A 115,343-nucleotide genomic window follows, 5' to 3' on the forward strand; every position below is an offset into this window, starting at 1 on the left:
GGCCATCATCGGCGCCTACCTCCTGGCCGCCCTCGGTGTCGCCTCCCTGCTCGTCGGATCGCTCATCGAGCAGCGCCGCCGCAAGGCCGCGGGAGTGCCCCACAAGACCACCGCCGAGATCGCCCTGCGGGTCGGCGCCCTGGCGGTCGCCGCCTTCGTCGCGGCGTACGTGCTGAACTCGTCGTCCGGTGTCTCCAACGCGCTGGTGATCTTCCTCGCCTGCCTGGTGATCGTGGACTTCGTGCTGCGCCGTACGACGTTCGGCCGCAAGGTGTTCGCGGTCGGTGGCGGGATCGAGGCGGCCCGGCGTGCGGGTATCAACGTGCCGATGATCCGGATCGCGGTCTTCGCGATCGCCGGTGGCTTCGCCGCGATCGGCGGCATGTTCTTCGCCGGCCAGACGCAGAGCGCCTCGCTGACGTCCGGCGGCGGCAACACGCTGATGCTGGCGATCGCCGCCGCGGTCATCGGCGGCACGTCGCTCTTCGGCGGACGCGGCACCGTGTGGTCGGCGCTGCTGGGCATGCTGGTCATCCAGTCGATCCAGACCGGTCTGGACCTGCTCAACATGAACACGTCGATCCAGTACATGATCACCGGCGGCGTGCTGCTCGGCGCGGTCGTGATCGACTCCGTCTCGCGCAAGAGCCAGAAGGCCGCGGGGCGTGGATGACGTCGTAGCGCAGTAGCCGTAGGGCGGCCGCGCGTGCCCGGCACCTCACAGGTGCCGGGCATCGTCATGTCGTAGGAACATCTGCTCCTGGGTACAGCCGATCAGGTGACATACGACCCACTGGGCGGGCGTCGTCCGTCCAGGCGGAACATTAGACTCGACACGCCCGGCAAAGCTCGATCAGCTCTAATGCAAGGAGGCACGGGTGCCGCTGCTGACCCGTATCAGGGGACCGCGTGATCTGGACCGGCTCAGCCTTGAGGAGCTGGACCAGCTGGCGGAGGAGATCAGGAGCTTCCTCGTCGGCGCGGTCTCCAAGACCGGCGGCCACCTCGGCCCCAACCTCGGTGTGGTCGAGCTGACCATCGCGCTGCACCGGGTGTTCGACTCGCCCAAGGACCGGGTGCTCTTCGACACAGGGCACCAGTCCTATGTGCACAAGCTGCTCACCGGGCGCCACGACTTCTCGAAGCTGCGCACCAAGGGCGGTCTGTCCGGCTACCCCTCGCGCGCCGAGTCCGAGCACGACGTCATCGAGAACAGCCACGCCTCGACCGTTCTCGGCTGGGCCGACGGGCTCGCGAAGGCCAACCAGGTGCTCAAACGGGACGACCACGTCGTCGCCGTGATCGGTGACGGCGCCCTCACCGGCGGCATGGCCTGGGAGGCGCTGAACAACATCGCCGACGCCAAGGACCGGCCGCTGGTCATCGTCGTCAACGACAACGAGCGGTCGTACTCGCCGACCATCGGCGGCCTCGCCAACCACCTCGCCACCCTGCGCACCACCGACGGCTACGAGCGCTTCCTGGCCCGCGGCAAGGACCTCCTCGAGCGCACCCCGGTGGTCGGCCGCCCCCTGTACGAGACCCTGCACGGGGCCAAGAAGGGCCTCAAGGACTTCATCGCGCCCCAGGGCATGTTCGAGGACCTCGGCCTGAAGTACGTCGGCCCCATCGACGGCCACGACATCGAGGCGCTGGAGTCGGCACTGGCCCGCGCCAAGCGGTTCGGCGGCCCGGTCATCGTGCACTGCCTCACCGAGAAGGGCCGCGGCTACAAGCCCGCCGAGCAGGACGAGGCCGACCGCTTCCACGGCATCGGCCCCATCCACCCCGACACCGGCCTGCCGATCAAGGCCTCCGCCGCCAGCTGGACCTCCGTCTTCGGCGATGAGATGGTCAAGCTGGGCCGGGAGCGCGAGGACATCGTCGCGATCACCGCCGCCATGCTCCAGCCGGTCGGCCTGAAGAAGTTCGCCGACACCTTCCCGGACCGCATCTACGACGTGGGCATCGCCGAGCAGCACGCGGCCGTCTCCGCGGCCGGCCTCGCGACCGGCGGGCTGCACCCCGTCTTCGCCGTCTACGCCACCTTCCTCAACCGCGCCTTCGACCAGGTCCTCATGGACGTCGCCCTGCACAAGTGCGGGGTCACCTTCGTGCTCGACCGGGCCGGCGTCACCGGCGACGACGGGGCCTCGCACAACGGCATGTGGGACATGTCGATGCTCCAGGTGATCCCGACGCTCCGGCTCGCCGCCCCGCGCGACGCCGAACAGCTGCGCGCCCAGCTGCGCGAGGCCGTCCAGGTCGACGACGCGCCGACCGTGCTGCGCTACTCCAAGGGCGTCGTCGGCCCCGCCGTACCCGCCGTGGGCACCGTCGGCGGCATGGACGTCCTGCGCGAGCCGGGGACGGACACGCCCGACGTGCTCCTCGTCTCCGTCGGCGCCCTGGCGCCCATGTGCCTGGAGATCGCCGGGCTCCTCGACAAGCAGGGCATCTCCACCACCGTCGTCGACCCGCGCTGGGTCAAGCCGGTGGACGAGGCCATGGCCCCGCTCGCCGAGCGGCACCGCGTGGTCGTCACCGTCGAGGACAACTCCCGCGTCGGCGGAGTCGGTTCGGCGATCGCGCAGGCCCTGCGCGACGCGGGCGTCGACATTCCGCTGCGCGACTTCGGCATCCCGCCGCGCTTCCTCGACCACGCCTCCCGCGCCGAGATCATGGCGGAGATCGGGCTCACCGCACCCGACATCGCCCGCCAGGTCACCGGCCTGGTCTCCAAGCTGGACGGCCGGTACGACACGGCCCCGGCGGAGGCCGAGCCGGCCCGCGACTAGACACACCCGGATGGGCCGGTCACACCACTCCTGACAGTGGTGTGGCCGGCCCGTTCGCGTGAATCCGCCCGCGCCGGGGCATACGACCTAAGCCCCCTCTCGATCATGTCGAGGACGACACTGCGTGGGAGGTACCCGTGAGCAGCACCCTCTTCCGGACGAAGAAGGTCGAACAGTCCATCCGCGACACCGAGGAGCCGGAACACGCGCTCAAGAAATCCTTGTCCGCGCTGGATCTGACCGTCTTCGGCGTCGGCGTCATCATCGGCACCGGCATCTTCGTCCTGACCGGCACCGTCGCCAAGAACAACGCCGGCCCGGCGGTCGCCCTGGCCTTCGTCGTCGCCGGCGTGGTCTGCGCGCTCGCCGCGCTCTGCTACGCCGAGTTCGCCTCCACCGTCCCGGTGGCGGGCTCGGCGTACACCTTCTCGTACGCCTCCCTCGGTGAACTGCCCGCCTGGATCATCGGCTGGGACCTGGTCCTGGAGTTCGCGCTCGGCACCGCGGTCGTCGCGGTCGGCTGGTCCGGCTACATCGCCTCGCTGCTCGACAACGCGGGCTGGCATCTGCCGGATGCGCTCAGCGGCCGGGACGGGGCCGACGGCTTCGGCTTCGACATCCTCGCCGCCCTGCTCGTCCTGGTGCTCACCGGCATCCTCGTACTCGGCACGAAGCTGTCCGCGCGGGTCACCTCGATCGTCGTCGCCGTCAAGGTGACGGTCGTCCTCGTCGTGATCATCGCGGGCGCGTTCTTCGTCAAGAGCGGCAACTACGACCCGTTCATCCCCAAGTCCCAGCCGGTGGACGCGGGCGGAGACCTCCAAGCCCCGCTCATCCAGCTGATGTTCGGCTGGGCCCCGTCCAACTTCGGCGTGATGGGCGTCTTCACGGCCGCCTCGGTCGTCTTCTTCGCCTTCATCGGCTTCGACGTCGTCGCCACGGCCGCCGAGGAGACCAGGAACCCGCAGCGCGACATGCCGCGCGGCATCCTCGGCTCGCTCCTCATCTGCACGACCCTCTACGTCGCCGTGTCGATCGTCGTGACCGGCATGCAGAAGTACACCGACCTGTCCATCACGGCCCCGCTCGCCGACGCCTTCAAGGCCACCGGGCACCCCTGGTTCGCGGGCTTCATCAGCTTCGGCGCCGCGGTCGGTCTGACGACGGTCTGCATGATCCTGCTCCTCGGCCAGACCCGGGTCTTCTTCGCGATGAGCCGCGACGGTCTGCTGCCCACCTTCTTCTCCCACGTCCACCCGAAGTTCCGGACCCCGCACCGCCCGACCATCCTGCTCGGCGTGATCATCGCGATCGTCGCGGGCTTCACACCCCTGAGCGAGCTCGCCGAACTGGTCAACATCGGCACCCTGTTCGCGTTCGTGGTCGTCGCGATCGGCGTCACCATCCTCCGCCGCACCCGCCCCGACCTGCCCCGTGCCTTCCGCACCCCCTGGGTCCCGGTCGTCCCGATCCTGTCGGTGCTGGCCTCCCTCTGGCTGATGCTCAACCTGCCGACCGAGACCTGGCTGCGGTTCGGGATCTGGATGGTCCTCGGCTTCGTCGTCTACTTCCTCTACGGCCGCTCGCACAGCCGCCTCGGTCGGCAGGAGGAGACGAGGGCGGCCGGGACGAAGTGAGGACGACCGCCGGAGATCCGAAGTAGCCGCTCGCCCTTGCTGCTCTGCTCCGCCGGACCGGGGGCAGAGCAGCGAGCTCATCACCCTGTGCACATCTGACCGACAATATGCGGAAGCTGGCTCGTAACCTGCCTTTGCCGCTCTTGTCACTGACCGGAAGCGGCCCCGATGATGGACAAAGCAGTGACGGTGTGCCACATCTCGACCGCTTGACGCGAAGGAGATCGTGATGACGAATGACGGAGAGGCTTCCGGGGCGCTTGTCGACGAGATACCGGCAGAGCACCCTGAACCACCGCAGGTCACCATGCACATCCCCGACTGCGAGAGGATCCCGCTGGACCGGCTCGGAAACATCAACGAGCCGACCCTGACCAGGCTGCTCTCGACCACCGCGCGGCAGCCGAGCCCCGGCTTCAACTCCAGTATCTGACCGCACTGACGTCCCGGTTCTCACTCACGGCAACCACGTCGCCCTATGGATTCACCTCGGGCCGACGCAAGGCCTGACGTGACATCAAGTACTGCTCTACCGTGAGAACATGGGGCCCTTCAGTGCGGTTTCTACCCCTTCCGAGGGCATGGGGCGACTGGCGGGAGAGGTGCGGATGACTCCGGGGACCGTGCGCGGCGCTCGCTCACAGACGTGGATGCTCCGCCGCCCGGCGGAGCATCGGCGGCCCGTCACGGAGGCCGACCGTGTCTGAGGTCCTCGACCACAGCCGGCCGCGCCGCAGCGTCCAGCAGCCCTACGGCTTCCTCAGCTACGGCCGCACCCCGAACGTGCCGGACCGCGACCGTCCGCCGGACGAGCGACTGGTGCGTTTCCACGCCAAGCTGACCGATGACCTGATGGAGCTCACCGACCTGGACGCCATGGTTCCCGCGGTCTACCTGGACAAGCGCATACCGGTCGGTTCCGAGTGGGAAGGCGAGCTGAAGGAGCGCCTCGCGCGCTGCCAGGTCCTCGTACCGGTCCTGTCCCGACGGCTGTTCACCAGTCCGTGGTGCCGCCTGGAGTGGGATTGTTTCCAGCGGCGTCAGGAACTGCAGCGCAAACGGGGGACATTCACCCGCCAAGCCGTTGTCCCGGTCCTGTGGAATGCCCTGCGCGCCGAGGAGATTCCGCGGCCCTACGCCGATCTGCAGTACACCCACGAGGACTTCGGCGCCGACTACGCGAGTGTGGGGTTGCTGGGCCTGGCGACCCAGGGACGGCACACGACCTTCAACAAGGTGATCTACCAACTGGCCCTGAAAATCGTTGAGGTGGCCGTCAGCGCGCGCCTGGAGCCCTGTGATCCCAGCGACTTCGACGACCTCTTCGTCGGCCTGAACGGCTCTGCGGGGGAGGAGCACCGATGAACAGGACACGTCGGATCTTCGTCAGTTACGCCTCGGCCCTGCCGCCGGGCAGCGACCTGGACGAAGGACGCCCGGCGGCAGACAAGAACGTGAAGGAGTTCTATACCGACCTCATGGCCGCGGTCGCGTCCATGAGCGGTTCCTTCGTCGCTCGTCTCGATGCCGCCGGCCATGGCGGACCGGACGCGGCACGAGCCCTCCACCGCTGCCATGTGTTCGTGCCCCTGATCACCCGCCGCTACTTCACCGACGTCCGATGCGGCCGGCAGTGGTACGCCTTCGCCAACCGCTCCCACCGGGGCGTCCTCGCGCCGGTGCTGTGGACGCCGGTTCCGACCACCGCGTACCCGATCCCCCTCGACCTGGATCTGCCCGTGCCCGGCCTGCGGACGCAGCCGGTGCGGGTGGAGAACTCCGCGGCCGAGCGCTATGCGCAAGGTGGCCTGTACGGGCTGCGGCAGTACTCCGATCACCCGGAGTACTACGACCAGTGCATACGACGGATCGCCCAGTTCGTCGTCGAGGCAGCGAACCAGGCCCCCGATCCCGTTCCCGGCAGTGCCGAGTTCACCGAGCTGGACGACATACCGGACGCGTTCGCGGCGTCGTTCTCGCACCCGCTGGGCATCGTGGTGCTCGCCCCGGACATCCACCACCTGCCGCCCGGCAGAAGGGACACCAAGTACGGTCCCGAGCCGCGCGACTGGCAGCCCTTCAGCGACGGCTACGGCATTTCGTTGGCTGAACGCACCGCCGAACTCGCCCGCAACATCGGCTTCGCCCCTCAGATCCGCACCTACGACGAAATCGAATCCGTCTTCCTCGGGCAGCGCGAGGCAGCCCAACCCTGGGTGCTCATCCTCGACCCGTGGATCCTGCACGACCGCACGGTCTCGGCACGGCTGCGGGCCTTCGACAGCCGGGACCTGCCCTGGGTGACGGTGATGACTCCGCTGGCGGACGACGCGCAGACCCGCGGCGCGCGCGAGCAGATCGACGCCCTGCTGCGCGAAGCCCTGCCCCGGCGACTGAGCGGCGGACGGGCCATCCAGCGGGCCGCGGTGGCCGGGATCGACAACTCGGAGGCCTTCACCTCCCGTTTCATGGAGCTCGCCGACAGCGCGGCCCATCAGTACCTCAACCGAATTCCGCTTCGATCCTCTGCCGCAGGCCAGGACAACGCCCGTGGTGACCAGGAGGCCCAACCGTGACCGGCGTGCTCCCCCGCCCCGACGGCGGCAAGATCGTGACGTTCTACAGTTACAAGGGCGGCACCGGGCGCACCATGGCCCTGGCCAACGTGGCCTGGATCCTGGCCTCGCGGAGCAAGCGGGTCCTGGTGGTCGACTGGGACCTGGAGGCGCCGGGACTGGACCGCTTCCTGAGTCCGTTCCTGGGAACCGACGCGCTGCGCGGACGCCCTGGCGTACTCAACCTCATCAGTGACTACATGCTGAGGGTCGACTCCCTGGGCGACGTCGAGCTCGACAACCACTGGATCAGCGACCAGGCCGACATTGCCGGGGCGGTCTCCCCGCTGGCGTGGGACTTCCCCGACGACGGCCGGCTGGACTACATCTCGGCCGGCCGCCAGGACCGCAACTACTCCTCCATCTTCTCCCAGTTCAACTGGAACCTCTTCTACGCCAAGCAGTACGGCGGCCAGTTCCTGGACGCCCTGTGCGCCAAGTTCCGGCGTGGCTACGACTACATCCTCATCGACAGCCGCACAGGTCTCAGCGACATCTCCGACATCTGCACCTTGCACTTCCCCGATGTGCTGGTGAACTGCTTCACCCACAACGACCAGAGCATCGAGGGCGCGGCCGCGGTCGCCCGGCGTGTCGAGGACACCTACGGCGAGCGGCGCATCCGGATCCTGCCGGTGCCGATGCGGGTGGTGGACGCCGAGGCGGACCGTCTGGACGCCGCGCGGGCGAAGGTGCGGCTCACCTTCGACCAACTGCTGGGACGCACCCGGTACGTCGATCCACGCAGCTACTGGGGCAATGTCGAGGTGCCGTACAAGCCCACGTACGCCTACGAGGAGATGCTCGCGACCTTCCGTGACGAGCCGGGTACCCACGCCTCCCTGCTCGCCGCCTGCGAACGGCTGACATCGGTCATCACCGAGGGCGACGTGACCTCCCTCGTCCCGATGACGGACGAGGAACGGCAGGACTACCTCAAGACCGTCGTCCGCCGCCGGCCCCCGGACCCCACCCACGTGTTCCTGAGCCATGTGCCCGAGGACCAGGTGTGGGCCGACTGGATCAGACGGGTCCTGGGCGACGCCGGGTTCACCGTGGGCGACGCCGGTGCCGAGGACGGTTCCGCCGCCGGCATGCCGCTGCGCGAGAACACCGACAGCAAGGTACGCGGCGCCTCTCGCACGGTGGCCGTGGTGTCCGCCGCCTATCAGCGGTCCCCGCATGCCAGAGCGGTGTGGGAGGCCGTGGCCGCCTCCGATCCCATGGGCAAGAGGCGCATCCTGGTGCCGATCCAGGTGAGCGACGTACGACTGGAGCATCCGTTCTCGGACCGGATGCCGATCCATCTGGGCAGCATGACCGAGGAGAAAGCCAGGAACGCCCTGCTGCTGGCCCTCGACGCGAACGCCGTTCAGAGTGAGCACCTCGCAGACACCGCGGTCGGCGGCCCCCGCTTTCCGGGGACCGAGCCGCTCGTCTGGTCCGCCCCGATGCGCAACGCGGCCTTCACCGGCCGCACCGATCTGCTGGAGAACCTGCGCCTGAGGCTCGCGGACACCGGCACCGCAACTCTCCTGCACGGAATGGGCGGGGTCGGCAAGACCCAGCTGGCCATCGAATACGCCTACCGGCATCGCGGCAACTACGACGTCGTATGGTGGATCGACTCGCGTCACAGCGACCTCGCCATGCGCCAGTACTCCGAACTCGCCCCGCACCTGGGCGTCGAGGAACGCGACAGCATCGGAGCCACCGCGGACGCGGTGCGGGACGCGTTGCGCCGGGGCGCGAAGTACGACCGTTGGCTGCTCGTCTTCGACAACGCGACCGCGCCCGAGGCGATCGAGCGACTGCTGGTCAACAGCCCGACCGGCCATGTCCTCATCACCACGCGCAACGAGGGCTGGGCCCAGGTCGGCGAACGTATCGAGGTCGACGTCTTCTCCCGCGCCGAGAGCGTCGAGCACATCCTGTACCGGGTGTCCGCCATCAGTGCGGAGGACGCCGACCGGGTCGCGGAGGCGCTCGGAGATCTGCCGCTCGCTGTCGACCAGGCCGCCGCCTGGCTGAACGAGACCGGCCAGGACGCCACCAGGTACCTGAAGCTGCTGCGCACACAGCTGGCGACCCTGGAGGCGGACGCCGACGCCCAGACCTTTCCATTGCAGGTGGGCGCGACCTGGAACATCTCCATCCAGCAACTCAACGCCCCCGTCGCCAGACGGCTGTTGCAGCTCTGCGCGCATTTCGGCGCGGACCCCATTTCCCTCGGCCTGGTGCACGGCAAGGAAATGGGCGAGGCTCTCAGCGAACTCCAGCCGGGCGGCGACGGGTTGGCCCTGGTGAGCCGGGCGGTCCGACAACTGCATCGCTTCGCCCTGGCCAAGGTCGACCGTACGACCAGCAGCATTCAGGTGCACCGGCTCGTCCAGGCGGCCGTGCGCTCGTCGATGTCCGTCGAGGAGCGGGAAGAGGCGCTACGCGTCGTGCGTGATGTGCTCAGCGGCGCCCGGCCTGCCCAGGGCGACGTGGAACACCCGGACAACTGGTCCTTCTACAACACGATCTGGCCGCATCTGAAGGCGCCCTGGACCAAGTACTCGCTCGACGACCGGATCCGGCGGCTGATGACCGAGTGGCTGCGGTACCTGCGGGCGCGCGGCGAGTACGCCGACGCCCTGGCCCTCGCGGAAGAACTGCTGGTCATCTGGCAGAAGGAAGCCGGACCGAACGACCGCTGGACCCTGCACCTGCGCTTCGAGATGGCCAACGTGCTGCGTGCCCAGGGTTGGTACAGGAGGGCGCTCGACACGGACCAGGACGTCTACGAGCGCCAGCGCGAGGCACTGGGCGACGACGACGCCCACACCCTGATGACGGCCGGTGGCCTCACAGCGGACCTGCGAGCCGTGGGCCAGGTCGACAGGGCGCTGGAGATCGACCGGAGGACCTACGACCGGTCAGTGGATCTCTTCGGCGAGGACCACCCCAGGACCCTGTTCGCGGCGAACAACCTGGCCGTGTCCATGCGCATGGCCGGGGACTGCTTCGAGGCGCAGAACGTCGACAAGGGCAACCATGTCCTGCGTGCGCAGACCCTGGGCGCACAGCACCCGTACACCCTGTTCTCGCTGATCAACCTCGGCCGTGACCTGCGTTCCTGCGGCGCGTACGAGGCCTCGGCCGAGATTCTGCGTCGCGTCCACGAGACGGCCGTCGGTCTCGGACCGACGTCGGTGCCCGCGCTGGAGGCCGCCAAGGCCCTCGCCATCACGCTGCGCCGACTCGACAAGTTGGACGAGGCCATCAGCCTCAGTACAGGCGTGCTGGACATCTATCAACGACGGCTGCCCGACGCCTCTCCGGAGACGCTCGTCGTGCGTCTCGGTCTCGCGGGCCATCTCTCGGCGGCCGAGCACCACGAAGAGGCCTGTGCCGAGACAGCCGACCTGCTGGAGCGGTTTCGGACTGCGCTCGGAGAGGCGCACCCCAACACACTGGCATGCGCGGTCAATCACGGAATCAACCTGCTGGCGACCGGCAGGGCCGCCGAGGCGCGCGAGGTGTGTGAACAGGCCCGCGCCGCCCTGCGGACCACGCTCGGCGTGGACCACCCCTTCAGCATGAACTGCCAGATGAACCTGGCCAATGCCGAGGCCGCCCTCGGAGAGACCGAGACGGCCGAACACAACTACCGCCAGGCGTACCAGGAATTGTGCGAGCGTCTCGGTAACGGCCATCCCACGCCCCTGACCTGTCAGGGGAACCTGTCGATCCTGCTGCAGGAGACGGGCCGTCCCGAGGAGGCGGAGCGGCTGGCCCGAGAGAGCCTTCAGGCCCTCAGCGGCAAGCTCGGGGAGGACCACTCGAAGGTGGTCAGGTTGCGCGCCGGCCGACGAGTGGGGCTGGAACTCGACCCGCACCCGATCTGAGTGTCCGCGGGGTCACGCTGTTGTCGCGACGTCCACTCTCGCCTGTTCCAGCAGCCAGCTCAGCACGTTCGGCAGCAGGGACACGGCAGCGAAGTGCGCCACCGACGGTTCCAGCACGACGGTCGCGCGCTCGATCCTGCTTGCCAGCCACTTGAAGTGCTCGACGGGTGAGAACACGTCGTTCTCCCCGTGCCACAGCAGAAGGGGCATCGCGATCTCGGTCGGGTCGAACCCCCACGGTTTGCTGAAGGCGAGGGCGTCGTCGATCCAGCCGTCCGCGTTCTTCTCGATCCCGGCCATGAAGTTCTTGTGCAGCAGACGTCGGATCCCGGCGTCCGCCACCACCTGGCGGTCCACGTCGGGCATCTCGCCGTCGAGGTCCTTCAGCAGGGCCATGGGGTCGGCCCGCATGGCGTCCGCGTTCTGCACCAGAGTGCTTCGCAACACTCCGCGGTACTTGCGCGCGTTCCTGTACTCACGGACGTTCGACTCCGTCATCCCCGCGAACCAGTCCAACTCCGGTGCGTCGGGCGGCGCGAGGCTCACCATCACGGCGGCGCTGTGCACCCTGTCGGGCAGACGTGCGGCGCACGCGAGCGCGTGGGGGCCGCCTCCGGACCGGCCGACCACGGAGAACTCCTCGAGCTCCAGGTGGTCGGCGATGTCCTCGACGTCCGCGGCGGCATCGACGACCCGGCGGCCGGGGCTGCGCGTCGAACCGCCGTAGCCGGGACGGTCGTAGGCGATCAGGCGGATGCCGAGCTGATACAGCACCATCGATCGGGGGCGCGGTCCCTGATGACTGCCGGGAGTTCCGTGCAGCAGAAAGACGGGGTGCCCTTGAGGGTCACCCCAGGACTCGAGGACGAGCTGTCGCCCGTCTCTGCTGCGAGCGGCGCGTGCCACTTCTGCCTCCCGTCCATCGGCCCTCAAGCGTGCCGGAATCCTCTCAGAGCGACGGGTACTGCTGAGACAGCATTGCGGGTCGGCGTCGGCTCGTCATCGGAATGTGACCAGAATGTCGAAATCTCGCCCGAACAAGGCCAGCTTATGCCCCTTTCGGCAGGTTGGCCTGGGCTGGAAGACCCTGTTGCCGGATCCATGGCCCTCGTGTGGCGGGCGCTAGCCGCGGACAGCCCGCGGCCCGGTCACCTCGGCGCCCAACTCCGCCACCCGCCGCCGCAGTTCCCGATCGGCCGTGACCACCAGCACCCGCCGCTCGCCGGCCCCCGCCACCAGCTCCACCATCCGGTCGTCCCCACTGCCGGGCGCGCTCTCCACCCGAACCCCCGGCACCGACTCCACCCCCCGAGCCGCCCCCTCCACCACCAGCACGATCTCCACCGCCCCGTCCCGCCCGGGCACCCCGTCCGCGGCCAGCCGGTCCCGGAGCCGCTGCGCCGCTCCCCGCCGGTCCCGCCACCATCCGTCGGGCACGGAACCGACGACATTCGCGGCGTCCACGACGACCAGCAGCGCGTCACTCATGGCCCCAGCGTCCCACGCCCGGCCCACCCGGAGGCGGTACAGGCCGCCCGATTAGAGTGGACCCGTGTCCATGGCCCGTACAGTGAACGGCAACTGGCTCATCCGCGCCCGGGACGGCCGGCTCGGCGTCTACACCACCCGTGACAATGCCGTGTGGTGCCGGGCCGAGCAGCGACCCGGCGGCACCTGGTCGCCCTGGCGCAAGGTCGGCGGCGAGCAGCGTCTGCACGCCGTACTCGCCGTGGGCCAGGGCGCCGACGGCTACGCACACCTCGTCTCCTGGCGCCCCACCAAGGCCAAGGAGTCGGGCCTCGTGCACTCCACCCACTTCCGCGTCCACCTCGCCGCCCTCGACTGGGCCCCGGCCGGCCACCCGGACAAGGCGGGTGCGCGCACCGGCGTGCCCGCCGTGGCCGTCGACGCGGAGGGCCGGGCCCATGTCTTCGTCGGCAACCGCGGCCGGGGCGTGCACGCCCTCGTGCAGAAGGAGCGCGGCGGCTGGAGCGCCTGGTCCGACCTCAAGGGCTCCGAGGTACATGGCGAACTGACCGCGGTGACGGGGGAGTCGGGCCGCGTCGAGCTGTACGGCACCAGCCCCACCGGCATCGTGCGCTGGCTCCAGGAGGAGCCCGGAGCACCTCCCGTACCGGCCGACCCGCTGCAGGTCCGCGTCGAACCGGGCACCCTGAGCGCGCTGCCCACCTCCAAGGAACACACCACGCTGTTCTTCGCGGACCCCGAGGGCATGCTCTACGCCTGGCGTCCTGACACCGAACCCCTTCCGCTGCTCGCCGCGGCGGGCCCCGGCCCGGCGGCCCTGCTGCGCTGCACCCTGGAAGGCCACGACTGCACGCTGCTCGCCCAGCGTTCGGCCTCCGGCCGGGTCGCCTTCGCCGCCTGCCCCACCGAGCAGGAGTCGGCGGGCCTGTGGTGGACGGAGTCCGGACCGCAGCTCCCCGTGGACACGGCCGTGGCTCTCGCCGAGGACGCGGACGGCCGTATCGTCGCCGCGACGGTGACTCCCGACGGCGAACTGCGGGTCGCCCGGCAGAAGGACGAGCCGGGTCTGGCACTGGCGGCCTGGCAGGAGGTCTGAGCGCCCCCGGACTCGACGGAAAAGAGGGCCTCCGCTGTGGCGGAGGCCCTCTTCACGGTCGTACGAAGAACACTTACGCCGGAACCGACGCCAGACCCGGAGCCAGGAACTTCTTGCCGTTGACGCGCTCGGAGACACCCTCGCGGTCCAGGTACGGCGTGATGCCGCCCAGGTGGAAGGGCCAGCCGGCGCCCGTGATCAGGCACAGGTCGATGTCCTGGGCCTCGGCGACGACGCCCTCGTCGAGCATGAGCCCGATCTCCTGGGCGACGGCGTCCAGGACGCGGTCGCGAACCTGCTCCTCGGACAGGACGACATCGCCCTGCTCGAGGAGGGCTGCGACCTCGGGGTCCAGCTCCGGCTTACCGGAGTCGTAGACGTAGAAGCCGCGCTTGCCCGCCTTGACGACGGCCGCGAGGTTCGGGGAGACCGTGAAGCGCTCCGGGAAGGCCCTGTTGAGGGTCTCGGAGACGTGCAGGCCGATCGCGGGACCGACCAGCTCCAGGAGGACGAGCGGGGACATCGGCAGGCCCAGGGGCTCCACCGCCTTCTCCGCCACGGCGACCGGGGTGCCCTCGTCGATGACGTTCTGGATCTCGCCCATGAAGCGGGTGAGGATGCGGTTCACGACGAACGCCGGGGCGTCCTTGACCAGCACCGCGGTCTTCTTCAGCTTCTTGGCGACGGCGAAGGCCGTGGCCAGCGAGGCGTCGTCGGTCTGCTCGCCGCGGACGATCTCCAGGAGCGGCAGGATCGCGACCGGGTTGAAGAAGTGGAAGCCGACGACCCGCTCGGGGTTCTTCAGCTTCGACGCCATCTCGGAGACCGACAGCGAGGAGGTGTTGGTGGCGAGGATCGCGTGCGCCGGGGCGACCGCCTCGACCTCCGCGAACACCGTCTGCTTGACGCCGATCTCCTCGAACACGGCCTCGATGATGAAGTCCGCGTCGGAGAAGCCCTCCGCCTTGTCCAGCACACCGGTGACCAGGGCCTTCAGGCGGTTGGCCTTGTCCTGGTTGATACGGCCCTTGCCGAGCAGCTTCTCGATCTCGGCGTGGACGTAGCCCACCCCTTTGTCGACGCGCTCCTGGTCGATGTCGGTCAGTACGACCGGCACCTCGAGGCGGCGCAGGAAGAGCAGCGCGAGCTGGGAGGCCATGAGGCCCGCGCCCACGACGCCCACCTTGGTGACGGGACGCGCGAGCGACTTGTCCGGCGCACCGGCGGGACGCTTGCCGCGCTTCTGCACCAGGTTGAACGCGTAGATGCCGGAGCGCAGTTCGCCGCCCATGATCAGGTCGGCGAGGGCCTGGTCCTCGGCGTCGTAGCCCTGCTGCAGGTCGCCGTTCTTGGCGGCCTCGATGATGTCCAGGGCGCGGTAGGCGGCCGGAGCGGCCCCGTGCACCTTGGAGTCCGCGATGAAGCGGCCCTTGGCGACGGCCTGGTCCCAGGCCTCACCGCGGTCGATCACCGGGCGGTCGATGACGATCTCGCCCTTGAGGACGGACGCCGTCCACAGCAGGGACTGCTCCAGGAAGTCCGCGCCCTCGAACAGCGCGTCGGCGATGCCCAGTTCGTAGACCTGCGCGCCCTTGAGCTGCTTGTTCTGGTTGAGCGAGTTCTCGATGATGACCGAGACGGCCTTCTCGGCGCCGATCAGGTTCGGCAGCAGCGTGCAGCCGCCCCAGCCGGGGACCAGGCCGAGGAAGACCTCGGGGAGCGAGAAGGCGGGCAGGGCCGCGGAGACCGTGCGGTAGGTGCAGTGCAGACCGACCTCGACGCCACCGCCCATCGCGGCACCGTTGTAGTACGCGAAGGTCGGCACCGCGATGCCGGCGAGGCGCTTGAAGACCTCGTGGCCGCCCTTGCCGATGGCGAGCGCGTCCTTGTGCTCCTTGAGGAGCTCGACGCCCTTCAGGTCGGCGCCGACGGCGAAGATGAACGGCTTGCCGGTGATGCCGACGCCGATGATCTCGCCGGCCGAGGCCTCCTTCTCGACCTGGTCGATGGCGGCGTCCAGGTTCGCCAGCGAGGCCGGGCCGAAGGTGGTCGGCTTGGTGTGGTCGAAGCCGTTGTCCAGCGTGATGAGCGCGAAACGGCCCGCGTTGAAGGGCAGGTCCAGGTGGCGTACGTGCGCCTGGGTGACTACCTCGTCCGGGAACAGCTCGGCCGCACCCTTCAAGAGCTCAGTGGTGCTCACTTGCTGCCTCCGGCGTCCTTGTGGTTCGGGTTCTCCCAGATGACCGTCGCGCCCATGCCGAAGCCGACGCACATCGTGGTCAGGCCGTAGCGGACCTCGGGCTGCTCCTCGAACTGACGGGCCAGCTGCGTCATCAGACGCACACCCGAGGAGGCCAGCGGGTGACCGAAGGCGATCGCGCCGCCGTACTGGTTGACGCGCGCGTCGTCGTCCGCGATCCCGTAGTGCTCCAGGAAGGCCAGGACCTGGACCGCGAAGGCCTCGTTGATCTCGAACAGGCCGATGTCGGAGATGGACAGGCCCGCCTGGGCCAGCGCCTTCTCCGTGGCCGGGATCGGGCCGTAGCCCATGACCTCCGGCTCGACACCCACGAAGGAGTACGAGACCAGGCGCATCTTCACCGGCAGGTCGTTCTCGCGGGCGAAGTCCTCGGAGGCGATGAGGGAGGCGGTGGCACCGTCGTTCAGACCGGCCGCGTTACCGGCGGTGACCCGGCCGTGGACACGGAACGGCGTCTTGAGGCCGGAGAGGTTCTCCAGCGTGGTGCCCGGGCGCATCGGCTCGTCGGCGGTGACCAGACCCCAGCCGGTCTCACCGGCCTCGGGGCTGGTGCGGCGCACCGAGATCGGCACCAGGTCGGCCTGGATCTTGCCGTTGGCGTACGCCTTGGCGGCCTTCTCCTGGGAGCGCACGGCGTACTCGTCGGCGCGCTGCTTGGTGATCGTCGGGTACCGGTCGTGCAGGTTCTCGGCGGTCATGCCCATGAACAGGGCGGACTCGTCGACCAGCTTCTCGCTGACGAACCGCGGGTTGGGGTCCACACCCTCACCCATGGGGTGGCGGCCCATGTGCTCGACACCACCGGCGATGGCGACGTCGTAGGCGCCGAAGGCCACGGAACCGGCCACGCTGGTGACGGCCGTCAGGGCGCCGGCACACATGCGGTCGATGGAGTAACCGGGTACGGACTGCGGCAGACCGGCGAGGATGCCCGCGGTGCGGCCGATGGTGAGTCCCTGGTCACCGATCTGCGTGGTCGCGGCGATGGCGACCTCGTCGATCTTCTTCGGGTCGAGACCCGGGTTGCGGCGCAGCAGCTCCCGGATCGCCTTCACGACAAGGTCGTCGGCGCGGGTCTCGTGGTAGATGCCCTTCGGGCCCGCCTTGCCGAACGGGGTGCGGACGCCGTCGACGAAGACGACATCCTTGACGGTACGAGGCACGATGGCTCTCCTCCAGATGCGGGATCTGCACTGCTGCGGCCGCGCTGAGCGCGCGCTCAGGTCCATGCTACTTGCGGGTAATGTACCTGCACACCCCTGGAGCCCGGAGCGGCGAAGGTCACACCGCGGGAGGCGCCGTCGAACCCCGTGGCGTCAGTACGGGAGTGGGCACGGGATGGGATCCCGGCCCCTCTCCGGTGATCACGCCGAACAGCGTGCGGGCCACGTCCGCACCGAATCCGTGCACGTCATGGCTCATCGCGGAGAGCGTGGGGTGGGTCAGCCGGCAGAGCTGGGAGTCGTCCCAGGCGAGCAGGGAGACGTCTCGCGGCACGTTCAGGCCCATCTCCGCGGCGACCGCCAGCCCGGCGACCGCCATGATGTCGTTGTCGTACACGATCGCTGTCGGCCGGTCCTGGGATGCCGCCGTCAGCAGGGACCGGGTGGCCCGCGCGCCGGCCTCTCCCGAGTAGTCGGTGGTGACCTGCCAGGCCCCCGCCAGCTCCAGCGTCCGCGCCGCCTCGTCGAAGGCCGCCGTGCGCGCCGCCGTGTGCCCCAGAGCGGCCGCACCGCCCACCCGGGCGATCCGCCGGTGCCCCAGCGCCGCGAGATACCGCACGGCCTCCGTCACGGCGGTGGCGTCATCGGTCCACACCGAGGTCAGGCTCCCGGTGAACGAGGGGTCCCCCACGGCCACCACCGGCATTCCCAGCCGTTCGGCCGCCGCGACGCGCGGGTCGTCCGCCCGGAAGTCGACCAGGATCGACCCGCCGATCTGCCGTCCCCGCCACCACGCCTCCTGGAGGCCGACCTCCTCCTCCACGTTCCGCACGAGCCGCAGCAGCAGCGAGCAGTTCCGCTCGATCAGCACGCTCTCCAGGCCGGACACGAACTCCATGTAGAACGGTTCGAGCCCCAGCAGCCGCGCCGGCCGGCAGATCGCGAGCCCCACGACGTCCACCCGCGACCCGGCCAGTGTCCGTGCCGTGAGGTTCGGCTCCCAGCCCAGCTCCCGCGCGGCCCGGAAGATCCGTTCCCGGGTCGGCTCCGACAGCCCCGGCTTGTGGTTGAAGGCCAGCGACACGGCCCCCTTGGACACCCCGGCGCGCGCGGCGACGTCCTTGATGGTGACGCGAGAGGCCGGCTGGGCTGTCATCGGCTGGGCTCCAGGCAGTACAGGGCGGACCGGGCGGCATCCGCATCAGGAGTCTTCCAGCCGCTGACGCCGATGGTCACCCGCTCCCCGGGCAGCAGCGTCACCAGCCCCCGGTCGGCCCGCGCCGCCGGATCCAGCCGGTCGGCCTGGAGCAGCAGATCCCGTACGAGGGTGTGGGCCGTCACCGTCACGGCATCCGGCGCCACCGAGACGTCGAACTCGGGCCGGGGGTAGGGGATGTCACGATCCGGCGAGGGAAAGTACACGGCCCGCAGGCCGTCCGCGTCGGCCACCAGGAACTCCTTCGGCCCCACCGGCTCCAGCTCGCCCGGCACGGCCACCTCGGCGACGGCCCGCCGCCCCACCCTGAACCCCACCTCGGCCTCGCCGATCACCGCCCCCTCGACCGACATCCGCCGCAGCCGCACGGCACCCGCCCACTCCTCGGCAGCCTGGTTGACGACGGCCAACTCCCGCCCCCGAACCGTCAGCAGCCGGTCCGCGTACAGTCGCCGCAGCTCGTGGTAGAGCGGCTTCTCCCGCCCGTCCCCGTCGATCGCCGCCCAACTCGTCACCGGCCAGCAGTCGTTGAGCTGCCACACCACCGTCCCCGCGCACACCGGCCAGTGCGACCGCCAGTGCTCGACACCGGCGGCCACGGCCCGCGCCTGGTTGACCTGCATCAGGTAGTGCCAGCGATCGAAGTCCCCCTCGGGGAAGGCGAAATGCCGCTCAAGTCCCCGCCGCAGCTTGCCGTTTCCGTCGTCCGCCTTCTGGTGGTGCAGCACACCGGGGGAGTCCGCCGCGAGCTCCTCCCCGGGCAGCGCGCGCGCCAGCGTGGCGTGGGCGGGCGGTGCCTGCCAGCCGAACTCGGCCACGAAGCGCGGCACTTCACTCCGGTACTCGGCGTAGTCCTCCCGGTTCCACACCTCCCAGGAGTGATGCGTCCCGTGCGCGGGGTCGTTCGGATGGTGCTCCCACGACCCGGACCAGGGGCTCCCGGCCGTGTACGGTCGTGTCGGGTCCAACTCGGCCACCACCCGCGGCAGGACGCCCAGGTAGTACCCCTCACCCCAGGAGTCCCCGGCGAGCCGCGCCTCCCAGCCCCAGTCCCGGAACCCCCACAGGTTCTCGTTGTTGCCGTTCCACAGCACGAGCGAGGGATGCGGCATCAGCCGTACGACGTTCTCCCGGGCCTCCGCCTCCACCTCACCCCGCAGCGGCTGCTCCTCGGGATAGGCCGCGCACGCGAACGGGAAGTCCTGCCAGACCAGCAGCCCCAGTTCGTCGCAGGCGTCGTAGAAGTCGCCGCTCTCGTAGATCCCGCCGCCCCAGACCCGCACCAGGTCCACCCCGGCGCCGGCCGCCTGCCGCAGCCGTTCCCGGTAGCGCTCGCGGGTGATCCGGGAGGGGAACACGTCGTCCGGGATCCAGTTCACGCCGCGTGCGAAGATCCGTTCGCCGTTGACGACGAGGGTGAACCCGGTGCCGTGCTCGTCGGCCGAGCGGTCCAGTCCGACGGTCCGGAAGCCGACCCTGCGCCGCCACACGTCCAGCGGGCGATCCTCGAACAGCAGCGTCAACTCGACGTCGTACAAGGGTTGTTCGCCGTATCCACGCGGCCACCACAGTCGCACGTCCGGCACCTCGAGGCGTACGACCCCCGAGGTCCCGTCGATCGCGGCGCGCGCCCGCACCCCGCCCACCGAGGCCTCCACCGTCAGGGGCGCCTCGACCCGGGCCCGCTCGACGTTGACGGCCAACTCCACGACGCCCGCACCCTCCTGGACGCTCACCAGTGGCCGCACCCGGGAGATCCGGGCCGTGGACCACCGCTCCAGGCGTACCGGCCGCCAGATCCCGGCCGTCACCAGCGTGGGCCCCCAGTCCCAGCCGAAGGAGCACGCCATCTTGCGGATGTACTGATAGGGCTCGGCATACGCGGCCGGGCGCTCGCCCAGTTTCCCGCGCACCGCCTCGGCCTCGGCGTAGGCGGAGACGAAGCGCACGCTCAGCCGTCCCGCCATGCCGGTCACGTCGAAGCGGTACGAGCGGTGCATGTTCCTTGTCCGGCCCAGGAGTTGGCCGTCCAGCGTGATGTCGGCCGCGGTGTCCAGTCCGTCGAAGACGAGGTCGGTCTGCTCGTGCCCGTTGGCGGGAGCCAGGTCGGTCTCGTAGGTCCACTCCCGCCGTCCCACCCACGCGACCTCGGTCTCGTTGCGGCCGAGGAAGGGGTCCGGGATCACTCCCGCCGCCAGCAGATCGGTGTGCACGCAGCCCGGTACGACAGCGGGCAGTTCGTCCACGGTGCCGCCGGAGTGTCGCAGGATCCATCCCTCGGTGAGCGGTGTGGCCTGAAGCATGTACACACTCCCTAAACCGATCAAGTACCGTACCGCGGGCACTTTTTGGAAACGTTGGCATCGTTGGCGAGATAGGGACTTTACCGGTTAAGGAAACGTTGTCAGAGTTCCGAACCAGCCAACCCGCTCGTGCTCGTCCGCCCCGTGAACGGAGCTGATGCACATGAACCGCCGTACAGTCCTGGCCATGGCCGTGGGTGCCACCCTGCTGATCCCCGGGTGCACCGGCACCGGAGCTTCCTCGAAGGGAGCCGACGCCAAGGCCGCCGACGATCCGTCAAAGGTCTCCGGAACCATCAAGGTCCTCACCGTCCGCACCGACCTCGTGCAGGACGGCACACTGAAGAAGTACGCCGCCGAGTTCAACAAGACCTATCCCAAGGTCAAGGTCGAGTTCGAGGGCATCACGGACTACGAGTCCGAGGTCAAGATCCGCATGAACACCGAGAACTACGGTGATGTGCTGCTGATCCCGGCCGTCATCAAGAAGTCCGACTACCCGAGGTTCTTCGCCTCGCTGGGCACCCAGCAGGAGCGCGCCAAGAAGTACCGCTTCACCGACTTCACCACCGTCGACGGCAAGGTGTACGGGCAGAGCCCCGTCGCGGTGAGCCCCGGGTTCGTCTACAACAAGCGGATCTGGCAGGAGGCCGGCGTCACCCAATGGCCCACCACTCCGGCCGAGTTCATCGCCGACCTCAAGGCCATCAAGGCGAAGACCGACGCCATCCCGTACTACACCAACTTCTCGGCAGGCTGGACGCTGTCCTCGTGGACGTCCGTCGACGGCGCGGTGACCTGTGACCCGAAGGCGACCGACAAGCTCGCCGAGGGCGACCCCTGGGCGAAGGGCGCGGACCTGCGCGTCGGAGACCAGCTGCTGTACGACATCGTCCACGAGGGGCTGATCGAGAAGGACCCGACCACCAGCAACTGGGAGGAGTCCAAGCCCCGCACCGCCAAGGGCGAGATCGCCACACAGTGGCTCGGCACCTGGGCGATCGTGCAGTTCCAGGACGCCGCCAAGAAGGCCGGCGTGAACCCGGACGACATCGGCTTCATGCCCTTCCCGGCGCAGACGGGCGGGAAGTTCTGCGCGACCATCGGCCCCGACTACAACCAGGCGGTCAACGTCCACTCCAAGTACAAGGAGGCGGCCCGCGCCTGGATCGACTGGTTCACCGACAAGTCCACCTACGTCGAGGACAACCTCGCCCTTCCCCCGCTCAAGGACGCCCCGCTGCCGGCGGTCCTGAAGCCGTACGAGGACCAGGGCGTGAAGTTCATCGAGCTGGACGACGCCCAGGGCGCGAAGGTCAAGCAGATCGACAACGAGTCCGAGGTCGGCATCTTCGCCCCGGAGTACCGCCAGAATCTCGTCGACCTCGCCCGCGGCGCCCGAAAGGGCAGCCTTGACGACTTCCTCGGCGACCTGAGCAAGCGCTGGACGGACACCCAGAAGAACCTGGGGTCCTGATGACGGACACCACACAGAAGGCGGCCGTGGAGGTGATCCCGGCCGCCCCCGTCCCGGCACCTCCCTCGCGCCGCACCCGTGCCCGGCGGGGCCTCACCCCCTGGCTGTTCCTGATCGCCCCGCTCGCCCTGCTGGCCACCTTCACCTACGCGCCGCTCCTCAACATGGTCGCGTACAGCTTCACCGACTGGGACGGCGTGAGCCCCGTCCTGCACTACACGGGCGTCGAGAACTACCAGGAGGTCTTCACCCGCCCCGACCTCTTCGAGGTGTTCTGGGTCAGCGGCTACTACCTCGCCGCCTCCGTGGTCCAGATCGTCCTCGCCCTCTACTTCGCGACGATCCTGAGCTTCAACGTCCGCTTCCGGAACTTCTTCAAGGGCGTGCTGTTCTTCCCGTACCTGATCAACGGGGTCGCGATCGGCTTCGTGTTCCTCTACTTCTTCCAGGACGGCGGCACCCTCGACTCGGTGCTGAGCCTGTTCGGAGTGAAGACCGACCACGCCTGGCTCGGCACCCCCGCCTCCGCGAACACCTCGCTGGCCGGAGTCTCGGTCTGGCGCTATCTCGGTCTGAACTTCGTCCTGTTCCTCGGCGCGATCCAGTCCATCCCGGGGGAGCTGTACGAGGCGGCCGAGCTGGACGGCGCGAACCGCTGGCACCAGTTCCGCCACATCATCGCGCCGGGCATCAAGCCGGTCCTGACCCTGACGGTGATCCTGTCGATCTCCGGCTCGCTGTCGGTCTTCGAGATCCCGTACATCATGACCGGCGGCGCGACCGGCACCGAGACCTTCGTGATCCAGACGGTCAACCTGGCGTTCCGCTTCAACAAGACGGGCCTGGCCTCGGCGGCCGCCATCGTCCTCCTGCTGATCATCCTGCTGGTGACCTGGGTGCAGCGGCGCCTGGTCCCCGACGACAAGGTGGATCTCGTATGACCCGCCGTACGATCGCCCGCACCCTCGTCTACCTGTCGCTGATCGCCGCGACCGTGGTCGTCCTGCTCCCGCTCCTGGTCGTCGTGCTCACCTCCCTCAAGTCGGAGAAGGAGATGGCGAACACCAGCGGGGCCCTCGAACTGCCCCATGACCTGCTGAACTTCCACAACTACGTGACGGCGTTCCAGGACGGCGAGATGCTCACCGCCTTCACCAACACGGCGATCATCCTGCTGGTCTCCATCGGCGGCACGGTGCTCATCGGCTCGATGACGGCCTACGCCATCGACCGCTTCACCTTCCGCTTCAAGAAGCTGGTGGTGGCGCTCTTCCTGACCGCGGCACTGGTCCCCGGCGTCACGACCCAGGTGGCGACGTTCCAGATCGTCAACAGCTTCGGCATGTTCGACAGCCTCTGGGCGCCGATCGCCCTCTACATGGGCACGGACATCGTCTCGATCTACATCTTCCTGCAGTTCGTCCGCTCGATCCCGGTCTCGCTGGACGAATCGGCCCGCCTGGACGGCGCCAACTCCTTCACGATCTACCGAAAGATCATCTTCCCGCTGCTGAAGCCAGCCATAGCAACCGTGGTCATAGTGAAGGGGATCACCGTATACAACGACTTCTACATCCCCTTCCTCTACATGCCCTCGGAAGATCTTGGCGTGATCTCGACGTCGCTTTTCCGCTTCAGAGGCCCCTACGCGGCCCACTGGGAGGTCATTTCGGCCGGAGCGGTCCTGGTGATCCTGCCGACCCTGATCGTTTTCCTGTCGTTGCAGCGCTTCATCTACAACGGCTTCATGAGGGGCGCGACCAGGTAAGCGCTTTTAGGGGCGCGGGGCTGTATCAATGTGCGGCTCCGCCGCGTGGGCGCGACAGGCCACGACGAACCCGCAGCCGCCGTGTCTCAGAAAGCACCCACGGCGGCTAGGCGGAAAGCGCAGCCACCAGCACAGGCGTGACCTGCTCAACCTGCCAGGCTCGAGCCCCGAAACCAGCCAACGCCGCACCGACGGTCTCCGCACTGACCACACCCGGCGGCTCCCAGCAGACCCGCCGCACCGTGTCCGGCGTGATCAGGTTCTCCTGCGGCATGTTCAGTGTCTCGGCCAACGCGGACACGGCGGCCCGCGCAGCGGACAACCTCGCGGCCGCCGCAGGATCCTTGTCGGCCCAGGCGCGCGGCGGCGGCGGACCCGTCACCGGCTGTCCGGGCTGCGGCAACTGCACCTCGGCCAGGGCCTTGGCCCGGTCGACGGCGGCCTGCCACTGGTCCAGCTGCCGGCGCCCCATCCGATGCCCGAAGCCGTTCAGCGCGGCCAGCGCGTGCACGTTCACCGGCAGCGCGAGCGCCGCCTCGACGATGGCCGCGTCGGACAGCACCTTGCCCGGCGACACGTCCCGGCGCCGGGCGATCCGGTCCCGCGCCTCCCACAGCTCCCGCACGACACCCAGCTGCCGGCGCCGTCGCACCTTGTGCATCCCGGACGTACGGCGCCACGGGTCCTTGCGCGGTTCGGCGGGCGGCGCGGCCGCGATCGCCGCGAACTCCTCGAGCGCCCACTCCAGCTTGCCCTGCCGGTCGAGCTCCTTCTCCAGCGCGTCCCGAAGATCGACGAGCAGTTCCACGTCGAGGGCGGCGTACCGCAGCCACGGCTCCGGCAGCGGGCGGGTCGACCAGTCGACGGCCGAATGCCCCTTCTCCAGTACGAAGCCCAGAACACCCTCGACCATCGCGCCGAGCCCCACCCGGGGGAACCCGGCGATCCGCCCGGCCAGCTCGGTGTCGAAGAGGCGCGAGGGCACCATGCCTATCTCGCGCAGACAGGGAAGATCCTGGGTGGCGGCGTGCAGCACCCACTCCACACCGGAGAGTGCCTCGCCGAGCCCCGACAGATCGGGACAGGCCACGGGGTCGATCAGCGCGGTTCCCGCGCCCGCACGGCGCAGCTGCACGAGATAGGCGCGCTGTCCGTAGCGGTAGCCGGACGCCCGCTCGGCGTCGACGGCGACGGGTCCGGAACCCGCGGCGAAGGCGGCGACGGCCTCGGCCAACGCGTCCGCGTCGGCGATAACGGGCGGAATGCCCTCGCGCGGCTCCAGCAGGGGGATCGGCGCCTCCGCTGCAGAAGATCCGCCATCGTCCGGAGGGCCGCCTCCGGTGGTTCGCAGTGAAACGTCTGCTGCGGTCTCTTGGGCGTCGGTCACATGTCAAGGGTATCTGTGTATGGACAGCGCCTGCCGACGGAACGTTCCGTCGGCAGGCGCCTGGGGGTCGTAAACCAGTCAGTCCGGTGAAAGCTCTGGTTCACGTCCGTGAACAGCGAGGCTTTGTCAGGGCCTCAGTGGATGATGCCGGTGCGCAGGGCCACCGCCACCATGCCGGCGCGGTCTCCCGTGCCGAGCTTGCGGGCGATCCGGGCGAGGTGGCTCTTGACGGTCAGTGCGGACAGGCCCATCGATACGCCGATGGCCTTGTTCGACTGGCCTTCGGCCACCAGCCGCAGCACTTCGACCTCACGGCCGGAGAGCTCGCGGTAGCCGCCCGGGTGGCTCGGGGCACCCGGGGGGCGGCGGTGCATACGGGCGGCGGCGGAGCCGATGGGGGCGGCGCCCGGTCGGGTGGGGAGCCCGAGGTTCGTACGGGTGCCGGTGACGACGTAGCCCTTGACGCCGCCCGCGAGGGCGTTGCGCACGGCGCCGATGTCGTCGGCCGCGGAGAGGGCGAGGCCGTTGGGCCAGCCCGCGGCGCGGGTCTCGGACAGGAGGGTCAGGCCGGAGCCGTCGGGGAGATGGACATCGGCGATGCAGATGTCACGGGGGTTGGCGATTCTGGGACGGGCCTCCGCCACGGACGAGGCCTCGATGACATCGCGCACACCGAGCGCCCAGAGGTGACGGGTGACGGTGGAGCGGACACGTGGGTCGGCCACGACCACCATGGCGGTGGGCTTGTTCGGGCGATAGGCGACCAGGCTTGCGGGCTGCTCGAGGAGAACGGACACCGGGCCTCCTGGGGTGCGGGACGGCTTGGAAGGTCACAGACGTCTTCGGCACCGAACCCGGCGTCCTTTAGAGAATGATCACGATCTAGTGAGTAACAATTAGTGCAATTCGGACGTACGGTCGATCGTTCGGTGAACACATCGGTTCGTTCGACGGTTCACTCCTGACTGAAAGTGGCCGTATCGACAAATTGATGCCCCGGATGGGGGACGGTTCGTTCCTGTGCGCCAGTGGGTCAGCGGGCCTGGGGATCCCGGCGCTGTGGCAGCGTCACCACCGACGCGTCGCCGGGCCCGGCCGGCGGCAGGCCGGCGACCTGGGCCAGCAGATCGCACCAGGACAGCAGATGCGCCGCCGCGTCCGGCACCCCGCCCAGGCCCTCGCGGGGCGTCCAGGAGGCACGGATCTCGATCTGCGAGGCAGCCGGGCGCTCGGACAGACCGCCGAAGTAGTGCGAGCTCGCGCGCGTGACGGTGCCGCTCGGCTCGCCGTACGACAGCCCGCGCGCTGCCAGTGCGCCCGTCAGCCAGGACCAGCACACCTCGGGCAGCAGCGGATCGGCGGCCATCTCCGGCTCCAGCTCCGCACGCACCAGCGTCACCAGCCGGAAGGTGCCGCGCCAGGCGTCGTGCCCGTCCGGATCGTGCAGCAGCACCAGCCGGCCGTCGGCGAGGTCCTGGTCGCCGTCGACGACGGTGGCCTCCAGGGCGTACGCGTGCGGGGCGAGCCGCTGCGGTGCCCGCGTCGACTCGACCTCGATCTGCGGCCGCAGCCGACTGGTGCGCAATGCCTGAACCGCGGCCTGGAAGGCCGGCGGAGCCGCATCGCTTCCCTCCCGGTCCCCCGCTTTCGCGTCGTCCATCCCACCAGTGCCGTCCGACAGTCGTTCCTGAGCCGCAGCCATGCGGGAAGGTTAAAGGGAACCGGGGCCCGGTGCGCTCCTAGACACCCGCACTTCGGCGTACGTGGCAGAGCCCACGCCGCGTCGGAGCCCCATGGGCGTCATGCGAGACTTGCCCCGTGAGCGCCAACGAGACCCCCACGGGCAAGCCGCCGACAGCCACGTACGAATCCGCCTTCCTCAAGGCATGCCGGCGCGAACCCGTGCCGCACACCCCCGTCTGGTTCATGCGGCAGGCCGGGCGTTCACTTCCGGAGTACCGCAAGGTCCGCGAGGGCATCCCGATGCTCGAGTCCTGCACGCGGCCCGAGCTGGTCGCCGAGATCACCCTCCAGCCGGTCCGCCGGCACAACGTGGACGCGGCGATCTACTACAGCGACATCGTCGTCCCGCTCAAGGCCATCGGCATCGACCTCGACATCAAGCCCGGCGTCGGCCCGGTCGTCGAGAAGCCGATCCGCACGCGCGCCGACCTCGCCCAGCTCCGCGACCTCACCCCCGAGGACGTCTCCTACGTCACCGAGGCCATCGGCCTGCTGACCGCCGAGCTCGGCCCCACCCCCCTCATCGGATTCGCCGGCGCACCTTTCACCCTCGCGAGTTACCTCGTGGAGGGCGGCCCGTCGCGCACGTACGAGAACGCCAAGGCGATCATGTACGGCGACCCCGAGCTCTGGGCCGACCTGCTCGACCGTCTCGCCGACATCACGGCCGCCTTCCTCAAGGTCCAGATCGAGGCCGGCGCCTCCGCGGTCCAGCTCTTCGACTCGTGGGCCGGCGCCCTCGCCCCCGTCGACTACCGCCGCTCGGTACTGCCCGCCTCCGCCAAGGTGTTCGACGCGGTCGCCGGGTACGGCGTCCCGCGCATCCACTTCGGCGTCGGCACCGGCGAGCTGCTCGGCCTGATGGGTGAGGCCGGCGCGGACGTCGTCGGCGTCGACTGGCGCGTCCCGCTGGACGAGGCCGCCCGCCGCGTCGGCCCCGGCAAGGCGCTCCAGGGCAACCTCGACCCGACGGTCCTGTTCGCCCCCACGGCGGCGGTCGAGGCCAAGACCCGTGAGGTCCTGGAGTCCGCCGAGGGCCTGGAGGGACACGTCTTCAACCTCGGCCACGGCGTCATGCCGGCCATCGACCCGGACGCGCTGACCCGGCTCGTGGAGTACGTCCACACCCGCACCACGCGCTGAGTCACCACGTGTGCCGGGGCCGTGCCCTCCTGCCGAACAGCAGGCCGCGCGGTTCCGGCGGCGGGGGAGTGCCCGCCTTGAGCGGCCAGGCGAGCAGCATGCCGGTGAGGAAGCCCACGACGTGCGCCGCGTAGGCCACCGTGCCCGCCTCGGAGACGCCCTCCCCGGACGAGTACACCGCCTGGAGCACGAACCAGAAGCCCAGCACCAGCCAGGCGGGCAGCCTGAGCGGCAGGAACACCAGGAAGGGCACCAGGACCCACACCCTGGCCTTCGGGTACAGCACCAGATAGGCGCCCAGCACTCCGGCGATGGCCCCCGACGCACCGATCAGCGGGTCGCCCGAGTCGTCGTTGAGGAGCGCGAAGCCGTACGACGCCGCGTAGCCGCAGACGACGTAGAACAGCGCGAAGCGCACATGGCCCATGCGGTCCTCGACGTTGTTGCCGAAGATCAGCAGGAACAGCATGTTGCCCAGCAGGTGCAGCCAGCCGCCGTGCAGGAACATCGCCGTCAGGACCGACAGCGGCGGGGACTTGTCGTAGTCCGGCGGGGCCACCACACAGCCCGTGGTGCCCTGCGCGCTGGTGCCGACGTCGCCCGTGGGGACGAGGTGCGGCATCTGGTGGTGGATCAACTCCTGCGGGATGGCCGCGTACTGGTCCAGGAACGCCTGGAGGTGACAGAGCTGCGACACGCTGCTGTCGCCCGCCACGGAGCCGGCCAGGCCGGGCGTGTACAGGAAGACGAGGACGTTCGCGGCGATGAGCGCATACGTCACCCAGGGGGTGCGGCGCACAGGGTTTATGTCATGGACGGGGATGACCACAAGGAAGTAGTGCCCGCGATGGGCCCGGCGAATCGGTGCCGTACCGGTGAACACCCGCACGCACGCGTGCGTATGACTCCTCAACCGCCCGCGGCACGGGGAAGGCGGGCCGCGGGGACTACGTGAGGAACAGCGATGAACGACCGTATTACTCCTCCGATGCACGCTCTCCCCGACGGCGAAGCCGAGATCTCCCTGGTGGTGCGACTGCCGTGGGAGGACGTGGCCAGGCTCGGTCAGGAGGCCGGGCGGCTGGCGTCCCAGATGCAGCGCCCGGTGACGCTCGACGAGGCGGTGAGCAACCGGCTCAGGTCCACCCGGTCCGCGGCTCACGCCAAGCCGGGGGGTGAGCAGCCGGCCGCGATGCCCACCAGCACCAGTGCCTCCGTCTCGGCGCTGCCGCCCCGACCGCCGGCCGACCAGGCCCGCCAGGCCATCGAACGGATCAACGGAACGGCGTAGCCCTCAGGTCCTCAGGTCCTTGAGCCCTCAGGAGGCCTGCACTTTCGCGGCCGCCTTTCGGGCAGCCACCAGCACCGGGTCCCACACCGGGCTGAACGGTGGCGCGTACCCGAGGTCCAGGGCCGTCATCCGCTCCACCGTCATCCCCGCGGTCAGGGCCACGGCGGCGATGTCGACCCTCTTGCCCGCGCCCTCCCTCCCGACGATCTGCACGCCGAGCAGCCGCCCCGTGCGGCGCTCGGCGAGCATCTTCACCGTCATGAGGGAAGCGCCCGGGTAGTAGCCGGCGCGGCTGGTGGACTCGATCGTCACCGAGACGAACTGGAGGCCCGCGCGCCGGGCGTCCTTCTCGCGCAGCCCGGTGCGGGCGATCTCCAGGTCGCACACCTTGCTGACCGCCGTGCCGACGACACCGGGGAACGTGGCGTATCCGCCGCCCACACCGGTGCCGATGACCTGGCCGTGCTTGTTGGCGTGGGTGCCGAGCGCGATGTGCCGCTCCTGCCCGGACACCAGGTCGAGGACCTCCACGCAGTCACCGCCCGCCCAGATGTCCTCGTGGCCGCGCACCCGCATCGCCAGGTCGGTCAGGAGGCCGCCGTGGCTGCCCAGGGGCAGGCCGGCCGCCTTCGCGAGCGTCGTCTCCGGGCGGACGCCGATGCCGAGCACCACCACGTCCGCCGGGTACTCGCCGTCCTCGGTGGCCACCGCGCGGACCCGGCCGTCCTCGCCCGTGAGGATCTTGGTCACCTCGGTGTCGTTCACCATGGTGATGCCCAGGCCCTCCATGGCGTCGTGCACCAGGCGGCCCATGTCCGGGTCGAGCGTGGACATGGGCTCGCTGCCCCGGTTGAGGACCGTCACCTCGTAGTCGCGGTTGATGAGGGCCTCGGCCATCTCCACACCGATGTATCCGGCCCCCACCACCACCGCCTTACGGCCACGCGTGTGTGCCAGCGTGTCGATGAGCGCCTGGCCGTCGTCGAGGGTCTGCACCCCGTGCACACCGGGGGCGTCGGCGCCCGGCATGTCCGGGCGGATCGGACGGGCGCCGGTCGCGATCACGAGCTTGTCGTACGACGTCCAGGACTCGGCCCCGGACGCGAGGTCACGCGCGCGTACCCGTTGCCGGCCGACGTCGATCTCCGTGACCTCGGTGCGCATCCGCAGGTCGATGTCGCGGGCCCGGTGTTCCTCGGGCGTTCGGGCGATCAGCTGATCCCGCTCGGTGACGTCCCCGCCCACCCAGTACGGGATGCCGCACGCCGAGTAGGAGCTGAAGTGGCCCCGCTCGAACGCCACGATCTCCAGCTCGTCGGGCCCCTTCATCCGGCGGGCCTGTGACGCCGCGGACATCCCCGCGGCGTCGGCGCCGATGACTACCAGACGTTCCCTCGTGTCCCGCGTACGGCTCATGTTCATGCGAACACGCTACGAGGGCGCGGCATTTCAGTCCTGCTCACCCTTCTCCCGCGCGGGTCCCGTTTCCGGGTCCGGGACGGGACGGGCCATGGGCAGCGGGCCCAGAGCGGTCGAGGCGGCCGCGGGAGCCGGCCGGCGCGGCAGCCGGGGCCGGATCAGCCGCAGCCACACCAGGACGAGCAGCGCGATCCCCGCGAGGAAGGGCAGCACGGCGGCCACCGCCACCACGATCCAGCGCAGCATGGTCACGAACGCGTCCCAGCCGCCCGCGAGCGCGTCGACGACACCGGGGTCGTCGTCCTTCTCGGCCTTGACGACGGGCGACTCGGACAGGGACAGCGTGATGGTGGCCAGCGTCGTGCGGTCCTTCAGGGACCCCTGACGGGCCAGCAGCGACTCCAGATCGGCCTGGCGGGTGCTCAGTTCACCCTCCAGCGTGACCACGTCGCTCAGCCTCGTCGCCTTGTCCATCAGCTCCCGGATCCGCGCCACGCTCGCGCGCTGCGTCGCGATCCGGCTCTCCACGTCGACGACCTGGTCGGTGACGTCCTGAGCGTTCGCGGTGCGCTCCAGAAGCTTGCCCGCGCCCTGCAGGTCGGTGAGGACCTCGTCGTACTTCTCGACGGGCACCCGCAGCACCACGTCCGTCTGCTCGTGGCCCTCCTCGTCGCGGGTGGTGGCCTCCTTGCCGACGAAACCGCCCGCGTTCTCGGTGGTGGTGCGGGCGGCGGCGAGCGCCTTCGGCACGTTCTTGACCTGCACGGTCAGTTCGGCGGTGCGGATGATGTGGTTCGCGGCGGCCTGGGGTGCGGCGGTGGCCTGCTTGCCGCCCGCGCTGTCCTCGGCGCCCGCCCCGCCCTTCGCCTGACTCTGCGCGGCCTTTTCGTCGGACAGGGCGCTGCCACCGTCGCTGGAGGAGTCGGCGCCCCCGCTGCACCCGGCCAGCGCGAGAGCCGCGGCCAGCAGAAGGCCCGCCAGGGTCTGGACGGGACGTACGGGCCTTCGTGAACGGCGTGAACGTGATGTGCGCATGGGCGTCCCCCCGAGGGTCGTGAACAACTGACGCTCCTTCGACGCCGGAGTGGGCGCGAACGTTGGAGTCCGGTGGTTCCGATGCGGTCACGGTCGGGACTCGTGAAGGACACCGGGCCACCGGTGGACTGTCAGTGGGGTCTGAGAGGCTGGGGCCATGAGCGGATCACAGGTGGTCGTCGTCGGAGCCGGCATCGCGGGACTGGCCGCGGCCCACCGGCTGTTGCAGCGCGGCGCACGCGTCACCGTGCTGGAGGCGTCCGACCGCGTCGGCGGCAAGCTGCTGCCCGGCGAGATCGCGGGCGCGCGCGTGGATTTCGGCGCCGAGTCGATGCTGGCCCGCAGGCCGGAGGCGGTGGCCCTCGCGCGTGAGGTGGGCCTCGGCGAGCGCCTCCAGCCGCCCGCCACCGCCACGGCCTCGATCTGGACCCGCGGCGCCCTGCGCCCCATGCCCAAGGGCCACGTCATGGGCGTCCCGGGCACCGCCGACGCACTGGCCGGGGTGCTGTCCGACGAGGGCCTCGCCCGCATCGGGCAGGACGCCGAACTGCCCCGCACCGAGGTCGGCGACGACGTGGCCGTCGGTGAGTACGTGGCGGCGCGCCTGGGCCGCGAGGTCGTCGACCGCCTCATCGAGCCCCTCCTCGGTGGCGTGTACGCGGGCGACGCGTACCGCATCTCGATGCGCTCGGCGGTCCCGCAGCTCTTCCAGGTCGCCAGGACCCACACCTCGCTGACAGAGGGCGTCCGCGAGATCCAGGCCAAGATGGCGGCCAACCAGCAGACCGGCCCGGTGTTCATGGGCATCCAGGGCGGCGTGGGCAGCCTCCCGCTCGCCGTCGCCGACTCGGTCCGCGCACGCGGCGGCGAGATCGTCACCGGCGCCCCGGTGCGCGAGCTGCGCCGCGAGGCGTCCGGCGGCTGGAGGGTCGTGGCCGGGGACCGCGTCCTGCACGCCGACGCCGTGATCGTCGCCGCCCCCGCCCCGGCCGCCGCCGGACTCCTGCGCGCCGAGGCCCCCGAGGCCGCCACCGAGCTCGACACCGTCGAGTACGCCTCCATGGCCCTGGTCAGCCTCGCCTACCGCCGCTCCGACACCGCCCTCCCCGCCGGCAGCGGCTTCCTCGTCCCGCCGGTCGACGGCCGCACCATCAAGGCCGCCACCTTCGCCTCCCAGAAGTGGGGCTGGATCGCCGACGAGAACCCGGACGTCGTCGTGCTGCGCACCTCCGTCGGCCGCCACGGCGAGACGAGGATCCTGGAGCGCGACGACGCAGGCCTGGTGGACGTCTCCCGCACCGATCTGAAAGCGGCCACCGGGCTGGACGCCACCCCCCTCGAAACCCGCGTCACCCGCTGGACCGACGGCCTGCCCCAGTACCCCGTCGGACACCACGCGCGCGTGGCCCGCATCCGTGAGCACGTCGCCAAGGTCCCCGGCCTCGCGCTGTGCGGCGCGCAGTACGACGGCGTGGGCATCCCGGCCTGCATCGCGAGCGCCCACGCGGCCGTGGACCAGATCGAGGGCGACCTGACCGCCGTACGGGAGCTCACGGCCAACCCGGTGCAGAGCCTGCATGGCGGCGCGGGAGAATGAGACCCATGAGCAACGACGCCCCCACCCCCGAGTCCGGCAGGGTCCCGAACAAGGGCAAGCTGGCCAAGGACCTCAACGAGGTCATCCGTTACACGCTCTGGTCCGTCTTCAAGCTGAAGGACGTGCTCCCCGAGGACCGCACGGGCTACGCCGACGAGGTCCAGGAGCTGTTCGACCAGCTCGCCGCCAAGGACGTCACGATCCGCGGCACCTACGACGTGTCCGGCCTGCGTGCCGACGCCGACCTCATGATCTGGTGGCACGCGGAGACCAGCGACCAGCTCCAGGAGGCGTACAACCTCTTCCGCCGCACGAAGCTGGGCCGCGCCCTGGAGCCGGTGTGGTCCAACATGGCGCTGCACCGCCCGGCCGAGTTCAACCGTTCGCACATCCCGGCGTTCCTGGCCGACGAGAACGCGCGCGACTACGTGAGCGTCTACCCCTTCGTCCGCTCCTACGACTGGTACCTCCTGCCCGACGAGGACCGGCGCCGCATGCTCGCCGACCACGGCAAGATGGCCCGCGGCTACCCGGACGTCCGCGCCAACACCGTCGCCTCCTTCTCGCTCGGCGACTACGAGTGGATCCTCGCCTTCGAGGCCGACGAGCTCCACCGGATCGTCGACCTCATGCGCCTGCTGCGTGCGTCGGAGGCCCGTATGCACGTCCGCGAGGAGGTCCCCTTCTACACGGGCCGCCGCAAGGACATCGGCGATCTCGTGGCGGGCCTCGCCTGATCGGCGAGCGCTGATCAGCGAGCGGGTTCGACGGCCGCCTTCCGGGAGCTCGGCTTCGGCTCGGGGTGCGGGGCGCACGCGGCGCGCCGCACCGGGAGGCGGCCCTCCAGCAGATAGGCGTCCAGGTATCCGTTGACGCAGGCGTTCGGGCCGCCCGCGATGCCGTGCGTGCCCGCGTCCCGCTCGGTCACCAGCACCGACCCTGACAGCCGCCGGTGCAACTGCAGCGCCCCGTCGTAGGGCGCGGCGGCATCCCGCTCCGCGGCGAGGATCAGCGTCGGCGGCAACTCACCGGCCCCCGTGCGCACGTCGAGGGCTTGCTGACGCGGGGCGCTCCAGTACGCACAGGGCAGGTTCATCCACACGTTGTCCCACGTCTCGAACGGCGCCACCCGCGCCAGCCGCGTGTTGTCCCGGTCCCACACGGCCCACTGCGTCGGCCAGGGCGCGTCGTTGCACTCGACGGCCGTGTAGACCGCGGTGGAGTTCTCCGCCTCCTTCGCCGCCTCCTGATGCGGCCCGGCCTGCTGGATCAACGGCTTCGGATCGCCCTTGAGGTAGGCCGACAGCGCCTGCGCGCGATGCGGCCAGAAGTCGTCGTAGTACCCGGCCGACAGAAACGCCCCCTGCAACTGCCCGGGCCCGACCTTCCCGCCGGCCGGTTCGGCGGCCAGCTGCGCCGCCGCCTTCTCGTAGCTGCGCAGCACCTCCTCGGCCGTGTCCCCGAGCCCGTACACGTCGTCGTGCCGGGCGACCCACTCCCGGAAGTCCGCCCAGCGTTCCTCGAACGCCACCGACTGGTCGAGGTTGTTGCGGTACCAGACCTGCTCCGGGTCCGGGTTCACCGCCGCGTCGAACACCATCCGCCGTACGTGCGAGGGGAAGAGCGTCACGTACAGCGCGCCGAAGTAGGTCCCGTACGACGCCCCCATGAACGTCAGCCTCTGCTCGCCGAGAGCGGCCCGCAGGACGTCCAGGTCCCGGGCGTTGTTCAGGGAGGTGTAATGCCGGAGGGCGGCGCCCGCCCGCTCCGCGCATCCGCGCGCGTAGGCCTTCGCCTGGGCGATGCGTTCCTGCTTGTACGACTCCGAGGGGTGTACCGGCGCCTGCGTGGGCGCCTTGAAGAACTGCTTCGGGTCCTTGCAGGACAGCGGTGCCGAACGGCCCACTCCGCGCGGGGCGTAGCCGACGAGGTCGTAGGCCGCCGCGAGTCCCTTCCACTCGGGAAGGGCGCCGATCAGCGGGAAGTACATGCCGGAGGCTCCGGGGCCGCCGGGGTTGTAGACCAGGGCGCCCTGCCGGGGCACCCGGCGTTTGCTGTTGTGCGGGTCCTTCTGCGTGGCCCGCACCCGGCTGACGGTCAGTTTGATCTGCCTGCCGTCGGGGTGCGCGTAGTCGAGCGGGACGGACACCGTGCCGCACCGCACGGTGCCGGGCAGGTCCTCCGCCTCGGGGCAGGCGCCGAAGCGGACCCCGGCCGTCCCGGCGCGCGCGGCGGCGATCGCGGTGCCGTGCAGCTCCGCCGCGCCCGGGGCGGCCGGAACGCCCCCGGCCGGACCGGCGGCGAGTGTGGTCAGGAGCAGGGAACCGGCGGCCGTGTAGAGGGCGGGAGTTCTCATCGCGTTTCCCTTCGGTGCGCGGCAGCGACAAAAGGGAAGTTTCGTTGGGGCGGAGGTGAAGGCAAGCACCGCCCCGCCGGTGTCGGCCCCAATGCCTCCGTGCGCCCCCGGGCGCGCTCAGCCGCGCCGCGGCTCGCGAGGGTGCTCGCTGTGGTGCTCGCGGTGCGCGAAGGCCGCGCGCAGGTCCGGTTCGCCGATCGCGCTGATGCCGCGCACGGCGACGCAGGTGAGATACGTCCGCTCGTCCGTGCCACCGGTGCGCCGGGTCAGGGCGCCGAGCAGCCGCTGGCCGGCCGGGGAGGCCCAGCGCGAGTACGGGTGGACCTCCACCCGGGCGATGGCCAGACAGCTCAGGCTCAGCGCGAGCGGCAGTGCGAACCAGAGGGCGACCAGATGCCGCGGCATCTCCGAAGGGGCGGGAGCCAGCAGCGCGATCACGCCCAGCGCGACGACGGCCCCGGCGGCCAGCCGCACCTGACGGACGGCCGTCGCGATGCCCGACCGGGCGTGGTCGGGCATCGCGAGACCCGCGTCCACGAGCCGGTCGGCGAGGCTGCGCACCGCGTCCGCGGAGGCCGCGTCGACGCGCACCGGGGCGATCCGGGACTGTCCCTCCGGCCCGATGGCACCGATGACGGTCCGCTCCATCTCGTCGCGCCCGCGGGGATCGACGACGGTCGCCCAGCCGGTGTGAGCGAGCAGCAGCCGTTGCTGGCGGGCCATCGAGACGAGCGTCAGGTCCGCGACCCGCCGGGGGCCGCCGGACAGGAACGCCGCCTCGTACAGCGTCAGATCGTGTGCCCGGGCATCCGCGTCCGCGGCCGCCGCGTGTACGGCGGCCAGGCACAGCCGCGTGCACGCGGTGCCGGTGACGGCCCAGGCCAGCAGCAGAAGAAGAACCCAGAACATGCCGCGTTTCTATGCCAAAGGCTCCTGGAGGCGCCATGGCCTGTTCACAATCCGGACGGAGTGTTGTCGGTGTGTGACGTTCCGCTTGTCCGGAATGAAGCCAGGCGACCTACGACGGGACCGGGGCCGGGCTGGAGGCGGCCGGGGGAAGGGAGAAGGGTGTCGCGTACGGCGACGGGGTGACCGGCACGACGATGCCGGGGTCGGCGGTCGGGCCTGCCGGGGCCGGGGAGTTGACGAGCGGCGGGGCGCTGTCACCGGCCAACTCCTGGGCCAGGGCGGCGAAGTCGACGTATCCGGTGGCTTCCAGGACCTTGATGTGGTCCAGCACGGTGGTGTTGGCGTCGTCGGCCAGGGCACGGACCAGGGAGTTCTGGGTGCTCGCGCGGACCTGGGCGACGACCGAGAACACCCGGCCGTGCGCGAGGCGCAGGATGTTGGCGAACTGGCGGTCGTAGTCGACGCCCTGCGCCTGGTTCAGGGTGGCGAGCCACTGCTTCTGCTGGTCGTTGGGCTCGTTGGGCAGCGCAAGTCCGAGCTTCGACGCGACGTCACGCACGCGTGCGTCCAGGAACGTGTGTCCCTCGACGAGATGCGCGCCGGCCGTACGGACGGCCTGCGTCGTCCCCTTCTGTTCCGCCTGCTGACCCGCGGGCAGCTCCCACAGCCCCGCCAGCCGCACCTTCGTGACGAAGTCCCGGTCCAGCGCGGAGAGCGGGCCGTACGGCGTCGTCACGGTCCCGGCGCTGAGCACGCTCAGGCCCGTGTCCGAGCGGTCGGCATACGACCACATCGGGATGAGCAACGCCACGACGGTCGCCATCAGTCCGGTGATGATGACCCCGGTGCCGGTGAAGATGCCTCGCCCCTTGACGGGCGGTCGCGATCGCATGGTGCCTCCTGTTGCGGCACCGCACGCCAGGAAGTCTCAGGTGCGGGGTTGACATATTACTGCCGGGTCCGAGTCAACTGCCGTACAGGAGCGAATGCTTGCATCGGGGTCGAGATGGGGTGAAAGGGGGCGATGAGAGGGGCGGAATTTCTGGAGAAATGGGGGTGAAGTGTGGAGGTTGGAGGCGTGGAGCAGTTGTGGTGTTATTCCCGGCACACCGCGGTGCGGGGCGGCACGTCGTCACCGCCGCAGCAGGACCCTCCGTGTGGCCCGGGTCAACCGCACCCCCGCCCGCTGTGACCTCGGGACCGGACCCGACCGCTCAAGCCACCACTCCCGCAACTCCCGCCGCACCCGCGCGTCCCCGAACTCGCCGTCCAGCAGCAGGTGTTCGGCGAAGTCCAACGCGTCCCGCCGGTACCCGTCCGTCATCGACCGGCCGTGCGCGTACGCCAGGAACGCCGGCCGGTACCCCGCCCCGAGGATCACCGGCAACTCGGGCGCGACCTTCGCCACCACGTCCGCCCGCTTCCCGGCGAGCGCCCGCGCCTGCACCCCCAGCCGCACCCGGTCGAAACCCTCCGGCACCGGAGTCCCTGCCGCGAGCGCGGACAGCAGCGCGGTCTGGGCGAGGGCGAGCCTCTGACGGGCGGGCTCCGTCGGAGCGCCCGACGGCCCCGCGGTATCGGCAGGGCACCACGCACCGCCTGCCGCCCCGGGGGCGCCCCCCTTCGCCACCGCCTCCCGGATCGCCCCCAACTCCCGCTCCAGCTCGACCGGTTCGGGAAAGTTCTCGTCCCGCTCCAGCAGCACCCCCGGCGGCGAGACCCTGGACGCGAGGTCGGTGAGGATGTCGAGGACCGGTCGCGGCACCGGGTGGGCGTGGCTGTCGTGCCACACCCCGTCCCGCTCGAAGCCGCCCGCGACATGGACGTAGGCGATGGCCTCCAGCGGAAGTTCGGCGAGCGCGCGGGCCGGGTCCTCGCCGCGGTTGACGTGGTTGGTGTGCAGGTTGGCCACATCGATCAGCAGCCGGACCCCCGTCCGGTCCGCGAGGTCGTACAGGAACTGCCCCTCGGTCATCTCCTCGCCGGGCCATGCGATGAGTGCGGCGATGTTCTCGACGGCGAGCGGCACCGGCAGCGCGTCCTGGGCGATCCGGATGTTCTCGCAGAGGACGTCGAGGGCGTCCCGGGTGCGGGGGACCGGCAGGAGATGTCCGGCCTCCAGGCGAGGCGAGGCGGTGAGGGGGCCGCCCGCCCGGACGAACGCGATGTGCTCGGTGACCAGCGGCGAGCCCAGCGCCTTGGCGCGCTCGGCCAGCGCGGTCAGCCGTCCGGCGTCGGGCCGCTCGGCGCCGCCGAGCCCGAGCGAGACGCCGTGCGGCACCACGGTCACCCCGCGCTCGCGCAGCCGTCGCAGCGACTCGGGGAGATGCCCGGGGCAGACGTTCTCGGCCACGGCCTCGACCCAGTCGATGCCCGGCATTGCCTCCACGGCGTCCGCGATCTCCGGCCGCCAACCGATACCCGTGCCCAGTCGCTCCATGTCCGTCCCCTCCCCGTCCTCTCCCGCATCCGCTCGGGCCGCCGTCTGTCCGGCGTGACGGAGGTATGGCCCCGGGCCGGGGGTGCGAACCGTGCCCGGGGGACGTTCAGAGCAACATTTGAGGTTCGGGCGGTGCGGCTGCCGGTGACCTCACAGACCCGTTCCGGGCCGTGACCGCAACGCCGGATGGTCCGCCACCATCGTGGAGGAACCGGGCGCGATCTCGGTGAAGCCGGCGTCGCGGACCAACGGCAGCCCGCTCGCGGTGAGTTCACCCCAGTGCCCGGGATCCGCGGTCCGTACGGCGAGCGGGAACCCGGCGTCCCGCCAGGCGGTCCGCTCCTCCTCCGACAGCTCCCACCAGGCCAGTTGGGCGCCGTGTCCGGCCTGGGCCATCGCCTTGCCGGCCGACATGTCGAGGTCCGGACTGAGCCACAGGACGGGAGCCGTCGTGTCCGCGGCCCCGGGCGGCTCGGGGTCGTCGAGATCGGTACCGGAGACCTGGAGCTTGGCCAGTTCCTTGGGCCAGCCGTCGAGCGGCACGGGCGGAAACACCCGCACCTGCGCCGACTTCCCCGTCACGGTGATCCCGGGCAGCTCCTCGGCCCGCCGCCACTCGGCCCCCCTGGCCCGCCGTACGACCTTGCGGATCCGGGCGTCCTGCCAGTCCCGCACGACCTCGGCCCACTCCCCGTCGCCGACAGAACGCTCGTCGCCGAGCAGGACGAGAACGGCGCGGGCGGCGGTCTCGAGAGCGTCGGTACGAGCGGGCGGAGCGGCCTTCTCGATGCGGACGACCAGGGGCAGCACGAACTGGGGTGCCTGGTCGCGCGCGGTCGGCTCGGAGTGGAAGGGGCTGTCGGTCGAGGGCGTCACGTCGTGGCTCACCCGGACAACCCTAAGGTCACCCCGAACAGGCCGTCCGCTGAGCCTCCTGCCACTCGCACACCGGGCACAAGGTGACCCCCTTGTGCGACTCCGGATACTCCGTCGGGTTCCGGCACAGCACGCTCCCCCACTCTCGGCTGCGCTCGAGCGGGGGGACCCCCATCGCGTACGGCGGGCCGTCGGCGACCGGTGGCTCCGACACGTCGCCGGTCGCGCAGTACTCCTCGCTCATGCCTCCAGCCTAGGACCCGATCAGCCCGGACACCCTCACGAACCGGAAGCCCCGCTCACGCAGCTCGGGCACCACCGTCCGCACCACCCGCTCCGTCGTCGGCGCGGCACTGCGTGTGCAGTGCATGACCACGACCGACCCCGGCCGCACCCCCTCCAGCACCTGCCGGGACACGGCCTCCGCGTCCGTGGCGAACGCGTCCCCACTCACCACGTCCCACTGGACGGCGGTCACACCGGCCGGGGTGAGTGCCTTCAGGGCCCGCCGGTCGTAGCAGCCGCCGGGAAAGCGGAAGTACGGCATCGCATCCGGCACTCCCACCGTGCGGAACACCGCGTACGCCCGCTCCACATCCTCCCGCATCCGGTCGCCGGACACCGTCGGCAGCCCGTAGCAGTCGTCGGTGAAGGCGTAGTGGCTGTAGGAGTGGTTGGCGACCTCGAAGAGCGGGTCCCGCCCGATCGCACGCGCCTGCTCCGGATACTCCTCGGCCCACCTCCCGGTCATGAACACCGTGGCCGGCACCTTCAGCGTCCGCAGCGCCGTGATCAGCCCCGGGTTGTCGAAGCGCTCGCCCGCCGCGGCCCGGGTGCCCTGGTCGGCGGTCATGTCGGCGTCGAAGGTGAGCGCGACCGTCCTGCCGTGGGCGCGGGAACCGTGTCGGAAGACGGGCGTCAGGCCGCCGGGCCCGGGAGCGAGGGTGGGAGGCGTGGACGGGGACGCGGTGGTGGTCGGGGCGGGGGCCGGGCGGACGGCTCGGGGCGCCTGGGTGGTGCAGGCGGCGAGGGCGGCGCCCAGGGCGCACACGGCGAGGGCACGGCGTACGGGAGTGATCACCGTACGAACGTAGGGCGATCTGCCTTATATGTATGTCAGCCCGGCCCGTGGGGTCACCCGCTCAGATGTCCCGCTTCTCCAGCGGCCGGGTCGCCGGGCCCTGGATCACCTTGCCGTCCGTGTCGAAGCGGGAGCCGTGGCAGGGGCACTCCCAGGCGTCCTCGGCACCGTTGAAGGCGACCAGGCAGCCGAGGTGGGTGCAGCGCGGGGACACGGCGTGCAGGGCGCCGGCCTCGTCGCGGTAGACCGCGAGGCGGTCGCCGTCCACGCGGACCACGGCGCCTTCGCCGGGCGGCAGGGACTCCAGCGGGGGCACGGGGCGCAGACGGTCGCCGACGAAGTGGCGGGCCACCTGTGCCTGGGTCTTGAGGAAGGACGGGGCCTCACGGACCGTCGAGAGCAGGCGGCGCGGGTCGTAGAGCTCGCTCCACGCGCACTTCTCGCCGGTGATCAGCGCCGTGAGGAGGCGGCCCGCCATGATCCCGCCGCTCATGCCCCAGCCGCCGAAGCCGGTGGCGACGTAGGCGTGCCGGGCGCCCGGGTGCAGGGGGCCGACGAGCGGCACGGTGTCCGTGGGGTCGTTGTCCTGGGTGGCCCAGGCGTGGGTGAGATCAACACCGGGGAAGCGCCGGGTGGCCCAGGCGGAGAGGTGGTCGAAGCGGGTCCTGGTGTCGCCCGTGCCGGGGGTGAAGTGTTCGCCGGTGACGATGAGGAGGCGCCGGTCGGCGCTCCAGGGAGCCGTACGGACCGAGCGGGTGCCCTCCTCCGGCGTGATGTACATGCCGTCCGGATCCCGCTCCCGGTCGATCGTCCCGGCGACGACCAGCTCACGGCGCGGGGAGAGCCGGGTGAAGAGGAGGGAACGGTCGAAGATCGGGTAGTGGGTCGCGACCACGACGTCCCGGGCCGTCACCGTGGCCCGCGTGTCGGTCGACAGCCGGCACGGCTCGCCCTCGTCGAGGCCGAGGACGGCGGTGTGCTCGTGCACGGCCGCCCCGGAGGCCACCAGGTCCTCGGCCAGGGCCAGCAGGTACTTGCGCGGATGGAACTGCGCCTGCCCCGTCACCCGCACCGCGCCCGCCACCGGGAACGGCAGCCCGGTCTCCGTCACGAACGACGCCAGCAGCCCCGCCTCCCGGGCGGCCGCCGCCTCGGCCCGCAGCTCCTCGACCCTGCCCTCGTCACAGACGTAGGTGTACGCGTCGCGCTGCTCCCAGTCGCAGTCGACGCCCAGCTCGTCCGCGATCCCGGCGGCCCGCTCGATCGCCTCGCTCTGCGAGCGCGCGTACAGCCGGGCGCCCTCGGGACCACGGGTGCGGCGCAGCTTGTCGTAGATCAGCGTGTGCAGGGCGGTCAGCTTGGCGGTGGTGTGCCCGGTGACCCCGGCCGCCACCTGCCCGGCCTCCAGGACCGCGACCCGCTTCCCGGCCCGCACCAGCTCCCATGCCGTACTGAGCCCGGCGATCCCGGCGCCGATCACGGCCACGTCGACCTCGAGATCCCCGGTCAGCGGCGGCCGGGATCCGCCGGGTGCGGTCTCCAGCCAGTACGAGCCCTTGACGTGCCGGTTCTCGGTCATGCGCCCCGAGTACCCCGGGATTCACTCTTCGAGCAGCCGCCTGCGGGCTTCCTCCACGTCGAAGTCCGCCTCCGGGTAGCGGGGGTCCAGCTCCGACAGGTGTTCCAGCAGGAGCCGGCTGACCGCCCAGTTGCGGTACCACTTGCGGTCGGCGGGGACCAGGTACCAGGGGGCGTGCGGTGTCGAGCAGCGCTCCAGGGCCATCTCGTACGCCTGCTGGTAGGCGGGCCACAGGGCGCGCTCGTCGATGTCCGAGACGTTGAACTTCCAGTGCTTGTCCGGACGGTCCAGGCGCTTGAGGAGACGGTCGCGCTGTGCGTCGTACGAGATGTGCAGGAAGCACTTGACGACGGTGACGCCGTCGTCGGTGAGGGACTTCTCGAAGCGGTTGATCTCGTCGTAGCGGCGTTCGATCTCGGCGGGCGGGGCGAGCGCGCGGACCTTGGCGATGAGGACGTCCTCGTAGTGCGAGCGGTCGAAGATGCCCAGCTCGCCGGCTTGCGGGAGGGCCCTTTTGACGCGCCACAGGAAGGGGTGCTCGAGCTCCTTGGGCGTGGGTGCCTTGAAGGCGTGGATGCGGCAGCCGGACGGGTTGAACAGGCCGATGACGTGCTTGACCGTGCCGCCCTTGCCGCTGGTGTCCATGCCCTGCAGCACCAGCAGGATCCGGCGCCGGTCGCCCGCGGTGCTGGCCGCCCACAGGCGTTCCTGGAGGTCGGCGAGCGGGGAGGCCAGGGCGGTCATCGCGGCCAGGCCCGCCTGCTTCTTACGCGGACCGGCCGGCGTCTCCCGGGCGTCGTACGCGGCCAGGTCCACCGGCTTGCCGCCCGGCACGCGCAACAGCTCGCGCAGGTCGGTGTCGTCCCGGGCCTTCGCGCTCTTCTCGGACGCGTGGGACTTCGAGCCCTTCTTCGCCATGGGGCACCCCTTCCGGGCCGGGTCCGGTCCCTCGATCCTGCGCCGGGGGACCGGGGCGCGCCAGCCGTCGCGGAGGGCGGCTACCCGCGCCAGGGCCCCGTCACCGCGAAGGTCGTCCCGGGCGTGTAGCAGTTGACGTACATCGTCTGCCCGTCGGGGGAGAAGGTGACTCCGGCGAACTCGCCCCACTCCGGGGCGTCCGGCGTCCCGATGTTCTGCCTGCCGCGGGCCATCGCGTAGACCTCGCCGTGCCTCGTCACGCCGTAGACGTGCTGGGCGCCGCTGCCGTCCTCGCACACCATCAGGCCGCCGCTGGGGGCGAGACAGATGTTGTCGGGGGACTCGCCGGGCAGCTGGATGTCGGTGTCCGGACCGAAGACGATCACCAGGGTCAGCCGGCGTGCGGAGGGGTCGTAGCGCCAGATCTGCCCGAAGTGGTCGGCGGCCGAACCCTCGGCGCTGTGCGCGAAGGAGGAGACGAAGTAGACGCTCTTCCCGCCCCAGTAGCAGCCCTCCAGCTTCTGGGCGTGCGTGATGCCCTTCGGGCCGAAGTCCTGCAGCCGGACGGGGGTCTGGGCGGCCAGCGGGTCCGGTACGTCGACCCACTCGATGCCCTCGAAGCAGGCACCGGTCTCCTGGACCGCGGACAGGTCCGGCACGCCGGGCACCCGCATCGCCTGGAGCCGGCCGCCCGCGCGCAGTGAACCCAGGCCGCCCTCGGGCCTGTTGGGCAGGAAGCGGTAGAAGAGACCGAAGGGCTTGAGGAAGGCGTCCTCGGTCTCGTAGACGATGCCGCGCTTCGGGTCGATCGCGATCGCCTCGTGCTGGAAGCGGCCCATCGCGGTCAGCGGTACGGCCCCGGAGCGGTGCGGGTCGGCCGGGTCGACCTCGAAGATGAAGCCGTGGTCCTTGGTGTAGCCGTTGGTGCCTGCCTTGTCCTCGGTCTCCTCACAGGTCAGCCAGGTGCCCCAAGGGGTGGGCCCGCCCGCGCAGTTGACGGCCGTACCGGCGATGGCGACCCGCTCCGACAGCACGTTGTTGCGGCTGTCCAGCGTGAGGGCCGTACAGCCGCCCTTGCCGGCCGGGTCGTAGGTGAGGCCCTTGACGGTCGGGACGGGGATCGCGGCGGTGGGGCGGTTCTCGTGGTTGCGGACCAGGTGGACCTGGCCTTTTCTGCCGGGCAGGGCAGTCATGCCGTCGTGGTTGGAGGGGACCTTGCCCTCGCCGGAGCGGAGCTGGTCGCCCTCACGGGAGAGGACCTTGTAGCGGAAGCCCTTCGGCAGGTCCAGCAGGCCCTTCGGGTCCGGGACGAGGGGGCCGTAGCCGGTGTGGCCGAGGGGCTGGGCGGCGGCGGTGCCCGCGAAGAGCTCGGAGAGGGCGCCGGTGAAGGCGATGCCGGCCCCCACGGCGGCCGAGCGGGAGAGGACCTGACGTCGTGTTGCGGACATGGTGGAGCAACCTTCCTGCTGGCGGACAGGACTGTGACTCCGCTGTGTCTATCACCTGGGTCGGACGCCGGGAACCACGCGCGTAGCGTGTCCCCTCCTCTCGCTTCCCGTGACCACCCGTCACTTTCCGGTCGGATGCTCCTGCGCCCGCTCCAGGAACCGCAGCAACTCCACCGGGAACGGCAGGACGAGCGTCGAGTTCTTCTCGGCGGCCACCGCGACGACCGTCTGCAGCAGCCGGAGTTGGAGTGCGGCCGGCTGCTCGGACATCTCCTTGGCGGCTTCCGCGAGCTTCTTGGAGGCCTGCAGTTCGGCGTCCGCGTTGATGATCCGGGCACGCCGCTCGCGGTCGGCCTCGGCCTGGCGGGCCATGGAGCGCTTCATCGTGTCCGGCAACGACACGTCCTTGATCTCCACGCGGTCCACCTGGACACCCCAGCCGACGGCCGGGCTGTCGATCATCAGCTCCAGGCCTTCGTTGAGCTTCTCGCGGTTGGACAGCAGGTCGTCCAGCTCGCTCTTGCCGATGATCGAGCGCAGCGAGGTCTGGGCCATCTGGGAGACGGCGAACTTGTAGTCCTCGACCTTGACGAGAGCGCTCGCCGCGTCGATGACCCGGAAGTAGACGACGGCGTCCACGCGCACGGTCACGTTGTCCCGGGTGATGCCCTCCTGGGCCGGCACCGGCATCGTGACGATCTGCAGGTTCACCTTGTGCAGCCGGTCCACGAACGGCACGACCAGCGTGAATCCGGGCTCGCGCACCTCGCCCGCGAGGCGTCCGAGGCGGAAGACCACCCCGCGCTCGTACTGCTTGACGACCCGGGCCGCCGCCGCGACGTAGACGATCCCCGCGGAACCGGTCGCCGCGGCCGCCGCCAACAGCTCTGGGAGCATCGCGACCTCCTCGTCGAGAGGTGCTTATGTCTGCTCCTGCAACGATATGCCCGATGCCTGGTCCGGGGCCACGATCGGCTCCGGACCAGGCGGGCGCGGACTACGGGGCGGTGGCCCGCGCCGGCTCCGGCTCGGTGACCCGGACCGGTTCCGTGCCGACCGAGCTGTGCCGCTCGGCCCAGTTCTCCAGCGCCGTACGGCAGGCGTGGTCCAGGTGGTGCAGACCGGAGAGGTCCAGCTCCACGGGCCGGTCCTGGGGCAGCGACTCCAGGCTGTCGAGGATCTTCGGCAGCCTGAGGAAGGTCGCGTTGCCCGACAGGTGGGCCTGGATGGGACCCGCGCCCTTGTCGACGATCTCCAGCTTGAGGTGCGAGGCCTCCCAGGCGGTCTTGGCGACGGACAGCGCCAGACCGATGAGCACGCCCTCGAACATGTTCACCGCGACGATCGAGACGGCCGTGGCCACCAGGATCAGCGCCTCACCGCGGTGGCCGCGCCACAGCGACACGATCCCCCGGAACGGGATCAGCTTGAAGCCCGCGTGGACCAGGATGCCGGCGAGCGCGGGCAGCGGGATCAGGGCCAGCGTCGACGGCAGCAGGGCCGCGAACAGCAGCAGCCATACGCCGTGCATGACCCGGGACGCCTTGGTCCGCGCACCGGCCTGGACGTTGGCGGAGCTGCGCACGATGACCGCGGTCATCGGCAGGGCGCCGAGCGCGCCGCAGACCGCGTTGCCCACGCCCTGGGCCATGAGCTCCTTGTCGTACTCGGTGCGCGGACCGTCGTGCAGCCGGTCCACCGCGGCGGCGCTGAACAGGCTCTCGGCGGAGGCGATCAGGGTGAACGCGAGGATGGTGCCGAAGATCGCCGGGTTGGCCAGCTCGCCGAAGGCTTCCGAGCCGGGCGGCTGGATGGAGTCCAGCAGGCCGTTCACCTCGACGGTGGCGATCGACAGACCGAAGACCTGGGTGACCACGGTGGCCAGCAGGACCGCCGCGAGCGCGCCCGGCACGGTCTGCGCCTTCTTGGGCAGCTTCTTCCACAGCACGAGCACCGCGACGGTGCCCGCGCCGACCGCGAGCGAGGTGAGCGCGGTGGTGCTGCCGAGCGCGTCGACGGCGGCACCGGGCAGCCCCAGGATCTTGTCGATCCCGGTGGTGGGCGCCTTCAGTCCGGCCGCCGAGTACAGCTGGCCGGCTATGAGCACGAGGCCGATTCCGGCCAGCATGCCCTCCACGACGGAGACGGATATCGCCCGGAACCAGCGCCCCAGCTTCAGGGCACCCATGGCGAGCTGGATCAGACCGGCACTCAGCACGATGACACCGAGCGCGGGCAGCCCGAACTCGTCGACCGCCTCGAAGACGAGGACCGTCAGACCGGCGGCAGGACCGGAGACCTGGAGGCTGCTGCCCCGCAGGAAACCGGTGACCAGACCGCCGACGATGCCGGTGACGAGTCCCAGCTCCGCCGGGACACCGGAGGCGACGGCCACACCCACGCAGAGCGGGAGCGCGACCAGGAAGACGACCAGGGAGGCGGCGAAGTCCTGCCGCAGGTGAGGGTATTTGGTCATCATGGCGATCACAGACCCTCGAACGCGTCGGTCTCGGCGCGGTGGACGCGCACCGCGCCCGTGTGCACCTCGTAGTACCAGGCGTGCAGGGCCAGTTGGTCCTCGGCCAGCCTCTTCTCGATGCAGGGGTACGACCTCAGGCGCAGCACCTGGGCCAGGACGTGGCTCTGCACGCCCTCGGCCACGGTCGGGTCCTCGACCGCGCCCGCGGGACGCGGGGTGGCGTTCGTGAGCCAGTCGCGGACGGCCGGTACGGCGTCCAGGTCGTCGCCGCGGACGAGGGCGCCGACGGCGCCGCAGTGCGAGTGTCCGCAGACCACGATGTCGCGGATGCCCAGCACCTCCACGGCGTACTCGATGGTGGCCGCCTCGCTGGTGGGGTGCACGGAGGCGTACGGGGGGACGATGTTGCCCGCGGTGCGCAGCTCGAAGAGCTCGCCCGGGCGGGCGCCCGTGATCAGGGCCGGCACGACCCTGGAATCCGAGCAGGTGATGAACAGAACCTGGGGGGACTGGCCTTCGGCCAGCTTGGCGAACTCCTCAGGGCGCTGTCCGAACGTACGGGCGTTGTCGATGAGGGGCTGCATGTGGGGACTCCTCCTGGCGCGCCGAGCGGCGCGTCGGACGTGCCCGGCGTGCTAGATGCACGTCGGGCTCGCATGACAGTGGGGGAAACAGAGGTGGGGGGCCGCTCTGCTGTCAGCAGCGGAAGACCTGAAGTGCCGCCGGGGTATGGGCTGTCGAGGGTCTGGACAGCGTGAACCCGCCGGACGCGACCTGTTTCGTGGCGGTGGCCGCCGGCTCCTGGGCCGACAGCGGGCGCTCGGGCCCCTCGGGGGCGAAACCGACGGCGCGGTGCCGGTCGCGGGTACGCAGGGGACCGGTCGGATCCCCTACGGGGTTGCAGTGGCGCTTCGAGGCGGCTTCGGCGCGCAGCGCCTTGCCGGAGAGCTTGGTTCCGGTCTGAGCTTTGGCCTCAACTTGACGGCCTGTGTGCGCGCTTGCGAAGGATTCGGTGGGTGCGAAGAACGGGAGGGCGAGAAGGACGGTGGCGAGGATCGTCATCACGGTCCGCGCCGTCGTACCTCGGAACATACGCCCCCCTCCCGGCAGTTCTCACTTCTCGGTCTGACCAACCACTGGTCAATGACTGGTCAAGAAACACCTTAGCCCGGCAAAGTTGTTTGCAGGGTTAACTTAGCGTTTCGAGCTGAAGAGAGGCTGAAGCGTGCCGGGTGCCTGGCGCGAACCGGCTCTTGATCTTGTGGAGTTGCTGCGCTAGCGCGGCCTCAGGCGCCGTCGACCAGGCCCTTCGCATCGCGGGCCAGCGCGGTGAGCCGGGATATCGCGCGGAAGTACTTCTTGCGGTAACCGCCGTTCAGCATCTCCTCGCTGAACAGCCGGTCGAAGGGCATGCCCGAGGCCAGCACCGGCACCTCGCGGTCGTAGAGACGGTCCGCGAGCACCACGAGCCGCAGGGCCGTCGACTGGTCCGGCACCGGCTGGACGTCGGTGAGGCACACCGCCTTCAGGCCGTCGGTCAGAGCGCCGTACCGGCTGGGGTGGACCTTGGCGAGGTGTGCCAGGAGGCTCGGGAAGTCGTCGAGCGAGGCGCCCTCGGTGGCGTACGCGGCCTTGGCGACCTCCTCGTCGGCGAACGGCGCCGGCGCCTCGGGCAGCCCGCGGTGGCGGTAGTCCTCGCCGTCGATGCGCAGGGGCCGGAAGCGCGCCGCCAGGCCCTGGATCTCGCGCAGGAAGTCGACCGCCGCGAACCGGCCCTCGCCGAGCTTGCCCGGCAGGGTGTTGGAGGTGGCGGCGAGCGCCACGCCCGCGTCGACCAGTTTGCCCAGCAGGCTGGAGACGAGGACGGTGTCGCCGGGGTCGTCCAGCTCGAACTCGTCGATGCAGACCAGGCGGTGGCCGGAGAGCGTCTGGACCGTCTTCTGGAAGCCGAGGGCGCCGACCAGGTTGGTCAGTTCGACGAAGGTGCCGAAGGCCTTGAGGGACGGTTCGGCGGGGGTGGCGTGCCAGAGGGAGGCCAGCAGATGGGTCTTGCCGACGCCGTAGCCGCCGTCGAGGTAGACGCCGCGGGGGCCCGCCGGGGTCTTCGGGGCCCTGGGCCTGCCGAGGCCGAGGAAGCCGCGCCTGCCGCCGCCGATCGCGTGCGCACCGCCGAGACCCGCGGCGAAGCCCGCCAGGACCTGGACGGCCTCGGTCTGGGTGGGCTGGTTCGGGTCCGGGATGTACGTGTCGAACCGCACCGAGTCGAACCGCGGCGGCGGCACCATCTCGGCGACCAGCCGGTCCGCGGGGACGTGCGGCTCACGGTCGCACAGGGACGGCGGGGCGGTGCCGGCTATCGGGCCGAACCCGGACGCGGCGGGGGAAGTGGACACGGTTCACCATGTTAAAGGCCGTGCCACACTGCACGACATGCGACGCCTGTTCCCTGTGACCGACGAGACAGCGACCCGGAGCCCGGAGACGGGGGCCGACCACGAGTGGAGCTTCGCCGAGCTGGCCGCCGCCTACGCGTACCCCGAGCTCGGTCCCGGTCCCGGCACCCCCGAGGTCTGGCTGCGCGCCAACATGGTCTCCACGCTCGACGGCGCCGCCCAGCACGACGGCCGCTCGCAGCCCATCTCCACCGCGACCGACATGCGGATCTTCGGGACGCTGCGGGCGCTGGCGGACGTGGTGATCGCCGGTGCGGAAACGGTACGCCAGGAGGGGTACCGCCCCGCACGCGTGCGTGCGGAGTTCGCGGGGCTGCGGGAGGCGGCCGGACAGGGCCCGGTGCCGGCGATCGCGGTGATCAGCGCGAGCCTGGACCTGGACTTCTCGCTCCCGCTGTACACCTCGCCCCCGGTGCCCACGCTGATCCTCACGGGCGCCGCCGCGGCCCCGGACCGGATCGCCGCGGCCGAGAAGGCGGGCGCTCGGGTGGTGATCGCCGGCGACGGCGTCGGCGTGGACCCCGCGCGGGCCGTACGGGCGCTGGCCGAGCTCGGGCACACCCGGCTGCTGACCGAGGGCGGCCCCCGGCTGCTGGGTCAGCTGGTGGCCGCCGGGGTGCTCGACGAGCTCTGTCTGACCCTGTCCCCGATGCTCACCGCGGGGGACGCGCAGCGCATCGCCGGGGGACCGTCGGTCCCGGTCCCGGCGCGGTTCGCACTGGACTCCCTGCTGGAGGAGGACGGATTCCTCTTCAGCAGGTACCGAAGGGCGTGACTGTTCGGACGCGAGTTCGGTCAGTACCGCCGGCGCCGACATCGACGGAATCTGTCGTTCCGTTTCGCTTCCGGCGGGCACACTGAATCCGGCAATACCCGTGCGATCACGGGGCAGGATGGTTTCCGCAGAGCGCAGAGCGCAGAAGAAGGGGACGCCCGGTGTTCACAAGCGTTTTGATGATCGAGAAGGCCCTGACGTCCGCCGACGTGGAGTTCGTCACCACCTTGCACGGCGACGAGTCGGTCGCGTTCCACGTACTGCTCCAGCCACGGGGGGACCAGGCCGACCGGTTGCTGCGGGCCATCGACGACGTGGCGCTGGGCGAGCTGGACGAGGCGGTACGGGAGCGGGAGACACCCGAGGGCGAGGCCGCGAAGGACGTGGGACAGCGGGCGCTCGAGGTGTCCCTCCAGGCGCTCAGAGCCTCCGGGAGCGCGGCGGAGGGAAGGCTCATCGAGGACCACCCCCTGGACGCGCTGAAGCGCCTGGTCGAGGAGATCGGCGCCGACGAGGTGATCGTCCTGACCGACCCCCACTACGTGGAGGAGTTCTTCCACCGGGACTGGGCGTCCCGCGCACGTCACAAGGTGGGCGTACCGGTGCTGAAGCTGTTCTCGCACAGCAAGGCATAGGCTGGCTCCCGCATCCGTACCGCACCACTTGGGAGACACACGCATGGCACCCGGCCTTCCTACCGCCATGGACCGACCGCACTTCATCGGGATCGGTGGGGCCGGGATGTCGGGGATCGCGAAGATCCTCGCGCAGCGCGGGGCGAAGGTGGCCGGCAGCGACGCCAAGGAGTCGGCGACCGCCGAAGCCCTGCGCGCGCTCGGCGCGACCGTGCACATCGGGCACGCGGCGGAGCACCTGGCGTCCGACGCCACCTGCGTCGTCGTGTCCTCGGCGATCCGCTCCGACAACCCGGAGCTCGCCCGCGCGGCCGAACTCGGCATCCCGGTCGTGCACCGGTCCGACGCCCTCGCCTCGCTGATGGACGGCCTGCGGCCGATCGCCGTCGCGGGCACGCACGGCAAGACGACCACGACCTCGATGCTGGCGGTCTCCCTGTCCGCCCTGGGCCTGGAGCCGTCGTACGCGATCGGCGGCGACCTGGACGCCCCCGGCTCCAACGCCCTGCACGGCGACGGCGAGATCTTCGTCGCCGAGGCGGACGAATCGGACCGCAGCTTCCACAAGTACGCCCCCGAGGTCGCGATCGTCCTCAACGTCGAACTCGACCACCACGCCAACTACGCGTCGATGGACGAGATCTACGAGTCCTTCGAGACGTTCGTGGAGCGGGTCACCGAGGGCGGCACCCTGGTGATCAACGCGGACCACGAGGGAGCCCGGGAGCTGACCCGGCGGGTCACGGCGACCGGCGTGCGCGTGGTGACGTACGGCGACGCCGAGGACGCGGACGTCCGTGTCCTGTCGGTCGTGGCGCAGGGGCTGAAGAGCGAGGTCACCGTTGTCCTCGACGGCGCGGAGCTCACCTTCACGGTCTCCGTACCCGGCCGCCACTACGCGCACAACGCGGTGGCCGCCCTGGCCGCCGGCGTGGCCCTCGGGGTCCCCGCCACCGAGCTGGCCCCGGCCCTGGCCGCCTACACCGGCGTCAAGCGACGCCTCCAGCTGAAGGGCGAGGCCGCCGGGGTCCAGGTCATCGACTCCTACGCCCACCACCCCACCGAGATGACGGCGGACCTGGAGGCCATGCGCGCGGCGGCCGGTGACGCCCGCATCCTCGTCGTCTTCCAGCCCCATCTGTTCTCCCGGACGCAGGAACTCGGCAAGGAGATGGGCCAGGCGCTCGCGCTGGCCGACGGCTCGGTCGTCCTGGACATCTACCCGGCCCGCGAGGACCCGGTCCCCGGGGTGACGAGCGAGCTGATCATCGAGGCGGCGCGGGCCGCCGGCGCGGACGTGACACCGGTCCACGACGCGGCGGAGGTGCCGTCGGTGGTCGCGGGAATGGCGAAGGCCGGTGATCTCGTTCTCACCATGGGCGCGGGCGACGTCACCGACCTCGGCCCGCTGATCCTGGACCGTCTCGCGAAGTAAGGGGCTGAGCTTCATGTCGTACGACGTCGAAAAGCCGGACGAGCAGTGGCGGGCGGAGCTGAACCCGGCCGAGTACTCCGTCCTGCGGCAGGCCGCGACGGAGCCCGCCTTCACCGGTGAGTACACCGACACCAAGACCGAGGGCGTCTACTCCTGTCGCGCCTGCGGCGCCGAACTGTTCACCTCCACCACGAAGTTCGAGTCCCACTGCGGCTGGCCGTCCTTCTACGACCCGAAGGACACCGACGCGGTCGAGCTGATCGAGGACCGGACCCACGGGATGGTGCGGACCGAGGTGCGCTGCGCGCGCTGCGGCTCCCACCTCGGGCACGTGTTCGCGGGCGAGGGGTATGCCACGCCCACCGACCAGCGGTACTGCATCAACAGCATCTCGTTGCGGCTTACGGCGGACGAGGGCTGACACGGGGCCGCAGGTTCGAGCCCTGGGGTCCGTCGGCCCGTCGGCGCGCCGCTGCCACCCTCGCGTCCGGCCACGACGCCAGGACGGCGCGCCTGCGCCGGCCGGTAGCGCCGTTGCGTCACCGCACGCGTCATCGGGCCAGGGCGGCCTCGCGCGGGCAATCCTGATACCAGCCGAGGTCGTCCGTGAACGCGGCTGGTAGGGGCTGGGTAGTTCGGCGATCCGGTGCAGCCAAGTGCTATGAAATCGCCTGCGGCCTCGCGTCAAAGCTACGGAGGCGACGCCACTGATCAGCTGGTTCGACGGAACACGTCTGCTCGTACGGAGACGAAAAGACGGTGAGCCTGTGGCCGCGGAACACCCAGGGAGGTCCTGGAGGGCCGCACGCCGACGAGGACGAGCGCGGCTACCGCTGTCGCGAGCGCGGCCGCGACCGACGACGCCCCAGCGGGAGTGAACCGAGATTGTGCACGTCGGCCAGGCGCGCCCAGGGACTCGTGCTCGTCCGGGGCTATGCGAGGCGACGACGAGGCGCTCGGTCGCGGTCACTGTGAGATCCGTCGGGCAGGAGTCGGCCGGGCGGATGTCGACCCTCCCCGAAGTCGCCTTGCGCAGAGCGGATCGCTGATCCGGCAGCGGGCCTCCGGTGGTCGTGACCACCACGCGACCGTCGGTGCCGGGGCTCGGAGTGGGGGCGCCCCCGACGGCGTATGCGTCGCCGAAGGAGAGATCACCGGCCCCGGAGCGGGCCTGATTTATACGTAGTTGGCTCCCTCAGGTGTGTCGGTGAGCCCGGGAATCTGGTACTTCGGGACTGCGGATGTGCCCAGGTTCTGTATCGGGGGAGGGCGCCATGACCGCTTTCGTACGTCCACTGATTCTGGTGCGCGGGTTCGGAGGGCCGGACCTCGGTGGTGTTCGGCGCAATGCCTATCAGGGGTTCAACGAGGGGACCGTGTACCCCGGGCGCCGCGGTGAGAACTACATCTACGAGGGCTTCGTACTGAGGGCGTTGAAGTACGCCGAGCATCTCTACCGGGACGCGACCAACGTGGTCGGTTTCTACGCCGGCTCGCAGGAAGCGCCGCCGGGGTCGTGGGACTGGAACAACGGCCTTCTGTCCGGAAACGTGGTGCTCGATCCGGCCATGGCCGACCGGGTGTTGGGCGGCGGTATCGACGGGACCCTGTGGATCTACCGCTACTACGACCTGGAGCCGAGGACGATCAAGGGGTACGGGGCGGGACTCGTGCGGCTGATCGACATCATCCGGTGTGCCGCCGCCCTCCGGAACGGTGGCGGCCAGGACCGGTTCCCGGGTGTGGACATCGTGGCGCACAGCATGGGAGGGCTGGTGGTGCGCGCGGCGCTTCGGCAGATGGGGAGCGCCGCGGCCGATGGGGCACCGCCGTCTCAGGACCTGGTGCACAGGGTCGTGACGCTGGGTACCCCGCACCGTGGCATCGCCTTCCAGGTACTGCCACGCGCCTTGGTGGAGGAGGTTCCCGTCGTCGGCGCCGCGGCGGACGAACTCTCGGCGTTCGATCCGAGCAGCACCACGTTCTCGGACTGGGGCGGCTTCCCCGTCGAGCGTGTCCTGACCGTCGTGGGAACGGACTACCGCAGCTACGGGACGGCGATCGCCTCGATGGCGAACCGGCTCGCGAGTCTGGCCGACGAGGGCAGCCTGGACTACAACCGCAGTGACGGCCTGGTGAAGCAGGCCTCCGCCCAACTGCCGGGCGCGCCCAGGACGTTCGTGCACAAGTGCCACGGCGGGCCGGACTCCCTCGTCACCTCGCGCGAGGCGTTCGAGATCGCCATGAGGTTCTTCCACGGCACCCACCACGTGCGGCTCTGGCTCGATGCGGCCGAAGTGCGGCGCGGCAAGGACTTCTTCGGCCGCAGCGAGTTCTTCTTCGGGGTCTCGGTGAAACCGAGGGGCGTGGACTTCGACCTGTTCCATCAGGGCCCCGAGGCGGAGAACTGTTACGGCCCGTTCCACTCCGACGATCTGTCCGACGGCCCTCCACCTCTCGAAGAGGAGTTGAGCCGGCCGCTGTCGGCAGAAGGGGACCGTACGACCGGCTGGGCCGGGCCCGATCGGCTGATCTGGGAAGGATGGGTCGACCGGTCGGTACGGCCCGCTGACCCGGCCGAGGCGTCGGGCGTGGTGTTCCGCCTCGACGTGTACCTCGGTGAGCGGGACTCGTTCGGCATCGGGTTCTCGGACAACGTCGTCTTCCGTAAGCAGTACTACCTGCAACTGCTGCCAGGTGGCGACGGGCAGGCGCCGGCGCTGTTCCTGCACACCGGCGAGGGGCATCTCGGCCACGGGCGGGATGAGTTGGAGGCCGCGGAGGGTGACAGGACATCGAGGGTTGTGCGGGCGGTCGACACCGGGAACGGCGCCGAATGGCGGTTCGCCATCGACGGCACCGGCTTCGGGGCCACTCTGCGCGTGGCGTTCACGGAGGCGAAGACGGAGAAGACGGAGAAAACGCAGGAGACGGCAGAGGACGAGGGTTCTCGATGACGACGCCGACCAGCACCTGGCGGCATCGAGCGCGAGTCCGGGCCGAGGAACTGCGCGTTCAGTTGTACGCCCTGCCGGATCCCTCCGCGAAGGGCTGTCCCGTCGACGTGAAACGGGACGAACTGCGAAAGGGCGCCGAGCGGTTCGTCTGTCGGGCCCTGGAACTCGTGGACGAGAGATCGGGACTGCGCGGCTGGTGGTACGGGCGGCTCTACGAGGAGACGCTGTGCACCCTGCACGCCGCGGACGTGGCGATCACCCGGCTCCTGCCGCCACGCGACGCGCTCCGACGCGGCAACTCTGTGCTGGCGATGGCCCGTCCGCTGCTGGCGAGAGACGATCCGCGCCTCGTCCTCGTCGAGCGCATGGTGGAGGGTCTGGCAGGAGTGCCCGCTGCCAGGCCCCGACGGCGGGAGCCGGACTGCGAAGCGCCCAGTGCCGTGGCCAAGCTGCTGAAGGCCGCGCACGAGGTCGAGGAGGAACGCGCCGTACGCAGCCGGAACTTCCGGAACCGGCTCATCCGCGTGGGCGTCATCCTGCTGTTCGTCCTCGGCGGGACGTGCGGTGCCGCGCTGGTGTCCGCCGGCGCGGTTCCCGTCTGCGGTGACATTGCCTACTCGCAGGACACCCCCGCGCCGGCACAGGTGCCACGGAGTAACTGCCGCGTCTCTCCGGGCCGGGCGGAGGTGGGGGACGTCGGTCTGGTCATGCTCTTCGGCCTGGTGGGAGCCGCGCTGCCCATGACGGCCCGGCTGCAGCGCTTCGGCGGCAGCTGGAACCCGTACAGCCTGCAGCTCTACCAGGAGGTGATCAAGCTGCCCACGGGCTCGCTGGTCGCCGTCGCCGGCCTGTTACTGCTGCGCACGGACGTACTGCCCGGTCTTGGACCGCCGGTCGACTGGCCCCAGGTGGCCGCGGACGCTGTCCTGCTCGGCATCAGCCAGCTCGCCTTCACCCGCACGATCGACAAACGCGTGTCGAAACTGCTGGCGGCCGCACCCGATGAGGAGGAGACCGGCCAACTGGAGAAGGTGTCGGTGCCCAAGCCCTCGAAGGGCTGAACCACCAGGCCGGGACCGAGGCCCATTCGGCTACCCTCCTAGGCAAAGACCCTGCTGGGGAGGGTGAGTTGACGGGGAGCACAGCGGCTGTCGAGAGCGGTGGTGGACGGGCGCGCAGGAGAGATCTGCGGGGCCGGGCCTTTCCGGCGCTGACCACGAGTACGTCGGCCGAGCGGCTGAGGTCGGTCGAGTCCCTGCGGGTCTGGGTCGAGCAGGAGGCCGAGGACGCCATGGACTGGTACCTGGAGGACAAGCGGCTCAAGCGGGTCGGCTCCCGTGCCATCCGCGGCGTGATGATCGTGCTCGCGACGACGGGCACCGTGATCCCGCTGGTCGGCGCGGCCACGGACGCGGACATCCAGAGTTGGGGCTATGTCTTTCTGGCCGCGGCGGCGGGGTGCAAAGGGTTCGACCACTTCTTCGGGCTCTCCACGGCCTGGATGCGTGACATCATCGCCGTGCAGGCGCTGCACAGCGAGTTGAACGAGTTCCGGCTGGCCTGGTCGGCCGAGTTGCTGAGGGACTCGACGGGCGAGCCGGAGCAGGCGGTGATCGAGCGCAGAATGCGCCTGATCGGCGGGCTGGCCGGAAAGATCCGCGGACACCTCGAAGCCGAGACCGCCGACTGGACCACCGAATTCCGGGCCGGACTCCAGCAGTTCCAGGACCAGTCCGCCGCGTTGCCGGCGCCGCGGGAGGCGGGTGTGCCGGCGGAACGCTGACCGGTCGATCCCGCCGTCCGGTTCCCGGCCGACAGCGCACGCCGAATCCATGTCGCGGATCCGTCGGCCCCCGAGGATGTACAAGTCATGCCACGATCCCTCGTTCAGCAACCCGGACTCGCCACGCCTTCGGCCCACGACCCGGTGGAAGCACGGCTGTTGGGACGGGCCCTGCGTGCTCTTGCCGAGTCCGCGTCCCTGCTGCCGAGGATCAGCCCCGTCCCGCTCCGGGGCGACGAGATCGTCGTAGAAGTGGCCGATCCGCCGGACCGGTTGTTTCCCGATCGGTAGCAGGCGCGGCGCGATGGGCGGCCGTGGTTCCTCAGCCGGGAGAGCGTCGGGGCACATCAGGACGAGAGCCGGGAGCGGGGCTTGGAAACTCGGGCTTGAGTCCGGCGGTGGGCGTCTCCCCGTTTCCTCAGAGCTGGGGGTCGTGACCGGGCCAACGGAGCATCGGGCCGCGCTCCTTGAGGCGATCGCCGCTGAGCAGGCCACGACACCGTGGTCGGGCGGCGTCGGCATCACCTGCGTCGGAGTGGCGCGCGGTCCGGACGCCGCCGCCCGGCGCTGTCGCCGGCTCGGTTGCCCAGCAGTGGCGGGAAACGGTCGGTGGGGCCCGCCCGCCGCGCGGCGACTGCGGGTCCGATGCCGTGACTCCTCCCGTTCCGGTTCCGCCCACTCCCCCCGGCCGGACCCGGATCGGTGGCTCGATCCGGTCGACTCCGTTTGTCCGAACCCCACTTGGGATGCGGTGTCGGCCGTGTCGGCGGGATACGGTGCGGACTCGGTGATCCGGAGGGAGGCCCGATGCGGGTCGGGGGAGTGGCCGTGGTCCGGCCGGTGGTGGAGTCGCTGGTCGAGAACTCCGCCCGCTACGGCGACAAGCTCGCGTTCGTCGACGACCGGCGGCAGGTGAGCTGGGCCGAACTGGAGCTCCGGACACGGCGGTTGGCGGGTGCGCTCGGGGTCGGGCGCGGGGCCAGGGTGGCGTTCTGCCTCGACAACAGCGTGGAACTGGTCGAGGGGCTCCTCGCCACAGTCCGGGCCGCCGCCGTGGGTGTGCCGTTGAGCCCGCGCGGCACCCACGCCGAACTCGCGGCGCTGCTCGCCGACTGCGATCCGGACGTACTGGTCGTCGACCGGCGGCAGTTGGCGCGGATCGCCAGTGTGGTCGGGGAGCGGTCACCGCGACTGGTGGTCACCGGGGAGGGGCCCGCGCCGGAAGGCGTCGAGCACTTCGACGACCTTGTGGCGGACGGCAGTTCATCCGCCCCCCGTGACGACCTCGGTCTGGACGAGCCCGCCTGGCTGCTCTACACCTCCGGCACGTCCGGCACCCCCAGGGCGGCCGTCGCCAGCCAGCGGTCCGCGCTCTGGTCGCCGGTCGCCTGCTATGTGCCCCGGCTGGGGCTGTCCGCGGACGACCGGCTGCTGTGGCCGTTGCCGCTCGCGCACACCTACGCCCACTCGCTCTGCGTGCTCGGCACCACCGTTGCGGGAGCGAGCGCGCGGATCACCGCCACCCGCGAACCGGCGGCACTGGTACGGCTGATCGAGGAGTACGAGCCGACCGTCCTGGGCGGAGTGCCGCTCACCTACCAGCAGTTGCTCGACGCCGGGCTGGGTGAGGTGCCCTCGCTGCGGGTGTGCGTGACCGCCGGGGCGCCGAGCGAACCGGAGCTGCGGGAGCGGGTCGAGCGACGGCTCGGGGCGCCGCTGCTCGACGGATACGGCAGTACCGAGACCTGCGGCAAGATCGCGATGGAGTCACCGACGGGACCGCGGGTGCGGGGGAGCAGCGGCACCGTGCTGCCCGGCATGGAGGTGCGGCTCGTCGACCCGGGCAGCGGGGAGGAGATCGTCGGCGCCGAGGGGGAGATCTGGGTGCGCGGGCCCGGCATGATGCTGGGCTACCACGACGGTGCCGGGGCGGACGCCGACGGCTGGTACCGCACCGGTGACCTCGGGCGGTTCGGCGAGCACGGGACGCTCACCGTCACCGGGCGCGCGAACGACCGTATCGTCCGCGGCGGCGAGAACGTCGACCCCGTGGAGGTCGAGCAGGTGCTGTGCGGGCTGCCCGGGGTGCTGGACGCGGCCGTGGTGGCGCGGCCGCATCCGCTGCTCGGCGAGGTCCCCGTCGCGTTCGTCGTACCGGGGGAGCGGGCCCTGGACACGGGCGCTCTGCTGCGGGCCTGCGCCGAGGTGCTCTCCGCGCACAAGGTGCCCGACGACATCCTGTTCACCCCGGCCATCCCCCGCACCGCGGCCGGCAAGCCACGGCGGGCCGTCCTACGGGAGGGCCTCGCCGCCCGCCCGGCCGAGGAGGCACTCGCGGGCCTCGCCGACCGGACACCGGGGGAACGACGGGCCGCGCTCACCGAACTCGTGTGCGCGGAGACCGCCGCGATCAGCGGGTCGCTCGCGGCCTCCACGGCTCCCGCAGGCCGGGCGGCCGCCGGCGGTGAGGCGCACCATGAGGCGCCCGTGACCGACGCGGCGGCGATCGACCCCCACACCGCCTTCACCGACCTCGGGCTCACCTCCATGGGGGCGATGACCCTGTGGCACCGGCTCGGTCTCCGCACCGGACTGCGGCTGCCCGCCACCCTGGTCTGGGACCACCCGACCCCCGCCGCGGTCGCCGCCCACCTGGACGAGCGCCTCCACGGCGGCACCCGCGAGACGGTACTCCCGCGCCGCGGCCCGGCCGCCGAACCGATCGCGATCGTCGCCGTCGGCTGCCGCTACCCGGGCGGGGTGCGTTCGCCCGAGGACCTCTGGCGGCTGGTGTCCGACGGCGTCGACGCCACCGGGGAGTTCCCGACCGACCGCGGCTGGGACGTCGACGCCCTCTACCATCCCGACCCCGACCGGCTCGGGACGACGTACACCCGACGCGGCGGATTCCTCACCGACGCGGCCGACTTCGACCCGCTGTTCTTCGGCATCTCGCCGCGCGAGGCCACGGCCACGGACCCGCAGCACCGGCTGCTCCTCGAGGTCGCCTGGGAGACGCTGGAGCGCGCGGGCATCCCCGCTCCCTCACTGCGCGGCAGCGCCACCGGCGTCTACGTCGGCCTCATGCACGGCGGATACGGCGGCGGTACGGCCGCGCACGCGCTGGAGTCGCACCTCGCCGTCGGATCCTCCGGCAGTGTGGCCTCCGGGCGGATCTCCTACGTCCTGGGCCTGCGCGGACCGGCCCTGACCATCGACACGGCCTGTTCGTCCTCCCTCGTCGCCATGGACCTGGCCGCCGCCGCGCTCCGGGCGGGCGAGTGCACGCTCGCGCTGGCAGGCGGCGTGACCGTGCTCACCAGTCCGAAGCCGTTCGTCGCGTTCAGCCGGCAGCGCGGGCTGGCGGCGGACGGCCGCTGCCGGTCCTTCGCGGACGGCGCGGAGGGCACCGCGTGGGCCGAGGGCGTCGGCCTGGTGCTGCTGGAGAAACTGTCCGACGCCCGCCGCAACGGCCATCCGGTACTGGCCGTGCTGCGCGGCTCCGCCGTCAACCAGGACGGCGCGTCCAACGGGCTCACCGCACCCAACGGCGAGGCCCAACGGGAGCTGATCCGGATGGCGTTGGCCGACGCCGGACTGGACACCGCCGACGTCGACGTCGTCGAGGGCCACGGCACCGGGACCGCGCTCGGCGACCCCATCGAGGCGGGCGCCCTCCTGGCCACCTACGGCCAAGGACGCGACCCGGACGACCCGCTGTGGCTGGGATCGGTCAAGTCGAACTTCGGGCACACCCAGGCCGCGGCCGGAGTGGCCGGCGTCATCAAGATGATCGAGGCGATGCGCCACGGCGCACTGCCCAGATCCCTCTACGCCGAGCAGCCGTCACCGCACATCGACTGGTCCGAGGGTGCGGTACGGCTGCTGGACCGGGCCCGGCCCTGGCCCGGGCGGGACCGGCCGCGCCGGGCGGCGGTCTCGTCGTTCGGTATCGGCGGGACCAACGCACACGTGATCATCGAGGAACCCCGGCAGCCTGAGGGTGCGGGGGAGGACCCGGGGGACGTCCGCTCCGGTCTGCCCGGCACCTTCCCCTGGCTGGTGAGCGGCGGCGACGAGGCCGGACTCCGCGCCCACGCACGGGAGTTGGCGGTCGCGCTGGCCGACGTGGACGGGGCCGCGGACGTCCTGGACGTCGCGTACTCGCTCGCGACCACGAGGACCGCCCTGCCCCGCCGCGCAGCCGTGCTCGCCACCGACGCCGGTGGACTCCTGGCCGGGCTGCGGGAGTTGGCCGACGGTGGCGAAGGACCCGCACTGCGCAAGGGCGGCGCGCGCGGCAACCCCAAGGTGGCACTCCTCTGCACGGGCCAGGGCGCCCAGCGGACCGGAATGGGACGTGAACTGGCCGCGGCTCACCCCGTGTTCGACGCGGTCTTCACCGAACTGTGCGAAGCGTTCACCCCGTTGCTCGACCGCCCGCTGCGCGAGGTGATCGACGACCCCGACAGCGACCTCCTGCACCGCACGGACTACGCCCAACCCGCCCTGTTCGCCTACGAGGTCGCGCTGCACGCCCTGCTCGCCGACTGCGGTGTCCGGCCGGACTTCCTGATCGGCCACTCCATCGGCGAGTTGGCCGCCGCGCACATCGCCGGGGTGTTCTCCCGGACCGACGCGGTGCGGCTGGTGGCCGCGCGCGGCCGGCTGATGGCCGAACTGCCCGCGGGCGGCGCGATGATCGCCGTACGGGCGCCGCTGGCCGACGTGCTGAAGTGCCTCGACGAGATGCCCGGCGCCCAGGTCGCCGTCGCGGCAGTCAACGGACCCGAGTCCGTGGTGCTGTCCGGCGACACGACGGCGGTGACCGCCCTGGCCGACCGGCTCGGGCGCACCGCAACACGGTTGCGGGTCAGCCACGCCTTCCACTCGCCGCTGCTCGACCCGATGCTGGACCGGTTCCGGGAGGTCGCCGAGTCGGTGACCTACCACCGGCCGTCCCTGCCCGTGGTGTCCACGCTGACCGGCCGCCCGGAACCGGACGCCGTCCGGACCGCCGGGTACTGGGTACGACAGGCGCGCGAGACCGTGCGCTTCGCCGACGCGGTGGAGTGGTCGGCACGGGCCGGCGCGACCGCGTATGTGGAGGCCGGGCCGTCGGTGGCGCTGAGCACGGCGGCCGAGGAGTGCGTCGAACCGGACTCCGGCGCCCTGTTCACCCGCGGTGCCGACACGGCCGTGGCCCTGGCGGAGCTGCATGTGCACGGAGTGCGGGTGGACTGGCGGTCCGTGTACGCCGGTACCGGGGCCCGACGGCGCTCGCTGCCGACGTACCCGTTCCAGCGGCAGCGCTACTGGCTCGACGTCCCTCAGGGGCCCGGCGGCGACGGCCAGGTGCTGGTCGGTGAGGCGCAGCCGGACGCCGACGGGCCCGGGACGCGATACAGCGGGGTGCTGTCCACCGTGCGTCAGCCCTGGCTCGCGGACCATGTGGTCGGCGACCGGGTACTGGTGCCCGCGACGGTCTTCGCCGAGCTGGCCCTCCGGGCGGCGAGCGGCTCCGCGCGGCTGTCCGAACTGGCCTTCCACGAACCGCTGGTGCTGCCCGCGTCCGGCGAGGTGCGGATCCAGGTGGTCGCCGACGCCCCGGACCAGGAGGGGGAGCGGCGGGTCGCGGTGTGGGCCCGGACGGCCGATGCGGCGGGACCATGGACCCGGCACGCCACGGCGACGGTCGCCCGACCGGCGGACGCATCCGCGGTCGTGGCCGAGGCGGCTCCGTCCGTGCCGTGGCCTCCAGCGGGCGCCGAAGAGGTCGCGGTCGACTATCCGCGGCTCGCCGCCCACGGACACCACTACGGCAGGGCCTTCCGCGCGGTCACCGCGCTGTGGCGGCAAGGCACCGAGATCTTCGCCGAGTTGGCGCTGCAGCCGTCCGAGGCGTCCGACGCCGGCGCGTACGCCCTGCACCCCGCGCTCTTCGACGCGGCCCTGCACGCCGCGCTGCTCGCCGAGGGACCCGGCGCCGGAGCGGGTGAGGTACGCGTCCCGCTCGCCTGCACCGGGGTCGCCGTGCACGCCACCGGTGCCACCGCGGCGAGGGCACGTCTGGAACGGCTCGGGCCGGACGAGGTCCGGGTGACGCTGACCGGAGTGGACGGACGCCCGCTGGCCACCGTCGAGTCCCTCGTCACCCGGGTGACGAAGGTCCGGCCCGCGGAGTTGTACAAGGTGACCTGGCGGCCCGCGACGGAAGCCGGACACGCCGACACCGCGCACGAACTGCTCGACGTGGCGGGCCTGTCGGCCGACCCGTCCGCGGACATGCCGGGCCGGGTCCGGGACCTCGTCACGGCCGTGCTCGCCCGGGTCCGCGACTGGGTCGCCGACACCCGCCCGGGCCGTCTGCTGGTGCTCACGCACCACGCCACCGGCGACGCCCCGGACCCGGCCGAGGCGGCGGTGGCTGGACTCGTGCGCAGCGCCCAGTCCGAGCACCCCGGCCGGATCGTGCAGGTCGACCTCCGCGGCGGCACCGCCACACCCGCGGCACTGGAAGCGGCACTGCGCACCGGAGAACCCCAACTCGCCCTGCACGACGGCACGGTCATGGTTCCCAGGCTGGCCACGACAGCAGCGCTGCCCGCCGGGCCACCCGCCCTCGACCCCGACGGCACCGTGCTGGTCACCGGTGGCACCGGCGCGCTCGGGGCGAGCCTCGCCCGGTACCTCGTGGCCGAACGCGGCGTACGGCACCTGCTGTTGGCGAGCCGCCACGGCCGTACGCCCGACTGGGCTGCCGAACTGCCCGCGCACGTCGGGGTGGTGGCCTGTGACGTGAGTGACCGGGCCGCCGTCGACGCGCTGGTCGCGTCCTGCGAGCCACCCCTGACCGCCGTGTTCCATCTCGCCGGCGTGGTGGACGACGGCGTGGTGGACGCCATGACACCAGAACGGGTCGCCGGGGTGCTGGCACCCAAGGCCGACGCCGCCTGGCATCTGCACGAGGCGACCGAGGGCCTGGGGCTTGCCGCGTTCGTCCTGTACTCCTCGGCCTCCGGTGTGCTGGGCCGGCCGGGACAGTCCAACTACGCGGCTGCCAACGGCTTCCTCGACGCGCTGGCCGCATACCGAGTCGCCCGGGGCCTGCCCGCGCAGTCCCTGGCGTGGGGTCCCTGGGCCACCGCGCACGACGAGGGCATGGCGGGCCGGGTCGCGCCGCACCTGCTCGCCGAGGGCGGGGTGCCCGCGGTCACCGAGCAGGAGGGTGTCGAACTGCTGGATGCCGCGCTGCGCACGGCGGAACCGGTGCTGGTCACCGTTCCGTTCGGCCGGGTGACAGCGGGCGGCCCTGACGTGCCGTCGGTGCTCGGGGACCTGCTTCCGGCGCGCCCGGCCCCGGCGCCCGCCGCGTCGGCGGCCCACCAGGCTCCCGGTGCGTGGCGCAAGACGCTCCTGGCCACTCCCGACGCCGACCGTGAGAGCGTGCTGGCCGGTCTGCTGCGGGCCGAACTGGCCGCGGTGCTCGGCTTCCCGGACGCCGACGCGTTCCCCGCCGACCGGGAGTTCGGTCAGCTCGGCTTCGACTCGCTGACCGCCCTTCAGTTCCGCAACCGGCTCAGCGCGTTCACGCGGGTGCGGCTGGCGCCCTCGGTCGTCCTCGAACACCCCACGCTCAAGGGGCTGGCGGTACATGTCCTTGCCGCGCTGCGGGACGCGGGCGCGCTGCCGGACACCGGCACGGAGGCCTCCGGCGGACCCGGGGCGGCGACCGAACCGGAGAGCGTGGAACCGGAGGCGTCGGCGCAACTCCCCGTACCCTCCTACCGGTTCAGCACGATCTACCACCGTGTCCTGCGCGAACAGGGCCCGTTGGAAGCGATGACCCTGCGGTACGTGGCCTCGTACGCCCTGCCCTCCTTCACCGCCGCCGACCGCGCCCACCACACCGTCGAGCCGGTCCGGCTCGCCCGCGGCGGCGACACGGGAGTGGCCGGCGGGCGTACCGCTGCGGCTCTGGTGTACGTCCCCGACTACCTGGCCCCCTTCCACCGCGTGCCCACCGGACTGGTCCGACAGTTCGACGGCGAACGGGACGTGTTCCTGCTGGAGCATCCCGGGTTCGGGGCGCGCAGGGCGGTGCCGGACTCGATGGACACGCTGGTGCGGGCGCATGCCGACGCGGTGCGCGAGATCGCCCGAGGCGGTCCTGTGGTGCTGGTCGGCTACTGCGCGGGCGGGGTGATCGCGTACGAGGTGGCCCGGCATCTGGCCGGTACCGGAGAGGCCACGGCCGGTGTCGTCCTGGTCGACTCCCACGCGGGTCTGCTGCGGCGCGGCGACGCACGCGCACTGGCCCTGATGGCCGCCGGCGCCGCCCTGCCGGACGACGTGGTCGAGGAGTTCGACGACTCGCTGCTGATCGCGGGCGGCGGCTATGCGCGCGTGCTGGAGGGATGGGACCCCACAGCGTCCTCCGGACCGTCGCTCACCCCGGACCGTGCCCCCGAACCTGTCCCCACGCTGCTGCTGCGAGGCCGGCCGACCCCCGAGATGCGGCGCGTCGACGCCGACGGGGACTGGCTGCCGCACTGGCCGCTGCCCCACGACAGCGCCGATGTGCCCGGCGACCACTACACCGTCGTCCACCAGGACGCCGGCCCCACCGCCGCGGCGATCCGCGCCTGGCTGACCGTGTGACCCGATGCCCCCACAGCTCCCACAACCCGCGAGAACTGGAGTACCCATGGACCCCGAGTACGACCTGATCGTCGTCGGTGGCGGGCCGGCCGGCTCGACCGCCGCGGCCGTCGTCGCGATGCGCGGGCACCGGGTGCTGCTGCTGGAACGGGAGACCTTCCCGAGGTACCAGATCGGCGAGTCGCTGCTGCCAGCCACCGTGCACGGTCTGTGCGGCATCCTCGGTGTCGCCGACGAGGTGGCCGAGGCCGGGTTCACCCTCAAGCGCGGCGGCACACTGCGCTGGGGCCGCGACCCGAAACCGTGGCAGTTCTCCTTCTCCATGACACCCCGGCTGCCCGAGCCCACGGCGACCGCGTTCCAGGTCGAGCGGTCCCGGTTCGACGAGATCCTGCTGCGCAACGCCGCCCGCGTCGGCGCCGAGGTCCGCGAGGGCACCCCGGTGCGCCGGATCGTCGCCGACGACGAGCGGGTACGCGGGGTCGAGTACACCGACCCGGACGGCAACGCCCGTACCGCGTACGGCCGTTACATCATCGACGCGTCCGGCAACACCAGCCGGATCCACTCCGGGGTGGGCGGGACGCGCGTCTACTCCGACTTCTTCCGCAACCTCGCCGTGTTCGGCTACTTCGCGGGCGGACGCAGGCTTCCCGAACCGAACAGGGGCAACATCTTCTGTGCCGCGTTCGACGCCGGCTGGCTCTGGTACATCCCGCTGCGCGACGACCTGACCAGCGTCGGCGCGGTGATCTCACCCGAGCACCACCCGGACGTCCAGCGGGATCCGCGAGCCGCCTGGCAGGACATGATCCGCGCCTGCCCCGAGGTCGCCGAGCTGCTCGACGGAGTGCCGGTCGCGACCGAGGCACCGTACGACCGGGTCCGGGTGCGCAAGGACTGGTCGTACTGGAAGACGGCCTTCTGGACCCCCGGCATGGCCCTCGTCGGCGATGCCGCCTGCTTTGTCGACCCGGTGCTGTCGTCCGGCGTCCATCTGGCCACCTACGGCGCCCTGTTGGCCGCCCGGGCAGTGAACTCCGCGCTGGACGGCAGCGTTTCCGAGGAGCGCGGCTTCGCGGAGTTCGAGGCACGCTACCGGCGCGAGTACGGGGTGTTCTACGAGTTCCTCATCGCGTTCTACGACATGGAGCGCAACGAGGAGTCCTACTTCTGGTCGGCGAAGAAGGTCACGAACGTCGACAGCACCGAGGTGGCCGCGTTCGCCGAACTGGCGGGCGGGCTGGTCTCGGGCGACACCGCGGTACTGCGTCCGGAAGGGCCCGGACGGCTCGGGAAGCAGTGGAGTGCCGCGGCCGCCGAGCTGGACGGCGCGGTCGGACAGCTGGCCATGACCGACGACCGGGTGAACCCGCTGCTGTCCACCAAGGTCGTCGGTGAGACCTTCCGCACCGGCAGGGACCTCCAGGACCAGGCCCTCTACGGCGGCCCGCTGGACACCTCCGGCACGGCCGAGCCGGGTCGACTCATGGCCTCCGACGACGGGTTGGGGTGGAACCCGGCCCACTAGGGGGAGTCACCGGCACGGGTCGGCCCGCGCGCGGGCGCACACCCTCATGTGAATGGTCCAGCCATGGGTGTGTTGACTTTCGGCTGGGTGAGCCAGAGGATTCCAGGAGTGACCCACACCGAGCGCCCGCATGCCCGCACCGCACTCCCCGTCGACCTCGACGAGGCCGCGCACCGCTGCCTCGTCGCCGGGTTCGAAGGAACCACGGTCGTCCCCGACACCCTGAAGCGGCTCATCGACCGCGGGCTCGGCGGGGTCATCCTGTTCACCCGCAACGTGCGCGACGCCGAGCAGGTGCGCCGGCTCACCGACACGCTGCGGGCACTGCGCCCGGACCTGCTGGTCGCCATCGACAACGAGGGCGGCGGCATCGGACACCTGGTTGCCGCGGACGCCCCGGAGGTCCCCGGCTCCTACGCCCTCGGTGTCGTCGACGACCTCGACCTCACCGCCCGCTGCGCCGACGCGCTCGCCGGTCACCTGGCGGCGCTGGGCATCACCGCCTCCTACGCCCCCGTCGCCGACATCCAGCGTCAGGCCGACAACCCGATTGTGCGTACCCGCGCCTTCGGCACCGACCCCGACCTGGTCTCCCGGCACCTGGGCGCCTGGATCGCGGCCACCGAGGCACGGGGCATCGCCTCCTGCGCCAAGCACTTCCCCGGGCACGGCGGCACCCTCACCGACAGCCACCACGAACTCGCCGTCGACCCGCGGCCGTACGAGGAACTGGACCTCGGCCCCTTCCGGGCGGCGATCGCCGCAGGGGTGCCGATGCTGATGAGCGCGCACGTCGTCTTCCCGGCGCTCGACGCGAACCGTCCCGCCACGCTCAGCCGGCGCATCCTCGGTGACCTGCTCCGGCACGAACTCGGATTCGACGGCGTGCTCGTCAGCGACGCGCTGGAGATGAAGGCGATCGCCGACCTGTACGGGGAGGCCGCGGGCGCGCGGATCGCCCTCGCCGCCGGGGCGGACCAGGTCATCGTCGCCGTACCCGACCTGGGGGTCACTCTCGAGTGCCGGGACGCGGTGCTCGAGGCGTTGCGGGACGGAGTGCTGGGCGAGGAACGGATCAGGGAGGCCGCGGGGCGGGTCCAGCGGCTGGTGGAGCGGTATGCGACGCCGGCCGCGATGGTCACGGCGTGGGACGCGGAGGCCGGGCTGGAGGCGGCTCGGCGGGCTGTCAGGGGGCAGGTTTCGCCGGCCCCCGTCTCCGGGGCGCATGTCGTGGATCTGTTTCCGGCGCCGCATCCCGCGCTGAACTGGGGTGGGGAGGATCTGCTGACCCAGGTACTGGCCGTTGATCCGACGGCCACGGGGACGGCGGTCGCCGGGGAGCCGGTTGATCCTTCCACGCTCGTCGACGAGATTCTGGCCCAGGCCGGGGGTGCGCCGCTGGTCGTGGCCACGTGTGATGCGGGGCTGTATCCCTGGCAGGCCCGCGTACGGGACGCGCTCGTGGCCCGGCGGCCGGGGGCGGTGCGGGTTGCCACGGGGCTGCCGGACGGGAGTGCGATTTGTTCCTACGGGCGGGGGAAGGTCAATCTGCGGGCGGTGGCCGAAGTGCTGGCCGGGGCGCGGTGATTTCGTCTGCCGGCCGGTGGGGGGCTGGTCGCGCAGTTGCCCGCGCCCCTAAAAGCCCTCACCTGTGACCTTCTTGATTCCGCGAGCTCCGAGATACTCAACATCCTCCGCGCGTTCCGCGAGTACCACCGCGGGGCGGACGCCCTGCTGTCGCAGGCGCATCCACTCCTCGAAGTACGCCCCGCCCGGGCCCGACACCGACCGGGTGGACGCGGTGCAGTCCAGGACCAGGGCCGTGTCGCGGGGCTCGGCCGACGCAGGGGCCGCCCGCAGTTCCGCGACCGTCGCCGCCACGGCCTGCGCGATCGGCTTCGGCCTGCCCTGCGCGTCGAACAGCCCCAGCGTGTACTCCAGTTCCGGGAAGTCGGCGAGGGAGCGGTCCACGTCGTGGGAGCACCACCACGTCACGCCCCACAGGTCCTGGCAGCCCGAGGCGTTCAGGATCGTCTCGCGGGCGAAGTGGGGGGCGTCGGCGGCCGGGATGTGGGGTTCGGGGGCGCCCGTCTCCTGGATCCAGACCGGGCGGGACGGGTCCTCGGCGTAGGCCTTGGCCAGTTCCGTGCCGTATTCGGCGAGGTGCAGGACCTGGGGGGAGCGGGGGCCGTAGAGCTGGGCGCAGCCGCCGGAGAAGACCCACGGGTGGACGGTGGTGAGGTCGCCCTTGCGGGCCGAGGCCTCGGGGGTGAAGGGGTGGTCGTCGCCGTACCAGGCGGCGTCGTACGCGGAGTGGGTGACCAGGCCGGACGGGCCCAGCCCGTCGCGGGCGGCCGCCAGCAGCGAGTCGAGGTAGTGGTCGATCTCCGCGACCGTCGCCGGGTTGTGCTCGACGAGGTTGTTGAGCTCGTTGCCCAGTTGCAGGCCGATGAGGTTGGGGCGGCCGGTGAGGGCGTGGCCGAGCGTGCGCAGCAGGTCCGCCTGGGCGGCGATGGCATCCGGGTCGGTGAAGACGTTGCGGTGGTGCCAGCTGCGGGTCCACTCCGGGTAGAAGTCGAAGCTCGACAGATGGCCCTGCACACCGTCCACCATGACGTCGAGGCCCGCCTCGGCCGCCAGGTCGACCAGCTGTGCGAGCTGGTCCACGGCGGCGGTGCGGATCAGCGTGCGGTTGGGCTGGAGGAGCGGCCAGAGGTGGAAGACCCGCACGTGGTCGAGGCCCAGACCGGCTATCTGGGCGAGATCGTCGCGGGCGCGGGCGGGATCGAAGTCGTGCCAGGCGTGGAACCAGCCGTGGCGGGGCGTGTAGTTGACGCCGAAGCGGAGCGTGGGAATGGGATCCTCCTCGGGTTCGGCCCGGTCCGGCCTTGGTCCGGCTCCTGTGCCGTTCGTGTCCTGCGCTTGTTCTGCACTCGTCCTGCACTTGTCCTGGGTGAATGTATCAATCACCATAGTCATCGATGGGTAATTATTTGAACCACGAATCGCGCGACCTGGTCATCGGCCTCGACGCCGGCGGCACCCGCACCCGCGCGGTTCTCGCCACCGCCGACGAGGGCCGCGTGCTCGGCGAGAGCACCGCCGGGCCGGGCAACGCCATGACCGTGCCGGTCCCGCAGCTCACCGAGCATCTGACCGAGGCGCTCGCCCGGGTGGTGCCCGAGTCGGCGCGCGCCCGGGTCGTCGCCGTGACCGGCGGTTTCGCCGGCGCCACGGCCGCCTCCGTGGAGGACCCCGGCACCGTCAGGGCCCGCACCGCCCTCACCGCGGCCCTGCGCGGCCTCGGCATCCCGGCGGACCGGGTAGGCGTCAGCAGCGACATCGAGGCCGCCTTCGCCGCCGCCCCCGGCACCCCCTCCGACGGCCTCGCCCTGGTCGCGGGCACGGGCGCGGTCGCCATGCGCATCACCGACCGGCACGCCACGACCACCGTGGACGGCGACGGCTGGCTCCTCGGCGACGAGGGCAGCGGCTTCTGGATCGGCCGCAGCGCGGTACGGGCCGCCCTGCGCATGGCCGACGGCCGCGGTCGCGCCACCGTCCTGGCCGGGTGGGTCGGCCGCACCCTCGACCTGCCGGTGGACGTCCTCCCCAAGGGCGGAATCCCGTCCTACGACAGCGGCGGCACCCCCCGGCCGCCCGGAACCGGAGCCCACGAACCCGGTGTCCCCGGCTGGTCACGCGCCCGGCGTGAGGACTTCCGCCGCCATCTGCTGCCCGCCGTCATGGCCGACCCGCCGATCCGGCTGGCCCGCTTCGCCCCGCTGGTCGCCGAGGCCGCCGCCGAGAAGGACGCCGTGGCCCAGGAGATCATCGGCGAGGCGGCCGGCCATCTGCTGGACACCGTACGGGCGCTGGAACCGCGCCCCGGCGAGCGGATCGTCGCCACGGGCGGGCTCCTCGGCCCCGGCGGCCCGCTCACGGCCCCGCTGGCCGAACGGCTCGACGCCCACAGTCTGAGCCTCGACTGGGTGGCCGACGGCTGCCCCGGCGCGGTCGCCCTCGCACGCCTGGCGCACCTGTCATGAGCGATGCCGTGTACCGCGACCCCACCGCCCCCGTCGACGCCCGCGTCCACGACCTCCTCGCCCGGATGACCCTGCGCGAGAAGGTCGGCCAGCTCAACCAGCGGATGTACGGCTGGGACGCCTACCGCCGCACCCCCGGCGGAGGCTTCGAACTCACCGACGCCCTGCGTGCCGAGACCGACCGCTTCGAGGGGCTCGGCGCCCTGTACGGCCTCCAGCGCGCCGACGCCTGGTCCGGCGTGGACCACGGGAGCGGGCCCGGCGCCGAGGACGCAGCCGCACTCGCCGAACTGGTGCAGCGGCATGTCGTGGACCGGAGCCGCCTCGGCATCCCCGCGCTGTTCGTCGAGGAGGTCCCGCACGGCCTTATGGCCCTCGACGGCACGGTCCTCCCCGTCAACCTGGCGATCGGCGCCACCTGGGACCCCGACCTGTACGAGCGTGCCGCCGCCCACGCCGCCGCCGAACTGCGCGCCCGCGGCGGCCACGTGGCCCTCGTCTCCGCCCTCGACATCGCCCGCGACCCGCGGTGGGGCCGCACCGAGGAGTGCTTCGGCGAGGACCCGTACCTCGCCGCCCGGCTGACGACGGCACTGGTGCGGGGCATGCAGGGCACGGGTACCGGCTTCGCCCCCGACAAGGCCCCCGTGGTCCTCAAGCACTTCGCCGGTCAGGGTGCCACCGTCGGCGGACGCAACTCCGCCGAGTCCGAGCTGGGTTGGCGTGAGCTGAGCGAGATCCACCTCCCCGCCGCCAGGGCCGGCGTCCGCGCGGGTGCCGCCGCCGTCATGGCCGCGTACAACGAGGTCGACGGCATGCCCTGCTCCGGCAACCGCGCCCTGCTCACCGGGCTGTTGCGCGAGGACTGGGGTTTCGACGGGCTCGTCATGGCGGACGGGCTCGCCGTCGACCGGCTGGCCCGCATCACCGGCGACAAGGTCTCCGCGGGTGCCCTCGCCCTCAACTCCGGTGTGGATCTGAGCCTTTGGGACGAGGGCTTCACACACCTGGAGGAGGCGGTCGAGCGCTCTCTGGTGAGCGAGAAGACCCTCGACGCCGCCGTCGCCCGCGTCCTGCGGCTCAAGTTCCGGCTGGGACTCTTCGAACGGCAGCACCCGGCGGCCCGCCCACCGGCCGGCGGCACGGAGCTCAGCAAGGAGGTCGCCCGAGCTGCCGTCACCCTCCTGCGCAACGACGGTGTGCTGCCCATCGGCGGCAACCTCTCCCGGATCGCCGTACTCGGCCCCCAGTCCGCCACCACCGCCCACCAGTCGGGCGACTACACGGCCCCCCAGCGCCCCGGCACCGGCAGCAGCGTCCTCGACGCCCTGCGCCGGCTGGCCCCGCCCGGCCTCGAGATCCGCCACGCCCCCGGCTGCACCCTCACCGGCACGGACCTCTCCGGCATCCCGGCGGCGATCGCCGAGGCCGCCGCGTCCGACCTCGCCGTGCTGGTGCTGGGCGGCAGCAGCGCCCGTACGTCCGGGACCGGGTTCGACGCCAACGGGGCCGCACGCAACGCGGTCTCCGAGATGACCTGCGGCGAGGGTGTCGACCTGGCCGAACTGCGGCTGGGAGCAGCCCAGTACGCGCTGCTGGAAGCCGTCGTCGCGACGGGCACGCCGACCGCGGTCGTGCTGGTCCAGGGGCGCCCGCACGTCGTGCCGGACACCGCGCCCGCCCTGCTCACCGCCTGGTACCCCGGCCCCTGGGGCGGCGAGGCGATCGCCGAGATCCTGCTCGGGCTCGCGGAACCGGCCGGCCGCCTGCCCGTCTCCGTCCCCCGCTCGGCGGCCCAGCTCCCCGTCTACTACAACCACAAGGACACCGAGTACGGCGGATACGTCGACGGGAGCGCCGAGCCGCAGTACTCCTTCGGGCACGGGCTGTCGTACACGAGTTTCGAGTACGGCGAACCCCGGACCACCCGCACGGCGGTCGCCGTCGATGTCACCAACACCGGTGAGCGGTACGGGGTTTCGGTCGTCCAGGTCTATCTGCGGCGTCTGATCACCCCCACCTGGCCGCGCACCCTCGAACTGTGCGCGTTCGAGGGTGTCGGCCTGGCGCCCGGCGAGCGCCGTACGGTCACGCTGGCCCTGGCCCCGGAGGACCTCGGCGGCGACGCGGTCGAGATCAGGGTCGCCGCGTCCGCCGGGGAGGCGCTCAGGGCCCGGGGTCAGAGCTTCACGGCACCCGACGACACGCCCTTGTAGAACCACCGCTGCGTGATCACGAACAGCACCAGAACCGGCACGACCGAGATCACCGAACCGGCCATGACCATCCGCTGGTCGTAGCCGAACGACGAGCTCTGCAGGCGTGACAGCCCCAGCGTCAGCGTCATGTTGCTCTCGGAACGCAGCACGATCAGCGGCCACAGGAAGTCGTCCCAGGCGCTGATGAAGGTGTTGATGACGACCACGAGGATCGCGCCCCACGCAGACGGCAGATACAGGTACCGGAAGCGCTGCCACTCGTTGGCGCCGTCGAGCATGGCCGAGTCCTCGATCTCGCGCGGGACCGCGAGGAACGCGCCGCGCATGAGGAGGACGTTGATGGCGCCGACGAAGCCGGGCAGCCACACACCGGCCAGGTGGTCGACCAGGCCCATGTCCCGGATGCTCAGGAACAGCGACACCATGATCGACTCGAAGGGGAACATCATCGAGGCGATCAGCACCACCCAGACCGCCTTGCGGCCCTTCCAGCCGGGCTTGGAGAGCATGTAGCCGGCGGTGGTGGAGAACACCAGCTGGCTGGTGACCGACAGGGCGACCACGATCAGGCTGTTCTTGATGTACGTCCACACCGGCACTTGGTCGAAGACCGTCCGGTAGGCGCGCAGGGTCGGGTTGTGGGGGAGCAGGGTGGCGTTCGAGCCGAAGACGTCCTCGCCTGTGCCCTTCAGCGAGGCGAGGAGCTGCCAGAGCAGCGGGCCGACGGTGAGACCGAGGACCAGCAGGAGCAGCAGATAGCGGACGACCAGCTCGCGGGGGCGGCCGTAGTCCCGCCAGCGCGGCATCGGGCTGCGGCGCTTGTCGAGAGCCGTGCTCATGCCTCGTCCTCCTTCGTCAGGCGCTGCGCCAGCAGGGTCAGGCCCAGCGTCAGCAGGAACAGGGCGACGCTGACGGCCGAGCCGTAACCGGCGTTGCCGGTGATCGGGTCCAGGCCGACGTCCCGGATGTAGAACGGCAGGGTGCGGTCGGCGCCGCCGGGGCCGCCGGTGGAGCTGCCGAGCATGTAGATCTCGGTGAAGACCCTGAGCGAGCCGATGCCGGTGAGGGTGCCGACGAGCATCATGGCCTGCCGTACCCCGGGCACGGTGATGTGCCAGAAGCGGCGGGCCGCGCCGGCGCCGTCCATGGAGGCCGCCTCGTGGAGTTCCTTGGGGACGTTCCCGAGGGCGGCCAGGTAGAACACCATGTACCAGCCGAGGCCCTTCCACAGGGTCAGGCCCATCGCGGAGAGCAGGATGAGCCAGGAGTCGGAGAGGAAGGGAATGGCCGACTTGATCAAGTGGGCCTTCTGCAACGAGGTGTTGACCAGGCCGTCGTCGGCCAGCAGCCACTGCCAGCTCAGACCCACGACCACACTCGACGCCAGCACCGGTGTGTAGAAGGCGGACCGGAAGAAGCCGATGCCCGGCAGGTTCTTCTCCACCAGCACGGCCAGCAGCAGCGGCAGCAGCACCATCAGCGGTACGACGATCAGCGCGTACAGGATGCTGTTGCGGGTCGCCAGCCAGAAGTCCGAGTCGTCGAGCATCCGCGTGTAGTTGTCGAGCCCGACGAAACTCGACGCGCCGCCCAGCGGCTTGGCGTTGGTGAACGACAGCAGGACCGTGTTGAGGAACGGGAACACGCCGAAGATCACCGCGCAGGCGATCGCGGGCGCGGTCCACAGCCACGGCAGCCACCAACGGCGGTACATCGCCGCCCCGTTGGCGCCGGGAGCGGGGCCCGGCAGGACGGCCCTGGCGAGCCGGCGGGCGCGGGACGGGGCCGGGCCCGGCACGGAGACCTCGGTCTGCGCGCCGGGCACGGACACCGGGTTCGTGGTGTGCGTCGCCACCATCAGCTGCTCTGCTTCAGCAGCTCGTTCGCCTTCTCCTGGGCGTCCTTGACCGCGTCCGCCGCGCTCTTCTTGCCCTGCATGGCGAGCTGCACCTGGCCCACGATGACGTTCTGCAGGGCCGAGGAGATGTTGGTCTGGTAGGCGGTCGCCGTCTTGAGCTGCTCGGCGACCAGCTTGCGCGCCTGGGCGAACGGGTCGTCACCGCTGACCTTCTGGAAGAACGGGTCGTCCAGCGAGGTCGTGGTCGTCGGGAAGATCACCACCTTCGGGTCCTTGCACCAGGCCGTCTGGTTCTCGGCGTTGGTGAGGAACTCCGCGAACGCCAGCGCCGTGGGGGCGTTCTTGCTGGTCGCCGTGGTCGCGATGTACTGCGGGGCCCCGGTGGTGTGGCCGAGCGCGTCGAAGGGCTGCTGTCCGACGGCGGTCTTGTCGTAGACCGACGGGCTGTTCTGCTGCACGAAGCGCACGAAGCTCGGGTTGGTCGAACCATAGGCGACCTTGCCCTGGCTGTAGAGCGTGGAGGGGTCGTTGCTGGAGGACAGCGAGTCCTTCGGCATCGCGCCCTCCTTGTACAGCTTCGTCATCCACTCGACCCACTGGGTGGTGCGCGGGTCGTCGGCGAAGACGGCGGACTTGCCGTCGGCGGAGAGGGTCTTGATGTTCATCTGGTCCCAGTCGGCCGGGATCCGCCACACCGGGTTGGCCATCGTCGCGAAGTACTTGCCCTTGGCCGCCTTGGCGACCTTCTCGTAGTCGGCGAACAGTCCGAAGACCGTCGTCGGCGGCTTCGCCGGGTCGATGCCCGCCTGCTTCAGCAGGTCGGTGTTGTACGTCAGGAGGATGCCGCCGGTGTACCAGGGCAGCACCGTGTGCACCGAGGCGCCCGAGGGGTCCTTCATGGTGCTGGACTTCCAGAACGCCGGGACGAACGGCTTGGCGGCGTCCGGGTCCTTGACGCCGACGTTGAGCAGGTAGCCGGCCTTGGTGAGGGAGGTGGCGGTCGGGGAGTCGACGTTGAGCACGTCGGGCAGGGTGCACGCCTGGGCGTCGGCGACGGTGCGCTGGCCGAACGTCGAGTCACCGGGGTCGTCGATCCACTTGACCTTCGTGCCGGGGTGGGCCGTCTCGAAGGACTTGATCACCCCGTTGAAGAAATCACCGAAGTCTTTCTTCAGGTTGGTCGTCTGGAAGGTGATGTCGCCCTTCACCTCGCCGGTGAGCTTGCCCGACCCGACGTTGCCCTTGTCGACCTTGCAGCCGCCTGCGGTGGCGTCACCGCTGTCGGATCCGCCGCCGGACAGGCCGCAGCCCGCGGCCGTCAGCGACAGGGCGGCGATACAGGTCAGGGTGCGGGTCAGTCTCTTTGCGCGCATGTCATGCCCTCCACGGCTGGTTCAATGAACCAACTCCGACTCCGATTGATGAAAAGGTGGACCAGAATTCATCGGAGGTCAATGGTTTCCCGTGTTGCGTTTAGGTTCCGTGCGAGATCAGTGCCGGTGTTCGTGGTCCGGGTGCGACGGATCGCCGGGGTGTTCGTGCCCGTGGGAGTAGGTCACGTGGCTGCGGGCCTGGTCCAGCCAACCGAAGAAGGCCTGGCGGCCGGCCGCTTGGCGCAGCTCGCGTGTGATGCGGTCGCGGACCTCTTCGTAGGGCTGGACGTCTTCCGGTGCCGACGCCTCGCCGAAGGGGTCTGTGCCGCGTCTGAGGGCCTCTGGGGTGAGGAAGCGGTCCTGGTTGCGGTCGTAGTAGTCCCGTATGGCGGTCTCCGGGACCCTCTGTTCGGACTCAAGGGCGGCGAGGAGGGTGCGGGCGGCGGGGGAGTGGGCCAAAGCCGCGGCGACGATGCTGCCGAGGTCTGCGACGTCGGATTCGGCCAGGGTGAGGGCCTTGGCCGGTGAGACTCCGGGCGGGGGTTTCAAGCCTCGGGCCGCGCAGGCCCTTCGGGCGAGTTCGTCGGTGACGATCACTTGGGTGGCCCAGCGGCGGCGTTGTCTCGCGACGGAGGGTGCCTCGGGTTGCCGTCTGGCGGGTGCGGGTTCGTTGTGGCTGGTCGCGCCGTTCCCCGCGCCCCTAGGGGGCGCTTCCAGGAAGGCGTTCACCCGTTCTGTCGGCAGTGGTTCGCCGTCTATCAGTGCAGCGTGTTCAGGCGTCACGGAGTCACCTCCAGGGGGATCGCCCTCGTGTACGCCACGTGGCCGTTCCATGCGGCCTTCGCCATCAGCCAGTACGCGCCCGGTGGGATCGCAGAGCCGTCCACCTCGATCACCGCGTCCCGCTGCTCTCCTCCCGGCACCGTGAAGCCCTGGAGAGCCGGGCCGACGCCCGGCCATGTGCCCCAGGACGACACGGCCCACAGCTGTCCGCCGACCGGGCCCCGCGTGGTGTTCCGCAGGCTCACCGGAACCTGAGCCCGCTCACCTCGGCGCACGGTGACCCGGTCGGCGTCCAGCTCGCACGTCAGCCCCTGCCCGGCGGGCGGCCCGCCGGGCACGTCGAGGCCGACGACGTCCTCGTAGATCTGTCCGCCGTACGACAGCCTGGCCGTGAGCCAGTGCCGTCCGGGCTCGGCGTCCGGTGGCGGTGTCACGGTCACCTCGGACAGCGAGAAACCGCCGGGGCGGAGCGTGTACGGCAGTTCGGCGGGCTCGGCCGACCAGCCCGGCGGCACCTCGAAGACCACCGTGCCGCTCACCGACGTGTCCGTGAGCTCCGAGCCGACCCGGACCGTCGCGGTGACGGGGCCGGTGGCCGTGAGCGCGGTCGGGGAGACGTACACCGACACGGGCATGTTGCCGCGCGGGGCGGGCCCGGAGTTGTGGAGCCAGTACCGGGTGTGGATCGGCTGCGCGGGTTCGTGGGCGGCGACGCCGGGATCGGTCGTCGGCTCGGGTGCCTGCGGGGGCGTGGCCAGGACGGTGGCCACCTCGAAGCCGGTCAGGGCCGTCTCCAGGGTCCCCTCGCCGTCCGGCGTCAGCGACTCCCCGGGCCTTTCCAGTACGTCCGCCCGGGCGCCCTCCGTCCACGCGACCGGTCCGCGCACCCGGGCCCGTACCGGGCGCCCGTTCACCTCGTGCACCCGGACCACGACCCCGCGCCCCGGATCCACCGGCGCGGCGCTGCCCCGGGCCAGCGGGGAGCCGAGCGGCTTGAGGGCGTCGAGGATCACCTCGCGGGCCGGTTCCACCTCCAGCAGGGAGGTCCTCCTGGGGAGCAGCGGGGTCCCGCCGTCGCCGCGTACCCGGGCGGTGAGCGGATGGTTGAACTCGTGTCCCCGGGCCGGGAGTCGCAGGTCCCGCCAGTCGCCCTCGCCCGCGACGACGGCGTACTCGAAGGTGTGCGACCAGCGCTGGAGCTGGAAGCCCGACCCGTCGGGTGCCGTGCGGCGGGGCGGGTCGACCCAGATGCCGGACGGCCAGCCGGTGCAGGAACGCATCAGGGACATGTAGAGGTCGCCGGAGGTGGTGACGACACAGCCGGGCGTGCCACGGTTCAGGACGGCGAAGCCGCGCCCGTCCCAGGCGTCGCCCGGTGGCAGCGCCTCGCCGCCGCCCGCCGCGGTGGCCGTGACGGTGAAGTCCTCCAGATCCGCGATCAGCGCGTCGACCGCCTTCGCGTCGCCCGAGGGATCGGCGCCCGCGATCACCAGCAGGGGCAGCCGCTCCAGGTCGCGCAGGTCGGCCCCGGGCACCCACTCCTCGCGCAGGGAGGCCCGCGGTGCGACCCAGACGGCCGCGGCACCCTGCTCGACGACCTGCCGGCGCAGTTCGCGGTCGGCGGCCGGGTCCATGGAGAGTGCCTCGGCGACCAGGGAGTTGCGCTCCGGGCCGCCGACGGCGATCCGGATGTCGGGGAGGTTGGAGTCGACCTCCAGGTCGCCGTAGCGGGGGCCGCCCGCGATGGTCGACGTCGCCGTGACGCCCGCACGCACGAGGGCCGCCGCGAGCGGGGCGCCCAGCTCACCGGCCCTGTCCCAGTCGGCGTACACCAACTCGGCGACTCCGAAGGCCCGTTGGCCGAGCAGCGTGCCGGAGTCGTCCTTGAGCGCGACCCGTGCCGTGGACCCCAGCCCGAACCAGGTGTGGGCCGGGTTGTCGAGCGTCCACGGGAACTCCTCGCTGTTCACCTCCACGAACCCGAACCCGCGCCCGATCACCGCGTCGGCGACCTCGTGCACGGGCAGCCCGCCCCGCACGTCGGAGGGCCAGCGGACCCGGATGAGACGGTCGGCGCCGTCGTAGCCGTCGACGGTGGTGGAGACGTCGAGCCGGTCGACGCCCTTCCAGAGGGTCAGCCGCTGGGTGTAGGTGAACAGGCCGAGGTCGGCGCGGACGGTGATGCGTGAACCCGCGGGGGAGTGCTCGACGTCGATGTCCGCCGCCACGTCACCGCTGCGGGCGGCGGTCGTTCCGGTCGGGGTGAGGTGCCAGGGGCCCTCGCCGAAGCGGGGGTGTCTCGCGAACTCCTCCTGGACGACGAGTTCGTTGCCGATGTCACCGGCGGGCAGCAGATCCCGGCCGCCCTCGGTGAGCGCGCGAAGACCGCTCACGGCGCCGCCGCGCGCGGGGTCGACCGTCACCTCGTAGAACTCGTTGCGGATGGTCGTCCCCTCGCCCGGCGTCCACTGGGGGACGGAACCGGCCGCGAGGGGCAGGGCCTTCAGGCCGAGGCCCGGCACCTCCGGTACGACCACCCGGAGTCTGCCGTCCTGTTCGCGTACGGCGGGCAGCGGCTGGAAGTCGTCGCCGACGGGCACCAGGCCCGGGTCGTCGACGGTGAGCACGTCCCGCCGCTGCCAGGTCGTGGAGTTGAAGACCACCAGATCGGGTCCCGTGCCCGGCTCCACCCGGTCGGCCAGTGCCTTCGTCGCGTCGGCGTGCACGGTCTCCGCGAGGTCGGCCAACTCCCGCCAGCCGGTGAGGAGATCGATGTACACCTGGTCCGATTCGGAGCCGGTGATCGCGTCGTGGTGGGCGCCGTAGACGAGCTGCCGCCAGGCCTTGTCGAGGGCCGCGTCCGGATAGGCGCGCCCGGTGACCAGGGAGGCGAGCGTCGCCCAGGCCTCCGCGTCGGCGAGGAGCGTCTCGCCGTACCGCTGGGCCTGCTTGGTGTCGATGTAGGAGACGTCCTTGCCGGTGTAGACCGGGTTCATGTCCCGGGTCTGCGGCGAGGCCTTGCGGCCCTCGGCGTCCAACTCGGCGCGCACGGCGGCGAAGAAGTCCCGCGGGATGCCGGAGACGAACCGCGGCCAGACGTAACGGGCGTTCCAGTCCCGGTGGATGCCCATCACCCAGCGGCACGGCGGCGCGTAGTCCCCGCCGACCGGGAGCAGCACGTTGCGCGTGAGGGCGACCTTCTTGAGCCCCTGGAACAGCTTGAACGCCTCGGCCTCCGCCTCGGGCAGCGTCGGCGCGTTGTCGATCCGCCAGCCGGCGCCGTAGTGGTTGACCATGTACGCGGTGAGGATCCCGCGCCCGGAGGGGGCGATCCAGTCGAACTCGGCCGGGAACTGCATCCGTTGCGGGTCCCGCGGCTCCTCGCCGAACACGGAGAGCGTGGGCCCCCACTGGTGGAAGGGCCCGCGCGCCCAGGAACTGGAGGTCACCCCGGCGTCCGCCATCAGTCCGGGGAACTGCGGGTCGTGCCCGAACGCGTCCAGCTGCCAGGCGGTCTCCGGGGACGCCCCGAGGATCGCGCGCTGGTACCCGTCGCCGTACAGGGCGTTGCGTACGGTCGCCTCGGCGCCGGTGAGGTTGGTGTTCGGCTCGTTGTAGGTGCCGCCCATGATCTCGACGCGGCCGGTGCGGATCAGCTCGCGCAGGAAGCCGCGTTCCTCCGGGAAGGCGTTCCAGTACGGCTTGAGGTAGTCGACCTCCGCGAGCACGAAGGTGTACGCCGGGTCGCGCCGGGCCAGGTCGGAGTGGGCCCGTACCAGGCTCATGCCGGACTGGCCGCGGGAGTCGAAGGTGCGGGCCGGGAGGCCGGTGCCGGCCGGGTCGTCGGCGACGTCCCAGGTCTCGGTGTAGGCGCCCTGGGTGTTCCACCAGACGGGGTCGTAGTGGAAGTGGCTGACCATGAACATGGTCCAGCCGGGCTCGGCGACCGTGAATTCGCCGGTGCCGCTCGCCCTCTCGTCGCCGTCGGCCGCGGTGACCGTGATCGGCCCGCCGGCGCCGGTCACGGGTATCTCGGCCCGCACGGTGCCGTCCGCGCCGACGGTGACCACGGTCTCCCCGGTGCCGCGTCCCTCGACGGTGACGCGGACGGAGCGACCCGGGACGTGCTCGATGCCGGCCGCCACCACCTGGAGCGGGTGCTCGGGGGTGCCGACGAACAACTCGGTCGACTCAACAGAGGTGACACGCATGGGGCTCCTACGAGATGGCTCGGGGGAGCCCCATCCTGGCACCGAGGGGATGATTCAAACAACCATCTTCGCGTTATCTCGGTGGTTCATCCATGCATGATCGGACACGGTCAACGCGTCCGGCGGGCCTTCACCGCGTGCTGCGGGGTGATGTGGTCGGTGAGGGCCAGCGAGGAGCTGGCGCGCTGGTAGGCGACCTGGCCGACCCGGACGTAGAGACAGTCGACGATCATCAGCACGGAGTGCCGGCCGCCGATGCTGCCGGTGCGGAAGCTGGTCTCGGAGGCGGCGGAGATGAGCCGGATGTCGGCGGCCTTGGCCAGCGGGGAGCGCGGGTCGGTGGTGATGGCGACGGTGGTCGCACCCCGCTCCTTGGCCATCTCGAAGGGTTCGAGGGTCTCCCGGGTCGCACCGGAGTGGGAGATGCCGATGGCCACGTCGGCCGGGGTGAGCAGGGCCGCGGAGGTGGCCGCGCCGTGCACCTCGGTCCAGCCGCGCACCTGGCAGCCGATGCGGAACAGCCGCGTCTCCGTCTCCTGGGCGACCGCGCCGCTGCCGCCGACGCCGTACACGTCGATGCGGCGGGCCCTGGCCAGGGCCTGAGCCGCGCGCTCCAGGGCGTCGAGGTCGATGCGCTCGATGGTCTGCTGGATCGCCCGCAGGTCCGCGCTGCCGACGACCTGGACGACCCGCTCCAGAGTGTCGTCCGGCGAGATGTCGGGGCCGATCTCGGCCGAGCCCCAGTCGGAGACCTCGCCGCGACCGCGCTCCTGGGCCAGCTCGATCAGCAGATGCTGGTAGGAGTCGAGTCCGATGGCCCGGCAGAAGCGGGTCACCGTGGCCTGTGAGGTGCCGGTGCGGCGGCCCAGCTCGGCGGCCGAGCAGTGGGTGACGGCGGCCGGATCCTCCAGGATCAGCTCGCCGACCTTCCGCAGCGAACCGGCCAGCCGGGGCAGTTCGGTGCGGATCAGGGTCGTGACGTCGGTCGGAGGCATGCAGGGAAGGTATCAGCCACCCTTTCGGACGAAGATTGAATACCAGGACCGCTTTGTGATTTATTGATTCACTGTTGGCTGGTTGTATGGTGGTTCAATCCATCAGTGGGGAGTGTCGCGTGTCCGTCGAGTCAGTCAGCGCCCAGGGCTTCGCCGAACAGAGCCTGGACGTCCTCCGCCGCGTCACCGAGTCCGCCCGCGAGGACGTGCACCGCGCCGCCGCACTGATCGCCGACTGCATCAGCGCCGACGGCGTGATCCACGCCTTCGGCACCGGCCACTCCCAGGCGATGGTCCTGGAGGTCGCGGGCCGGGCGGGCGGGCTGGTACCGACCAACCGACTGCAGATGTCCGACCTCGTCGTCTACGGCGGTGACGCACCGAGCGTCCTCGACGACCCCCTGCTGGAGCGCGAGCCGGGAGTGGCGGTCCGTCTCTACGACCTCGCCGCCCCGAACGCCCAGGACCTGTTCGTCATCATCTCCAACTCCGGTGTCAACAACGTCATCGTGGAGATGGCGCTGCACGCGAAGTCGCGGGGGCACCGGGTTCTGGCGATCACGTCTCTCACCCACACGTCGGCTGTGCCGGCCGGGCACGCGAGCGGGAAGAAGCTCGTGGATCTGGCGGATGTGGTGCTGGACAACGCGGCGCCGGTCGGGGACGCGTTGGTGTCGTTGCCGGGGGGTGGGGCGGTGGGGGCGCTGTCCACCCTGACCGGGGTGATGCTGGTGCAGATGGTGGTGGCGGAGGCTTCGGGGTTGCTGCTTGCTGCGGGGCGGCGTCCGCCGGTTTATGTGTCGGCCAATGTGCCTGGTGGGTTTGAGGGCAACTTGGAGTTGGAGAAGAAGTACGCGGGGCGGGTTCGGCGTACGGCCACGTAGTTGTTTGTGGGGTGTTGGGGTTTCGCGGGGAGCTGCGGGCCGGTGGGGGCTGGTCGCGCCCACGCGGCGGAGCCGCAAATTGATGCGGCCCCGCGCCCCTGGGTGGGATGCCCTTCCCTCAGCTCACAGGTACCGGAGTGAGGGTTACCGCCAATGGATATGCGCCCGTTGTGAGGGGTGCCTTGGTGGTGTTCGTCGTGGTGTCCACCGGGATCAGGGTGTTGCTGTCCGCTGTTGTGACGTAGGCCGTGGTGCCGTTCCAGTTCAGGGAGACGTCGAAGGCGGACTTGCCGACCTTCACCGGGGTGCCCGGGGCTCCGGTGACCGTGTCGACCGGGGTGATGGTGTCGCCGTTGCTCGGGCTGACCCAGAGGGTGCGGCCGTCCGGTGACAGGCCCAGGCCGTACGCCTGGCCGGTGACCAGGAGGGTGGGTTCGGCGTCGTTGGTCGTCGTGTCGATCGGGGTCACCGTCGAGCCGCCGGAGTTGGAGACGTAGACCGTCCTTCCGTCGGGGGCGGCCACCACGTTGAACGGGCTGGGGCCGACCGGGATCGCCGTGCCCGCCTTGCCGGTGGTGAGGTCGACGGGGCTGACCGTGTTGTCGTGGATGTTCGCCACGTACAGGGTCCTGCCGTCGGGGGTGATCGCCATGTTCTCGGGGCCGGAGCCGACTGGGACGGGCGTGCCGGTCTTCAGCGTGGCCGTGTCGATCGCTTGCACTGTCCCGTCCGTGTAGTTGGCGACCCAGAGGGTGTCGCCGTCCGGGCTGAGCGCCAGACCGGCCGGGACCTTGCCCACGGCGACCGTCGAGGTGACCTTGCCACTCGACACGTCGATCACGCTGACCGTGTTGCCGCCCTGGTTCGCCGCGTACGCCGTACGGCCGTCCGCGCTCACCACGACCTCGCCGGGGTTGGCGCCGACGGCGATGTCCGTCGTCGCTCCGGAGGCGAGGTCGATCGAACTCACCGACGCGCCGCTGAAGTTGGCCGTCAGGGCGCGGGGTGTGCCGGATCCGCCCGTGACCTGGACCGGGAGCGCGCGGTCGAGGATCCCGGTGCCTTCGACGACGATCGAATGCACACCCTGCGTTTCACCCGTGATGGTGATGGTGGTCTTCGTGTCCGTGCCTTCCGAGGGCGTTGCGGTGACGCCGTCGGGTACGTCGAGCTTCCAACTGACCGTCTTGGCCTGCGCGTCGGACAGGTCGAGGGTGACGGTCGCCGAGGCTCCGGGCTTCAGCGACAGTGAGCCGGGGGAGAACGTCGCGTCCACGCCCGGGTCGGGGGCGTTCTCCAGCATCGTCGTGTAGAGGAACTGGTCCATCACGCCAGGGGAGACCTGCTGCGGGATCGCGTCCAACTCCTTGCGGTCCTCGCGGAGTTGCGTCCAGTACGTCGTGACCGCGTCCGCGTCACCGGCCTTGTGGGCCAGCAGCAGCTTCACGGCCGCCTCGCCCGCGCTGCCGTAGCGGCCGAGCTTGTCGAGCCAGGCTGAGGTCTCGTCCAGGAACCCCGGGTTGTCGAGACGGGCGCGCAACTGGGCGGGCGTGGCCGCCATGTCGGCGAAGTAGTTCGTGAGTGCGGCTGCGGCCTGATCGAGCCCGCTGTCGTGCTCGTAGGCCTTGCGGAAGGCGGTGATCAGCCGGGTGAGGGTCGGCGACTCGGTGGGGTCCAGCTGGGAGGAGTAGTTGTTCTCGGCGAAGATCCGCAGCCACTTGGCGGCCTTGGGTCCCGCCAGGTCCCGGACCGACGCGAGGAACGCCTGTCGCGGGTCGTAGGCGTTCGGGTTCCACAGATAGGCGGCCGAGGTGAACAGGGCGATCCGGCTCGCCTCGCCCTGGATCATCGGGTTGGCGGTCACGCCTGTCGCCGCCGAGGCGACCGCGGGTTCGCGGCCCGTGTAGGGGCCGAGCAGGAGACGGCTGGTGACGTAGTCGTTGACCGGGTAGTTGTCCCACACCAGGATCGGATGGCCGTAGACCTCGCGGGCCTGCTTCAGCTGCTCGGCGGTGATGGCGGGCGCGATGACGCCGACGCCGGTCCACTCGACGACGACCGACGGGTCGAGCTGCTCCCGCAGGGCCTTCTTGTACGGGGAGTCGGCGAGGTCGGAGTACTCGGTGGGGACCATCTCCAGGGGTTCGAGATCCGAGTGACTCGCGGAGAACTGCTTCCGGACGGTGTTGAGGAGATGGGCCTGTGCGGCACCGGCCGCGCCCCCGCCCGTGCCGAACTCCCGCTCGTCCTCGGGGCAGTTCCACTTGGTGTAGCTGATGTCGTCCAACGGGACCGCGAACGAGCGGACTCCGATGGCGTACAGCGAGTCGAACTTGGCGGTGAGCGCCTTGGCGTCGGCGTCGGAGGAGTAGCAGACCGACAGTCCGGGGGAGAGGGCGTAGGTGAAGCGGACGTGGTCGGCGGTCGCCCGGTCGACCAGTTCCTTCAACTGGGCGAGCTCTGCGGGCGGGTACTCGTCCCGCCAGCGGGCGCGCAGGTAGTCGTCGTCCTTGGGGGAGTAGACGTACACGTTCTGCTTGGTGCGGCCGTAGAAGTCGAGTTGGGCGAGCCGTTCGGCGTGCGTCCAGGGGGTGCCGTAGAAGCCCTCGATGACTCCGCGGAGGGCGGCGGTGGGCCAGTCCCGGACCTTGACGACGGGCAACTCGCGCTTTCCGTCGAGGAGTTGGCGCAAGGTCTGGGCCGCGTAGAAGGTGCCGGTGGTGTCGACGCCGGACAGGGCGAGAAGGGCCTGGCCGTGGCTGCGGCCGGAGGCGAGGACATAACCGCCGGAGGCGAGGCCGGACGGGGAGGCGGCGCCCAGGCGTTGGAGGGCCTTCGCGGTGGCGGTGTTCTCCCCGGGGCCGCCCAGGTAGACGGTCAGGGCGGCCGCGGGTGGCCGGTCGCCGGCGCGGACAGGGGTGATGCGGTCGGCTCCGGCGGCCTTGAGGGCCTTCTCCACGACCCTGCGGGCCGAGGGGTCGGTGCCGGGGCCGACGACCTCGACGACCCGGTCGGGGACGGGGAGCCGGCCGTGCCCGGCGGTGATCTTCTGGGGGGTGGGCCATACCTCCGGCACGGACGGCCGGGGTTCGGCCGAGGCGGGGACCGCGGGGGCGGCGAGGCCGAGGGCCAGCAGCAGGGCGGCGGCCATGCATCTGAGATTGATGAATGAATCCACCTGAGGATGCTAGAAGTGTTGAATGCATCATTCAATGGTGCGGGTGTTTCCGGATGTTCACAGAACCTTTCGGTGGACGAGGGCGGACATGCAGAGCACGCCCGGCAGGAGGGGGAGCCACACCGTCAGGACGCGGTAGCCGATGAGGGCCGCCGTGCCGAGGCTGACCGGGACGCCGTAGACGGCGAGGGTGAAGACCATGGCCGCGTCGACCGGACCGATGCCGCCGGGCGCGGGCACCGAGCCGACCGCGGTGCTCGCGGCGAGGTAGGCGAACGCGACCTGCGCCCAGGACAGGGTCATGCCCAGTGAGGCGCCGACCGCGTGGATCACGCTCGCCTGGAGGAGGGGTGCGGCGGCCGCGCCGCCCCAGAGGGCGAGGACGCGGCTGGGCATGGTGTGCAGTCGGCGGGCGTCGGTCAGGGCCGTGCGCACGAACGTGGCCGCGGGGCGGCGCAGCGGGCGGACCAGCATCAACAGCAGCAGCGTGCCGCCGAGTCCGAGGCCCGCGGCCACCGCGGGCAGGAACAGCATGCGCCGGTCCGGGACGAGGTCACCGAGGCGCAGCAGACCGGGCAGGGCGACCAGGAAACCGAGCAGCACCAGCGTCTTCGCGATCGGCCTGACCAGTGCGTACAGGGCGAGCGAGGCGGTGGCCCGGGCCAGCGGGATGCCCTGGCCCTGGAGGAAGCGCAGGGTGACGGCGTGGGCGCCGAGACTCGCCGGCAGTACGTGGTTGGCGGCGCCGGCGGCGAACTGCGAGGCGGCCAGGAGTCCTGACGGCAGCCGCTCCGGCAGGGCACCCTGCCGGACGACGGACGCGGAGATCCAGCCCAGGCAGGTGTAGAAGAGCCCGACGAGCAGCCACCAGGGGTCGGCGGTGGCCAGCCGCGCGGTGCCGTCGTACAGGGCACGCCAGTCCAGCACCGCCCATATGCCGATGAGGAGGAGGGGGAGAAGGGTGAGCAGGCGGCGGGTGAGACGGGTCAGCGAGCGGCGGGAACCGGCGGCGGGTGCCGGGGCGCAGATCGTGAGCGGGGCCGGAGCGGCGGCGGAGGCCGGGGCGGGGAGCGGACCCGGGGGGCCTTCGAGCGGAAGCAGGGACACGGCGCACGTCGTCCTTTCGCGTCACGTCCCGTGCGGGACAAGGGACATGACGGAGGCAAGGCGATGCAGAGGGGACGAGTGAAAGGTTCCCGCTCGGTGTGACGTTCAAATGTCCGGCAGTCGAAGGAGTGCGGGCGGGTGGGCGACACGGGTGGGGAAACGGGCCGCCCCGGCACCCGCTGTCGGGGTGCCGGGGCGGGCTCGCGGGCGGGTCAGCCCTGGCTGCAGTAGTCGACCCAGCGGTGCGAGGAGATGTTGTTGTTGACGCTGGCCCCGAAGCCCTCCAGGCCGGCGCCGTAGGTGAAGTGGTAGTCGTTGTGGGTGGTGTCGATCCAGCGGTCGCCCTGGCTGATGCAGGCGTGCGCGCCGCCGGCGTTGGGGGCCGTGTACAGGTCGACGGCGTCGTTGCCGCCCGCGTAGCCGTTGTTCCAGATGTCGGAGGTCAGGTTGCGGCAGGTGCCCCAGTTGTCGGAGTTGCCCTGCCACTTGCACTCGCGGCCGCCGCCGTACGGCTGGGTGTAGACGTGGAGGTAGCCGTCGGCGGACGCCAGCTGGGCCGACCTGGTGCCCTGCGTGCCGGACTCCAGGGCGCTGGCGCTGGTGACCGGGGAGACGAGGACGGCGACGGCGGCGGCCGAGGCGGCGAGGGTGAGGACACGCTTGATGGACATGGGGGGTTCCTTCGTTCGTGAGGAGTGGGGTGACGGGGTGGTGCGACCACGGCCGGTGCCGTGGTGGTCTGTGGTGTGCGGGCCGGTGGTCAGTCGCCGCGCGCGACGATCGCCCGGGCGCGCGGCAGCGCCTCGCGCTTGAGGCGCTCGAGATCGGCCGTCGGCCCGGGGTAGCGGCGCCGCAACTCGGCCCGGTACGCGGTGTCGAGGGACTTCGCCACGCTCGACAGGTCACCGGAGCTGGCACCGGAGCCGGAGCCGGAGCCGGAATCGGAACCCGAGCCGGAGCCAGAAGCGGAGCCGGACCTGGCGCAGGCCGCCTCTGCCGATGCGAGCCGTACCTCCTTGGCGTGCGACCACTCCTTGTCGGGCCGGGTGGCCGCCGCGCGGGCCTCGGCGGGGCCCGGATACGCGTAGCCCTTCGCCTTCATGCAGCGCGCCCACGGCTTGAGGGCCGCCAGGTAGCGCTTGTCGGTGAGCACCATGGTCACGCGCATGCCGCCGAGGCTGCTGCTGACGCGGGTGGCCCGGAACCAGGCCGGCAGGTCCTTGTACAGCGTCCGTTCCGCCTCGGCGACACAGCCCCGGTCGCTGTGGGTGACCTGGATGCCGTTCGGGAGACGGACGGAAAGTCCTTGCGCCCGCGGCCCGTTGAGCGCGCTCAGCAGGGCCGGTGCGCGGTCGGCGGGCGTGGAGCGGAAGTACCGCTGGTTGGGGTCGCGCCGGGCCCTGCGCTGCTGTTCGCGGTAGAGGTCGGTGCCGTATCCGTGCCGGGCGGCCCAGGCCGGGTCGTCGACGACGTAGGGGAACAGGCTCGCCCCGTCGGCCGCCGGCCGCTCCTCGACCCAGTACTCGTATCCGTGCTTCTTCATGCAGCCCTTGATCAGGAGCTGCTCGGCGAGGTGCAGGGTCTGCTCCGCGTCGTCCGAGACGTGTCGGCCGGTACCGGTGCCGGGGGCGGCGGCCGGTGCGGACGGCGTGCCTTCCGCGCACCCGGTGAGCGTCGCCGCCAGGAGCGCGGCGGTCAGGAGGAGCAAGGTCCGGCGTGGCATCGGGCTACTCCCTGGGCGCGGTGGAAACGGCTTGTGCTTTCAGGCCGTTGACGCTTCTCGCCCCCCGTCCGTATGACACGTGGAGCACAGAAAATCCGAGCGCGGAAAATCTCGGAGAGCGCTCATACGACGGCCCCGGCCCAGCCGTCACTCAGGTGAGCCAGATCTGTGCGTACCGTCGAGATCCAGCCAACCGGCACTCGGCGGGAAAGCCGGAATCTGCTCCTCCTGTTCCCTCTGCCAGGCCCGACCGGGAGAGTGCCCCCGGGCGGCGGACCGTTCGGATCCGGCCACAGCGGCACGGATTCCGCGGGGCGTCGTCGCCGTCCGTCGATATCGTCGAACACGCATCCGTGGGGCGGGCGGTACGGCGATCGGGGAACGATGCTCCAGGTACGTCTGCTCGGTCCTGTGGAGGCGTGGGAGGGGAACCGACGGGCCCCGCTCGGCGGGGTCAGACCCCTGGCGGTGCTGTCCGCACTCGTCGTCCACCAGGGTGAGGTGCTCTCCACGGAACGGCTAGTGGACTGCGTGTGGGACGAGCGGGCCCCGGCGACCGCCAACGCCCTGGTCGCCACCCATGTCTCCGCGGTACGCCGCGCGCTGGCCCGCGTCGGCGCGGCCGAGGTGATCCGGACCCGGCCGCCGGGATACGTCTGCGACCTGGACCCCGCCCAGGTCGACGCCCGCCGCTTCGAGGAACTGCTCGCCCGCGGCCGGGACGCGGTCGCCAGAGGCAGCTCGGACGAGGCCGCCGACCTGCTGTCCGAGGCACTCGGCCTGTGGCGCGGGCGGGAGGCACTGGAAGGACTGGGCCAGCCCTTCGCCCGGATCGAGGCGGCCCGGCTGGCGGAACTGCGGCTCGTAGCCCAGGAGGAGTCCTTCGGCCTGCACCTGGAGCTCGGCCGGGCCGACCGCACGATCGCGCCCCTGCTCGCACACGTCGCCGCCCACCCGCTGCGGGAACGGCCGCGCGGCCAGCTGATGACCGCGCTGTTCCGCACCGGACGGGTCTCCGACGCCCTGCGCACCTACCAGGAGGGCCGCGAGGTCCTGCGGGAGGAGCTGGGCATCGACGCCGGACCGGAACTGCGGGCGCTGCACAAGGCGGTACTGACCAACGACCCCGGGCTCCTCGGCACCGGCTCCCGGCATCCGGACTCGTCGAGGCCGGGCACCGTCGCCCCACCGCACGGCTCCCCCGTGCTCGGCCCCGGACGACCGCCCCACCACTCCGCTCAGCCCGGCACCACCACCCGGTCGCGGACACCGGAAGCGGCCGGTGCCCCGAACGCCCGGCAGCAGCACACGAACCGTGCGGCGGCCGACGGCACCGGACCGGGCGCACCCGCGCACCGCGCCCCCTCCCATCTCCCCCCGGACATAGCCGACTTCGTCGGCCGGACGGACCAGGTGGCCTGGGCCGTCTCGCTGTTGGGAGCCGTCGACGACGCGGGCCGTACCGCCCCGCCGATCGGGGTGATTTCCGGACGCTCCGGAACGGGCAAGACCGCACTCGCCGTCCACGTCGGCCACCGCACCGCCGAACTCTTCCCCGACGGCCGCCTGTTCGTGGATCTGCGGGCCGCCGACACCGCCCCCCTGCAACCCGCCGACGCCCTCGCCCGGCTGCTGCGCGCCATGGGCGCCGAACCGGAGACGCTGCCGAGCTCGGTCGAGGAACTGACGGGGCTGTACCGCACGCACACCGGGCACCGCCGCATCCTGCTCATCCTCGACAACGCCGAAGGCGAGGCGCACGTACGACCGCTGCTGCCGCCCGGACCTGGCTCCGCGGTGCTCGTCACGAGCAGGCGCCGACTGGTGGCGCTGGAAGGCGCGGCCCACCTCGATCTGACCGTTCCGGACCAGGAGGAGGCCCTCGAACTCCTCAGACGCGTGGCCGGAGCGGACCGCGTCCGCGCCGAACCGGAACAGACCGCCGAGATCGTCTCCCTGTGCGGGCGGCTGCCGCTCGCCGTGCGCATCGCCGGTGCACGGCTCGCGGCCCGTCCGCACTGGGTGCCCGGCCGGCTCGCCACCCGGCTGCGGGACGAGCGGCTCAGACTCAACGAACTGCGCGCCGGGGACCTGGAGTTGCGCACCAGTCTCGAACTGGGCTACGCCGACCTCGACCCGCAGGAGCGGCGCGCCCTGCGCCGACTGGCCCTGCTCGACCTGCCCGACTTCGCGGCCTGGATCGCCGGACCCCTGCTGGACATCGGCACCGACGAGGCCGAGGAGGCCGTCGAACGCCTGGTGGACTGCCACTTCATCGACGTGATCGGCGTCGACGGCACGGGCCGCAACCGCTACCGCATCCACGACCTGGCCCGCGAACACGCCCGCGAACGCTGTCTGTCGGAGGAGAACGCCGAGGACCGGTCGGCTGCCGTGCTGCGCCTTGTGGCGTGCTGGCTGGGACTGGCGGAGAAGGCCGCGGCGAGGGGCCCCGGCGGCACGGCACGGTACTTCCCCGAACCGGCGGCCGTACAACCCGTCGACCCTCAGGACCCGCAGGCCGACGAAGACCTGCTCGGGCGGCCCGCGGCCTGGTTCGCCGCCGAACAGGCCGGTCTGCTGGCGGCGGTGGAGTACTGCGCCGACCACCGGATGGACCGGGCCGCCCGGGACCTCGCCGGGGCGCTGATCGCGAGCTCGGTCGCGCTGTACAACCAGTTCGACGCATGGTCCCGCTCGCATGACGCGGCGATGGCGGCGGTGCGGCGCAGCGGGGACCGCGAGGGCGAGGCATGGCTGCTCGCAGGACTGGGCCAACTGCGCTACGAACAGGACGAGTTCGAGGAGTCGTACGCCTACTTCCGGGACGCCCTGCGGCTGTTCGAGGCGTTTGACGACATGCGGCAGGGAATGGCTCAGGCCCTCGTCGGCATGGCCACCGCCCGACGCGAACAGGCCTGCTACCCGGAGGCGTTGGAGCTGCTCGGCACCGCACTGGAGCGGTATGTGCCGGACGGCGACCGTGCCGCCCGGGCCCGGGTGCTCTACGGCATCGGCTGCGTGCACCGGGAACAGGGCCGCGGCCCCGAGTCCCGCGAGGCCCTCGCGCAGGCCGTGGAGCTGTACCGCGCGGAGGGGGACCGGTACGGGGAGGCGTTGACCCTGCGTTCGCTGGCCCTCTGTCACCGGGCGGAGGACGCGCGGGGGGACGCCGAGCGGCTGCTGCGGGATGCGCTGGGGGTCTTCGCCGAGCTCCAGGACACGTTCGGCGTGATGTACACGGAGCAGTCGCTGGCCAAGGTGGAGCTGCGCCTGGGCCGCCTGGACGAGTCACGCCGACGGCTGGACCGCTGCCTGGAGTTGGCCCGGGAGCGACAGGACCGGTTCGGAGAGGCACTGGTGCTGCGGACGCTGGGGGAGTGGCATCTCGCGGCCGGCGATGTGGCCGGCGCGCGGGAGCCGTTGGAGCGGGCGCTGGCGGCCTGGGAGACGTTGCGGCTCCCGCTGTGGCGGGCCCGCACGCTGTGGGACCTGGCGGAGGTACGGGAGGCGGAGGGAGACAAGCGGGCGGCCTCGGATGCCCGGGCCGAAGCCATGAACGTCTTCCGGGAACTGGACGCACGAGAGGTACGGGAGCGGGCCTAGGGCCTGTGCGGGGTTGTGATCTGGATCAGGGAGCGGGGCGTGGTGCGTGCGATCGCAAGGCGCCGGAAGGCCCTCGTAGCGGAGCTACTAGGGCGTTTCGGCAACGCGGCTGGGGGTCCCCCCTCTGGGGGAGTGCGTGCCACGCCCCGCGAGCCCAGATCACAACCCCACACAGGCCCTAGCTCCGTTGCCCTGTGACTGCAGGCCGTGTAGAACCGCTGGTCAGGTGCTTGCAGGTGATCTGCAGAGCAATTGCAGGGACGCCCGCCACGCTCTTCCCGTGACAGACATCATCACGCTCGCCGATCCTCGGGTCGCCGCGGTCGTCCCGCACGAATGCGGGGAGCCGCTCGTCGATCTGCGTACCGAGGGACAGGTGCGGCTCGATCCCCGGCAGGCCGACGACGAGGGCAGCTACGCCCACCTGCGGTCCGGCGCGCTGGAGCGGCTGGTGCGGGCCCAGCGGCTGCTGCCCGCGGGGATCCGGTTGCTGGTGGTCGAGGGGTACCGGCCGCCGGACCTCCAGCGCCGTTACTTCGAGCAGTACGCGGCGACCATGCGCCGGGCCCACCCGGACGCGGCTCCCGAGCGGATCCGCGAACTGGCCAGCGCGTACATCTCGCCGCCCGAGGTCGCCCCGCACGTCAGCGGCGGCGCGGTCGACCTCACCCTGTGCGACCACGCGGGCCGGGAACTGCCGCTCGGCACGGAGGTCAACGCCACCCCCGAGGAGAGCGGGGGCGCCTGTCGCACCGACGCCCCCGGCATCGGCACCGAAGCACGCGCGAACCGGGCCCTGCTGGGCCGGGCGCTCGGCGCGACCGGGTTCGTCAACTACCCGACCGAGTGGTGGCACTGGTCGTACGGCGACCGGTACTGGGCCCTGCTGCGCCGCGTACCGGCCGCCCGCTACGGCCCCGCCGACCCGCCCCGCCCTCCGGCCTGACCACCGGAGAGCGGGACGTCACCGCACGAACAACACCGCACGGGATCACCGCAAGGGGGAAACACATGAGCCACAGCCACACCACCTGTCCGCCACCGCCGCGCGAGGCCGACCACCGGATGAGCCCGGGGGACTTCGACGCGTCCTTCACGGCCGACATGCCGCGCCTGCGAAGACGGCTGCTCGCCCTGACGGGCAACCCGCACGACGCCGACGACCTGCTCCAGGAGACCTACCTGCGGCTCTCCCGGCGGGCCCGCACCCAGAACCTGACGCGCCAGCAGCACCCGTACGCCTACACCTGCGCCGTCGCCCTCAACCTGCTGCGCGACTCCTGGCAGCACCCCTCCCGCCGCGAACGCACCACGGACGAGCTGCCGGAATCCGGCTGGGACGGCGGGCTCGCCTCCTACGAGGCCTCGGCGACGGCCCTCGCGCTGCTGAGCACGCTCTCCGAGAAGGAGGCCGCCGCGGTGATCCTCGTGGACCTGGAGGGGCTCACCCACGACACGGCCGGGGAACGACTCGGCGCCCACCGCGGCACGGTCCAGCGCAACCGCCTGCGCGGCCTCGCCAAGATGCGCGCCGCCCTGCACAACTGACACGGGCGGCACACCTCCACGGGGGTGAGGTGAGTCACCCGTCCGTCTCCCACCGGGGCCACCGGCACCCGGTGACCGCACGTCCACGAAACGTCGACGAAGGAAGAGTCCCTTGAAGACCATCAGCACGCGCCGTCGGACCAGCGGCGCGATCCTGGGCGCCTCGGCCCTGGCCCTCACCGCGTTCTTCTCCGCCCCGGCGCACGCCGCCCAGGACACCCAGGACGCCACCTGCGGCGCCCTCGCGTCCGGCGCCTCGGCCACCGCGCAGGCCGCCGTCGACGCGGCCTGTTCGCAGGTCGGCGTCTGGTACAGCTGGGGCGGCGGCCACGCCGCGACGCCCGGCGCCAGCTACGGCTACTACGACGGCTCCGACCCGGACAGCCTCCACGACGGTGAGCGCAAGGGCTTCGACTGCTCGGGCCTGATGCGGTACGCCTACTACCGGGCGACCGGCAAGGACCTCCTCAACGGCACGGCCGACGACCAGTTCCACACCTCGCAGGCCTCCGCCCGGTTCTCCGCGGGGCAGGGCACCGCACCGCTGCTGCCGGGCGACCTGATGTTCTGGGGCAGCGGGCACGTCCACCATGTCGCCATGTACCTGGGCGGCGGCCAGATGGTCGAGGCCTACGAGTCCGGCACCCACATCAGGGTCACGCCCGTCCGCACCGGCGGCGACTACGCGGGCGCGGTCCGCATCAACGGTTCCGGCACCCCCGTCCCGCCGCCCGCGAACGGCGGCACCGTCTTCGAGACCTGGGGCACCGGTGTACGCACCCACAGGTCGCCGAGCGTGGGCTCCGAGACCGTCGACACCTTCGCCGGACCGACCCAGGTGTCCGTCCAGTGCCAGGAGCACGCGGAGACCGTGACCGCCGAGGGCTACACCAACGACGCCTGGGCCAAGCTCGCCAACGGCTCGTGGGTGACCAACATCTACATCAAGGGCCCGGCCTGGCTGCCCGGCATCCCGGACTGCGCCGGCAGCAGCACCCCGCCGCCGTCCGGTGGCAGCACGGCGTTCCAGACCTGGGGCACGGGAGTGCGCACCCACAGCGAGCCGAACGTCAACGCCGCAGTGGTGGACTACTTCGCGCAGCCCACCACGGTCAACGTGGTCTGCCAGGCCCACGCCCAGCAGGTCACGGCCGAGGGCTACACCAACGACGCCTGGGCGAAGCTGACCGACGGCTCGTGGATGACCGTCATCTACATCAAGGGCCCGGACTGGCTCCCCGGCGTGGCCACCTGCTGACCCGGCACCGCACGACGAAAGGCCCGTCCGGCCCGGAGCGCCCGCTGCCGCAGGGGCGTGTCCGCAGACGTAACCATCTTTGCGGCAGCGGCACTTCAGGGAACCGGAGTGCCGCTGCCGCGACGTGACCTCAGAACGTCGCAGGCAGCCCCGGCCCCGCGCACCGCACATCCGCCGCCGGAACCGTCCCGTCGACGAGATACGCGGCCACGGTCCCGTCCACGCACGTGTTGCCCCGGCCGGCGAACACCCCATGCGAGTAGTCGTCCTCAAGGGTGACCAGGTGTGAGCCGGGCAGCAGTTCGCGCAGCGCACGCGTGCCTTCGAGCGGCGTGACGGGGTCGTTCGCGGAGGCGACCAGCAGCATGGGCGGGGCGTCCTGGCTGCCGGGCCGGGTGCGGTCGGCGGGGCGGTCGTGCCAGTGGGCGCAGGCGGCGGCCTCCATCCCGGTCAGGACGGGCTGCGGGTCCGGGCGACGGGTGCGGCGCAGGTCCGCCAGGATCTCGCCGGCGCTCGGCCCGGGCCCGTCGGCGCACTTGACGATGCGGTTGGCCGCCTCGTAGTTGCGTGAGTCGGCGCTGTCGAAGGCGGCCGTGGGACGCAGACCGTCCGTGTCGCCGTCGGCCAGGTGGCCGCGCAGTCCGTCGGCCGGCCCCGTCCAGCGTTCGGTGCGGCCCCAGGGCCCGGTAGACGGCACGGTCGAACTCCGCGGGTCCGAAACCCGCCACCGGCCGCGCGGCCAGGTCCCGGCGCACACGCAGATACGACCGGCGCACGGCGTCCGCGCTCCCGCCCAGACCGAAGCGCTCCGCGTGCGCGGCCGTCCAGCCGAAGAAGGTGACCCGCGCCCGCAGCGCCCGGCTCTGGAGCACGTCGAAGTCGTACCGGTCCCGGGGGCCGACCACACTGCCGAGCACCATGTGCCCGATGCGGTGCGGGAACCGGGAGGCATAGGCCGCGCCCAGGTAGCTGCGGTACGACACCCCGAGGAAGCTCGTCCGCGGTTCGCCCGGCGCGGCATGGATCGCGTCCGTGTCGTACGCAGTCTGCTCCGTCGAGAGATACGGCAGTACGTCCGCCGCCCCGCCGCGCAGTCGTCGGCCAGGTCCCGCAGCCAGGTGAGGTAGGCCCGCTCGGCCGACGTGCCCACCGGGACCGGATCCCTGCCCGGACCGGCGAACAACCCGCCCGTCGCTCCGCAGTCGGCCGGTGCGTTGCGGCCCACTCCTCGCGGGTCGAAGCCGATGACGTCGTACGAACGGCGCACGCTCTCGGGGAGTCCGGCGCGCTTGGTCACCGCGTACGGCAGGCCGGAGCCGCCCGGGTTCACCGGCAGGATGCCGCGCCGCTCGGCGGGGGTGCCGGAGGCGGGGACGCGGGGGACGGTCACCTCGATGCCGAGTCGCGGCAGGCATTGAGGTGGAACACATGTCTCCCCGATCCATGTCCGGTAAGGGACTGGTAAATGAAAATGATTATCGATAGCTTTCTCAAGCGCAATGCCCGGTCCCTCCCGCCCGAGGGTCGCTCCGGGCTGCCCTGACGCCTGAACCAACCGCACTAAAAGGGGACTTGTGGCTCATCTGCTGATGGTCGAGAGCTGGGTCGGGTCGATGAGCAGGCTGCTGCCACGGGCGGTCCGGGAGGGCGGACACGAGTTCACGTTCCTCACCCGCGACCTGCACCACTACCTCCGCTCGGCGCCCGAGGGGTCGGCGCACCCGCTGCTCGGCGCCCGCAACGTGATCACCGTCGACACCAACGACACCGAGACCCTGCTGCCGCAGATCGAGCGGCTGCACGGCGTGCTGCGCTTCGACGGCGTGCTCACCTCCTGCGACTACTACCTGCCGACCGTGGCCCGCATCGCCGGACGCCTCGGCCTCCCGGGTCCGGGCCCCGAAGCGGTCGAGAACGCCTGCCGCAAGGACGCCACCCGCCGCGTCCTCGCCGACGCCGGTCTGCCGGGACCACGCTTCGCCCTGCACCGGGAGTGGACCGACCTCGCCCGGGCCGCGCGGGACATCGGCTACCCACTCGTCGTCAAACCGGTCGACCTGTGTGCGGGGATGTATGTGCGCCGGGTCGACGACGAGGCCCAACTGGCCGACGCCGTGGGCGCCTTGTCCGACTTCCCGGTCAACGCCCGCGGGCAGCGCAGGGAACCCGTCGTCCTGCTCGAAGAGCTCCTCGACGGCCCCGAGGTGAGCGTCGAGACCGTGTCGCATGCCGGCGCGGTGCATGTGGTCGGCGTGACCGACAAGAGCGTCGGCGGAGCGCCCGCCTTCATCGAGACCGGCCACATGTTCCCGGCGGCCCTGACCTCCGCCGACACCGAGGCCGCCGAGCAGACCGCGCTGGACGCCCTCAAGGCCCTCGGCCTGACGGACGGCGTGGTCGCCCACACCGAGATCAAGCTGACCTCCTCCGGGCCGCGCGTCGTCGAGGTCAACCCGCGCCCCGCGGGCAACCGCATCACCGAACTCGTTCGCCATGTCACCGGCATCGACCTCGCCGCCGCCTTCGTCGACGTCACCCTCGGCCGCGCACCCGACCTGCGGCGCACGGACACCGGGCTGCGCAGCGCGGCCATCGGCTTCCTGCTGCCGAAGCATGCGGGCACGCTCGAAGCACAAGGCCGACTCCGGGACCCGGAAGGCGTGTTGGAGCTGCAACTGTCCGAGCCGGGCCAGGTCGTGAAGGCGGCGGACAGCAACAACGCATACCTGGGCCACGTCATGGCGGGCGACCCCGAGGGGCTCGGCGCCCGCGACCACGTGGAGACACTGCTGGCCGAACTGCGGTCGGGGCTGGTCGTCCGATGACCACGGCACCCCTGCGGGCCCACGGCGACACGGCGGACGCGACCCGCCCCCCGACGGCCGCCGTGACCTTCCGGACCTACGGCGACCTCGTCGACCACGTCCGCGCGGGAGCCCTCGGCCCCGACCCGGCCGCGCTCCGGATCGCCGTCGCCTTCACCACCCGCCAGGCCGTGCGGCACGACGGACGCGGCACCGGCTACCGCAACGAGGTGCTCAGCCTGAGGCTGGCCGAGGCCGTCGGCTCGTGCGCGGTGGAACCCGGCGAGCTGCCGGACAGCGCGCTCGACGACTGCGTCGGCACCGACCTGGCCCGGCTCCTGGAGCACCCGCTCCCGCCGGTGCGGGTGGCCGCGCTCGACGCGTCTGACGCACGTCACGCCGCACACGCCGGACCACGGGGCACACGCGGTCCAGCTGGCCGCCGGCTCCTCCCTGGAGAAGTCCAGGGCCCGCGCGAAGGTCGTCGTCGAGCTGCTCGACCTGCCCGCCGGTGCCACGGTCCTCGTGGTCGGAGTCGTGAACTCCCTTCTGGAGCAACTGCGTTCGCGTGGACTGCGCTATGTCCCGTGTGACCTCAAGGGCGGTACGACGGAGTGGGGCGAGCCGGTCGTCGCCGACGCGCTCACCGCGGCCGAGGAGTGTGACGCCCTGCTCGTCTCCGGCATGACACTCGGCAACGGCACCTTCGAACCCCTGCGGCGGCACGCACACCTCCATGGCAAGCAGCTGGTGATGTTCGCCCAGACCGGCAGCGCCGTCCTGCCCCGCTTCCTCGGGCACGGCGTGAGCGCGGTGTGCGCGGAGCCGTACCCCTTCTTCTGGGTCGACGGCGGCCCCGGCGTCATCCACCGCTACCGGGGAGACGGACGATGACCACAACTGCCGTACGCCCCACGCGAGCCCGCCCGGAACTGCTCGCCCTGCTCGGCCGCACCCCGGTCGTCCGGGTCACCGCCGACCTGCCCGGCGCCCAGCCCGGCTTCTGGGCCAAGCTCGAAGGGCTGGCCGCCGGTGGCATGAAGTCCCGGGCCGCCGTGTCGATGCTGCTCGGTGCCCGGGAACGGGGCGAACTCCTGCCCGGTGCCCCGGTGGTGGAGTCCACCTCGGGCACGCTCGGGATCGGCCTCGCCTTCGCCGGCCAGGCTCTCGGGCATCCGATCGTGCTCGTCGGGGACAGCGAACTGGAGCCTGCCATGAGGCAGTTGCTGCATGCCCTCGGCACGCGCCTGGAGATCGTCGACCGTCCGGCACTCCAGGGCGGCTGGCAGGCGGCCCGTCTCACCCGCCTCAAGGACCTGCTTGCCGAACTGCCCGGCGCCTACTGGCCCGACCAGTACAACAACCCCGACAACACCGCCGGATACACCTCCCTCGCCGCCGAACTCACCGCCCAGCTCGACCACATGGACATCCTGGTGTGCAGCGTCGGCACCGGCGGCCACAGTGCGGGCATCATCGGACCGCTCCGACGGCACTGGCCCGCCCTGCGGCTCATCGGCGTCGACGCCACCGGCTCCACCATCTTCGGCCAGCCCGCGAGACCCCGGCTGATGCGCGGCCTCGGCAGCAGCATCCACCCCCGCAACGTCGCCTACGGCGCCTTCGACGAGGTCCACTGGATCGGCCCCGCCGAGGCCGTCGACAGCTGCCGCAGACTGGCCCGCTCCAGCTTCGTCAGCGGCGGCTGGAGCACCGGGGCCGCCGCACGGGTCGCCGCCTGGGCCGCCCGGGTGCACCCCGGCGCGGTCGTCGCCACCGTCTTCCCCGACGGCCCGCACCGCTACCTCGGCACGGTCTACGACGACGACTTCACCACCGCCCACGGACTCGACCCCGCGAGCGCCGCCACCCGGCCCGTGGAGATACCCCACCCGTACGCCGCCGAAGCCACCGGATGGACGCGCTGCACGAGGGTCACCGATCCGCTCGCTCCCCTGAAAGGCACCCCGTGAGGGCCCGTCTGCGTACCGTGCGTCTCGACCTCGCCGAGCCGTTGCGCATCTCCCGCTCCACCATGACCACCCGGCAGGCCGTCTGGCTGACCGTCGACCACGAAGGGCTGTCCGGCCACGGCGAGGCCGTCACCAGCGTGTACTACGGCCTCGACGCGGACACGCTCCTGCGGCTGCTGTCGGCCGTGGACCTGAACCGCTTCGGCGACCCCGAGAGCGCCCTCGAAGCCCTGCACACGAAGGAGTCGGCAGTCGCCGACGCCATGCCGCCCGCTGTCACCGCCGCCGTCGAGTCCGCGCTCCTCGACCTCGTCGGAAAGCGCGCGAACACCCCCGTCCACCGCCTCCTCGGCACGTCCGAACCGCCGGTCGCCGCGACCGCCCGCACGATCGGCATCACCTCGCTCCTGCGGGCCGCCGCCGAGGCCCGCAGGCTCGCCGCGCAGGGCTTCCAGGTCATCAAGATCAAGGCGGGCACCCCCGATCCCGAGGACGACGTGGAGCGCGTACGCGTCATCCGTGACGCCGCGCCCGCGGCCCGGCTGCTCCTCGACCCCAACGGGGCATGGACCGTACGGCAGGCCGAGGCCCTGCTGCCCCGGTTCGCCGAGCTCGGAGTCGAAGCCGTCGAGCAGCCCCTCGCACCCGGCGACCCCGCGGCTCTCGGTTCCCTCGCCGAACGTTCACCGCTGCCCGTCATCGCCGACGAGGACGCGGTGAACCTCGAAGACGTCCGCCGCCTGGCCGGACGCGTCCACGGCGTCAACGTCAAGCTCGCCAAGTGCGGCGGGGCCCGAGCCGCCCTGCGCATGGCCGACGTGATCGAAGGCAGCGGCACAGAGCTGATGCTGGGCTGCCTCACCGCCAGCACCCTCGGGCTCGCCCCCGCCGTCCACCTCGCCGACCGCGCCCGCTGGACCGACCTCGACGGGCACCTGCTGCTCGCTCACGATCCGTGGTCCGGAATCGGCGGCGCCGACGGCGTCGTACGGGCAAACGGCCTTCCGGGGCTGGGTGTCGAGGAGGTGGTGGTGCATGAAGACGTGGCGTGAGATGCGGCGCTTCCCCTTCGCTCTCCAGCTTCTGCTGGTCAACCAGCTGGGCGTCAACACCGGCTTCTACCTCCTCGTTCCCTACCTCGCCTTCCACCTCACCGACAACCTGGGCATGTCGGCGGCCGTGGTCGGGGTGGTGCTCGGGGCGCGCAACCTCAGCCAGCAGGGGCTGTTCATCATCGGGGGTTCCGCCTCCGACCGGCTCGGAGCGCGGGGCGTCATCATCGCCGGGTGCGCCCTGCGCACGGTCGGGTTCGGGTTGTTCGCGCTCGGCGACGGGCTGCCCGTGCTGCTCGCCGCGTCCGTGCTCAGCGGGCTCGCGGGGGCCCTGTTCAACCCGGCCGTGCGCGCCTATCTCGCACAGGAGGCGGGGGAGCGCAGGGCGGAGGCGTTCGCCCTGTTCAACGTCTTCGCCACCACCGGTGCGCTCATCGGGCCGCTGCTGGGCAGCGCGCTGCTCCTCGTCGACTTCCGCACCTCCGCGCTCACCGCCGCCGGTATCTTCGCCCTCCTCACCGTGGCGCAGGCACTCGTCCTGCCCGCGCGGCGGGTCGAACCGAGCAGCGGGACCGTCCTCGCGGACTGGCGGGAGGTCGTCGGCAACCGGGCCTTCCTGGCGTTCGCCCTCGCCATGGTCGGCATGTTCACGTTGGAGAACCAGCTGTACCTGCTGCTGCCCGACGGAGCCCGACGGGCCACGGGCTGGGACGGGGCGGCGGGCCTCGTCTTCCTGGTCGGCACACTCGCCAATCTGGCCCTGCAACTGCGTGTCACCCGCTTGCTCAAGTCACGTGGCAGCAGGGCGCGTTGGATCGCCGCCGGACTCGCCCTGATGGGCCTGGCGTTTCTGCCGCCGATGGTCGTGACCGGGGACAGCGGGCCGTTCGCCGTCGTCGCCGTCCTGCTCGGCACCCTGTCGCTCTACCTCGGCGTCATGGTCGCCTCGCCCTTCGTCATGGAGCTGATCCCCGGCTTCGGCCGTCCCGAGCTGACCGGCACGTACTTCGGGATCTTCTACGTCGTTTCGGGCATCGCGGCCGCCGTGGGGAACACCGTCGTCGGCTGGGCCATGGACACGGGGGAGCGGTTGCCCTGGGTGTGCTGTGCCCTGTTCGGGCTGGCCTCGGCCGGTGCCGTGGCCTGGCTGCACCGGCGTGGGGCGCTGCCGGGGAGCCCGGGGGCGGTCGTCGTCCCCGCCCGGGAGGGGAGCACGGCGTGAGCACGGAGACGACAGAAGGCCGTGACCGTCGCGTGGACAACCTCCTCACCGACAACCCCGCCCTCTACGAGGCCCGCTTCCCCGACCCCGACCGCCTCGCCGGACGCTGGGCCGCCGACTGTCTGCACCGGCACGGCGCCGGGCCGCGGGTGCTCGACATGGGCTGCGGCACCGGGCGGGACGCCGCCCACCTGCACCACGCCGGGCGTACGGTGACCGGCGCCGACCTGTCCGAGGCGATGCTCACGCACGCGCGCTCCCACCACCCGGGACCCGTCTACGTCCGGGCCGACCTGCACGGTTTCGACTTCGGGCCGGCCGCGTTCGACGCGCTCGTCTGCCTCGACAGCGCCCTGCTGTACTGCCACACCAACGCCCAGCTCGACGCCTTCCTGACCTCCTGCCGCCGCGCCCTCACCCCTGGTGGGCTGCTCGTCGCGGAGATGCGCAACGGCGCGTACTTCCTGGGCCGGACCGACCTCCTCGACGCCCCGGTCGTCAACACCTTCACCTGGCAGGGCGTCGACCACCGGTCCGAGACCACACTCCACGTCGACCGAACCGCCCAACTCCTGTGCCGTACCCGGGTATGGACCTCCGACGACGGCTCACCGCCCGTCGAACAGCGGTCCGCCTGGCGGCTGTTGTTCCCGCAGGAGCTGCGGCACCTCCTGGCCGCGCACGGTTTCGAGGTCCTCGAACTCCATGACGGACCCGGACCGCGCACCGAACCCGCCTGGAAAAAGGGCGCGTTGCCCGGCACCACCACCGACGGGGACCGGCTGCACGTCGTCGCCCGCAGCCGCACCCACTGACACGAAGGACCACCCATGTACGACGAACGTTTTCCCGGCCTGCGCAGACGCGGGTTCCTCGCCGCCACCTCCGGCGCCGCCGCACTCGCCCTGGCGGGCTGTGGCGGCTCCGGCTCCGGTGAGTCCCCGAGCGGTGACGGCACCCCGAAACGCGGCGGTCGACTGCGCGCCGCGTTCGCCGGCGGCGGCGCGAGTGAGACCCTCGACCCGCACCTGGCGAACCTGTTCGCCGACGTCGCCCGCGCCAAGGCCCTCTACGACAAGCTCGCCGACTACGGCGCCGACCTGTCCGCCCAGCCCCGCCTGGCCGCCAGGTGGGAGGCCGACAAGACCCTGGCCCGCTGGCAGGTCACCCTGCGCGAGGCCACCTTCCACGACGGCAGGCCGGTCACCGCCCGGGACGTCCTCTACAGCTACCGCCGGATCGCCGACCCCGACCGAGCCTTCCGCGCCAAGGCGTCCCTGGATCCCATCGACCTCGACGCGAGCCGCGCCACCGGGCAGCGGTCGATCGAGTTCGTCCTCAAGCGGCCCACCGCGGAATTCCCCAACATCCTCGCCGCCTTCGGGGCGTACATCGTCCCTGAGGGCGCCAAGGACTTCGACAGGAAGCCGATCGGCTCCGGGCCCTTCCGGCTCGTCTCCTTCGCTCCCGGCCGCTCCGCCGTCTTCCGCCGCCACGACGGCTACTGGGAGGGCGCCCCGCACCTCGACGAGCTCGAACTCATCGTCGCCAACGAGGAGTCGGCGCGCGTCAACGCCCTGCTCGGGGGTCAGATCGAGTACGCCCACGAGCTGGGTCCCACCACCGCCCGCGCTCATGAAGGGAAGGGGCAGATCGAGATCGTGCGGCTGCGGGGCAGCGCCATGCAGGCGTTCTGCATGAAGACCGACCGGGCCCCCTTCGACGACAAGCGGGTGCGTGAGGCGTTCTTCCTGATCGCCGACCGCCAGGAGCTCGTCGACGGCGCGCTGTCCGGCGCGGGCGTGGTCGGCAACGACCTGTTCGGCAAGGGTTACGAGTACTACGCCGACGGTCTCCCGCAGCGCGCACAGGACCTCGACAGGGCCCGCGCCCTGCTCAAGCAGGCCGGTGCCGAGAAGCTCAAGGTCACCCTGGACACCTCGGCCGTCGCCGCCGGATTCACCGAGGCCGCCGGTATCTTCCGCGACCAGGCCGCGAAGGCGGGCGTCACCGTCGACGTGAGGATGGGCAGCAAGGACTCCTACTGGAGCGACATCCTCGACAACGGCACCCTGTGCTGCTACCGCTCCGGCGCCATGCCCATCGAGGCCCACATCTCCCAGCGCCTGCTCACCGACTCCACGACCAACGCGACCAAGTGGCGGCACAAGGACTTCGACGCGCTCTACGAGCAGGCCCAGTCCACCCGTGACAAGACCGAACGGGCCGCCGTCTACGAGCGGATGCAGCGCCGCCTGTACGCCGAGGGCGGCTTCCTCGTCTGGGGGTTCGCCGACTGGATCATCGGAACGGCCCGCAAGGTGAAGGGAGTCGAGGCCGGGGCTCCCGCCAACACGCTCGACTGGGCCCGCTTCGACAAGGTCTGGCTCGCGTGACCACGAGCGGTCTGCGTTCCTTCGTCGCCCGGCGGCTGATCCTCGGTGCCGTGCAGACCGCGGCCGTGGTGCTGCTGGTCTTCGCACTCACCGAATCGCTGCCGGGCGACGCGGCGGTGGCCCTCGCAGGCGACCAGCCCGACCCGGCGCGCATCGCCGCGATCCGCGAGTCCATGCACCTGGACCGGCCCGCGTACGAACGGTTCGCCGACTGGGCCTCGGGGTTGCCGCACGGCGACTTCGGCACCTCCCTGACGTCCGGCCGGCCGGTGAGCCGGTACATCACCGACGGCTTCGGCCCCACCCTGCTGCTGGCCTCGCTCACCCTGACCCTGCTGATCCCGCTCGGCCTCGGCCTCGGTGTGCTCGCGGCCCGGCACGAGGGACGGCTCGTCGACCGGCTGGTCAGCTCCGTGACGCTCGCCGTGTACGCGGTGCCCGAATTCGCCCTCGGAGTGCTCCTGGTGACGGTGTTCGCACTGAAACTGGCCTGGCTGCCGCCGACCGCCGTGGGCTACGGCACAGACCTGACCGGCCACCCGGCCGCCCTGGTCCTCCCGGTGCTCGTCCTCCTCTCCCGCCCGGTGTGCTCCCTGTCCCGCCTGGTCCGCGCGGGCATGGTCGACGCGCTCGCCGCCCCGTACACGGTCCATGCCCGCCGCTACGGCGTCCCCGGCGCCCGCGTCCACTACACCCACGCCCTGCCCAACGCCCTGGCCCCGGCGGTCCAGCAACTCGCCCGCACCGTCGACTGGTTGCTGTGCGGCGTCATCGTCGTGGAGGCCCTCTTCGTGATCCCCGGCCTCGGCACGGTCCTCCTCAACGCGGTCGCCGAGCGCGATGTGCCGGTGGTGCAGGGGCTGGCCGTGGTGTTCGGCGCCCTGACGGTCGTACTGAACCTGGGGGCGGACCTGGTGGCACACCGGCTGACGCCGAGAGCGGGGGTGGCGGCATGACATCGACGTCCGACAGCACAGCCGTACGCACACGCGGAGACGACCGTCCCACGGCTGCTCCGGCACGCCGCCGGTCCGGCCGCTTCGTCCTCGGGCTCGCGGTCATCGCCGTCCCCGTCCTCCTCGCCCTTCTGGGCCCTCTCCTCGCCGGCGGCCCCGGCCCCCGCGCCGTCTCCTTCACACTCGGCGGCGGCCACTGGCTCGGCACCGACTTCGTGGGCCGGGACGTGTGGCGCCAGGTGCTGCTCGGCGGCCGTACCGTCGTCGTGACCGCGCTCGCCGCGACGGCCCTCGCCTATCTGGTCGCGCTGCCGGTCGGCCTCGTCGCGGCGCTCACTCGTCTGCGGCGGCTGGAGGACGCCCTGATGCGGCCCCTGGACGTGCTGCTCGCCGTTCCCTCCCTGCTGTCGATCCTGCTGGTGGCGTCCGTGTTCTCCCCCGGCGCCGTCGGTCTCGCGCTGCTCGTGGCGCTGGTCAACGTGCCCGACGCGGCGCGGATCGTGCGGACCGCGGCGGGGGAGGCGGCCGCCCGGCCCGCCGTGGAGGCACTGCGGATGCAGGGGGAGAGCCGGTGGCGGATCGGCGTCGGGTATGTCGGCCGGTCGATCCTGCGCACGCTCGCCGCCGACGCGGGTGTGCGCTTGACCGGGGTGCTGTACCTGGTGTCCACGGCCGCGTTCCTCGGCGTCGGGGTGGCCCCGGATGCCGCGGACTGGGCGGTCATGGTGGACCGGAACCGCACGGGGCTGCTGGTGCAGCCCTGGGCCGTGGTGGTGCCCGCGGTGTTGATCGTGGGGCTGACCACGGGCACGAACCTGCTGTTCGACGCGGTGGGATCCGCGGGGACGAAGCGTCGGGCGGGTGCGGCACGGTCGCGCCCTGCCGCGCAGTCGCCCGCACCCGTGGTGGGGTGCCGAGGGGCTGCGGGTTCACCGGTCGCCGAACTTCGTGGTCTGCGTGTCGAGGTCGGGGGCCGGCTTCTGGTCGACGGCGTCGACCTGCGGGTGGTGCCCGGGAAGGTGACCGCGCTGGTCGGGGCTTCCGGAAGCGGGAAGACCACCACCGGGCTCGCCCTGCTCGGCGAGTTCCCGCCCGGCGCGCGGGTCACCGGTGGGGTGCGCGTGGCGGCGGACGGGCCGGTGGGGTATGTGCCGCAGCATCCCGCGGCCGTTCTCAACCCCGCCAGGAGGATCACCGCGCTTCTCCACGACATCGCCCGTCCCCGGGTCCGCGGGCTGCCCCGCGCCGAACGCCGTGAGGCGGCCCGCGCACTGGTTCTTCAAGCGCTGGAGCTCGCCCAACTCCCGGACGCGGAACGTCTCTTGCGGCGCTATCCGCATCAGCTCTCCGGCGGTCAGCAGCAGCGGGTCGTCCTCGCCCAGGCACTCCTCCTCGGCGCTCGGGTGATCGTCGCCGACGAACCGACCACCGGGCAGGACGCGTTGACCAAAGGCCGGATCGTCGACCAGTTGGCGGCGGTCGCGGCGCGCGGTATCGCTGTCGTGCTGCTCAGCCATGACCTCGATGTGGTCCGCGCGCTCGCCGACGAGGTCCTGGTCATGCGGGCGGGCCGGGTGGTGGAGTCGGGCCCGGCGCAGCGGCTGTGGAGCGCGCCCCGGCACGACTGGACCCGCCGACTGCTCGACGAGGGCCCGATGGACCGCCCCGGGGCGACCGAAGGGCAACGTCTCCTGGAGGTACGGAACTTGACCGCACTGCACGGCAAGGCCACCGTCCTGCGCACCCACCGCCTCAGCATCGACTCCGGCGAATGCCTGGCCGTCGTGGGCCGCTCCGGCAGCGGGAAGACCACGCTCGCCCGCTGCCTGGCGGGGCTCCACCGCGACCACGGCGGTGAGGTTCTCCTCGACGGCACGCCGCTGCCCCACACCCTGCGCCGCCGCAGCCGCGCCCAACTCGCCGCCGTGCAGTACGTGTTCCAGGACGCCCGGGCCGCCTTCGACGAGCACCGGCCCGTCCTCGACCAGATCGCCCGCACGGCCGTACGTCTGCGGGGCGTCGACGCACAGGCGGCCAGGGACGAGGCGTCCGTCACCCTCACTCGTCTCGGCCTCACGGACGACGACCTGCCCCACCGCCTCCCCGGCGCGCTCTCCGGCGGCGAACTCCAGCGTGCCGCCCTCGCCCGCGCTCTCCTGGCCCACCCCCGGGTGCTGATCTGCGACGAGATCACCTCCGGCCTCGACACCGTCACCCGGCGCGGCATCCTCGACCTCCTCGCCGGTCTGCTGCGGGAGCGCGACGACCTGTCCCTGGTCCTCATCACCCACGACCTGGACACCGCGCGCCTGGCACACCGCGTCGCAGTACTGGACGGCGGTGAACTCGTGGGGGAGAGGGACGGCTGATGGCCGTAAGGCACTGCGCAGGCCTCGCCCTCACCACCCGGTGAGCAGCAGGTGGTTGACGAGCAGCGCCAGCACGGCCTGTCCGGCCAGCCACCCCCGCGCCCCCGTCAGGAACGCGCACGCCGGCAGCAGCCACACCGCGAACGGCAACCAGATCCGTTCCGTCTCCGCCTTGCTCATCCCGGACAGATCGGCGACGAGCAGGGCCAGGAGCGCGGCGCACACCAGCAGACCGAGCCGCCGTTCACCACGGTCCGGCGGCGCGGAGACGAGGCGCGACGAGCCGCGGCGGCTGCGCAGCCGGACGACGGCCCGCCGCAACCCCGCCACCGTCGCCGGCCCCACGATGAACACCGTGCCCGCCAGGTTCGCCCACACCCAGTACCCGTACGGCCGCACCCCGCCCGCGCCTTGGTAGTACCGGGTGACGAGCAGCCGGTACGCCTCCCACCAGTCGAACCCCAGCACGGTGAACACGACCGGCACCACCACCAACCCGGCCAGGACGAACCCCAGGGGCCGCCGGGAGCCCAGCAGCAGCACGGCCCCCGCGACGACGGCCATGAGCGTGAGGCCGTACGACAGATACACCGTCAGTCCGAACAGCAGCCCCGAGGCGAAGCCGGTCAGCGCCGGCCGGTGGCCCCGGACCGCGAGGGCGAGCAGGGCGACGGCCCACGCGGCCACCGCCGCGAAGTACCCGTCCGCGGAGGTCCCCACCCAGACCGCGGCCGGGGCCAGGACCAGGAAGGGAGCGGCCCGGCGGGCGAGTGACTCGTCGGTGAGGGCCCGTACGGCGATCAGGACGGCGACCGCCGCCGTCGTGCCCACGGTGATGCACCAGGCCCCCGCCCAGCCCCCGCCGCCCAGCCCGACCCGGTCCAGCAGGACGAAAGTGAGGGTTGCGCCCGGGGGGTGCCCGGCGACATGGGCGCCCCAGTTGTCCGGTGAGCCGATCAGGATGTGCCGGTCGAAGTCGCGCAGGGCCGCCGGGATGTCGTGGAAGCGGCCGACGGCCGGGACGTATTCGTTCCGGCTCGTCAGCTGCCCGGCGACGCCCCGCTGCCAGCCGTCCACCAGGGCCAGGGACCAGGTCCATGCCAGCCCGGCGCCCCAGACGGCGAACAGCAGGGGCCGCCAGGGCAGCCGGGCGGCGAGCGTGGGGCCGTAAGCCACCACCGCCGCCGCGACGACGACCGCCGCCGGGGTGCCGGGGCCCACATGCGGATCCCAACTCGCCAGCAGAGGAGGCCAGTCGACGCGGAGGGAGCCGTCCCGGTGCTGGATCGCCCGGCCGACGAGCACGGCGGCCACCACCAGGACCACGGCACACCCGGCCGCGTACAGGTCACGAAGGAGGTTCCTGTTCACGGGGGAACGCTAGGCCGCGTGGCTGCCTCCGAGTGGCTGACGTGCGCGGACGTCAGACTTTCGTCATGGTTCGCGCACCCGTTTCCGGGCCGGGCCGGGCCTACGGTCGACGCATGGCACGGTCTCCCTTCTCCCCGTCCTTCTGGCGCAGCCCGCTGCGCGGCCCCTGGCTCACCTCGGTCCTCGGGGTCGTCCTCCTCGGCGGGATCACGCTGCTGTTCGTGACGGGGCTGCTGTCGTACGCCGCCTACAACCCGGACCTGTCGCCGGTGAACGACAAGACCCCGGACAAGGGGCTCCTCGGGTTCTACCTCTTCTCCTGGCCGACCGACCCGCACTGGCTGTACCGGCTGAACCAGGGCGTCCACGTCACCCTCGGCATCACGCTCATCCCGGTCCTGCTGGCCAAGCTGTGGTCGGTGGTGCCCAAGCTGTTCACGCTGCCGCCCGCACGCTCGCTCACCCACGCCCTGGAGCGGATCTCCCTCCTGCTGCTGGTCGGCGGCGCGCTCTTCGAGTTCGTGACCGGAGTCCTCAACGTCCAGCTCGACTACGTCTTCCCGGGATCCTTCTACCCGCTGCACTTCTACGGGGCGTGGGTGTTCTTCGCCGCGTTCCTCGCCCACGCGGTGCTGAAGCTGCCGCTCGCCCTGCGCAATCTGCGTCAACTGCGGGAGGAGAAAACCGAGTTGGTGGCACCGGATCCCGCCGAGCCGACCGTGTCCCGGCGCGGTGCCCTCTGGCTCGTCGGGGGCGGCTCACTGCTGCTGTTCCTCACCACGGCCGGGCGGAGCTTCGATGGCGTGCTGCGCCGAACGGCCCTCCTCGCCCCCCACGGGGGCGCCGAACCGGGCTCCGGACCCGGTGGCTTCCAGATCAACAAGACCGCCGCGTACGCCGGGATCGACCCGGTCGAGAGAAGCGCGGAGGCCTGGCGGCTGGTCGTCGTGGGGCGCGCGGGCCGGACCGTCCGGCTGAGCCGCGCCGACCTCCTCCAACTTCCCTTGCACAGCTCGGCGTTGCCCATCGCCTGCGTGGAGGGCTGGTCCACCTCCGATCAGTGGTGGCGCGGAGTGCGGCTGCGGGACCTCGCGGCGCTCGTCGGCTACGAGAACGATCCGCCGGACGTCTTCGTGGAGTCGCTGCAACGGCACGGCTCCTTCCGGCGGGCCGCCCTGCGTGCCAACCAGGTCGCCGACCCGCGCTCCCTGCTCGCCCTGTCCGTCAACGGCGCGGACCTGACCCCCGATCACGGCCACCCGGCCCGGATCATCGTGCCCGCGGCGCCCGGTGTGCTGAACACCAAGTGGGTGGCCCGGCTGACGTTCGGAGACCTGTGATGCGGATCCCCCTCGGCCGCCCCCTTCAACTCCTGCTGCTCGTCTGCTCGTTCGCGCTCGCCGGGTACGCGGGGGTGCGGCTGCTCGCGGGGGACTGGTTCGGGGTCGGCCTGTGGTTCGTGGGGGCGGCCGTCCTGCACGACCTGGTGCTGCTGCCGCTGTACGCGGCGGCGGACCGTGTGCTCGTGCGGACGGCGGGCCGGCACGTCCTGTACGTCCGGGTCCCCGCCGCCCTCTCCCTGCTGCTCCTGCTCGTGTGGTTCCCGATGATCGGCGGGCAGGTCGCCGACCGCTACGCCTCCGCAACCGGCCTGTCCCCGGACGGCTTCCTGGCCCGCTGGCTGCTGGTGACGGCCGTGCTGTTCGGCGGTTCTGCGGTGGTGTTCGTCGCACGGCGGGGCCGGGCGACGCTCCCGCGGCGGCGCAGGGAGACGAAGGAACGGCCGCCCGCCGTCCACTGATCCACACGCGTCCAGCGCTCGCGGGCCGCGTGCCGCAACAGTGCCGGGGTGCCGAGCCGGGCCCACGGGAACGGGCTGCCTGCGGCTCCCCGGGCGTCGGTGACATGCACCTGGACCCGCTCGTCCAGGTCCGGTCCGGTGACCGTCTCGGCGATCAACAGGCCACCGGGGGCGAGGAGTTCGGCCGTCCGGAGGAGCAGGGCCTGCGGGTCGCCGCCGATGCCGACGTTGCCGTCGATGAGGAGCGCGGTGCCCCAGCGGCCCTCGCCGGGCACCGGCTCGAAGACGGACCGCCGCAGGGCCTGCCCGCCGAGCGCGACGGTACGGGCGACGGCCGCCTCGCTCACGTCGATGCCCAGCACCTTCCGGCCCCGTGCGCCGAGCGCCGCGACCAGCCGGCCCGGCCCGCAGCCCACGTCCAGCACAGCGCCCTCGCAGCGCCGCAGCACCTCCAGGTCCGCCGCGTCCGCCTCCGCGCACCAGCGTTCCAGTTCGAGCAGGAGCAGCCGGCCGTCGGAGCGGCGCAGGAACAGCGGGCCCCGGCCGGTGCGGAGCGCGTGGGCGTAGGGGTCGGAGGACCAGGTGCCGTCCTCGCCCGGGGCGTGGGTGGGGTCGGCGGGCGGACCAGGCGGGTCGTCGGACTCGCGGTCCGGCCGCAGGGAAGCGGTGTGGGTTCCGGAGCCGGAAAGCCTGCCCGGCGTGACTGTGCCAGTCTGCCGGCCGACCCGGACCACTGTCTCCCGGGCCCCGCTCACCGGCTCACCCCGGCCATCCGCCCCAATGCCGCCGCGAACCGCCCGTGAGGCGCCTCCTTCGCGACCAGCTCCGCGTCGTACGCCGTGTCCACGTCCCGCAGGACGGGCAGCTCCCGCACTCGCAGGCCGGCCAGTCGCGCTCGCTGGGCCGCCCCGGTGTGCGGCGTCGACATCGGCACCCCGCGCAACAGCGAGGGATCCGGTGCCGCCAGACCCAGTGCCCAGAAGCCACCGTCCTCGGCGGGACCGAAGTACGCGTCGCAGCCGGCGAAGTCCACCGTGAGCAGTTCCTCCGTGACCTGGGGGGTGTCCATACCGATCAGCAGGGCCGGTCCTTCGCAGCCCGCGAAGGCCGCGGCCAGCCGTTCGTCGAGACCGCCCGGGCACTGCGGTACGACCTCGAACCCGGGCGGCAGCCAGGGGCCGGGCATGCCCTCCAGGACCAGTACCCGGCGCCGGGCGGGAGTGCGGGCCACCACGTCGAGGGTGTCCGCGAGGGACGCCTCGGCCAGCGCCGCCGCCCCCTCCGGGGTGAAGGGCGGAGTCAGCCGGGTCTTGACCCGGCCCGGCCGCGGCTCCTTGGCGATGACGAGCAGTGTGGTCACGCGTGGACCCCCTCTTCGTTCAGGACGCGGCTCATGTCCCGTACCGCCTGCCAGGTGCCCCGCCAGGTGCCCGTCACCTTGGAGACGCCGGTGCGCGGGTGGTACGGGACGTCGTGCTCGGCGATCCGCCAGCCCTCGTCGGCCGCCCGCACCACCATCTGGAGCGGGTAGCCGCTGCGCCGGTCCGTGAGGCCGAGGGCGAGCAGCGGCTCGCGGCGGGCGGCCCGCAGCGGCCCCAGGTCGTGCAGGCGCAGCCCGGTACGGCGGCGCAGCAGCCGGGCGAGCGCGAGGTTGCCCGCCCGGGCATGCGGCGGCCAGGCACCGCGGGCCTGCGGACGGCGCCGGCCGAGCACCAGGTCCGCCTCACCGCCCAGCACCTCGTGCACGAACGGCACCAGGTCCGCCGGGTCCAGCGAGGCGTCGCAGTCGCAGAAGCACACGATGTCGGCCGTGGCCGCGGTCAGCCCGGCGTGGCAGGCGGCGCCGAAACCGCGCCGCTCCTCACGGACGACGGTCGCGCCCAGAGCCTGGGCGATACGGGCCGAGTCGTCCCTGGAGCCGTTGTCCACGACGAGCGCGCGCCAGCCGGGCGGGATGCGTTCCAGCACCCACGGCAGCGCCTCGGCCTCGTCGAGACAGGGCAGCACGACGTCCACGGACGCCGTCGGTTTGTTTGCGGAAGGGGTCGTCACGACTTTCACCCTACGAGCGCAAACCCGACAAACCGGACTCCAGCTCCTTACGAAACAAGGACGTCGGCGGCCGTCGGACGCACATGTGCGCGCACGGTGCGAGGCTGGCGGCATGGAGCAGCAGCAGTACGCACAGACCCGGCCCAGGGTCCTCGTCGTCGACGACGACCCCACCGTCGCCGAAGTGGTCTCCGGGTACCTCGACCGGGCCGGATACGCCGTGGACCGGGCCGCCGACGGCCCCGACGCGCTCGCCCGGGCCGCAGCGCACCGGCCGGACCTCGTGGTCCTCGACCTGATGCTGCCCGGCATGGACGGCCTGGAGGTGTGCCGCCGGATGCGGGGGCGCGGTCCCGTCCCGGTCATCATGCTCACCGCACGCGGTGACGAGGACGACCGGATCCTGGGCCTGGAGGTCGGCGCCGACGACTACGTCACCAAGCCCTTCAGCCCGCGCGAACTGGTCCTGCGCGTGGAGTCCGTGCTGCGCCGCACCCGACCCTCCCAGCCGTCCGGCCAGTTGAGCGCCGCCGGCCTCTCGGTGGACCCGGGGGCCCGCCGCGCCCTCAAGGGCGGCGTCGAACTCGCCCTGACCATCCGGGAGTTCGACCTCCTCGTCTTCTTCCTGAGGCACCCCGGCCGGGTGTTCGGCCGTGAGGACCTGATGCGCGAGGTGTGGGGCTGGGACTTCGGCGACCTGTCGACCGTCACCGTCCATGTGCGGCGGCTGCGGGGAAAGGTCGAGGACGATCCGGCAAGGCCCCGGCTGATCCAGACCGTGTGGGGCGTCGGCTACCGCTTCGACGGCCCGGAAACGGAGGCCTGACCATGCGCGACACCCTCCTCATCGCCCTCTACTCCTTCCTCGGCGCGGTCGCGGCCGGCCTCCTCGGCGCGTTCGTGCTGCTGC

General features: G+C 71.5%; 87 protein-coding genes and 2 pseudogenes (2 of these 89 only partly in view). 46 read left to right on the top strand and 43 right to left on the bottom strand.

Annotation, left to right across the window (positions count from 1 at the left end):
* From ACFYRX_RS09650 to fxsT, 7 genes are all read left to right on the top strand, one after another.
* Positions 1-673: the 3' portion of a sugar ABC transporter permease gene (locus tag ACFYRX_RS09650; RefSeq protein ID WP_389097791.1), read on the top strand. It extends 647 nt beyond the left edge of the window; 673 of the gene's 1,320 nt are visible here — the last part of the coding sequence; its start codon lies off the left edge, out of view; its stop codon occupies positions 671-673.
* A 205-nt stretch (positions 674-878) separates the two neighbouring features.
* Positions 879-2,798, top strand: coding sequence for a 1-deoxy-D-xylulose-5-phosphate synthase (gene dxs, locus ACFYRX_RS09655; RefSeq protein WP_389097792.1), 1,920 nt, complete (start codon positions 879-881; stop codon positions 2,796-2,798).
* Between the two features lie 137 nt (positions 2,799-2,935).
* Positions 2,936-4,435 (top strand): amino acid permease, encoded by a 1,500-nt coding sequence (locus ACFYRX_RS09660; protein WP_389097793.1) that lies wholly within the window; start codon positions 2,936-2,938, stop codon positions 4,433-4,435.
* A 229-nt stretch (positions 4,436-4,664) separates the two neighbouring features.
* Positions 4,665-4,868 carry a hypothetical protein gene (locus ACFYRX_RS09665; protein WP_389097794.1) on the top strand — a complete coding sequence of 68 codons (204 nt, stop codon included), beginning with the start codon at positions 4,665-4,667 and terminating at the stop codon, positions 4,866-4,868.
* A gap of 266 nt (positions 4,869-5,134) precedes the next feature.
* Positions 5,135-5,800, top strand: a complete 666-nt coding sequence (locus ACFYRX_RS09670; protein WP_389097795.1) for a TIR-like protein FxsC — start codon at positions 5,135-5,137, stop codon at positions 5,798-5,800.
* Complete coding sequence (gene fsxC, locus ACFYRX_RS09675; protein WP_389097796.1) at positions 5,797-7,011, top strand: FxsC protein; 1,215 nt, start codon at positions 5,797-5,799, stop codon at positions 7,009-7,011. Before ACFYRX_RS09670 ends, fsxC begins: the two co-directional genes overlap by 4 nt.
* Entirely contained in the window at positions 7,008-10,943 is a 3,936-nt protein-coding gene (fxsT, locus tag ACFYRX_RS09680; protein ID WP_389097797.1) for an FxSxx-COOH system tetratricopeptide repeat protein, read from the top strand. Before fsxC ends, fxsT begins: the two co-directional genes overlap by 4 nt.
* 12 nt (positions 10,944-10,955) lie before the next feature.
* On the opposite strand, the gene ACFYRX_RS09685 is transcribed toward fxsT, so the two are convergent.
* Positions 10,956-11,849, bottom strand: coding sequence for an alpha/beta fold hydrolase (locus ACFYRX_RS09685; RefSeq protein ID WP_389097798.1), 894 nt, complete (start codon positions 11,847-11,849; stop codon positions 10,956-10,958).
* 216 nt (positions 11,850-12,065) lie between these two features.
* Positions 12,066-12,431: an NTP pyrophosphohydrolase gene (locus ACFYRX_RS09690; protein WP_389097799.1), complete on the bottom strand. Its 366-nt coding sequence runs from the start codon at positions 12,429-12,431 to the stop codon at positions 12,066-12,068.
* Between the two features lie 70 nt (positions 12,432-12,501).
* Here ACFYRX_RS09690 and ACFYRX_RS09695 point away from each other — a divergent pair, with 70 nt between their 5' ends.
* Complete coding sequence (locus ACFYRX_RS09695) at positions 12,502-13,527, top strand: hypothetical protein (protein WP_389097800.1); 1,026 nt, start codon at positions 12,502-12,504, stop codon at positions 13,525-13,527.
* Between the two features lie 73 nt (positions 13,528-13,600).
* Here ACFYRX_RS09695 and ACFYRX_RS09700 read toward each other — a convergent pair whose 3' ends face one another.
* From ACFYRX_RS09700 to ACFYRX_RS09715, 4 genes are all read right to left on the bottom strand, one after another.
* On the bottom strand, positions 13,601-15,727 hold the full coding sequence (locus ACFYRX_RS09700) for a 3-hydroxyacyl-CoA dehydrogenase NAD-binding domain-containing protein (protein ID WP_389097801.1): 2,127 nt from the start codon (positions 15,725-15,727) through the stop codon (positions 13,601-13,603).
* Positions 15,724-16,950 carry a thiolase family protein gene (locus ACFYRX_RS09705; RefSeq protein WP_389097802.1) on the bottom strand — a complete coding sequence of 409 codons (1,227 nt, stop codon included), beginning with the start codon at positions 16,948-16,950 and terminating at the stop codon, positions 15,724-15,726. The genes ACFYRX_RS09700 and ACFYRX_RS09705 overlap by 4 nt, the downstream gene beginning before the upstream one ends.
* A 118-nt stretch (positions 16,951-17,068) precedes the next feature.
* Positions 17,069-18,106, bottom strand: coding sequence for a LacI family DNA-binding transcriptional regulator (locus ACFYRX_RS09710; RefSeq protein ID WP_389097803.1), 1,038 nt, complete (start codon positions 18,104-18,106; stop codon positions 17,069-17,071).
* Positions 18,103-20,469, bottom strand: coding sequence for a glycoside hydrolase family 2 protein (locus ACFYRX_RS09715; RefSeq protein WP_389097804.1), 2,367 nt, complete (start codon positions 20,467-20,469; stop codon positions 18,103-18,105). The genes ACFYRX_RS09710 and ACFYRX_RS09715 overlap by 4 nt, the downstream gene beginning before the upstream one ends.
* Before the next feature lie 163 nt (positions 20,470-20,632).
* Here ACFYRX_RS09715 and ACFYRX_RS09720 point away from each other — a divergent pair, with 163 nt between their 5' ends.
* The 3 genes from ACFYRX_RS09720 to ACFYRX_RS09730 are packed head-to-tail and all read left to right on the top strand — an operon-like array spanning position 20,633 to position 23,714.
* Positions 20,633-21,946 carry an extracellular solute-binding protein gene (locus tag ACFYRX_RS09720; protein ID WP_389097805.1) on the top strand — a complete coding sequence of 438 codons (1,314 nt, stop codon included), beginning with the start codon at positions 20,633-20,635 and terminating at the stop codon, positions 21,944-21,946.
* Entirely contained in the window at positions 21,946-22,887 is a 942-nt protein-coding gene (locus ACFYRX_RS09725) for a carbohydrate ABC transporter permease (RefSeq protein ID WP_389097806.1), read from the top strand. Before ACFYRX_RS09720 ends, ACFYRX_RS09725 begins: the two co-directional genes overlap by 1 nt.
* The gene (locus ACFYRX_RS09730) at positions 22,884-23,714 is read left to right on the top strand and encodes a carbohydrate ABC transporter permease (RefSeq protein ID WP_389097807.1); all 831 of its coding nucleotides are present in this window, start codon (positions 22,884-22,886) and stop codon (positions 23,712-23,714) included. The genes ACFYRX_RS09725 and ACFYRX_RS09730 overlap by 4 nt, the downstream gene beginning before the upstream one ends.
* Positions 23,715-23,820: 106 nt before the next feature.
* Here the strand turns inward: ACFYRX_RS09730 and ACFYRX_RS09735 are convergent, their stop codons facing one another.
* From ACFYRX_RS09735 to ACFYRX_RS09745, 3 genes are all read right to left on the bottom strand, one after another.
* Positions 23,821-25,101: an HRDC domain-containing protein gene (locus ACFYRX_RS09735; RefSeq protein ID WP_389097808.1), complete on the bottom strand. Its 1,281-nt coding sequence runs from the start codon at positions 25,099-25,101 to the stop codon at positions 23,821-23,823.
* Positions 25,102-25,235: 134 nt separating this feature from the next.
* Positions 25,236-25,898 carry a LuxR C-terminal-related transcriptional regulator gene (locus tag ACFYRX_RS09740; RefSeq protein WP_389097809.1) on the bottom strand — a complete coding sequence of 221 codons (663 nt, stop codon included), beginning with the start codon at positions 25,896-25,898 and terminating at the stop codon, positions 25,236-25,238.
* A 236-nt stretch (positions 25,899-26,134) separates the two neighbouring features.
* Positions 26,135-26,761, bottom strand: a complete 627-nt coding sequence (locus ACFYRX_RS09745) for a DUF3000 domain-containing protein (RefSeq protein ID WP_389098210.1) — start codon at positions 26,759-26,761, stop codon at positions 26,135-26,137.
* A gap of 158 nt (positions 26,762-26,919) precedes the next feature.
* Here ACFYRX_RS09745 and hemE point away from each other — a divergent pair, with 158 nt between their 5' ends.
* Complete coding sequence (gene hemE, locus ACFYRX_RS09750; protein WP_389097810.1) at positions 26,920-27,987, top strand: uroporphyrinogen decarboxylase; 1,068 nt, start codon at positions 26,920-26,922, stop codon at positions 27,985-27,987.
* 1 nt (position 27,988) lies between these two features.
* Here hemE and ACFYRX_RS09755 read toward each other — a convergent pair whose 3' ends face one another.
* A complete protein-coding gene (locus ACFYRX_RS09755) occupies positions 27,989-28,816 on the bottom strand; it encodes a rhomboid family intramembrane serine protease (protein WP_389098212.1) in 828 nt (275 codons plus the stop codon).
* 135 nt (positions 28,817-28,951) lie between these two features.
* Here ACFYRX_RS09755 and ACFYRX_RS09760 point away from each other — a divergent pair, with 135 nt between their 5' ends.
* Positions 28,952-29,278 (top strand): hypothetical protein, encoded by a 327-nt coding sequence (locus tag ACFYRX_RS09760; RefSeq protein WP_389097811.1) that lies wholly within the window; start codon positions 28,952-28,954, stop codon positions 29,276-29,278.
* A 27-nt stretch (positions 29,279-29,305) separates the two neighbouring features.
* On the opposite strand, the gene ACFYRX_RS09765 is transcribed toward ACFYRX_RS09760, so the two are convergent.
* Together ACFYRX_RS09765 and ACFYRX_RS09770 are read right to left on the bottom strand one after the other, a co-directional pair.
* Positions 29,306-30,700 (bottom strand): FAD-dependent oxidoreductase, encoded by a 1,395-nt coding sequence (locus ACFYRX_RS09765; RefSeq protein WP_389097812.1) that lies wholly within the window; start codon positions 30,698-30,700, stop codon positions 29,306-29,308.
* Positions 30,701-30,727: 27 nt separating this feature from the next.
* The gene (locus ACFYRX_RS09770; RefSeq protein ID WP_389097813.1) at positions 30,728-31,732 is read right to left on the bottom strand and encodes a DUF4349 domain-containing protein; all 1,005 of its coding nucleotides are present in this window, start codon (positions 31,730-31,732) and stop codon (positions 30,728-30,730) included.
* A gap of 157 nt (positions 31,733-31,889) precedes the next feature.
* Between ACFYRX_RS09770 and hemG the strand changes: the two genes are divergently transcribed.
* Positions 31,890-33,329: a protoporphyrinogen oxidase gene (hemG, locus tag ACFYRX_RS09775; protein ID WP_389097814.1), complete on the top strand. Its 1,440-nt coding sequence runs from the start codon at positions 31,890-31,892 to the stop codon at positions 33,327-33,329.
* Between the two features lie 5 nt (positions 33,330-33,334).
* Positions 33,335-34,066: a hydrogen peroxide-dependent heme synthase gene (gene hemQ, locus ACFYRX_RS09780; RefSeq protein ID WP_389097815.1), complete on the top strand. Its 732-nt coding sequence runs from the start codon at positions 33,335-33,337 to the stop codon at positions 34,064-34,066.
* 14 nt (positions 34,067-34,080) lie between these two features.
* On the opposite strand, the gene ACFYRX_RS09785 is transcribed toward hemQ, so the two are convergent.
* From ACFYRX_RS09785 to zapE, 15 genes are all read right to left on the bottom strand, one after another.
* Positions 34,081-35,685 (bottom strand): alpha/beta hydrolase, encoded by a 1,605-nt coding sequence (locus ACFYRX_RS09785; RefSeq protein WP_389097816.1) that lies wholly within the window; start codon positions 35,683-35,685, stop codon positions 34,081-34,083.
* Between the two features lie 117 nt (positions 35,686-35,802).
* The gene (locus tag ACFYRX_RS09790; RefSeq protein WP_389097817.1) at positions 35,803-36,594 is read right to left on the bottom strand and encodes a TIGR04222 domain-containing membrane protein; all 792 of its coding nucleotides are present in this window, start codon (positions 36,592-36,594) and stop codon (positions 35,803-35,805) included.
* A gap of 109 nt (positions 36,595-36,703) precedes the next feature.
* Positions 36,704-37,486, bottom strand: a complete 783-nt coding sequence (locus tag ACFYRX_RS09795; protein ID WP_389097818.1) for a DUF4142 domain-containing protein — start codon at positions 37,484-37,486, stop codon at positions 36,704-36,706.
* 240 nt (positions 37,487-37,726) lie between these two features.
* Complete coding sequence (locus tag ACFYRX_RS09800) at positions 37,727-39,034, bottom strand: DUF692 domain-containing protein (RefSeq protein WP_389097819.1); 1,308 nt, start codon at positions 39,032-39,034, stop codon at positions 37,727-37,729.
* A gap of 150 nt (positions 39,035-39,184) precedes the next feature.
* Positions 39,185-39,922 carry a peptidyl-tRNA hydrolase gene (locus ACFYRX_RS09805; protein WP_389097820.1) on the bottom strand — a complete coding sequence of 246 codons (738 nt, stop codon included), beginning with the start codon at positions 39,920-39,922 and terminating at the stop codon, positions 39,185-39,187.
* Positions 39,923-39,938: 16 nt separating this feature from the next.
* Positions 39,939-40,154, bottom strand: coding sequence for a hypothetical protein (locus ACFYRX_RS09810; RefSeq protein WP_389097821.1), 216 nt, complete (start codon positions 40,152-40,154; stop codon positions 39,939-39,941).
* A 9-nt stretch (positions 40,155-40,163) separates the two neighbouring features.
* Positions 40,164-40,991 (bottom strand): polysaccharide deacetylase family protein, encoded by an 828-nt coding sequence (locus ACFYRX_RS09815; protein WP_389097822.1) that lies wholly within the window; start codon positions 40,989-40,991, stop codon positions 40,164-40,166.
* Positions 40,992-41,052: 61 nt separating this feature from the next.
* Entirely contained in the window at positions 41,053-42,570 is a 1,518-nt protein-coding gene (locus ACFYRX_RS09820; RefSeq protein ID WP_389097823.1) for an FAD-dependent oxidoreductase, read from the bottom strand.
* Between the two features lie 21 nt (positions 42,571-42,591).
* A complete protein-coding gene (locus ACFYRX_RS09825) occupies positions 42,592-43,488 on the bottom strand; it encodes a PPK2 family polyphosphate kinase (RefSeq protein WP_389097824.1) in 897 nt (298 codons plus the stop codon).
* Between the two features lie 80 nt (positions 43,489-43,568).
* Positions 43,569-44,936 (bottom strand): PhoX family protein, encoded by a 1,368-nt coding sequence (locus ACFYRX_RS09830; protein WP_389097825.1) that lies wholly within the window; start codon positions 44,934-44,936, stop codon positions 43,569-43,571.
* Between the two features lie 120 nt (positions 44,937-45,056).
* The gene (locus ACFYRX_RS09835) at positions 45,057-45,833 is read right to left on the bottom strand and encodes a slipin family protein (protein ID WP_389097826.1); all 777 of its coding nucleotides are present in this window, start codon (positions 45,831-45,833) and stop codon (positions 45,057-45,059) included.
* Between the two features lie 100 nt (positions 45,834-45,933).
* Positions 45,934-47,415 (bottom strand): SulP family inorganic anion transporter, encoded by a 1,482-nt coding sequence (locus tag ACFYRX_RS09840; RefSeq protein ID WP_389097827.1) that lies wholly within the window; start codon positions 47,413-47,415, stop codon positions 45,934-45,936.
* A gap of 5 nt (positions 47,416-47,420) precedes the next feature.
* Positions 47,421-47,999: a carbonic anhydrase gene (locus ACFYRX_RS09845; protein ID WP_389097828.1), complete on the bottom strand. Its 579-nt coding sequence runs from the start codon at positions 47,997-47,999 to the stop codon at positions 47,421-47,423.
* Positions 48,000-48,111: 112 nt separating this feature from the next.
* A complete protein-coding gene (locus ACFYRX_RS09850) occupies positions 48,112-48,507 on the bottom strand; it encodes a hypothetical protein (protein WP_389097829.1) in 396 nt (131 codons plus the stop codon).
* Between the two features lie 194 nt (positions 48,508-48,701).
* The gene (zapE, locus tag ACFYRX_RS09855; RefSeq protein ID WP_389097830.1) at positions 48,702-49,808 is read right to left on the bottom strand and encodes a cell division protein ZapE; all 1,107 of its coding nucleotides are present in this window, start codon (positions 49,806-49,808) and stop codon (positions 48,702-48,704) included.
* A gap of 37 nt (positions 49,809-49,845) precedes the next feature.
* On the opposite strand from zapE, the gene ACFYRX_RS09860 reads away from it, so the two are divergent.
* The 11 genes from ACFYRX_RS09860 (at position 49,846) to ACFYRX_RS09910 (ending at position 69,232) form a co-directional block, all read left to right on the top strand.
* A complete protein-coding gene (locus ACFYRX_RS09860) occupies positions 49,846-50,643 on the top strand; it encodes a pyrimidine reductase family protein (RefSeq protein ID WP_389097831.1) in 798 nt (265 codons plus the stop codon).
* A gap of 179 nt (positions 50,644-50,822) precedes the next feature.
* Positions 50,823-51,278 carry an indole-3-glycerol phosphate synthase gene (locus ACFYRX_RS09865; protein WP_389097832.1) on the top strand — a complete coding sequence of 152 codons (456 nt, stop codon included), beginning with the start codon at positions 50,823-50,825 and terminating at the stop codon, positions 51,276-51,278.
* 43 nt (positions 51,279-51,321) lie between these two features.
* Positions 51,322-52,713, top strand: a complete 1,392-nt coding sequence (gene murC, locus ACFYRX_RS09870; RefSeq protein WP_389097833.1) for a UDP-N-acetylmuramate--L-alanine ligase — start codon at positions 51,322-51,324, stop codon at positions 52,711-52,713.
* 13 nt (positions 52,714-52,726) lie between these two features.
* Positions 52,727-53,134, top strand: coding sequence for a peptide-methionine (R)-S-oxide reductase MsrB (gene msrB, locus ACFYRX_RS09875; RefSeq protein WP_389097834.1), 408 nt, complete (start codon positions 52,727-52,729; stop codon positions 53,132-53,134).
* A gap of 853 nt (positions 53,135-53,987) precedes the next feature.
* Positions 53,988-55,670, top strand: a complete 1,683-nt coding sequence (locus ACFYRX_RS09880) for an esterase/lipase family protein (RefSeq protein WP_389097835.1) — start codon at positions 53,988-53,990, stop codon at positions 55,668-55,670.
* A complete protein-coding gene (locus tag ACFYRX_RS09885) occupies positions 55,667-56,731 on the top strand; it encodes a hypothetical protein (RefSeq protein ID WP_389097836.1) in 1,065 nt (354 codons plus the stop codon). The genes ACFYRX_RS09880 and ACFYRX_RS09885 overlap by 4 nt, the downstream gene beginning before the upstream one ends.
* 68 nt (positions 56,732-56,799) lie before the next feature.
* Positions 56,800-57,453 (top strand): SLATT domain-containing protein, encoded by a 654-nt coding sequence (locus ACFYRX_RS09890; RefSeq protein WP_389097837.1) that lies wholly within the window; start codon positions 56,800-56,802, stop codon positions 57,451-57,453.
* 87 nt (positions 57,454-57,540) lie between these two features.
* Positions 57,541-57,744, top strand: coding sequence for a hypothetical protein (locus ACFYRX_RS09895; RefSeq protein WP_389097838.1), 204 nt, complete (start codon positions 57,541-57,543; stop codon positions 57,742-57,744).
* Between the two features lie 516 nt (positions 57,745-58,260).
* Entirely contained in the window at positions 58,261-66,114 is a 7,854-nt protein-coding gene (locus tag ACFYRX_RS09900) for an SDR family NAD(P)-dependent oxidoreductase (protein ID WP_389097839.1), read from the top strand.
* Positions 66,115-66,160: 46 nt separating this feature from the next.
* Positions 66,161-67,645 carry a tryptophan 7-halogenase gene (locus tag ACFYRX_RS09905; RefSeq protein ID WP_389097840.1) on the top strand — a complete coding sequence of 495 codons (1,485 nt, stop codon included), beginning with the start codon at positions 66,161-66,163 and terminating at the stop codon, positions 67,643-67,645.
* Between the two features lie 108 nt (positions 67,646-67,753).
* Entirely contained in the window at positions 67,754-69,232 is a 1,479-nt protein-coding gene (locus ACFYRX_RS09910; RefSeq protein ID WP_389097841.1) for a glycoside hydrolase family 3 N-terminal domain-containing protein, read from the top strand.
* Between the two features lie 48 nt (positions 69,233-69,280).
* Here ACFYRX_RS09910 and ACFYRX_RS09915 read toward each other — a convergent pair whose 3' ends face one another.
* Positions 69,281-70,618, bottom strand: coding sequence for a glycosyl hydrolase (locus ACFYRX_RS09915; RefSeq protein ID WP_389097842.1), 1,338 nt, complete (start codon positions 70,616-70,618; stop codon positions 69,281-69,283).
* A gap of 8 nt (positions 70,619-70,626) precedes the next feature.
* Here ACFYRX_RS09915 and ACFYRX_RS09920 point away from each other — a divergent pair, with 8 nt between their 5' ends.
* Together ACFYRX_RS09920 and ACFYRX_RS09925 are read left to right on the top strand one after the other, a co-directional pair.
* Complete coding sequence (locus ACFYRX_RS09920; protein ID WP_389097843.1) at positions 70,627-71,694, top strand: N-acetylglucosamine kinase; 1,068 nt, start codon at positions 70,627-70,629, stop codon at positions 71,692-71,694.
* Positions 71,691-73,910 carry a glycoside hydrolase family 3 N-terminal domain-containing protein gene (locus ACFYRX_RS09925; protein WP_389097844.1) on the top strand — a complete coding sequence of 740 codons (2,220 nt, stop codon included), beginning with the start codon at positions 71,691-71,693 and terminating at the stop codon, positions 73,908-73,910. The genes ACFYRX_RS09920 and ACFYRX_RS09925 overlap by 4 nt, the downstream gene beginning before the upstream one ends.
* Here ACFYRX_RS09925 and ACFYRX_RS09930 read toward each other — a convergent pair.
* From ACFYRX_RS09930 to ACFYRX_RS09955, 6 genes are all read right to left on the bottom strand, one after another.
* Positions 73,874-74,752 carry a carbohydrate ABC transporter permease gene (locus tag ACFYRX_RS09930; protein WP_389097845.1) on the bottom strand — a complete coding sequence of 293 codons (879 nt, stop codon included), beginning with the start codon at positions 74,750-74,752 and terminating at the stop codon, positions 73,874-73,876. The two genes, ACFYRX_RS09925 and ACFYRX_RS09930, sit on opposite strands and share 37 nt — an antisense overlap.
* The gene (locus tag ACFYRX_RS09935) at positions 74,749-75,771 is read right to left on the bottom strand and encodes a carbohydrate ABC transporter permease (protein ID WP_389097846.1); all 1,023 of its coding nucleotides are present in this window, start codon (positions 75,769-75,771) and stop codon (positions 74,749-74,751) included. The genes ACFYRX_RS09930 and ACFYRX_RS09935 overlap by 4 nt, the downstream gene beginning before the upstream one ends.
* Positions 75,771-77,144 carry an extracellular solute-binding protein gene (locus ACFYRX_RS09940; RefSeq protein WP_389097847.1) on the bottom strand — a complete coding sequence of 458 codons (1,374 nt, stop codon included), beginning with the start codon at positions 77,142-77,144 and terminating at the stop codon, positions 75,771-75,773. The genes ACFYRX_RS09935 and ACFYRX_RS09940 overlap by 1 nt, the downstream gene beginning before the upstream one ends.
* A gap of 117 nt (positions 77,145-77,261) precedes the next feature.
* Positions 77,262-77,927: a peptidyl-prolyl cis-trans isomerase gene (locus ACFYRX_RS09945; RefSeq protein WP_389097848.1), complete on the bottom strand. Its 666-nt coding sequence runs from the start codon at positions 77,925-77,927 to the stop codon at positions 77,262-77,264.
* Positions 77,924-82,138, bottom strand: a complete 4,215-nt coding sequence (locus ACFYRX_RS09950; RefSeq protein ID WP_389097849.1) for an NEW3 domain-containing protein — start codon at positions 82,136-82,138, stop codon at positions 77,924-77,926. Before ACFYRX_RS09950 ends, ACFYRX_RS09945 begins: the two co-directional genes overlap by 4 nt.
* Before the next feature lie 110 nt (positions 82,139-82,248).
* A complete protein-coding gene (locus ACFYRX_RS09955) occupies positions 82,249-83,133 on the bottom strand; it encodes a MurR/RpiR family transcriptional regulator (protein ID WP_389097850.1) in 885 nt (294 codons plus the stop codon).
* A 119-nt stretch (positions 83,134-83,252) separates the two neighbouring features.
* Between ACFYRX_RS09955 and ACFYRX_RS09960 the strand changes: the two genes are divergently transcribed.
* Positions 83,253-84,017 (top strand): sugar isomerase domain-containing protein, encoded by a 765-nt coding sequence (locus tag ACFYRX_RS09960; protein WP_389097851.1) that lies wholly within the window; start codon positions 83,253-83,255, stop codon positions 84,015-84,017.
* Positions 84,018-84,135: 118 nt separating this feature from the next.
* On the opposite strand, the gene ACFYRX_RS09965 is transcribed toward ACFYRX_RS09960, so the two are convergent.
* From ACFYRX_RS09965 to ACFYRX_RS09980, 4 genes are all read right to left on the bottom strand, one after another.
* Complete coding sequence (locus ACFYRX_RS09965; protein ID WP_389098214.1) at positions 84,136-87,168, bottom strand: beta-N-acetylglucosaminidase domain-containing protein; 3,033 nt, start codon at positions 87,166-87,168, stop codon at positions 84,136-84,138.
* 84 nt (positions 87,169-87,252) lie between these two features.
* On the bottom strand, positions 87,253-88,302 hold the full coding sequence (locus tag ACFYRX_RS09970) for a YbhN family protein (protein WP_389097852.1): 1,050 nt from the start codon (positions 88,300-88,302) through the stop codon (positions 87,253-87,255).
* 212 nt (positions 88,303-88,514) lie between these two features.
* A complete protein-coding gene (locus ACFYRX_RS09975; RefSeq protein ID WP_389097853.1) occupies positions 88,515-88,973 on the bottom strand; it encodes a hypothetical protein in 459 nt (152 codons plus the stop codon).
* Positions 88,974-89,062: 89 nt separating this feature from the next.
* Complete coding sequence (locus ACFYRX_RS09980) at positions 89,063-90,025, bottom strand: hypothetical protein (protein ID WP_389097854.1); 963 nt, start codon at positions 90,023-90,025, stop codon at positions 89,063-89,065.
* A gap of 384 nt (positions 90,026-90,409) precedes the next feature.
* Between ACFYRX_RS09980 and ACFYRX_RS09985 the strand changes: the two genes are divergently transcribed.
* The 4 genes from ACFYRX_RS09985 to ACFYRX_RS10000 all read left to right on the top strand — a co-directional run bounded on the left by ACFYRX_RS09985 (position 90,410) and on the right by ACFYRX_RS10000 (position 96,437).
* A complete protein-coding gene (locus ACFYRX_RS09985; protein ID WP_389097855.1) occupies positions 90,410-93,631 on the top strand; it encodes a BTAD domain-containing putative transcriptional regulator in 3,222 nt (1,073 codons plus the stop codon).
* Positions 93,632-93,911: 280 nt separating this feature from the next.
* Positions 93,912-94,577 carry a M15 family metallopeptidase gene (locus ACFYRX_RS09990; RefSeq protein WP_389097856.1) on the top strand — a complete coding sequence of 222 codons (666 nt, stop codon included), beginning with the start codon at positions 93,912-93,914 and terminating at the stop codon, positions 94,575-94,577.
* 65 nt (positions 94,578-94,642) lie between these two features.
* Positions 94,643-95,179 carry an RNA polymerase sigma factor gene (locus ACFYRX_RS09995; RefSeq protein ID WP_389097857.1) on the top strand — a complete coding sequence of 179 codons (537 nt, stop codon included), beginning with the start codon at positions 94,643-94,645 and terminating at the stop codon, positions 95,177-95,179.
* Between the two features lie 112 nt (positions 95,180-95,291).
* Positions 95,292-96,437 carry a C40 family peptidase gene (locus ACFYRX_RS10000; RefSeq protein WP_389097858.1) on the top strand — a complete coding sequence of 382 codons (1,146 nt, stop codon included), beginning with the start codon at positions 95,292-95,294 and terminating at the stop codon, positions 96,435-96,437.
* A gap of 130 nt (positions 96,438-96,567) precedes the next feature.
* On the opposite strand, the gene ACFYRX_RS10005 is transcribed toward ACFYRX_RS10000, so the two are convergent.
* Entirely contained in the window at positions 96,568-97,134 is a 567-nt protein-coding gene (locus tag ACFYRX_RS10005) for an alpha/beta hydrolase (protein WP_389097859.1), read from the bottom strand.
* Between the two features lie 877 nt (positions 97,135-98,011).
* On the opposite strand from ACFYRX_RS10005, the gene ACFYRX_RS10010 reads away from it, so the two are divergent.
* From ACFYRX_RS10010 to ACFYRX_RS10055, 10 genes and pseudogenes are all read left to right on the top strand, one after another.
* On the top strand, positions 98,012-99,262 hold the full coding sequence (locus tag ACFYRX_RS10010; protein ID WP_389097860.1) for an ATP-grasp domain-containing protein: 1,251 nt from the start codon (positions 98,012-98,014) through the stop codon (positions 99,260-99,262).
* Positions 99,259-100,135, top strand: a pseudogene (locus ACFYRX_RS10015) (Rossmann-like domain-containing protein). The gene ACFYRX_RS10010 and the pseudogene ACFYRX_RS10015 overlap by 4 nt, the downstream one beginning before the upstream one ends.
* The gene (locus tag ACFYRX_RS10020) at positions 100,132-101,214 is read left to right on the top strand and encodes a PLP-dependent cysteine synthase family protein (RefSeq protein WP_389097861.1); all 1,083 of its coding nucleotides are present in this window, start codon (positions 100,132-100,134) and stop codon (positions 101,212-101,214) included. Before ACFYRX_RS10015 ends, ACFYRX_RS10020 begins: the two are co-directional and overlap by 4 nt.
* Positions 101,211-102,266, top strand: a complete 1,056-nt coding sequence (locus tag ACFYRX_RS10025; protein ID WP_389097862.1) for a dipeptide epimerase — start codon at positions 101,211-101,213, stop codon at positions 102,264-102,266. The genes ACFYRX_RS10020 and ACFYRX_RS10025 overlap by 4 nt, the downstream gene beginning before the upstream one ends.
* Complete coding sequence (locus ACFYRX_RS10030; RefSeq protein WP_389097863.1) at positions 102,250-103,488, top strand: MFS transporter; 1,239 nt, start codon at positions 102,250-102,252, stop codon at positions 103,486-103,488. Before ACFYRX_RS10025 ends, ACFYRX_RS10030 begins: the two co-directional genes overlap by 17 nt.
* Positions 103,485-104,303: a class I SAM-dependent DNA methyltransferase gene (locus ACFYRX_RS10035; protein WP_389097864.1), complete on the top strand. Its 819-nt coding sequence runs from the start codon at positions 103,485-103,487 to the stop codon at positions 104,301-104,303. Before ACFYRX_RS10030 ends, ACFYRX_RS10035 begins: the two co-directional genes overlap by 4 nt.
* 15 nt (positions 104,304-104,318) lie before the next feature.
* Positions 104,319-105,884, top strand: coding sequence for an ABC transporter substrate-binding protein (locus ACFYRX_RS10040; protein ID WP_389097865.1), 1,566 nt, complete (start codon positions 104,319-104,321; stop codon positions 105,882-105,884).
* The gene (locus tag ACFYRX_RS10045) at positions 105,881-106,840 is read left to right on the top strand and encodes an ABC transporter permease (RefSeq protein WP_389097866.1); all 960 of its coding nucleotides are present in this window, start codon (positions 105,881-105,883) and stop codon (positions 106,838-106,840) included. Before ACFYRX_RS10040 ends, ACFYRX_RS10045 begins: the two co-directional genes overlap by 4 nt.
* Before the next feature lie 365 nt (positions 106,841-107,205).
* Positions 107,206-107,613, top strand: a pseudogene (locus tag ACFYRX_RS10050) (ABC transporter permease subunit); the annotation flags it as partial.
* Positions 107,614-107,742: 129 nt separating this feature from the next.
* Complete coding sequence (locus ACFYRX_RS10055; RefSeq protein WP_389098216.1) at positions 107,743-109,209, top strand: ABC transporter ATP-binding protein; 1,467 nt, start codon at positions 107,743-107,745, stop codon at positions 109,207-109,209.
* 30 nt (positions 109,210-109,239) lie between these two features.
* Here ACFYRX_RS10055 and ACFYRX_RS10060 read toward each other — a convergent pair whose 3' ends face one another.
* Entirely contained in the window at positions 109,240-110,580 is a 1,341-nt protein-coding gene (locus ACFYRX_RS10060; RefSeq protein WP_389097867.1) for a hypothetical protein, read from the bottom strand.
* A gap of 113 nt (positions 110,581-110,693) precedes the next feature.
* On the opposite strand from ACFYRX_RS10060, the gene ACFYRX_RS10065 reads away from it, so the two are divergent.
* Positions 110,694-111,920 carry a molybdopterin-dependent oxidoreductase gene (locus ACFYRX_RS10065; RefSeq protein WP_389097868.1) on the top strand — a complete coding sequence of 409 codons (1,227 nt, stop codon included), beginning with the start codon at positions 110,694-110,696 and terminating at the stop codon, positions 111,918-111,920.
* Between the two features lie 292 nt (positions 111,921-112,212).
* On the opposite strand, the gene ACFYRX_RS10070 is transcribed toward ACFYRX_RS10065, so the two are convergent.
* Genes ACFYRX_RS10070 through ACFYRX_RS10080 form a run of 3 tightly spaced genes read right to left on the bottom strand, consistent with a single transcriptional unit; the run spans position 112,213 to position 114,442 of the window.
* Complete coding sequence (locus tag ACFYRX_RS10070) at positions 112,213-113,136, bottom strand: class I SAM-dependent methyltransferase (RefSeq protein WP_389097869.1); 924 nt, start codon at positions 113,134-113,136, stop codon at positions 112,213-112,215.
* Complete coding sequence (locus ACFYRX_RS10075) at positions 113,133-113,741, bottom strand: DUF2064 domain-containing protein (RefSeq protein WP_389097870.1); 609 nt, start codon at positions 113,739-113,741, stop codon at positions 113,133-113,135. The genes ACFYRX_RS10070 and ACFYRX_RS10075 overlap by 4 nt, the downstream gene beginning before the upstream one ends.
* Positions 113,738-114,442: a glycosyltransferase family 2 protein gene (locus ACFYRX_RS10080; protein WP_389097871.1), complete on the bottom strand. Its 705-nt coding sequence runs from the start codon at positions 114,440-114,442 to the stop codon at positions 113,738-113,740. The genes ACFYRX_RS10075 and ACFYRX_RS10080 overlap by 4 nt, the downstream gene beginning before the upstream one ends.
* 103 nt (positions 114,443-114,545) lie before the next feature.
* Between ACFYRX_RS10080 and ACFYRX_RS10085 the strand changes: the two genes are divergently transcribed.
* Positions 114,546-115,259, top strand: coding sequence for a response regulator transcription factor (locus ACFYRX_RS10085; RefSeq protein ID WP_389097872.1), 714 nt, complete (start codon positions 114,546-114,548; stop codon positions 115,257-115,259).
* A gap of 2 nt (positions 115,260-115,261) precedes the next feature.
* Positions 115,262-115,343, top strand: the 5' portion of a protein-coding gene (locus ACFYRX_RS10090; protein ID WP_389097873.1) for a sensor histidine kinase. Its footprint extends 1,031 nt past the window's final position; the window shows 82 of its 1,113 coding nt (coding positions 1-82); its start codon is at positions 115,262-115,264; its stop codon lies beyond the right edge, outside the window.

It is taken from the genome of Streptomyces sp. NPDC005374, assembly GCF_042872225.1.
Lineage (GTDB): Bacteria > Actinomycetota > Actinomycetes > Streptomycetales > Streptomycetaceae > Streptomyces.

What these genes read in the sequence shown, in the direction of transcription:
- ACFYRX_RS09995 (WP_389097857.1), top strand. Translation starts at nt 94,643, where the DNA reads ATGAGCCACAGCCACACCACCTGTCCGCCACCGCCGCGCGAGGCCGAC.
- ACFYRX_RS09785 (WP_389097816.1), bottom strand. Translation starts at nt 35,685, where the DNA reads ATGAGAACTCCCGCCCTCTACACGGCCGCCGGTTCCCTGCTCCTGACC.
- ACFYRX_RS09930 (WP_389097845.1), bottom strand. Translation starts at nt 74,752, where the DNA reads ATGAGCACGGCTCTCGACAAGCGCCGCAGCCCGATGCCGCGCTGGCGG.
- ACFYRX_RS09830 (WP_389097825.1), bottom strand. Translation starts at nt 44,936, where the DNA reads ATGTCCGCAACACGACGTCAGGTCCTCTCCCGCTCGGCCGCCGTGGGG.
- ACFYRX_RS09920 (WP_389097843.1), top strand. Translation starts at nt 70,627, where the DNA reads ATGGGTAATTATTTGAACCACGAATCGCGCGACCTGGTCATCGGCCTC.
- ACFYRX_RS09765 (WP_389097812.1), bottom strand. Translation starts at nt 30,700, where the DNA reads ATGAACATGAGCCGTACGCGGGACACGAGGGAACGTCTGGTAGTCATC.
- ACFYRX_RS09690 (WP_389097799.1), bottom strand. Translation starts at nt 12,431, where the DNA reads ATGAGTGACGCGCTGCTGGTCGTCGTGGACGCCGCGAATGTCGTCGGT.
- ACFYRX_RS10065 (WP_389097868.1), top strand. Translation starts at nt 110,694, where the DNA reads ATGGCACGGTCTCCCTTCTCCCCGTCCTTCTGGCGCAGCCCGCTGCGC.
- ACFYRX_RS09915 (WP_389097842.1), bottom strand. Translation starts at nt 70,618, where the DNA reads ATGGTGATTGATACATTCACCCAGGACAAGTGCAGGACGAGTGCAGAA.
- ACFYRX_RS09975 (WP_389097853.1), bottom strand. Translation starts at nt 88,973, where the DNA reads ATGTCCATCAAGCGTGTCCTCACCCTCGCCGCCTCGGCCGCCGCCGTC.
- ACFYRX_RS09720 (WP_389097805.1), top strand. Translation starts at nt 20,633, where the DNA reads ATGAACCGCCGTACAGTCCTGGCCATGGCCGTGGGTGCCACCCTGCTG.
- ACFYRX_RS09790 (WP_389097817.1), bottom strand. Translation starts at nt 36,594, where the DNA reads ATGTTCTGGGTTCTTCTTCTGCTGCTGGCCTGGGCCGTCACCGGCACC.
- ACFYRX_RS09895 (WP_389097838.1), top strand. Translation starts at nt 57,541, where the DNA reads ATGCCACGATCCCTCGTTCAGCAACCCGGACTCGCCACGCCTTCGGCC.
- ACFYRX_RS09900 (WP_389097839.1), top strand. Translation starts at nt 58,261, where the DNA reads ATGCGGGTCGGGGGAGTGGCCGTGGTCCGGCCGGTGGTGGAGTCGCTG.
- ACFYRX_RS09965 (WP_389098214.1), bottom strand. Translation starts at nt 87,168, where the DNA reads ATGGCCGCCGCCCTGCTGCTGGCCCTCGGCCTCGCCGCCCCCGCGGTC.
- murC (WP_389097833.1), top strand. Translation starts at nt 51,322, where the DNA reads ATGGCACCCGGCCTTCCTACCGCCATGGACCGACCGCACTTCATCGGG.
- ACFYRX_RS09715 (WP_389097804.1), bottom strand. Translation starts at nt 20,469, where the DNA reads ATGCTTCAGGCCACACCGCTCACCGAGGGATGGATCCTGCGACACTCC.
- ACFYRX_RS09935 (WP_389097846.1), bottom strand. Translation starts at nt 75,771, where the DNA reads ATGGTGGCGACGCACACCACGAACCCGGTGTCCGTGCCCGGCGCGCAG.
- ACFYRX_RS10030 (WP_389097863.1), top strand. Translation starts at nt 102,250, where the DNA reads ATGAAGACGTGGCGTGAGATGCGGCGCTTCCCCTTCGCTCTCCAGCTT.
- ACFYRX_RS09955 (WP_389097850.1), bottom strand. Translation starts at nt 83,133, where the DNA reads ATGCCTCCGACCGACGTCACGACCCTGATCCGCACCGAACTGCCCCGG.
- ACFYRX_RS09845 (WP_389097828.1), bottom strand. Translation starts at nt 47,999, where the DNA reads ATGCAGCCCCTCATCGACAACGCCCGTACGTTCGGACAGCGCCCTGAG.
- ACFYRX_RS09940 (WP_389097847.1), bottom strand. Translation starts at nt 77,144, where the DNA reads ATGCGCGCAAAGAGACTGACCCGCACCCTGACCTGTATCGCCGCCCTG.
- ACFYRX_RS09850 (WP_389097829.1), bottom strand. Translation starts at nt 48,507, where the DNA reads ATGTTCCGAGGTACGACGGCGCGGACCGTGATGACGATCCTCGCCACC.
- fsxC (WP_389097796.1), top strand. Translation starts at nt 5,797, where the DNA reads ATGAACAGGACACGTCGGATCTTCGTCAGTTACGCCTCGGCCCTGCCG.
- ACFYRX_RS09865 (WP_389097832.1), top strand. Translation starts at nt 50,823, where the DNA reads ATGATCGAGAAGGCCCTGACGTCCGCCGACGTGGAGTTCGTCACCACC.
- ACFYRX_RS09760 (WP_389097811.1), top strand. Translation starts at nt 28,952, where the DNA reads ATGAACGACCGTATTACTCCTCCGATGCACGCTCTCCCCGACGGCGAA.
- ACFYRX_RS09745 (WP_389098210.1), bottom strand. Translation starts at nt 26,761, where the DNA reads ATGGACGACGCGAAAGCGGGGGACCGGGAGGGAAGCGATGCGGCTCCG.
- ACFYRX_RS09980 (WP_389097854.1), bottom strand. Translation starts at nt 90,025, where the DNA reads ATGCCACGCCGGACCTTGCTCCTCCTGACCGCCGCGCTCCTGGCGGCG.
- ACFYRX_RS10040 (WP_389097865.1), top strand. Translation starts at nt 104,319, where the DNA reads ATGTACGACGAACGTTTTCCCGGCCTGCGCAGACGCGGGTTCCTCGCC.
- ACFYRX_RS09695 (WP_389097800.1), top strand. Translation starts at nt 12,502, where the DNA reads ATGGCCCGTACAGTGAACGGCAACTGGCTCATCCGCGCCCGGGACGGC.
- ACFYRX_RS09985 (WP_389097855.1), top strand. Translation starts at nt 90,410, where the DNA reads ATGCTCCAGGTACGTCTGCTCGGTCCTGTGGAGGCGTGGGAGGGGAAC.
- ACFYRX_RS09725 (WP_389097806.1), top strand. Translation starts at nt 21,946, where the DNA reads ATGACGGACACCACACAGAAGGCGGCCGTGGAGGTGATCCCGGCCGCC.
- ACFYRX_RS09950 (WP_389097849.1), bottom strand. Translation starts at nt 82,138, where the DNA reads ATGCGTGTCACCTCTGTTGAGTCGACCGAGTTGTTCGTCGGCACCCCC.
- ACFYRX_RS09820 (WP_389097823.1), bottom strand. Translation starts at nt 42,570, where the DNA reads ATGACCGAGAACCGGCACGTCAAGGGCTCGTACTGGCTGGAGACCGCA.
- ACFYRX_RS09860 (WP_389097831.1), top strand. Translation starts at nt 49,846, where the DNA reads ATGCGACGCCTGTTCCCTGTGACCGACGAGACAGCGACCCGGAGCCCG.
- ACFYRX_RS09880 (WP_389097835.1), top strand. Translation starts at nt 53,988, where the DNA reads ATGACCGCTTTCGTACGTCCACTGATTCTGGTGCGCGGGTTCGGAGGG.
- ACFYRX_RS09810 (WP_389097821.1), bottom strand. Translation starts at nt 40,154, where the DNA reads ATGAGCGAGGAGTACTGCGCGACCGGCGACGTGTCGGAGCCACCGGTC.
- msrB (WP_389097834.1), top strand. Translation starts at nt 52,727, where the DNA reads ATGTCGTACGACGTCGAAAAGCCGGACGAGCAGTGGCGGGCGGAGCTG.
- ACFYRX_RS09800 (WP_389097819.1), bottom strand. Translation starts at nt 39,034, where the DNA reads ATGGAGCGACTGGGCACGGGTATCGGTTGGCGGCCGGAGATCGCGGAC.
- hemQ (WP_389097815.1), top strand. Translation starts at nt 33,335, where the DNA reads ATGAGCAACGACGCCCCCACCCCCGAGTCCGGCAGGGTCCCGAACAAG.
- ACFYRX_RS09730 (WP_389097807.1), top strand. Translation starts at nt 22,884, where the DNA reads ATGACCCGCCGTACGATCGCCCGCACCCTCGTCTACCTGTCGCTGATC.
- ACFYRX_RS09835 (WP_389097826.1), bottom strand. Translation starts at nt 45,833, where the DNA reads ATGCTCCCAGAGCTGTTGGCGGCGGCCGCGGCGACCGGTTCCGCGGGG.
- ACFYRX_RS09885 (WP_389097836.1), top strand. Translation starts at nt 55,667, where the DNA reads ATGACGACGCCGACCAGCACCTGGCGGCATCGAGCGCGAGTCCGGGCC.
- ACFYRX_RS09770 (WP_389097813.1), bottom strand. Translation starts at nt 31,732, where the DNA reads ATGCGCACATCACGTTCACGCCGTTCACGAAGGCCCGTACGTCCCGTC.
- ACFYRX_RS09840 (WP_389097827.1), bottom strand. Translation starts at nt 47,415, where the DNA reads ATGATGACCAAATACCCTCACCTGCGGCAGGACTTCGCCGCCTCCCTG.
- ACFYRX_RS09795 (WP_389097818.1), bottom strand. Translation starts at nt 37,486, where the DNA reads ATGCGATCGCGACCGCCCGTCAAGGGGCGAGGCATCTTCACCGGCACC.
- ACFYRX_RS09710 (WP_389097803.1), bottom strand. Translation starts at nt 18,106, where the DNA reads ATGACAGCCCAGCCGGCCTCTCGCGTCACCATCAAGGACGTCGCCGCG.
- ACFYRX_RS09905 (WP_389097840.1), top strand. Translation starts at nt 66,161, where the DNA reads ATGGACCCCGAGTACGACCTGATCGTCGTCGGTGGCGGGCCGGCCGGC.
- ACFYRX_RS09665 (WP_389097794.1), top strand. Translation starts at nt 4,665, where the DNA reads ATGACGAATGACGGAGAGGCTTCCGGGGCGCTTGTCGACGAGATACCG.
- ACFYRX_RS10085 (WP_389097872.1), top strand. Translation starts at nt 114,546, where the DNA reads ATGGAGCAGCAGCAGTACGCACAGACCCGGCCCAGGGTCCTCGTCGTC.
- hemG (WP_389097814.1), top strand. Translation starts at nt 31,890, where the DNA reads ATGAGCGGATCACAGGTGGTCGTCGTCGGAGCCGGCATCGCGGGACTG.
- ACFYRX_RS10020 (WP_389097861.1), top strand. Translation starts at nt 100,132, where the DNA reads ATGACCACAACTGCCGTACGCCCCACGCGAGCCCGCCCGGAACTGCTC.
- ACFYRX_RS09925 (WP_389097844.1), top strand. Translation starts at nt 71,691, where the DNA reads ATGAGCGATGCCGTGTACCGCGACCCCACCGCCCCCGTCGACGCCCGC.
- ACFYRX_RS09825 (WP_389097824.1), bottom strand. Translation starts at nt 43,488, where the DNA reads ATGGCGAAGAAGGGCTCGAAGTCCCACGCGTCCGAGAAGAGCGCGAAG.